Raw genomic sequence first — 115,343 nt, 5'->3', positions numbered from 1 at the left:
CAAGTGCCCTAGTACGTTTATTCTTGGTTATAAACTGTTTGAATATATGTTTCTCTTTCTTCCTCTGTTTGCTGCACATGGTTTAGCAGCAAAACACCAATGACAAATTCATTTTCTTCTTCTACAAGGAATTGTAAATTTACAGGCTGCACCTTATCTTCTACTGGGCACTCTCCTTTAAATTCCACAACTTTTTGCCTTTTTTGTGTTTCGAAATACACCCATTCTTCTTTGCTGCAATAGCTATTGAACGCTTCTTCAATCGTTAAATTACTATTTTCCACTAATGTTTGTTTTTTTATTAGATTGATATGTTCGTTCTCATGAATCGTATCTTTTGGACCGTAAAAATAATAAAAGATAGCAATAATCAATATAGGAACAATCCATAAGATATTTCTTTTTGTAGGTTTCATTGTTTTCCCCCTTACCTTTACGTATATATTATATCATTTTAATAGAAATGATATCTAGATTGATATAGTATTTTCTCTAAAATACGTAATATTCATCGATAATGATATTTTTTTTGTAATAGGGTTTGTTGCCCGGGAAATAAAAGAGTGTACCCAAAATCCGCTGAGGGTTTTACCTATATGTTCTTACATTTGCATCTACATCAAAGTTGCTGTTACTGATCGAGAGGCTGCATAGGTGGGGGCATGATCAATAGCAGCCATAGGCATACCTATGGTAAACAGGGGGAGCAGCTGATGTTTGAGATGGATTTACCTTTCCATATAAAACCTTCTTTACTCAATCATTTTTAACATGTTGAGTTACCACATGGACATTTACAAAAACGTATGTTCTTTATTATACTTACCTCAAAGGAGGTCGTTGAAATGAAGGCATTACTAATCGCCGAGAAGCCATCCTTAATGCGCGACATACAAAAAGTATACAAAAAAATGAGCTTGCCATATGACATTGATTTTGCCTCTTTTGTTGGGCACGTAGTAGAGCTGAAGGAACCTCATGAGTACCATGCGGAGTGGAAAAAGTGGAGTCTTGACATATTGCCGATGATGCCTGTAAAATACGAATTCCGTGTAAAAAAAAGCGCATATAAAGTGTATAAGGATATAGAAACGAGTATTAAGACGAATAAGTACGACTTTATAATAAATGCTTGCGATGCAGGTATGGAAGGGGAGAATATTTTTTATTCCTTTTATAAGAAGGCTGGTTGTCGACTGCCGGTGAAGCGATTTTGGACTTCACAAACGACAGATCCAGCCATCCGCCAAGCATTGGAGCATTTGATCGATGAAAATGATGAGCTCATCCGAAACCTGCGTAATGCAGCCATGTACCGAATGATTTTTGATTGGCTTGTAGGATTAAATTTGACACGGGCTGCTACTATAAGAGGCGGACGAACAATTAAAGTAGGGCGAGTTATGACACCTACACTTGCTATCGTTGTAAAAAGGGAGCTTGAAATACGTCATTTTATCCCAACACCTTATTTTCAGCTGGAAATTGACTTAGGAGAATTTAAGGCCCTATGGTATGATCCGGCAGTTAAAACAAATAAGTTTGATACAATTGAAGCAGCCCAGGCTGCCCAGGCACAGTTGACAGAAACTGCTAAGGTTAACCATATCGACACAGAACGAAAGAGCATTTTAGCACCAAGTTTACATTCACTTCTTGAGCTTCAGAAGGAGGCCAATAAGTTTTACGGCTTTACTTCCTCGGAAACACTTAAAATAGCTCAAAGTTTGTACGAGAAAAAGCTGATTACGTATCCAAGAACGGAATCAAAACATTTGCCGACTGCCTTTGCTAAAACAATTGCAGAAAATTTGAAGGCAGCGGCCAGCATCCCTCACTTTGCGCAAACTACGGCTGCTATTTTAAGTAATCCGGCCCATATACAAAAAGTGATGTATTCCAAACGCTATGTTGACGATAAAAAGCTAACCGATCACCATGCCATTACAATTACTAACGTACCGGTCGGAAGAAAATCACTAACTCCCGGCGAGATGAAAATATATGATCTTATTGTAAAGCGGCTGCTTGCAGTCTTCCTCCCGCCTTTTGTAGTTGATAAAACAAATGTCATGCTCCTCTGTGGAAATGAGTATTTTAAAGCAAACGGAAATATTGTCATCGATAAGGGTTATACGGTATTATATGATTCTCATAAAAAAAAGGAAGAAAAGCCGTTACCACCTATGCAACAGGGAGATACGTTGACCGTATTGGCTAATCAAGTACTTTCGAAAATGACAGAGCCCCCTTCACGCTATACAGATAGCACACTGCTCGATGCTATGTTCCATGCGGGACGTTTTGTGGAGGATAAGCAACTACAGGCCATCCTCAAGGATGCGGAAGGAATTGGAACAAGTGCAACGAGGGCAGAGATTATTGAAAAGTTACTTTCTATTGGTATGATGTCCCGTGAAGGCAAAAGCTTGGCGGCTACAGATTTCGGCATTGATGTCATTACAAGCCTAGGCAGCCACGATGTCGTCTCTCCCGTGCTTACTGCTATATGGAGCAAAAAGTTGAAGGATATCACCGATGGTACACTTGATTCTCGGCAGTTTTATGGCGAGATGAAGCAGTTTATTCAGGAAACAACAGATAGGATGAAAAACCTTGAAATGACTGTCCCGGACAAGCAAGTGGTTATCGTAGGTACCTGCGTCAGCTGCGGAGACCAGGTTGTAGAAGGATTTAAAGGGTATAGCTGTTCCAACAAAGGATGTAAATTCTTCATCAGTAAAACAATGATGAAGGGGAAAATAACGCCAACAGATATGAAAAAATTACTGGCTGGGAAAGAGACAAGGGATATTCAATTTACTTGGAAGAGCGGTAAGAAAGGGAAGGCAAAGCTTAAGCTCGTAGGAGAAAAACTAGAGTTTGTGTTTAAGCCCATCAGACAACCAAAAAAGTAGTATTGAAAGTACCATCCTTAGGCGTTTTCCTAGTGTTGGTACTATTTTTTACCCATTATGTAATTTTTGCTTTTGTAAGTGCAAATAGCTTACTATTTAAAGCAAGATTACATATAATAAAAAAACGGGTCCATAAATAGGTCATGCTTGGTGTAGATTATTAGCTTGAATTTTGAGAATTCTCTTGACTATTTTGTGCATAGTTTGTACACTGTGAAAAGTCAAATGTTTTTTCTAGAAGTACAACAACATTATAAGTAAGGATCTGGTGAAATGATAGTATGTAAATTTGGCGGTACTTCCGTCGCAAATGCAGAACAAATTAAAAAAGTATTTAACATTGTTAAATCGAATCCTGAACGAAAAGTAGTTGCTGTTTCAGCTCCTGGAAAACGTTCAAGCGAAGACATTAAAGTAACGGACTTATTAATAGATTTAGCAGAGACGGCCCTAATAAACGGTGATGTAGAGGCGAAAATTGCGACGGTTGTGAAACGCTACGATGATATAGCAGTCGGTTTAGGACTTGACCATATGATGTCTGAAATTATTGCTACTGATCTAGAGGAACGTGTTGCGGGAGATAAGTCAAACCGGGAACTTTTTATTGATAATATAAAAGCAAGCGGAGAAGACAATAATGCAAAGCTCATTGCTGCATATTTCAATTCACAAGGCATACCGGCAAGATACGTAAGCCCGAAAGGCACGCTTATCGTGAATGATCTTCCAGAACGTACATTTGCATTGGCGGAAGCTTTTGATAATCTTAGTGTTTTAAAGAATACAGAGGAAGTAGTCATTTTCCCTGGGTTCTTTGGATATACAAAAAATGGTGTTCTGCGTACATTTGATCGAGGTGGTTCAGATATCACAGGCTCAATTTTAGCCTCGGCAGTTGGTGCAGAACTATACGAGAACTTTACGGACGTGGACTGTGTATTTTCCGCAAACCCGAAAGTCATAAATAATCCAGCAGAAATTAAGGAGATAACGTACCGCGAAATGCGCGAATTGTCATATGCAGGATTTGCTGTATTCCATGATGAAGCATTGATGCCGGTATATAAACAAGGTATCCCAGTGAACATTAAAAATACAAATAACCCTTCTGCACCAGGTACGCGCATCGTACCAATTCGTACAGAACAGGCCCGTCCTGTCACTGGAATTTCAGCAGATAGCGGGTTCTCGACTCTTTATGTATCAAAATATTTAATGAACCGTGAAATAGGCTTTGGACGAAAACTCCTTCAAATTATAGAGGAAGAGAATATTTCATATGAGCATACACCATCCGGATTGGATGATATCTCGGTTATTATGCGCTCCATTCAATTAACACCAGAAAAGGAAGAACGTATTGTACGTCGTGTAAAGGAAGAATTGCACGCAGATGATGCATATTTCCGCCATGGTTTTTCAATGATTGTGGTAGTAGGAGAAGGTATGCGTAATAATACTGGACTTGCTGCACGTGCTACAACAGCTATATCCTCTACAGGTGCCAATATTGAAATGATCAATCAGGGCTCTTCTGAGGTAAGTGTGGTATTTGGCGTATATAGTCAATTTGAAGAGCAAATTTTAAAAGCATTATATAATGAATTCTTCTCTACAGTAAATGTATGAAAAGTTGGGAGTAGATAGGGCCTTTTATGTGGGCTTTATCTACTTTTTTATTTGAAGATAAGTGGCTGGATGCCTCAAGTGATAGAGTAAAAGGTTTTGTATTTATTATTCTAGGAAATAATGTACAATATGACATGTTACAAGGTGGTGGGATTGTGGAACGAATACAGCGCTTACTCAGACTAGTATTCCGAAATATTTATTATTACCGGGTAGATTATATCCGAACATTTGCGGCAATTAGATTATTTCAATTATTTATTGTATTACCGCTCATTTCGCTCTTATTTTCTCTTATACTTGATTTCATGGGAGTTCAAAGTATTACAGAGCAGAATATGTTGCAATTGGTTACCCATCCGCTAGGTTTGGTATTACTAGCATTTATCGTCTTGATTATTCTATTATTCGTTTATTATGAAATGGGTTTTTTAATGCTGCTAGCCTATCATCAACAACGAGCGATCCCTTATTCATTATATGGATTGTGGAAAAGATTGAATCAGAAAGTACTATATTTTATCAGTTTTGAGACACTGTTGTTTGCTGTATATTTATTGCTTGTGATTCCCCTGATATCTTCGGTATTGCCTCTTTCGATAACGCAAAACCTACAGATTCCACATTTTATCGTAGATGAATTATTATCCTCTACAAAAGGAAAATTTCTATATTTCGCAGCAATTACGATTATACTTCTTATAGGAACACGCCTTATTTTTATGCTTCCATTTTTTACGGTCTACCAATGGACGACAATTTGGGATTCAATGAAGATGAGCTGGCAATTTTCAAAGAGAAAACTAATTGAAACGCTGGGAATGTTGGGGCTGATAGCAGCGATTCATCTAGTATTTTCAGCGACTATATTGGCTATCGTATTCACGCCCTTATTTGTTGTGGAGCGGTATCTGCCTGACCATGCGCTTATAGTAGCTGCTTTCACGCTTACATTGGCGCAAGGTGTACTCATATTAGCATTTTCATTTCTACAGGCAATGTTTTCTCAAATATTGGTTCTCGTGTCCTTTAAACTGACACACGAAAAACCATTAATTAAGCAAAATGAATCTTTCCGCAAAACAATCATGCTTTGGACAGTTACAATTGGAGTGTTTACTTATTTTCTTGTTAGTTGGCTGAATATTAGTAGCCTTGAAAAGACGGTGTACGAGCCTTCTACGAAAATAATTGCACACAGGGGATTTAAGGACAAAGAAGTGGAAAATACAATTAGTGCCCTTGAATCTGCTGTGGAAAACGGAGCTGATATTGTAGAAATTGATATCCAGCAAACAAAAGACGGAAAGTTTGTTGTGTTTCATGATACAGATCTTTTACGACTAGCAGGCAGAAGCGAGAAAGTATATGAATTGACTCAAAAAGAACTGATGGAAACAGAGCTATGGGCTGATGGTAAGAGTGAATATATTCCTTCGTTAGAACAAATGCTTGAAAAAAGCAAGGAACTCAATATCCGGCTGCTTATCGAGATTAAGACACATGGGCACGAAACGGAGGATATGCTAGAGAAATTGATTACATTACTTGATGAATATGAGACGCTAGATGTACATTATATTCAGTCGCTCTATTTTCCAGTTATTAAAAAAGTAAAAGAACTGGAGCCGCGATTAAAGGTAGGCGCTGTGTATGCATTAAATGTCGGTTCGCTTCCAGAAACAGAGTTTGATTTTGTTTCGATTGAACAATACTTTGTAACAGACAGCTTGGTTGAAAAAGCAAAGGAATTGGATAAACCGCTCTTTGTATGGACAGTAAATGATGACCGGGATATTCAGCAGTTCCTAGAGTATGATGTAGAAGGGATCATTACGAACCATCCTGATGAGGCAAGTGAGAAACGAGAAAAATTTGATGAAAAGCAGTATTTCCTACAGCGGATTTGGAACAAACTCAACTATATTTTTTAAAGGATTGACTATATGAATACTTATTTGTATGAAGTACCAGGGAAGCTAAATTCCACTGAAGATATTCCTGTTCACCTGAATGGACAACACGTATATACGATTAACAGGATATATGACAATGGGTTGAAAAAGTTAATGGATGCCTATTTTGACTACCGTTACTTTTTGAAGTATGTTGTAAAAAGCATTTCAGGAGAAGAGCGATTTGTTTGCAGAAAGGTGCAGCGAAAAGGGCGCCTTTGGTTTGAAGGAAAAGATTTTCGAACAAACCAGCAATTTATCATTACATATGAGAATTGGCGGATTGGTGTTCCGGAACTATTTATCAAAGGCGAACAATTAAATATGAAAATAGATAAAGAGATGGAAGAATGGTCGAACTTTTTAGTAGGGGAGACAGTCGTAGCGAGGTGGCTTGCTGTTTATCATGAAGAAAAGGATCTATTTTCGATGACACTGGAAATATTGCCGGATAGCCCTGTGCAAGATGCAGCATTCTTTTTGGCAATTGCCCAGTCAACTTTATTTATTGGGGCTTAAGGAGGATAAAATGAACGTAATATTTGTAGTGACTGAAACGGGACTGGAGCTTCTAGAAATGGTATCTACCGATGTTGCAGGGCTTCTTGCAGCTGTAAAAGGGGAGAGTGTGACTTTCCCTTTTGGTACTTATCAATATGATTTTCACAATTTAGATCATTATTTAGAGGATGGCGTATACCGCCAAGAGCTTGTCATTTATTTGAAAGTTATTTAGCATATTATTTATGTGAGTAAGGCAAGCTCAGTATTTTTGAGTTTGCCTGCTAGTATTAGAACATAACGAACCTTTGCCAATGCATAAAAGTAGATTTTTTGTGAAGAAAGTATGTATAAAAAATGGCTATATTTTATGTTGAAATCATAAAATAATAAGAAAATATCGTATTTCTTTATTTTTAATGGCATACAACAGAAAATTGTTAAGTATTTTTATCTATAGTATCGTAGATATATCCATTATAATAGAACCATGATATGAGGTGATTTTCATGGGAAAAGGACGGATTTTACTTATAAGCGGTATGATAACAATATGCCTAATGATAACTGGCACAATAGCTTTATTCTTGCTACGCGAAGACAAGCAGTTCGAGAATTCATTACATAAAGAAAGAAAGTTGGAGACATCCGTTGTGCTGGCAGAGAAATCATCTGAAGAGCCGAGCATCGAAAAGATAGATTCTCCGATAGGAGTTAAAACATTGACTGATGAAATAGGGGTCCACAACATTTTATTCAATTCAGGAGAAGTGAAATATTCCGCTTCTTCAGGTCCAATTAAGCTGACTGTTACGCATGTGAGGCTGGAGCAGCTGATTCCTGCCACTGAAACTATTAAGAACTCGGTTGGCGGGCGTGATCGTTCGACAATTGTTTTACTGAATATGGAAGTCCGTAATCAAGGAGAGGTACCTGTTTACTTCCGAATTGATGATGCTAAAATTCAGTCGGATACAAATGAAAAGTCCAGCTTTCATCCGGCGCTATCCAACCAATTTGGTTCAACATTTAATGCAAATGAAAAAAAGCAAGGTTTAGTAGCAGTAGATTTTGAGGCGGACCCAAATGATATTGCTGTTATTGAGCTGAATGTAGCACCTGCCTATGATCAAAATTACGAAGCGTTCGGAGATGCTATTAACGTCAAAATCCCTATGTATTAGTAGAGGGTGAATATACTTGACCACCAATAGGCTGTTGCTGGCCAAAAAATATTTTTAGCTTGAGGAAATGATAAGCGGACAATCCTCAATTTTGAGAGGTAGTAGGCTAAGAAATAGACGAAAAAGTGAAGGTAACTCTAAATCTATAATCAGTTGCGATGAAAAGCAGCTGATTTTTTTCATTTTTGAGATTTCCAGAGTTAATAAGAAAAAATCAAAGCAATACTACAGCAATATAGATAATAGAAATCAGACCAAGCAGCATAATGGAGGCCATATCCTCAATACGATCTTTATTGGCAAGGTGAACGAGCAAACCACCTATACAGACTATAAGCAGGAGAAACGAACCGATAAACGCAAAAGTATGAAACCAGATGCCAATGATTAAAAGAAATGCTCCTAATAATTCTATTATTCCTGTAATGATTCGGAATGATTGTGGCAGACGCCATCTGATAAAGGCAAAATGGTAAGCACGCGCACCAGATAATTTCCCATAGCCAACAATCGTAAACGTGATGATAAGTATTCCGGGCAGTACCCAGTTAACAATATGCATATTCCTGTCCTCCCGTATGATCAATCCTTTTGGATATCCACGTTATTTGCTGATCGTAATCGGGGTAAAACATATATCCCATGATAGCTTTCTGGGAGTTAAAAGACCTTTTGGCGTACTATTATATAGTAAACCATATGTTTATTTTAAACTGCTCATTCAAGGGTTTATGTTGAAGGGGATAGTGGTAAATTGTAATACCCCCTTAAAATTGAATTTACAAAAGAAAGGCCGGTCACCTTTGAAAGGGTGACCGGCCTTTTCTTATAAAATGTTACTCAAGTTCTTTTGCCTCTACAGGAACATTGCGGAGTTTCTCATAAATCCGTCGTTTACGGTATAACATAATTCCTGCTTCAGCAATATCATTTATCATTGTTTTGTTTGCATAGGCGCCGAAAAGTATACCTGCAATCGGTATCATTTGGAATAGTTTTTTCATTCCGAAATTGTCACGATATGTGAAGAAAACTTCTTGCCATCCCTGCAATTGTGAAATCATGCTTTTTTCTGCCTGCTTCTCTTCATGGATTGTAGAAAGCTCGTTTAATATAGCCTCTTTTCCGACAACATCAGCTGAAGCAAATTGCAGACATTTTACGATGAAAATACGTTCCTGTTTACTATTCGGTTCATAGCCATGGATGATAGCAATTTCCTGCAGCGTTTTTAGTGCCATGCCTAAAATGAGCGGGATATCGATTGCCAGCGTGAAAATACCGCCGACTCCAGTTGAAGCCCCTTGCATAGTTGCTAGCTTTACACGACTGTTCTGAAGTGATTGGCTAAGTGCAATCATATCATCAAGCGGTATAGTACCTATTTCTTCAACAGTTTCGATTGATCTGCCTGTAGCAACGCTTATTTTTTCAATCATTGCTTTTTCGTTAATTAAGTACTGACCGCCTGATTGTACATAATTTCCGATTTCCGTTACTAATAGGGCGATTTTCTCCTGAATAAAAGCAGGTGTTAATTTATCCAAAAGCTTAAAAGGAAGCCTTCCAAGCTTTTCCCAAAACCATAAACCTTTTTGATCCTTTTCCCAGTCTTCAATTGTTTGCAGATGGGATAGCAGCTGTTCTCTATTTTCCAACGTGATTTCTCCTCGCTTTCTTCTTATTTTACATACGTCTAGGAATAGGAAAGGTTTCGGTAATTTTCATTCCTTATATTTTTGGACAGAGGGAGAACATTTATAAAATGGGGGAAGTAGCTCTATATACCGTATTGATGCTGTTTCTCTTCATTTGGCTTTTAATAAAATAAAAGGGAATTCCTTTAGAAACATTTTTCCAAAGGAAATTCCCTTTTCAATTCATTATTGTTTTTCTAGTTTTGCAACTTCTTCTGGACTGACATTCACACGTTTAAGGAATATAGATAGGACGATTGCCACAAGTGTAACAACCATTGCGATAAAGAATGAATGCTGAACTCCTTCTAGTAAGGCTAATTGCTGGATTCGCGTGAAATCTGCTTCTGTAGCAGTTGCCATATCTAGACCAGCAGTCAGCTCTGCCCCTTTGTCGGAAGCAACAGAGTTCATAAATGTTACGAATAGAGCAGTACCGATAGAACCAACCACTTGTTGAGCAGTATTGTTAACTGCTGTACCATGTGGGTTTAAGCGGGTTGGTAATTGGTTCAATCCATTTGTCATAATCGGCATCATAACCATCGACATACCGAACATACGGAATGTATAAATAGCTACAATATATGTGTATGAAGAATCAATTTGTAATTTAGATAATAAATAAGTTGCATAAGCAGTAATAGATAGACCAAGTAAAGCTAATGCACGAGGCCCGAATTTATCGAACAGCTTTCCTGTTATTGGAGACATAATCCCCATAATGATGGCCCCTGGCAGCATCATTAAACCAGAATCTAACGGTGAAATATGACGCACGCTTTGTACATAGGCAGGAGTCAAAATCATCCCTGAGAATAGTGCAGCTGCATTTACCATTGAGATAACGGAACCAAGAGCAAACATCGGATATTTATAAACACGTAAATCAAGAAGCGGCTGTTCCATCCGGAATTGACGCAGAATAAACGCTAGAAGGCCAATTGCACCAATAACAATCGTTGTAATGACAATTGGATCTGTCCAACCATCGGAACTTGCTGTTGAACATCCGTATAGTAAGCCACCAAATCCAATGACTGACAATACAACAGAGAAGTAGTCGAGTGATGCCTTGCGAGTCTCCATTACATTTTCAAGCTTCCACATAGCAAGCAAGAGACTAAGAATAGCGAATGGCAGAATCATTTCGAACAGGACACGCCAATCATAATATTCTACGATATAGCCTGATAGAGTTGGTCCGATTGCTGGCGCTGTAATCATAACAAGACCAAATATTCCCATTGCAGCGCCTCGTTTTTCACGCGGGAAGCTGACAAGCATAATATTCATTAATAATGGACCCATTACCGATGAACCCGCAGCCTGAATCATACGACCAGCGAGTAAGAAGCCAAAATTCGGTGCGAAAGCTGAAACAGCCGTACCGATTGTAAATAGTGCCATGGATGTAAGAAATAGTGTGCGGTTTTTAAAACGTGTAATTAAGAAGGCTGATACAGGTATTAATACACCACTGACAAGCATGTACCCTGTAGATAGCCATTGGACTGTCGAGTAGTTCTCGATATCCAGATCCACCATGATGGACGGTAAAGCAACGTTCAATAAGGAGTTATTCAAGAACGAAACGAAAGCTCCAAAGAACAAAATAGCAAGCATTAAATATGGCGGTTTTTTTTCTTCTATGCCATTATTCATATATTTTCCCCTGTCTTTCTTTTAAGTAATATTATTCACTTGACCGATTTTATACCAATGGTCCAAAATAATCAATAAAAAAGTATAGAGAGTCCAATTATATTTGATTTCATAAGAATATCCTGTATACTTAAACATAAGAAAGTATGAAGGAGCACTTATGAATAAACGTAAAAGATTAGTCGTTGATCATGCCCTTTCCTTGTTTGTTGAAAAAGGAATCAATCAAACATCCATTCAGGATATTATTAGTCGCTCAGGCATTTCTAAAGGCACATTTTATAATTATTTTTCTTCCAAACATGAATGTGTGGAAGCAATTCTGGAGCAGGCACGTTATGATGCCAGAATGCTGCGGGGTGAAATGATGATCGAAAGAGATGCTAAGGACGTAGAAATCCTGTTAGAGCAAATAACCGTGTTAGCGAACATTAATCGAAAGCGTGGACTGGATGCGGTATTTGAAGAGATTCTTCATTCGGGTGATCAGGAGCTGAAAAAGCTGGTGTTGAAATACCGCGTATACGAGCTCGAATATTTAGCTGAAAGGCTTGCAGAAGTATTTGAAATTCCAAAAGAAGAATATGCATTTGAAGCAGCAGTCATTTATTATGGTATCATGCAGCATTTAATGTTCACAAAGAAGCTCATCCATCAAAATACATTAGAAGCTAAAACGATTGCAAGGTCTGTCATGATCTATGTGAAAGAGATTCTCCGGTTAATGGCAGAGCAGGGGACACAAGTTTTAGACAGCCATAACATTCAGGTGTTTATTAATTCTTTCAATAAGATAGAGCTAACTGCACCAGAGGTCATTGAGCATATTGAACAATTTATGCAGGATGCTGACTTCACAAAAGCCCAGCAGGATATAACAGAAGCATTGCTTACAGAAGCAAAGAATGAAGAGCCGAGAGTAATTGTTATGAACGCTTTATTGAAAGCGTTTACGAATGAATTCAAGGGCTCTCTCTATATGAATGAAGCAAAGGAAATATCAAGTATTGTTTGGTATTTTATTAAACAGCAGAAAGGCTCATAAAGATACAGGAAATCCCTATAGAACAACAGGTGAATTCATTTTGAATTTCACCTGTTGTTTTTGCTTTATTATTTTAAATACTCAGAGAATTCTTGGACGCTAGTCCTTTTTAATAACCCCGCAGGCAATTCGGTCTCCGGAGTTTCCAGAAGGATCAGTCTTGTAATCATCCGGACCAGCGTGGATAACAAGAGAACTTCCATCAGCGTCTAATAGAGAATTGGCATGCCCTTCCTCTAACGTTACTGTCCCGGAAACAAAACGCACCTCTAATGTTCCGTCTTTCTCAATATCGATATTCGGCAGATCTCCAGCATGGGCTCCTTTTGGATTTTCAACACCGTGCTCTTTGTTTGTAGGGTTGAAGTGGCTGCCCGCTGATTCAAATTTAGGAGGCTCACACTTGCCAACTTCATGGATATGGATGGCACGTTTGCCGGGTGGAAGGTTAGATAAATCTGTATAGATTTCTACACCAGTCTTCGTTTGTGTAAATTTTACTTCGCCAACGTCTTGACCTTCCGTGTTGACCATTTTAGCTGTTGCAGTTGCCATCACCGTCTCTGATGAAGCTTCTGTTCCTTCACCTTCTTTAGCTTCGGAAACAGTTGGTGCATCCACAGGCACCTTGTCATTATCTTCTTGGAACAAACCACAGCCTGTCAGTAAAAGTAATACAGCACATAAAGATATACACTTTTTCATAAATTAGCCTCCTTGACATTATTCTTTATAAGAAACGTAAGTGTACCTTACCCAACCAAGATAGAACCTAAGCCCATTATTTCACCTTCTTTCAATAGAAGACTTCCATCCAAAGAGGAAGCGAAATAAATAATAGCATAGAGCTGATGAAAAGAGTTGCTGTACATTGAGGTATAAATGGTTGAGTGGTCTCTTTGTCATAATGGGCAAGAATGCGGTGGAATATGCCAGTGAACAGTACATTCATTGGGAGCTGCAAATAAAAACCGCCTCCATTCTAAATGGAGACGGATAGATTACCGGGCGAGCTTGCTTTCAATTGGGAAATTGAATGTTTGACTACTAACAGGCTGCCCATTTTCGAATGTTCGCTCAGTAAAATCCCAAGAATCACCATTTAAGCGAATAACGGTTGAGGATCGTGTACCATATCCTTCAAATTCGATAAATACAGGGGATAATTTTTGCTCAAGTTCGAAAGGTACGCCTGTAGAAGGGAGCAGGTCGTCTGCAGCCCGTGTTTTGTCTGAAAGAATATGAAAGAGGTCATCGTCCGAAAAGTCCGGCTGGTCCAGCACTTTTTGTAATGCAGCTTTTAATGACTCCACTTTCGGCCACGGTGTATTGAGCGTGGCATTCGACATACAGTGAATACCTGGGGGCACTTCTGTTATATCGTCTGTAATATTGTTGTAATGAATCAATTTGTCCCCGTCATATAGAAGTACATTAAAAGGGCCATATAAATCCCGCTTTTCCTGCAGGTCCTTGGCGAAAAAGGCAGCCATGACTTCTGTTTGCAAGAAATCGGTAGCAATCTTACCGCGAGAATAGGTCCCTGTTTCAGCTAATTCCGGGTCTCGGAAATTTGTAATAGCGACCATTCTTCCTTTATTACTGACTCCAAGCCAAGTGCCGCCTCGTTCAGTATCACGTCCGGCTAAAATTTGCGGGGCATCTTTCCATATATGTGCAGACTCAGTAGGGCGTATGTAGAATTCATCCCGATTGGCAGCGATGATCAGCGGGTAATCGGAGTGTGTTTTATAGCTGAATGAAAGTATACACATTTTTTCACGACCTTCCTATTCAAATTTTGCTAACAAACTGTTTCCTTACTAATCAATTAGGAGCAAAAACAAAAGGTAACTCAAAGAAAAAAATAATCCATATTCATAATAGTAACTGAAAGAAAAGAAAACGTCTGTAGTAAATAACTATTACAGACTGCAAAGAGCTGGCAGGCTTCTTCTATTTATACCGCAAGCAGTGATTAATTAAACTGATTAAAAAGGGGGGAGTCAAAAAAGCTATTGAATAGACGATAATCTTTTATCTAAAGGATAATTAAAAGGATGTGACTTATAATAAGCACATCCTTTCGTTTATACATTGAAATATTCATTTTTAAGTTTGACGTGGCGTACATCAACCTCGTGTATCTCAATATTCTGCAGGTCAATTTTATGATAAAAAGCATTGAACTGATCTAATAAATATTGCCAAATTTCTTCTTGTTTTTCGGGTTCGATAGCAGCTGAATCTTCAATGCCATCCATCTTTTCATGCCATTCATCGAGTCGAAGCTCAATTGGAATAAAGAAGGAGATATGGGTGGCAGCCAGTACACTTTCTGAACTATAAAGCAGCTGCGGGTGCTGCGGATCCATATGAACAACTGGATGGACATATATATCAACATCAACCTCGAAAGTCATTTGGCAGCTTACGAGAAAGCACTCATTGAATAGGAGAATATTTTGCAGTTCCACATCCTGATAGCCTTTAATCTTCTTAGGTACAAATTTACCTGGCGAACGATAATCGGGATGAATCGAAGCAGGGTTTAGTTTAGTTAGATTCTCCATAATTGCATACTCGATATCACTTTTTAAGTAATATTCAAACATCTCGTCGAGAATAGACATATTTAGATTTGTATTGGCAAACTGGACTAGATAGTCGCCATAGATTTCATCGACTTCGCTTGTTAGGCTGAAACGAAGCAGCTCTGGCATGTAATTTAAGAAACCCCTTACAGATTTGAAGCAAAGCTCGATGCCATGATGTGTTAAGTTTGGATGCGGGAAAAAAGCGTCCAACTGAGAAAGCGTACGGCTATCAGCGAATTTTTCAATAGTTTTTGAAATAAGATAGCACTCTTTCAAGTTATGGTCTGTTATAAAATTAGCATATGTATACCAAGTAATGGCCTCCTGAACAGATTTTCGGAAATAGGGGTGACCGTTCTCATCAGTTTCCGCATGATAGAATGGTTCTATAGGAGACAGCTCAAGTTCCACTACTTTATTGATAAGACGTTCATCAGCCTTAACAAACTGAATGATTCCTTCTTTCACATTTTTATGAAAATTTTCCTCGAAATATTGAACTAATTCCTCTTCTGTAACATGAATAGTTACTGTATCTTTCTTTAACAGGTAGTTCATATGGTGGGCAGCAAATTTAGCATCTGTAATCAATTTGGCATAATGAGACTGAAAGCGGTGAAGTACCTCTTTGTAAGATGTTTCACTTATATACAGTTTAATTCGTCCATCCTTTGCTAAACGCTTTAATAGGGATAAATAACCGGTCTTTAAGAAAGGGTCCTTATACAATATATTAGCATCTAAAAAAATGTTCATCCCGACCTATCCTTCCGTTCATCATTTGTAATTGAATTGTAACATGAAATGAGGCGGGGGGAAATGATGGAAAACATAGACATAAGATGCAGGGATAGTAGGAAAGAGGATAGAGGCTTTTTCTATTTAGGATGCGGCCAATCAGCTAGATCAATCGACATTCTTATAAATCTTCAAAATGAGGGATAATAAAGGGGAGTCACATGGATGAATTAACTTCTTTTTTTGATTACGCTTTATTTCCAAACAGAAGACCGAGGTGAAATGACGGCTGCTTTTAAATGAACCATCATTTCTTTACGGCTTCATATAAAGAGATTTTTCAGCCACCTGCATACAAATCATATCATATGCGCAAGCAGGTACGTGGTCCAGTATCTGTTCCTTGTATCTAGGAACAGATGGATCCTTGAAACTTTCGTCAAGCAGGGCGTGTCCAAGATGAAGTAGAAGACCATCTGTAATCTGTATCGAAGCCGCTTCATTATAAGCTTCGATGCTTGGGATATAGTCCCCCTTCAAATAATGAAGCTGACCGAGAAGAAGGTGGGCTTCAAAATCGTGCGGATTGAGGGAAATATATAGTGTAAGCTGTGCCAGTGCGAGTTCAAAGTCCTCATCCTCTATAAAAATACGGGCCTGCTGCAGATAATCAATTTGTTTCGGCAGAAGCGGCTGCTCGTATTCTTCCAGAGAAGTTGTTTCCCATACGATATGATTAATTTCTGGGAAAACATCGCCAATACGGACATAGTCAATTGGCAACTCGGATAATTTCATCGGATTATTCTTGAAAATCTCTCTTTTTTCGTTATAAAGCTCAATAAACAAATCAGCAGAAAACGGTGCTTCTACATAGGTAATACCCGTACATCCAGAAAAAGCACTCTGCTCGATAATTTCCAGCTGGCCATGAAATGTTAAGTTTTTCAAATTCCGGCATTGATAGAATGCATTTTTTCGGATCAGCTCTACAGTGCTTGGTACTTCAATTTCTTCCAGGGAAGAGCAACCAGCAAAGGAAGAGTTGCCGATATTCTTCAGGCCTTCTTGTAATGTGACCGTACGCAGATTCCGGCAGTTAAAAAACAGGAAGTTCCCTAGAAACTCTATTCCTTTTGGCACTGTCACTTCCTTTAAAGCTGTATCGGAAAAGGCATATGCACTAATGTGTTCCATATGCTCCGGCAACTGTACAAACGATAAATTATAACATTCATCAAATGCATAGCTTCCAATCTCTTCGACTGTTTCAGGAACAGTAAGCGACGTAAGGGAATGACACCCTTGGAAGGCGGCTCCCCCAATTCGAGTAACACCATCTTGAATTACTATATGCTCGAGCAATGTACAATTTTTAAAAGCAGAACTTCCAATTTCGATTAAGGTGGCAGGCAACTCGACAGATAGGATTTCTTTATTTGCGAACCCTTCATGAGCAAGCATCGTAACTGGCCGTCCATTGAATAGGGCAGGTACAACGATATGAGGCTCGTCTCCAAAATAGAAGATTCCGGACTCGTTCATCCCAAAACCGTAATGTAGTTCAGATGGGTTCATTTCCATATTCTTCACTCCTTTTCTCGTATTTTACCATTTAGATAGTAAACGGTAAAAAAATGTTTTGCTTTCCGGATTTATTACATATGTATGGTAAGTATAAAATGTAGCCCTTATCATAAATAGATTGAATGGCTGTAGCAGGTGACACAAGATATAGAAGAGAAATTCTCAATGAAGTTCCCGGCACACGTGTATCTCACTTGTCAATAGTTGAAAATGCCATTTAACTGATGACCTTATGAAGACGAAAGTAAGGCATTTAATGTACATCTCTTTTTATTTATGCTATTACATCCCGATGGATGCCTCAAAAATAACGAGAATTATTCTATATCCTTTGGTCTTTATTAGAACCTAATAAGCGGGAGAAGAAATATTACAAGGAAAAATGCGGGTATCTTTAATCTTACATAGCGCTGTGCCGTGCAATTATCTCTCTAAAAAAAAGTTGGACCGCTGTCGTAATCTGCTAGAACTTTCTCTATTTATTATATAAGCAAGAAAAGAAGGGGTTATGCCGATTTCATTTCAATTCATGTGCTCAACGCTAAAATTAATGAATAAGCCAAATATAAAAGCGCTCAACATTGTAGTTGAACGCTTTCAGTAACCCAAAATTAATTTTTAAATAATAATAAATAGATGAAATAAGGAGCTCCGATTATAGAGAGGACAATGCCGACTGGCAGCTCAAGCGGTGCTAAGACTACACGCGCTAGTGTATCAGCAGCTAGAACCAAAAGTCCCCCAAACAATAAACAGACCGGCAGCATGCGTTGATGACGTGTTCCGACTAAAGCACGAGCAATATGAGGAGCAATGAGTCCCACAAATGTGATACCGCCTCCGATGGCTACACAGCTGCCGGCTAGTGCTACCGCAATGAACAAAAGCTTGCCTCTTTCTTTATTTACATGAACACCAACGCCAATTGCTGATTGTTCTCCTAAATTCAGGACATCCAGCGTACGAGCTTTATATAAAGCAAATGGGATGAGCATAATTAGCCAAGGCAGAGCTGCCCAAACATAAGTCCAGGTTGCACTCCAAATGCTTCCTGAAATCCAAACAAGCGCCTGTGTAAAATCAATGGGGTTCATTTTCATCTGGAAAATCGTTAGGCCGGCAGTAAAGCCGGCATTTACCCCAATCCCGACTAAAATCATCCTTGTGGGCTTCACTGAGCCTTTTTTCCAAGCCAATAAAAAAATAATGCCTGCAGCTAAAAATGCGCCGAAAAGGGCAATGAGCGGCATGATAAATACTGCGACAGTGGACTGATAAAAAGCGTTCCCCTGTATAAAAAAGATATATAAAACAACCATGAAGCCTGCACCGGCATTAATTCCTAAAATTCCCGGATCGGCTAGTGCATTTTTAGAAATTGCTTGTAAAATCGCTCCTGAAACAGCAATACCAGCTCCAACCAATAGCGCGATAATCATACGCGGCAAACGGAAATTAAAAATTGTCAATTCATTGCTGGCTGTTCCTTGCCCCCAAATAGTTGCCCAAATATCTGCTATTGGAATTTGTATATACCCCGCATTAACGCTAATAACCATCATTAATAAGATGAGAATTATAAGACCTGTGATATAAAACGGATATGGTATTTTATCTTTTCTTAATTGCATTATAGTCCTCTCCCATCTTTACGAGCTAGCCATAAGAAAAATGGCACGCCGATTAAAGCGGTAACCGCTCCTGCAGGGGTTTCAAATGGGGAATTAATCGTACGTCCTACAATATCTGCCAAAAGTAATAGTAACCCGCCGGTAACGGCAGAAGCAGGGAGAACCCTTCGGTAATCCACCCCGACAATAGGCCGAACAATATGGGGGACGACTAAACCGACAAAACCGATCATCCCAGCAATGGAGACAGCAGCTCCCGTTAAAATGATGACAGCAAGTGAACTTAAAACCCGAATAAGCATCGTACGCTGCCCCAGTCCCTTAGCTACTTCTTCTCCCAGGCTTAAAACAGATATAGAAGGTGCCAGGCAAATAGCCAGGATAAGGCCAATTATAATGAGCGGTACTGCCAATTTAATATGGATTGGCTGGATACTTGCAAAGCCGCCTGCATAAAAGTAGCTGATATCTTTGGAAATATCGTATTTCAGCCCAATCGCTGTAGAAAGTGAGCTTAGCAGTGCCGTAATGGCTGAGCCGGCTAAAGCGAGTTTAACAGGCGTAATGCCTCCCCGCGCCACGACCGTTGCTCCGAAGACGAAAGCTGCACCGATCGCTGCACCGAAAAGAGCATGAACAGCAATCATACTATAGCTAGGCTCATTATAAAAGGCGAATGCCAGGGCAACAAAAAATGAAGATCCGGAAGTTACCCCTAATATAGAAGGTGAGGCAAGTGCATTGCGAGTAACGCCCTGCATAATAGCGCCTGATACTGCTAATGCTGACCCAACAAATAAAGCGGCAACTGCCCTTGGAATACGAAGTTCATGGATAACAACATGAGTGGGATTTGTAGTATCGAAATGAAAAATTGAATTTATAATATCAGTATATGTAATATTATTTGCGCCAAATCGGATAGAAATGATGGTAGCAGCAAATAATAACAATACGCCTATAACCAGAAAACTTTTGATAGACAAAGTCTTTTTCAAGCTCATCGTAAAAACTCCTAAATCTTTATTGACAATTTTGTCGACATAATTGATAATGATTATCACTATAAATATATCACAGTTTTGAGAGGAAGAATATAGTATGGCGAAAATTAAATGGCGCTATTTAACTGCGGCAAGCTTATTAACTTTAGCTTTAGCTGCTTGTAATGACGAATCAACAGAAAAACAAGGTTCGGCAGATAAAGAAACTGAGCAATCAGAAAAAGCAGAAGTGAGCGAAGCTCGTATATTAACAGATGCATTAGGAAACGAGGTAGCAGTTCCAGCAGATCCAAAGCGCGTTATTGCATCCTATTTAGAAGATTATTTAGTGGCATTGGGAATTACACCGGTGGCACAATGGAGTGTTGGTGATGGAGCAAGCATCCAAAACTATTTACAAGATTCGCTAGCTGAAATTCCGACAATCGGCTTTGATTTACCATATGAAGCAGTACAAAGTTTTGAACCGGATTTAATTTTAATGGATTCAGCTTCAATGGTAGAGGGCAATAAATATAATCAATACAATGCAATCGCCCCTACATATGTAGTAGGGAAAGAAAATGATACCAATTGGCGTGAAGAACTCCTGACAGTAGGAGAGGTTTTTGATAAGAAGGATGATGCGCAAGCAATCCTTGATGACTATGATGCAAAAGTAGAAGCAGCAAAGGCTGATATTGAAACTGCTGTAGGCGATGCATCAGTAGCGGCAATTTGGTTAGTAGGCGGAAGTTTCTATGTGGTATCAGATACACTATCAAGCGGAGCCGTTTTATATGAGGATTTAGGGTTTGAAGCCCCGGCTGTTGTAAAAGAAATCGCAGCAAGCGGTACAGCGAGCTGGAATGCGGTATCATTAGAAAAATTAGTGGAACTGGATGCAGATTATATCTTTTTAATCAATAGCGATAATGCAGATAGTCCTTCAACAGTGAGTGATGCTCTATGGAATACAATTCCCGCTGTAAAAGAAGGGAATGTGTTTGCCTTCTCAGCTGACTCATCCTGGTTATACACAGGTCCGATCGCAAATAACCAAATAATCGATGATGTAGTAAAAAGTGTAGTGAAATAGAGAAGGTATGAGATGCTGAACTTGTTCAGCGTCTTCTGTTTTTTTTGCATGAAGAATCGGTATGCCGATTGTTTTTAGTGTAAGGGCCTATACAATTTGCTATTTAAACTACAAATAACGAGGGCATTTCAATTATTGATTACCATTCTCAAGTAAGGTAGAATATTTGGCAGACTATCATTTGTATTAACTAAGGGGAAATGAAGATGAATACGATTGAGGTAAAAAATATCCAGGTAAGCTATGATAAAACAGAGATTATTCATGATATTTCCTTGCAGATAAAAGAAAATGAAATTACGACAATTATTGGCCCGAACGGTTGTGGAAAATCGACACTTTTAAAGGCAATTACTCGTATTATTCCTTTTTCAAAAGGCACTGTGCTGCTTGATGGCGAATCGATTGTAAAAATGAATACGAAAGAGCTGGCAAAAAGGCTGGCTATTCTGCCGCAAATGATGGATCATCCTAATGGACTGACAGTAGGAGAGCTTGTTTCTTATGGCCGTTTCCCGCATCAGCGGGGATTTAATAGCTTAACGCAAGAAGACTATGAGATGATTGATTGGGCATTAGAAATGACACATACGTCTGAACTGAAGTACAGAGACGTTGATACATTATCCGGAGGGCAGCGGCAGCGTGTGTGGATTGCCATGGCTTTAGCGCAGAAAACAGATATCATCTTTTTAGATGAACCAACGACTTATTTGGATTTAGCCCACCAACTAGAAGTATTGAATGTATTGAAACATTTAAATGAAACGCAGGCATGTACCATCGTCATGGTTTTACATGATCTAAACCATGCTGCTCGTTTTTCCCATAATCTGATTGCTTTACGGGATGGGCAATTGATTAAACACGGAAAAGTAGAAGAAGTAATGCAGAAGGAAATATTGAAAGAGATTTTCCAAATTGATGCAGAGATAGTAAAAGATCCAAGACACCATAATCCGGTTTGCTTGACATATGATTTGCTTTAACTATTTCTTCAGGAAAAACAAATAAAAGAAATAGAGGATACCGCATGATACTTAGATTTTTCTCTTATTACAAACCCCATAAGCGCCTTTTTATGATTGATTTTTCAAGCGCTATTTTCGTGGCGGTACTCGAACTGATTTTCCCGCTTGCAGTGCAATGGTTTATTGATAAGCTATTGCCGACAGGGGATTGGGGAATGATTGTAAAAGTAGGTATTTTACTGTTACTTACATACCTATTAAGTACCGTTTTGAATTTTATTGTGAACTACCTCGGTCATAAACTCGGCATTAATATTGAAACCGATATGCGCCGTCAACTATTTAATCATTTTCAGAAGCAATCCTTTTCGTTTTTTGACAATATGAAGACTGGACATGTAATGAGCCGGATAACGAATGATTTATTTGATATCGGTGAATTCGCGCACCATGGTCCGGAAGATTTCTTTATTGCCATTATGACGTTCATTGGTACATTTGCCATTATGTTTACCGTTAATCCAACACTAGCACTGATTGTATTAGTTATGGTGCCTTTCCTTATTTGGCTGATTACATATAGTAATAAAAAAATGAATGGCGCTTGGAAAGAAATGTACGGGAAAATTGCCGATGTGAATAGCCGTGTAGAGGATAGCATATCTGGAATTCGTGTCGTGAAATCATTTACGAATGAAGAATTTGAAATGGAGCGATTCGGCAAGCAGAACGGATTTTTCCGTAAAGCTAAGCTATACGCATATAAAATAATGGCAGGTACACACTCAAGTATTTATATGATGACGCGACTACTCACATTAGTTGTCTTGATTGTCGGTGCTTGGCTAAGCTTTAATGGCCAGTTATCGTACGGTGAGTTTGTCAGTTTCGTATTGTATACAAATGTATTAATAAAGCCGATTGACAAAATTAGCGCGCTTCTTGAGTTATATCCAAAGGGAATGGCAGGCTTTAAGCGGTTTACAGAAATGTTAGATGTTGAGCCGAATGTAGCGGATCGCCCAGATGCTGTAGAAGTAAAGGAATTAAAAGGGGATATTGCATTCAATCAAGTTTCCTTTGCCTATGAAGATAATAAACCTGTGATGAAGGATATTTCGTTTACCGTAAAAGCGGGAGAGACAGTAGCGCTGGTCGGTCCATCCGGTGCAGGAAAAACGACGATCAGCGGACTCATTCCAAGGTTTTATGATGTAAGTAAAGGATCCATTACTATCGATGGCCTGGATGTGCGCAATATGACGCAGCAGTCGCTTCGTAAGCAGATTGGGATTGTTCAGCAGGATGTTTTCTTATTTAGCGGAACTGTTCGTGAAAATATAGCCTATGGAGATTTAGAAGCAAGCTTTGAGGATATACAAAAAGCTGCAGAAAAGGCCCATCTGAAAGAATTTATCGAAAATTTATCGGATGGATATGAGACAGAAATCGGAGAACGCGGTCTCAAATTATCGGGAGGTCAAAAACAGCGTTTAGCTATTGCCCGGATGTTCCTGAAAAACCCGCCCATATTGATTTTAGATGAGGCAACATCTGCATTAGATACAGAAACAGAAAAAATCATCCAGCAATCACTGAATGAACTTGCACAAAACCGTACAACAATTGTGATTGCCCATCGTTTATCGACTGTTCGTGATGCTCATAAAGTATTAGTCGTGACGCCAAACGGTATTGAAGAAAGCGGTACTTATGATGAATTAGTAAAAGCCAACGGAATCTTTTCAAAATTGCATCATATTCAGTTTAAATAATATACAAAAAACCCCCTATCGAAGCTTGGAACAAGCGGTATTTAGGGGGTTTCAACTTACTTACCAGGATAAAGAATAGGGGCGCCTGATTAAATTCTATATGCGTTAAATTACATAATGTTCAATGAATGTGTATGTTGCTTGAACCAATAAATATAACTATTTTAGGTAGCTGGCTATAGTGGAGTATGTGCAGCTCAGAATATTGGCCTCTAAAGCAGCCACCAGTTTTACCCGGGACTGTTGCAGCTATTTTATTGACTTACGTACTATAGAATTGATAGTACGTTACATTTAAAAAATAGATGCATCAAAATCTGTAAGAGTCATTTCCATTCTCAAGTATATGTGATAATATTTAGAAAACTTCAGATTTTTTTTAAATAGGTGCTGCTCCTATTCCGAGAATGGGCAGCTTAAAAGGGAAGCTTGGTGAAAATCCAACACGGTTCCCGCCACTGTAATTCAGAGCAACCTGCAAGGGGCCACTGCTTTTTAAAAAAAGCGGGAAGGCGCAGGTAGTGAAGAAGATAAGTCAGGAGACCTGCCTATTTAAACATCACTGTAGATCTACGGGAGATTAGAGAGGTGGTTGGTTTGCTGATGAAATTTTGTCGCTTAGACACTACCTTTTTATCTTTCCAAAGCATTTCTGACCTCTTTTGCTGTCAGAAGTGCTTTTTATTTTGGGTTGTTCAACTTGGTATACAAAGCAGCCGGTTGTAAACAATTCATTTTTAGGAGGAGAAAAGATGAAGAAATCGCACAAAATTTTGGCAGTCTGGTTTTGCATGGCGCTATGCATCATTGCTTTGGCAGGGTGCTCAGGTGAAGAAGGAGAACGGACGGCTAAAGCCAGCAGAGAAGGCGCAGAGAAGAAAGCAACTTTAGCCTTTTCCTGGAGTCCATCCGGTCTGGACCCCCATACTGGCGACAGCTGGGAGGTCATGCGTTCTGGAACTGCGGAAACATTAATTAAATTGAATGAGGATTTTGCTCCTTCTCCATGGCTGGCAAAATCATGGGAACAGATGGACGACACAACATGGTTATTCCAACTGCAGGAAAATGTATTTTTCCATAATGGAAAAGCAATGGATGCAACAGCTGTGAAAAATTCTTTACAACGTGCCATTGAGAACAACCAAGGAACGAATGATCTATTAAAAATCAAAACAATGGAAGCTGTATCAAAAACAGAGCTGAAAATTGAAACAACAGAAATGAATGCGGCCTTGATTTCGAATTTGGCAGATCCCGGCGCTATTATCGCTGATGTAGACTCTCTGGGGGAGAAGGAAGGCTATCCAGCGTTTACAGGTCCATATGCTATCAAGCAGTTTAACCAGGACGACTCTCTCATTGTAGAACGCTATGAACAGTATTGGGGAGAAAAAGCGAAACTGGATGAAGTAACAATCAAGTTTATTGCTGACAGTACTACGCGTTTAATGGCCTTACAATCAGGCGATGTGGATGGTGCGACGGATATTTCAGTTGACAATATTGAAGTACTGGAAAAAAATGATAAATTTAAAGTTTTGACAGCCGAGTCATTACGTACACATTTGGTGATGTACAATATGGAATCTCCCATATTCAAGCAATTGGCAGTACGAAAAGCTGTCGATTCATTAATTCCACGCCAGGAAATAGTGGATTCTGTTATGAAAGGTCAAGGAACTGCAGCAGTCGGTCCTTTTTCACCAGTTTTGCCATTTGGGCAGGTGGAGCAAACACGGGAAGAACAATCAGTGAAAGAGTTGATGCAGCAGGGCGGATGGACGAAAAATGCGGAAGGCTTGTGGGAAAAGGATGGAAAAGTGTTTGAAGCGACCTTCCTCACATTCCCGCAGCGTCCTGAGCTGACTGTTATGGCCGAGGTGATTCAAAACAAATTACTGGAACAAGGAATGAAAGTGAATATTCGCCAAGTAGAGAATATTGATGAAACATTGGTGAATGAAGAATGGGATTTGGCGATGTACAGTATGCTGACGGCCCACACCGGCAGCCCATACTTTTTCTTGGAACTCTTCTATCAATCAGACAGCTCAGCAAACATGAATCATTTTGCATCCCAGACAGTCGATACAATGATTGATGAATTACATCAAACAACTGATGCGGAGAAAAGTACAGAATTGGCGATTCAAATACAAGAGGAAATTGGAAAAGAAGTACCTCACTCCTATATTGTTTATCCAAACACTGTCTTTGCTGTAGACAAAAAATTGAAGGGCTTTGGGGCGCTTTCAATAGAATACTACTATAATAGCGCTGCCATCGATAAAGAATAATTGAATGCTATGATCAAATTTATACTCGAACGAATGATCCAGCTGTTTTTTGTAGTTTTTTGTGTTGCGACCCTGACCTTCTTATTGGTTAGATTTTCACCGGGAGACCCTGCAACGATTATGTTGAAAGCCAATGATGTTCCTGCGTCTGATGAGGCTATTCATGCATTGAGGAGCGAATTAGGCTTAACGGACTCTATAGGCGTCCAATATATGGAATGGCTGCAGCAAATAGTTACAGGACAATGGGGTAGTTCATTTGTTTCCCAAAAGCCTGTCATCAGCGAGCTGCTTATAAGGCTGCCGGCTACGTTGGAGCTGGCATTTGCAGGCCTTGTTATAATGCTGGTTGTAACGCTGGTTTTAGGAATCTCCGCTGCTGTTTATGAAAATGGTGCATTGGATAAAATAGGGAGGGTTTTAGCCCTTCTAGGTTCGGCGGTGCCTACATTTTGGCTGGGGTTTCTTTGTATTTACATTTTTTCGGTTCATTTTGGCTGGCTGCCCTCTATGGGGAGAGGGAATTGGAGGAATCTGATTTTACCTGCCGCCACTTTAGGATTGGGGCTGGGGACAGTGTATGCACGTGTATTACGTGCCAATATGCTGGAAATGCTGCAGCAGCCATTCGTCAAGGCATCCAGAGCCAGAGGAATATCAAAAAATAGGATTTTAGTATTTCAAGTAGTAAAGCATGCTTTACTGCCAATTGTAACGGTAGTTGGTACAAGCTTTGCTTTTATGGTGGGCGGCAGTATTATTGTAGAGACTATTTTTTCATGGCCGGGGCTGGGGCAGTATATTGTTCAATCCATTACAATGCGGGATTATCCTGTCATTCAAGGATATGTTATTTTTGCTGCCGTTTTATTTGTAACAATCCATATGCTTGTCGACTTTATCTATATGATCATTGATCCACGTTTAAGGGTTCGATAGGAGGTGTTGAAAGGTGATAGTGAGAAAATTGAAGCAAGTAAATATTGGTTTACTTGCAGGAGCCGGCATCCTGTTTCTCATTTCTGTAGCCGGATTATTTGCACCTTGGATTGCACCTCATGATCCTTTGGCAGTAAATCTGGGTGTTAGGCTGCAATCTCCTAGCTGGGTTTATCCATTTGGTACAGATCATCTAGGTCGCTGTATCTTATCTCGAATTATTTTTGGTATTCGAATAAGTGCTGTATCTGCATTGGTCATTATGTTCCTAACGCTGCTGATCAGTGTGCCCATTGCATTGGCAACAGGCTATGTCCGGGGGCGTTCGGATCATTTGCTGATGAGAGTCATCGACGGCACTCTGGCGATTCCGGATATCGTCCTAACGATTGCGATTGTAGGATTATTGGGCCCCGGCTTGGTAAATATGATTTTTGCGATTGTAGTGGTCCGTTGGGCAGGCTATGTTCGCTTTATTCGGAGCCTAGTTGTAAAAATATCTCAAGAAGATTATATCTTCTCTGCAAGAATGGCCGGAAATTCCCACTTTCGTATATTAAAACGTTATGTGCTTCCTCAAATAGGGATGCCCATCATTATTTTTAGTGCACTGGATGTTGGCAAGATTGTTTTAAATATAGCTGGCCTTTCCTTCTTGGGGCTTGGTTCACAACCGCCGACACCTGAATGGGGTGCCATGCTGAATGATGCGACAAATTACTTTCAAGTTTCTCCGCATGTCATGATTTTCCCTGGAGCAGCAATTGTTTTGTTCGTCCTTGCTTGCCAATTAGTAAGTGAAAAATTGGGAGAATATGATAGAACTGCAGCCAAGGAGGCGTAAGATATTGGCAAGAGAAGCATTATTAAAGGTGGAGCATGTAGAAATTACATATAAAAAAGGACAGCAGCAGGAAATCATATTACAAGATGTATCTTTCACATTATATCCTGGAGAAATGGTTGCGTTGACAGGAAAAAGCGGGGCCGGTAAAAGCGTCATTTCTCATGCGTTAGTCGGCTTGCTGGATAAAGGGTTGAGCGTTTCCAAGGGGAAAATCCTGTTCGAAGGTAAAAATATTGTGCAGTTTAGCGAGAAGCAATTTGAACAATTAAGGCGGAATCATATCAGTATAATGATTCAACATTCTTTAAATGGTTTAGATCCGATTCGGCTTGTAAAAAAGCAGATGTTGGAAACTATTCGCCACAGGAAGCTGGGAGTGACTAAAGAAGTTGAACATTTTCTCCTTGATCTGTTGAGTCAGGTTGGCTTCGAGGAACCCGCTCAAATTTTTTCTTCGTATCCGTTTGAATTAAGCGGAGGAATGAGGCAGCGTGTCTTGTTGGCGATGATGCTGAGCCTGCAGCCCAAAATACTGATTGCCGACGAGCCAACAACTGCACTTGATGTAGTGAACCGCGAAAAAGTCCTGCAGTTGCTAAAGCAATTACAACGTACTCTGGGGTTGACGGTGCTGCTCATTTCCCACGATGAAAACAGTGTGGAAAAATATGCAGATCGCATCGTTCATATGAATGAAGGAGGGGTGCTTTTATGATTTTGCTGGAATTAAGGCAGATGACAAAAGAATACCCTTTATGGTTGAGAAAGGACAAAGGCAGAAAAAAAGCAGCCGTCAACAATGCCAGTCTGTCTATATCAAAAGGCGAGAGCGTTGCGCTTGTAGGTGAGAGCGGAAGCGGAAAAAGTACGATTGCAAAATGCATCATGCGGCTTGAAAAAATAACTGCCGGACAGATTTTATGGAAGGGACACAGCATCCATTCAAAGCACTTAAAAGATGTTACATTCTATAAAAGTGTACAAATGGTGATGCAGGATTCCTCTGCATCACTGCACCCTAAAATGAAGGTTGAGGAGATTCTTGCAGAGCCGATTCGTAACTTCTTTCCTGAGGAAAAGAACTGGCATGAAGAATGTAATAGGCTGCTGCATGTAGTTGGTTTAGATACGTCCTTTTTGAAACGGTTTCCCAATCAACTAAGCGGCGGGCAAAAGCAACGCGTATGTATTGCCAAAGCTTTGGCCGTTAAGCCGGAGCTCATTATTTTTGATGAATCGATTGCCAGTCTCGATGGTCAATCACAAAAAGCAATCATAGAAGTGCTGAGAATGATTCAGAGGCAGGAAGGGCTCAGTTATTTATTTATTACCCATGATTTACAGTCTACTAAGCAGTTATGTGATCGTGTCGCGGTAATGTACCAAGGAGAAATTGTAGAAATCCTTACCCAGTGGGAACGCGGCCGGCTTGCACATCCATATTCAAGGCTGCTCTATGATACGATGAATGATTGTAATTAAAGCAGGAGGCTGCCCGGAGTTGTTAAAATAAATATAATTTTTACTAATTAAAAATGACCGATTGTAACATTAGCGGAAGAAGTTATTTTTGGAATAGATATTAATATGAAATAGCATATTTATTTTGAAAAGAACTCTGTATATCCTAAGTGAATAAAAAAATGATGAAAATCCAATCTTTGTACATGTGGGAAAAACCTTGATATAATAGGCACTGCGAATATAAATGAAAGAGGGCGAAAATATGAACGCTTACGAAGAATATATGCGCTCATATTTTCTTAAAACCTTGATATAACAACGGTTAGAAGAGGAGAAATGAATTCTTTTTTGTGAAAAAGTCACAAAAAGATAACATTTCTCCTTTTTTGTTAGGGAGTTAAAATACAGTAGCATCATTTATAAAAAAATGATTAAAAAATCCTTTCTTGGTATTGGGATGCAGTTCATATGTAGAGTTTCTCTTATTCCACAAATGGTCCATTACAATATAAAACTCCTATTAAGTAATCCGCTTTTTTAAAAAGGTAATCTATTAGATTTCTAATTATTGAAAAATGATTTCTTTTGTTGTAATATAGTGTTATCAAAGGTGGTGAGAGAAATGGATTTTTTCTATAGAGAACATCTAGAAGATGTCATTGAATCAAAGACATTTAAATTAACAACGGAGAGTCGAGACCGTATTAATTTTATTGCTCATGTATTAGAAATGAAACAAGGAGATGTACTAGAGTTATTGATAGATCACTTATATTCGGATGAAAAAATGCATGAATATATTATCGCTAAGTCATTTGAAAATCCGTTATCTTTTTATCAATTGCAATCTGAAATGGCGGATAATTTTGCGAATTATATTAGAGAGCAGGAAATAAATAATGGGTCGAGTAAGGATGAAGTATTTCATTCTTTCCTGAATACATTGCAAACATTTTTAATGGTTGAAACAACTTTTCTTCATCAGTGTATGGAAGAAAATAAAAAATTAAACAAATTTTTTGGTCAATCATATGACGCTATTTTATTTATGAGAATTTTCCCTTATTGGGCTAAAGAAATGTTTCAAATTTATCAAGACATTTCGAACTTTATGGATATTAATGAAGAAAATTTATTATTCTTAAATGCATTAGCTGTCAAGTTGGATCCAGTCAAGTATATTGCTATTCGACTTGATACAACACAAACGTTAGTTCAGTCAATGGTCGAACAAATTCTAAAAGAAGAGAACGGATTGTTAGAGTTATGGCAGAAGTTTAATCTTGAAGTAGTTAGTCGTTTTAAAGGTGATATTAATTTTCCAAAAATTTATAAATATATAACTGAGAAAGATACTAATCAATATGATAATTTGGTGAAAATTTTAAATAAGATGTTAGAAAATGTTGAGAAAATGGCAAATCCGTTTAAAAGTACCTTTTTCCTATAATGGATTTTTTAATGATTAATTATAATATAAAAGGGAGAGATTATTATGGATGAAAGAGAGTATAAAAAAGCATTAAGATTTGCTGCAAGGGCACAGGGATTATTATCGGATTTTGAGAATCGTTTAAATGCATTTCAAAGTCAATATGAAGAAGCGTTAAATAAAAGAGAAAGGCAGCAGAGAATATTTGAATTGCGACGTGTCCGTGACGAACTCAATGGTTATTCTACTAGTATTTATGAAACGCTGTATTTAGGTACACATCTATATAAAAATAAGAAAAAGCGTATAAAAACATTTAAAAAAATACATATACTTTTCGATAAAGATGTAGAATTTTTAGATGAATTAACCGGTACTCTAAAGCATAATCGCCATCGTTCTGCGCATCCAGATGCATACCAATTAAATTTGCAGATTTTCATAGAAAGTGACTTTATCAAAAAAGGATTGCAAAAATTGTATGTTAAGTTAAGAGATTTACTGCAAGTTAATGATTATATTATTCAACGCGAGCGATTTAACCAAGAAAAATGGCTAGAGAATCAATTTGAAAAGTCACTTTCAACAAAAAAATTAAAATGTTTGAATAAACTTGTAAAGTCAATAAGTTAGGACTAATTAAAGGAGTTTTAGTGGTTAATGGGTTACTACATTAAAAGGCTCTATTGTAAAGCAACACTCCTAGAAAATCATTTAATCTTTTCATAAAAGTCTTATACTTAAATTAAATGAAAAACGCCATTTTGATTACTTCTTTTTCAAAATGGCGTTTACGCAATTACTATTAAATAAGCATTAGATAGCGTTTTTAATCAACCTTTATTCCCGGGAAATGTTTATAGGGTAAACTCCCTTTGCTTTTTACTTCAACAACTCACTAAACCTCAAATGCATCTTCTCAGCTGCAGCCTCTCGCATTCCCTTCGTAACATGCAGGTAAATACGTGTAGTGATATTAGAATCTTTGTGGCCAACACGATTCATAATGTATTGGAGATCGACGCCAGCTTCTGCTAATAAGCTTATATGGGTATGGCGCAAAATATAAGTCCTGAAACGCTTCTGGATGCCTGTTTTCTGCCCCAAACGCCTAATATATTGATTGAGGATCTTCACAGTGGGAAGAAGGCCGTCTGAGCCACTGAAGGCAAATTCCGATGGTAGCCAGTCTTTATTTTTTCGAAATTCATACAAGTAATTTATCTTCTCAACTACAATATCATCAATATCTATGGTACGGAGAGCCTTCTTTGTCTTTGGGGGAGTGAGTTCAAAATCGCCACGCACACTTTTCTTTGCATAGACGGTCTTTGTTATATGGATTTGCTTATTCTCCAAATCGATGTCTTTTAGTTTTAGTCCAATAGCTTCGCCTGGGCGCATTCCCGTAAAAGCAATGACATACGTTAATGTTCGAAATAAAACATTTTTATGGGTATCGGCCATTGCTAAAAGCTGTTTTAATTCATCTGCTTCTAGATAAAGAGCCCTTGTTTCTTCATCGATGTCCTCAACTAATTTCGCCTTCTCTTTTGGCACAAATAGGGGCGCTGCAATATTGGTTCCTGTTAACCCCATTTCATAGGCATGTTGGAACAGCATACGTAATGCATTATGTGTGCCTCTGAGTGTATTATAAGCAGTGCCACTTTCAAATAGTTCATTTAAAACATCTTGCAGCTGCTTAGAAGTAAGGTTCGACACTCTTACATTTTCAATGGATTGGCCCGCAAGCTTTAAACAATAGGCGCGATGTTCGACGGTGGTTTCTTTGTTGCCTTTTAAGCGATATAGTTTGAGCCAATTCTGCGCAAATTGAGCATAAGTGATTTTGCTATTGTAATTAACAGCCTGATATGTTTGTTCGATAGCTTCTTCCACTCGTCTTTTCGCTTCAGCTTTAGTTTTTCCTCTGCGGCTTATCTGCTTACGTTTCCCGGTAACTGGGTGCCGTGGTCCGTCTGCGACACATCTCCACGTAGTTTTATTAATCTGCTCAAAAAACATCTAGATTCTCTCCTTTCATTAGTTTCCATATACCATACAGCTTTTTCACCTCTTGAATATCTTCCGAAGGGAGGTTAGTATACCAATGATGTATTAGAGGTTCATCATGAAAGGGGATGAACTCATTTTGTTCAGCTTTCACCTCAATTCCAGCTGCTTCAGCTATCATTTGATAATCGACCTTATAGGCCTCTGCAATCTTATTTAGTGTAATAGGGGAGGGGTTCAGTGGCTTGTTTGATCGCTGCGGATCATAACCACGCTCCAAGTTGCGTAAATAACCAGCTGAGATACCAATTCGCTTTGCAGCAGTTGGAACAGATTCTTCAGCACGTAGTGTTTTCAATAGTTGCTGCAGATTCATCTAATTCACCTCCTGAATGCTTATCCTATTCAGTATCAGTATAGCTACTCATCATGAAATCAAATATTCCGATTCAGAATATCCCACTTACGCTCCAAGTAGCTGTTTAAACGTTTCGTAGCAATTTCTTCTTCTACATTAAACAACTGCTGCACTAATAAAATGTTGGGTTGTGTTGCGTCTGACAAGGCTAAATTTTCTAACATGAAAGTCGGCACAGACGCATGCAGCATAAATTGCTTTGCCTTAAATTCCTGATATTCTACAAATGATTTTGGCAGACGTGTTTGGCTGCCAGTATGTAATAATACGTGTCCTAATTCATGGGTAAAGTCTTGCCATTGCTGCTGGGGCGAGAGGGTATTGTTCAGCATGATATAGCCTGTATCTTTAAAGAACAGGGCCTGGCTTTGCTCTGGCCAATAAAACACTTTTATGCCCAGCCGGTGAGCGATCAACTGAAAATCAAGTTGCAGTGGTGTCTGTATATTAATCCTTTCATATAAAGTTGCTACGTAAGATTCTGTGTATGTCTGATGATGTATCAATTAATCAACTCCAAAAATCTAATAGGAACAAATGTTCTGTATTAGTATATAATAAACCCCCACTATTTGGTAGTGGAGGAATAATTAAATACCTTTTATTAAAGATCTATAACACTCTAGCATTCTGTAAAAATAATCTAATAAGTAATCCAGTAATTTTAATGGCGAAAAATAACGAATAAATAAATAGCCAAAATTCAAATAACAAAATTGAATTTAATACTGTGGAATTTATAGTATCTATATTATACAAATAGGGAGCAAATGTAGAAATAATAATTACAGCCCCCCACAGAACAATGAGATACCAAAAAGGAAATAGAAATTTATGTAGTAATTTTGTTTTTTCAAGAGGAGCTAAAATTTTCTGGTTAAAAACTGTCATAGAAACTGCTAGGGAAGCTATAACTATACCAAATATCGAGGCGCTCATACTTGAGATTCTATTATAAAAGTCTTTTGCTAATTCAGGGGTGTATATACTAAAATTATTAAGATTAAACTCACTAAAAATACTATGGATTATTATAATAACTATTAGAGAATTTAATAGGGTTAAGTTAAAAACTAATTTTAGTCCACTTATTCTGAACATACCTAAAAATGTAGTTTCTTTATACTTATCCCCCGTCTTTCTACGCATTTTTTACACCTCTTTAAAATAGGTTTTTAATTTCTTGATGGACTCTCTTTAAAATTTTGAAAGTTTCTACCTCTTTTGTTTTAAAAAACCTAGGGTAATTCGCGGAGGTAGCTGACCTGAAAGATTTTCTTTTTTGTTTTCGATCCTTGCGCTTACCTGGCACTGTTGATTCGATTATGTTATAACCCTTTACTTCAACTGTACCATAAGCACTTTCTGTTAATGAAATTCCGCTTTCAATAGTATCTGTAAATTCATTAGTGCCTTCTTTTTTATACATTATGCCATTCTCATTAGACATATTAATGTCTAATTCTCTAAGATTATTATCATCAATGATTCGTTCGAAATCATAATATTCTTTTTCACCTGGATTATTTGGTTTAATTAAATTAAAGTTAATTTGAGTTACCACATCTACTTCTTCAAAAAAGCCACGAATACTATTAGCAGCTGTATAAGGAATTAACTTAACGTCACCGATTCTAGTATCTGCCTCAACTATTCTTTTAAAGTTTTCAATAAATTTATCCGAATTAATCTCGGCACAAGTTCGAAAAGCAACAACCTCTTTCTGGATGTTATAAAGAAAATCTACAGGAATAGCTTGAACATCTTCGAAAGTTTTCTCTCTAGTATGGTCTCCATCTAAAATGGTAGCTGTCATTTTCCTGAAACGACTTAGATTTCCAGATATATAATTTGAGTCTTGCAATTTATATTCTTTTGTATCAGTAATCTTAAAGTTATACTTTTCATATTCTATTACTGTGTCTTTGTTAAGAATCGCTTCCGGTATATATTTATTGATAATTGTATCTCTTTTTTCAGTGGAAGAAAATATATTTTCACTAATACTCAATTTTGCTAAATAGTATTTTTTGCTACGCAAATGAAGACCTCCAAACATTATAACTGTTAATGATGTTTTATATAACATCCTAAAAATCATTCTCATGAACAATACTAATGGTCTTGCCATCATCTTCTACAATCAAGTAATACGTATTCTATGTTACGTTTGAATGGAATGTGTAATCCAAATTACTAATTAAATCAACAATTTCACTGCATTTAGCTTGTCCGATAGAATATATAATACTTTGATTAGAGTTAGCTGTTTCAAAATCTAACATTACAAAATTCATATAAGAATGGCCCCTTCGATAAGTATTATTGATTACATAAAAGTATAATTTTTACATGTGTGTTTATAAAAAATAGGCAGCCAGTTGACTGGTATGCCTATTTATTTTTTTCTGCTTTAATCATTTCCCAAATGGTACGTAGTTTGCGAAGTTCTTCTTCATCCGATTTTGGTAGCTCTTTATACCAAACGCCAAGCTCGGGATCACTAATGAATGCTTGGAATTCTTGTTCCTCTTTTTCTTGTGGTGTAAGTGCATGCTTATCTGTGCGTCCAAGAAGATAATCGGTACTGACATCAAAGAAATCAGCTATCAAATGTAGGGTATCGTAATCAGGTTTTCGATCTCCACTTTCATATCTTGATAAAACTGTATTGGAAACGCCAATTTTTTTAGCGAATTCAATTTGGGAAATATTATTACGTTCTCGTAAATATTTAATACGATAGCCTAATGATTCCAAACAACTCACCGTCTTTTATTTATATTATTTAATATTAATTATTAGTTTAATATTACCATTTACCGCAATGGTAAAAAACAGAGTTACCAAAAAGGTAAATAAATGTTGACTTTGCCAAATTGGTAATTTATATTTAATTTAAAGTTACCCATAAGGTAATTTTTGGAGGTGTTTAATATGAAAAAAACTTTGGTAGTTAATCTTGAATTAATTAAGCAAAAAAGAAGCCAAAAAGATATTTCTATTGAGGAAATGTCGAAGTTTATGGGTTATAAAGGTTATCAAGGTTACTACTATAAAGAAAATGGAATTCGTAAAATGAGTGCAGATGACATTGCAAAAATCTCTGTTATCTTATCAGTTCCAGTTAACGAGCTTTTTTTTGAAATTTAAATTGCCAAAATGGTAATTCTAATTAGCGAGTGAATGTCAATTTATCGCAGGCCTTGAAAGGAGGTGAAAAAATGCTAAACGTTCAATTTGACCTCGAAGAGTTTCGAAAAATCATTCGGGAAGAGTTACAAGCTGTTAGGGAACAAAAGCCTGTTACCATTCAGGAATTGCCAGCAATGCTTACACGAGAAGAGTTGAAGGATTTTCTACGGATAGGGGATACAAAGGCTTCTGAATTATTAAGTAGAGCTGATTTCCCGGTTATGCGTGAAGCAGGCGTGTTAATTCCTACTCATTTATTGATACGCTGGATTGAAGATAATACACAATGGATTCAAAGGAATTCAAAACCTTTTAAAGTGGGCTGATAGGGTAGCGCCAAAATGTCGTTACCCTAGTGGATAAACGTGAGGCTCTTCTTTCGAGGGAATTCAAGAGGTTTTGGTTTATCTTCATAAGCTAATTTTAACCAAGTTAATGGTTTATGGGTATTCCACTTTGGAATTGAAGGGAGGTGAAAAAATGGTGAAATTAGGGACTTTAATGAAAGCATGCCGCGAGAGAGCGAACCTTTCTCAGGAGGAGTTAGCTCATAGAATGAACAGAACACAGGCATGTATTTCAAAATTTGAGCACGATCACAAAGTACCTGATGCGAATACCTTTGCAGAATGGTTTCGATTAACGAACAGTCCAGAGGTAGCAATAGCCTTTCTTTATGGGATGGATGGATTAACAATTTTACATCAGCTGTTGCCAATTGTAGGAGCGATTGTGATTTGGTTTATCTAAATAATAAGGCTTTGCAAGTTTTTAATTTACTCAATGTGATCAAAGGAGAAGGAAGATGAGGAAGAACATAAAAAAAAGCACAAGTGCTTTAGCGGAGCACTTGTACCAGACTGATTACTTTTCGCTGAGTCATCAGTAAATATTATGTTCTTCCATTATATCAAAAAAGAATGGGTGATACAACGAATGGACAAGATGAAACAATTTTTAGCAGAAGAAGAGGAGCTGCTAGCAGACTTCTTGATGGATATGGAAAATGCAGAGGGCAACAAGCACTATGCAAAAGCGGCTGCAATATGGTCTATGCAATCAGCCAGAGTTGGGGCAATTCGTGATGCCATTGAAATGTTAAGCGAGGGTGGCGGCAATTAGTCATGCCTTCAGTAACAGTTATCAAATTATCCAACGCTAATTGTTAGATTAAAGAAGGGCGGCGACAATTTGTCGCTAGCCTCTAAAGGGAGAGTTAAAGATGGAATTAGCACATATTCAGCATGCCAATCAGCGTGTATTAACAACTACCCAGGTCGCCGATGCATACGGTGTTGAAAGTAAGGCATTGATGCGCAACTTTCAGCGAAATAAAGAAAAGTTTCTGGAAGGTATACATTACTATGCACTTTCAGGTGAGGAATTAAAAAGCTTTAAAGGCGGGCGACAAAATGACGCTACCCTTAAATTTGTATCGGTTCTTTATTTGTGGACAGAGCAGGGGGCTTTCCTGCTTGCTAAATCTTTGAGCACAGAAAGCGCTTGGGCGGCCTATTCATTGCTGACGAATCAATACTTTGAACTTTCACAACAGCATGCCACTCCTGCTTTACCTTACGATGCAGAACGTTTCATGGCATTGGAAAAACGAGTAGAAGAGATTGAACAGCAGTTGCAACAGGTGACATTGCATTCGGGTGAGCAGAAACGCTTGCAGCGTGCAGTAGGTGAACGTGTATATAAAACAACAGTGAAGCAGTCAGAGAGAAACAATTTATTTCGTGCCATTTATTCAGCTCTTAAAGATCGTTATCAAGTTGGATCTTATCGCGATATTAAGCAGCATCAGTTACAAGATGCGCTGCGCTTCGTTGCTCATTGGGAAGGGAGGCCTATGCTGTGACCACTTTTAGAATCAATAAGACAGAAAACTTTGTTGTGTTGGACAAGGGGTTTTTAAATAATGCAGAAATCAGTTGGCAGTCGAAAGGGCTGTTGGCATATATGCTTTCCTTGCCAAACGATTGGACGTTTAACATCCAGGATTTAACTAATCGTAGCAAGAACGGGAGAGACGCTACTAAAAGCATAGTGAAGGAGCTGCAGGAAGCAGGGTACATCCAGAAGGAGCAGGCCAGATCGGAGCGAGGCAAATTTGGCGGGACAGTATTTTTAGTTTTCGAAACACCAAATAAACAACCGTTGACTGAAAATCCGTCGACGGTAAATCCGGCAACGGAAGAACCGTTAACGGAAAACCCGTCACTAATAACTAATAATAAACTAAATAATGATTTACTAAATAATAAATTACTAAATGATGATAATAAGGCTACGCCTGAACAACCGAAAACAGCCAATGCATTTGCCTTCTACGAGCAAAATGGATTCGGCACACTATCAGCATATGTACAAGAAAAAGTAAATTCCTGGATAGATGACTTATCCGAAGATCTTGTCATCCATGCTATGAAACTAGCTATAGAAAATAATGCGATTCGCTGGAACTACGTTGAAACAATTTTAAAAGACTGGAGCAACAAACGCTTAAAAACGATTGACGACGTACAAGCAGATAAACTTCGTTACGAAGTTCAAAAACAACAACGCAGGCAGCCACCACGTAAATCACAAGGGCGCCAAGAAGTTGTACCAGCGTGGTTTACTACACGTAACGAACAATCCTTATCTCCACCAATTGCACAACCAGCTGACCATACAGACGTTGATTTCAAAAAAGAGCGACAGAAAATCTTGGCAAAGCTAGGAGGAAATCTTTCATGAACTACGGAGAACAAGTAAAGTTCAAACGTGGCAGCAAAGTGTATGACGGAAAAATCATAAAAGTAAAATCGACATGCATCATTGTGGAGGTTTCCGTAGCAACCCAAAAAGAGTTGAACATCGACACTAACTTAACTGTGGCGAACTTCAGGAACGTTGTAGAAGGACCTAAATTGAAACCTGTGAAAGAGCCGAGAACAAGGTTTCGGATTAAGTGGAGTAGTTGAAACAAATTGTGTAGCAAAGGAGATGGAAATATTCATGAAGATTAAAGGTGTAAGAAATATTGAGAGTAGCACGATTTGTAAAATCAAGGTAGTACTAGAGCCATCCCATACTAACGGACATGATTTTTGCGAATTGATAGTGGATGAAACATCAAATCGTTTCACTGTAATTTTATATGGTGGTGAATCGTATACGCATTGTTGGGGAGCGCCAAGTGACAATTTCATCAAGTTCTTAATCGATGTATTTGCTCATAAATACGAATATTTATACGGAAAACTAGCAGATTACTCAAAGGGAAAATTCATCGACACTGAAAAGACTGGCAACCACCTTAAAAAGTTACTTTTAGAAGCAAGACGTCGTCGTGAAATAGATAGATATGACACAGAGGACATGTGGGATGAAATCGAGCGTTTACAAGCAGAAAACGAAATGACAGAAGCAAACTTATATGGTGTTTGGAATGGCTGGTTAGGCAAGATGATTGAACACAACATTATTTCTAATGAACCTTGGTTTGAGGATTTTATCAAATACGAAAGAGATTGGAAATGCTTAACTTTTTGCAAAAAAGTTGCACCAATTTTAGCGGAAGTGTTGAAACAAGAATACCAACTAGCAATTTAACTTACCTGGCACTTTGAGAATAATGCCTAGAAAAGGAGGTTTCCATGAATAACATAAATATTTATGAAATCATTGGTTTACAAGACGATCCTATTTATCAAAGGCTAGAACAGCTCCAATTAGATGAAGAGATTCAAATAGAAGATCACATAGTACGTTTAACCGACAAATTTTATGAGGTGGAGAACGAGGATGTCCATTTAGGTTTTAAAGATAAATTATGCTGCTATGAATTTTTAAGTGGTTTATTAGTAACAGGTTAAAAAGAAAAGCTACGGCTGCAACCGTAGCTTAGATTTAGGACAACCCTTTGATTCTGTCCATTTAATTATATCAGAGGGGTGTCTGTATGAGAATGCAAGAGTTGAAAATAAATGTTGATGGGAAGCTAGCGCTTGATATAATGGAACTACCTAATAGCTGTGTAATTATTCTTTCAAGTGGGAAAGCTAAATTTGCGGAACTTCCCTTGTTTGCGGAAACTAAGATAATTACACATCAAGGAGCTGTTAAAAGAGTAAAGTGGGACGAAGGAGAAGAGTTTTAAAAGTATTGTCTAATTAGAAGTGTTGATTAAAAATAATATATTGCAAAAAGGAAGAGCTATAATAAATTTAATTTAAGATAATATGTTCAGATATAATTTGTAATGATTTTTCATAAGTTATAAAATATATTCTTAACCTTTAACAAAGGGCTCTTTTAAATAAGATAGTAAGAGTAGGAGTGGAATTTATGGTCAATATAATAAGAGGTGCGATAAAAAAGAATGCTGTTGCCCTTGACTTAATACAATTTTTCGAGGAATTGCAGGAAGAAGGATTTCTTTATTTAGGATATCCGATTATAGGAAGTGTTGATGGTGCCATAAATCTAGACGCTATTTTTGTATCGCCCAAATATGGCTTGATTGCATTTGATTTAGTAGAGGGAACTGTATTTGAGGATAGGGAAGCTGAAAGAGATGAAATATACAATAAATTAGAAGTAAAATTAAAAGATTATAATGGTTTGGTTAAGAAGAGAAAATTAATGGTTGATATCAATGTTGTAACATATGCAAATGCTTGGCAGACTGATGAGGACCAAGACGATGTTATTATAAATCCAAGCCATGAAAATTTAAGAGAATACATTAGCGATTTAGAATGGGAGGATAATGAATATTACAGCTTATTAGTGCAATCAATACAGGCTGTTACTAAAATTAGAAATAACCCAAAACGGCAAAATGTTACAAGAGAAGATTCTAAAGGAGCTAAGTTAAAATTATTAGAACAAACAATCGCTAACCTAGACCTTAAGCAGAGTGCAGCAGTAATTGAAACAGTTAACGGTCCTCAACGAATAAGAGGTTTGGCTGGTTCCGGAAAGACAATTATACTTGCATTAAAAGTAGCTTATCTTCATGTAAAAAATCCTCAATGGAATATAGCGGTAACCTTTAACACGCGAGCATTAAAAAAGCAATTTGAAGATTTGATCTCTAGATTTACTTATGAACTGCAAAGGGAGGAAGTAGATTGGGAAAAGGTGAGAATTATACAAGCTTGGGGAAGCCCGAAGTCTGAAGGCATCTATTATAATGTCTGTAAAACACATGGTATAGAATATCATGATTTAAACTCTGCTAAAAATCTACAACCATACGGGGATAATCAATTTGGTGCAATAGTAGATATTGCTATAAGTACAATTCCTGATTATAAAAAACTTTATGATGTAATTCTAGTAGATGAAGCTCAGGATTTTTCGCCAAGTTTTTTAAAGCTATGTTATGAAATATTAAAAGAACCAAAAATGTTAATTTATGCTTACGATGAATTACAAACATTGAATAAACGTAGTATGCCTACGCCAGAAGAAATTTTTGGAGTAGATGAAAACGGAGAACCAAGAGTAATATTAACAAATGAAGAAGGGAAACCAAAAGCAGATATTATATTAGAAACATGCTATCGAAATTCACGACCTATCCTAGCTACCGCCCATTCATTAGGTTTTGGTATTTATAAAAAACCTATGGTACAAATGTTCGGTAATAAAAATTTGTGGAAAGAAGTTGGCTATGAACCAGTAAATAGTGCTTTACAAGACGGTAAAAGAGTAGTACTTAAGCGTACCGAAAAGGCTAGCCCAATGTTTTTAGAAGAACATTCTCCTATTGATGATTTAATTAATATTAAAACATTTAATTCTAAAATGGAGCAAGCGCAATGGATTGCAGATGAAATTGAAAAAAATATAAAAGTAGATGAGTTAAGGTACCAAGATATTATGGTAATCCATACAGAGCCAATGACAACTCAAACAGAAGTAGGGGCGGTTAGAAAGATATTGTACGAAAAAGATATCAATAGTCATGTGGCAGGAGCAGCTAATCCTGATATTTTTTCTGAAAAAGATTCTATTACTTTTACGGGTATATATCGTGCAAAAGGTAATGAAGCAGCCATGGTCTATGTTATAAATGCCCAAGAATGCTATGACGGAAGAGAATTAGCGAAAAAAAGGAATATCTTATTTACAGCTATAACACGAAGCAAGGCATGGGTGCGAATAACAGGGGTTGGAAAGGAAATGAGCCTCTTAGAAAACGAATATAAATTATTAAAAAATAAAAATTTCGCATTGGATTTTGTGTATCCAACAGAAGAAGAAAGAAAGAAAATGAATATTGTTAATAGAGATAAAACAGTTTTTGCAGAAAAGTTTATTCAACATACAACTCTAGAAATGTCTAAGATACTTACTGCTCTAAAAAGTGGAGAATTATTCTTGGAGGATATTCCCCAGGAACTTTTGGAAGCATGGAAAAAAGAATTGGGTGAATAATGGAAAATGTGTTCAAAGAAAATAATAATAGGAGCAGAAGAGACAAAAAAAGAAATAGATGAAATAATTATACAGCTAATTGGTGCTGGATTAAGTATTAATCAAAATTTTACTAGTATAAGGAATGTAGGAAAGAATAAGATAGTTAGTTGGGGAGAGGCTAAGGATCTTTCTATTGTTTTGAAAAATATTGATTATGAAGATATTTATAACACTTTGGAGCAAGATGAAAATTATACTATAAAATTGATAGATGGCTCTTTAATACAAATGATGTATAAATTTGATAGTAGAAATAATATTTCATCTCATAGGTTAGGCTTCTTTCCATGTATTAATTTAAAACCTTTAGAAGAAGACCACGAATTATACAGTAAATTTGATTTATATGCAGATATTTTAAAAAAGAATACCTTACCAACCATTTTTAGGTTTGATTTTGATGTAGATTCAAAATTATATGTGGAAATGGATCATGCTAAAAGCCATGTTACATTTGGCCAATTTGAGTCATGTAGAATACCTTCAAGTGGACCTATAACCCCGAAGAAATTTATAGATTTTGTAATAAGGAACTTCTATCACAGCGCTATGAAAGATTTAGGGCTAGATTTTAATAGTAGCAATAATTTCAACAGAACAATTTCTTCAAATGAAGAGAAATTACTTCATTTTAACTTTTAATTAAAAATAAGTTCTACCAGCCATCTGGAGGACAACAATTGATAGCAGCAAAACGCTGCCGTCTTTTGTTGTCCTCTTTTTTATTGGATTTGGACTGTTTCTATTCAGGTATGACAAATTGACACGAAAGGGGTGAGAAGAATGCGTACAATTCAATCTGAAATAGGCCGTCATGGCTTACACAGGAAAACAGCTATTACAAAATGCACTGAGCCTTCAAAAGGTAAAGAGTTTTTGAGCAGAAAGGAGATTGAGGAATTAATGGGCCTCAATAGACAGATTTATAGACGCGTCAATGGTGCTTTAAGAAGAAAGTAATCAAGGAGGAATAGGGAATGAGATTAATTCAACGAGTGGATGAGAAGTTAACAAAGGCTTCATTAGAGGAAAAGCTTGAAAAGTATCGGGTGTATTTAGTGACATTGCCTACTGATAATCTTCCAAGTATTACACCAGCGTATTCATTAGTACCTAGTAGCTCAAATCAATTTAACAGCAAGACCGAAAATGCTGCTATTGAGCGTATAGAATTTGAATTGGAACGCGACAGATATTTTAACTGGATTCACCGAGCAGTGGCTTCTTTAAAAAATGATGAGCGCCAGATAATAATTCGTCGCTATCTACAAATGGAGACGGATTATGATATTGATATTTGGACCGATTTAAATATCGGCAAGACTACTTATTATAAAAAGAAATGGCAAGCAATGTTGCGTCTTGCTTTTGCATTGAAAATTGAGGTTTACCACAAGCAAAAAAATGAGGTGCATCAATGAAGGTAGAGCCAATTCGAGATCGTGAGCTGATTGTAAGAATTAAGCGTTATTTAATTGATACAAACAAGCGCAATCATTTAATGTTTTTAACAGGTATCCACTGCGGTTTTCGTATTAGCGATATTTTAAAGCTCCAGGTAAAGCATGTGAAAGGCTGGGACATTCGGCTTTTTGAAGAAAAGACCGGAAAGTACAGGCAAGTACGCATGACGAAGGAACTGAAAAGAGCCATGCGTGAATATATCCAGGACAAACCAAAAGAAGAGTATCTGTTTAAGTCCCGTAACGGGATTAACCAACCGATTTCCCGAAAAAGAACATACGAAATATTGAGGGAGCTTGCAGATGATTTCGGACTTGAACAAATAGGTACGCATACGCTGCGTAAAACATATGGCTATCAGCATTATAAAAAATTCAATAACGTTGCAACCATCATGACAGCTCTAAACCATACGAGCCAAAGAGAAACAATGATCTATTTAGGCATCGAGCAAGAGGAGCTGGATAAGCAACAAAGCAAGATTGACTGGTAACTACACTGATAATTATATCGGTGTAGTTTTTTTGTGCCTTCTTTTAAGCATAGAGACGGTTATTTTAAATGAACAGGTCTTTTTTAGAGTTTGTCACGTTCGTTTTGGAGAAGGGCGACAAATGCATTGCTGGAAAGGGTTTAGGGAGGGGGTATGAACAGGACAATACATAGGAAAAGACACTTTATGTAAAAGTTAAAAAAATTATGACGAAATATATTACATAAGTTATTTCACTGAGTTTTAATGGGAAATTTACCTGATAGGAGGAATAAATATGGTTAATGAAAATAACAAAGATAAAACAATGAAAAAAATCGCCTTTTTTTCCATAACATTTAACTTCTTTGTTCTAATCATAGCTACTGGGTGTTTAATTCTAGGTCCCCAAAAGCTAAATAGTATAGAAGAAGTTTTAAGCTCGCTAAAAAATTTTTATATAGAAAATATTGTAATGGGTACTTTTCTGTATTTGATAGCTTGGTTTTTTTTACTGACCCCCAAAATTTTTCTATTAACAGAAGGCTACAATAAAAATATAAAAATGATTTTCTATATCTCAATGAATTTATTTGGGACTATACTGCAAGTATTTCCATATTTCTTGTTTTCTTTGATAATTCTTTCGGTATATTATGCAAATAAACCTATACAAGACAGCACTTTTTTCTTTAATGTAGTATTTATTCTTACTGTCTTAGCGATTTTAGATCTGGTAATAGTTAAAGCTAGTGAAAAGCTAGATAAATTCTTTTGCTATTTAATAAAGATAGTCGGTATTAAGATTAATTATGAGGTTTTGAAAGAGAAAGAAAAAGAATTAAGGGGTTTTTATAATTGTGAGAAATGGTTCAGTATTATTGCAACTATTACCACAATATTGGTAATCGCTGATGCGGCGGGTTTAGCTGCTTTTCCTCTACAACCTAAAGAAGGGGAAACTTATTTCAATGCTTATTTAGAAAGTGATAGCTATATTTACATGCTGGTATTTGTAGGAGCAACTTTAGCATATTTAAAGGAATTAATTATAGGTGTAATTCCGGAAAAAAAACGTAGTGAAACAATATAACTCCGTCTTTTATTTAAAATAAAGTTATAAGAATAGTGAACTTTACGCGAACTAAAAACGAACGACCTGTGAACTCATTTCCTAAAAGAAAATGTTAATCTAATAGTGTACCGTTTTACTCATTCCCTTGAAATATGACGAGTACATAAATTGTCAAAGAAGCTGCACAAGTGTGTGGCTTCTTTTCATTTGAATAGAAAGGTAGTGCGTGGTGAGAGAGCATACAGCAGCTGCCAAGAAGTTCTACAACAGCAAAGCCTGGAAGAAGTGTAGAGCTGCATATATCATGATGGTGCCAGATGGATTGTGTGAGCATTGCAATTACAATCCCGGTTATATCGTCGATCACATCGAGGAGATTAGCATCTATAATATAAACGATCCGATGATAACTTTGAATCATGACAACCTGCAGTACCTTTGCTTGGAGTGTCATAATAAGAAAACATTTGGAGAGCCAAAGGAAGTATTAAGAGAAGGTCTTCAGTTCAATGAGTTTGGTGAGCTGGTCTATAGCCCCCCTTCAAAAAAAATATTTTAAAAAGGTTGAAGACCGATTGCCAACCTTAAATTTCCTCCGTTCAAGTCGGCTTATGACCCCCACCCATCAAAAAAACTAGGAGGTTTTAACATGACAGGACAAGTTTTAAAAAATGAGCTTCAGGAGCAGGAAACGGAAATTATTCTAAAAACAAAAGCCATTAAAAAAGAGATAACCAAATTGAAAAAAATATTTTCTGATTTAGCCGGTCATCAGAGGGAAGTTGCACTTCGCCTTATCGATGAGCTGGCTTTTTTAATTGTCGAGATGAATGACTTGAGAGAGCATGTGAAGTTGTATGGTTCGGTTGAGGAAATGCAACAGGGAGATTATTCGATTTTACGAACGAGCCCCTATTTCAAGAACTATCTCGATTCTGCTAAAACATATACAGGCATTTATAAGCAGTTGCTCGATATGTATCCAAAGCCGGAACAGAATTTGAAAGTAACAGGTGAAATGGATGGGGTCCAAAAGTTTTTGGCAAAGCATGGTGGATAATGAGCTATGAATAATTACATTATTGAATACTACGAGAAAATTATGTCGGGTGAGATTAATGCTTGTCGCCGATTAAAGCAGCAATATCAAAAATTGTATGAGCAGCTACAAGATCCAATTGAGCCGTATGAATTTGATATTGAGCTTGCGACAAAGCCAATTGAATTTATTGAAACACTTTGTAGGCAGGCACAAGGGAAAAGTATGGGGCAGCCTCTTATCCTCGACTTATTCCAGAAGGCAAAGTTACAGGCATTATTCGGTTTTGTTCATAAAGAAACGCGTTTGCGCCAGTATCGTGAGGTTGTAGATATTCGTGGCCGTAAAAATGGAAAGACGACAGAGAATGCAGCTATTTCTCTTTTCATGCAAGTAGGTGATGGAGAAGGTTCGGCAGAGGTTTACTTCATTGCCACCAAGTTAGACCAGGCGAAGAAGGGGTTTAGTGAGTGCTATAAAATGGTGGCGCAAAGTCCAGATTTATCAAAGCATATTAAGAAGCGCAAAACAGACTTGTATTTTGCACCCACATTCTCAACGATTCAGCCCCTTGCGTCCGATTCAAACAGCTTGGATGGTTTAAACAGTCATTTTGTTACTGTGGATGAGTTGGCAGCTATTAAGGATCGTAATATTTACGATGTGATGAAGCAATCAACTTCATCACGGGATCAAGCATTAGTTTCTTCTATTAGTACAAATGGTTTTGTGCGTGAGTCGATTTATGATTCGCAGTATGAATACGCATGTAGTGTACTGGGTGGAAAAATTAAAGATGATCGTTTCCTTGCATTCATTTATGAGTTAGATCATCGGGATGAGTGGCTTGATGAGAGCTGTTGGATAAAAGCGAATCCGGGATTAGGTACAATTAAAAAGGTAGAAGAACTGAGAGCATTTGTTGATAAGGCAAAAGTTGATGCTTCCTTTAAGCCAACTGTGTTAGTGAAAGATTTCAATATGAAAGAAAATGCCTCTACAGCTTGGCTACGTTGGGAGCAGCTGGATAACCCATCAACATTTAAGTTTGCGGAAAAAGGGTTTACCTATGGCATTGGTGGCTTTGATAAATCAGAAACAACCGATTTAACAGCTGCAGGTGTGCTCTTAAGGAACCCTCAGGATAATGAGCTGTATTTTGAGTGTATGTTCTGGCTACCTGAAAAGCTTATTATGCAAAGGGCACAAGAGGATAATATTCCTTATGACAAGTTCGAACGGCTGGGCATCTTACGTCCAAGCGGTGACTATAAAATCGATATGCGTGATGTTTTGAAATGGTTTGTAGAGCTGCGGGAGGATTATGAAATTTATATTCCGTGGATTGGCTACGATCCTTGGCATGTAGATGATTCGACACTAGAAGAATTCAAATCGTATTTTGGCCCGAACAGCATGATTAAAGTCCGTCAAGGTGCCGTGACTTTATCGACACCAATGAAGGAGCTGGAGGCAGATCTGACCAATCATAGTGTGAACTACAACAATAACCAGCTTCTTAAAATGTGCCTGGCCAACACTGAAATCAAGGTAGATTCAAACGGTAACATTACTCCAGTAAAAACACGGGATAGTCGGAAACGTATTGACGGAACAATCGCGCTGTTAAATGCTTATACCGTTTATTTAGATCGGAAAAATGATTACTTAAATATGGTCTAGGGAGGTGAGGCTGAAAAAATGGGCTTATTTGAAAAGATATTCGGCAGTAAAGCGGCAAATCAAAAGACGACTACACGTTTTGAATTAATTAACGATAGTGGGGGCGGCTTTTACAATTGGAATGGTAACCTGTTTAAATCGGACATCATCCGTTCAGCTATTCGTCCTGAAATTACTGCAATCGGCAAGCTAACTGCAGAACATGTCATTAACAATTCGCGGGGGTTGAAGGTAAATCCGAATGAAAATATCAAACAATTATTGAAGCGGCCCAACCCGTTAATGAACGCCCAGGTGTTTCAAGAGAAAATGGCGATACAGTTGAGGCTAAACAATAATGCCTTTGCTTACATTGTCCGTGATGATTTGGCGCAGCCAACAGCGATATACCCATTACCGGCTTCATCCATAGAAGTGAAAGAAGGGGCGCTGGGAGATATTTTTCTAAAGTTTAATTTTAATAACGGAAAAATTATGACGATCCCTTATGATGATATCATTCATTTACGGCGTGACTTTAATAATGATGATTTCTTTGGTGATCCACCAGGAGAAGCTCTTACATCATTGATGGATATTATTTATACAAGTGATCAAGGCATAGTGAAGGCCATTAAGAATAGCTCCATTGTAAAGTGGATTATGAAATTCACACAGGTTCTTCGTTCGGAAGATATGAAGAAAGCCGTGGATGACTTTACTGAAAACTATTTATCGATTGATAAAGCTGGCGGCGCTGCTGCAGCAGATGGAAAGTATGATTTACAGCAAGTAAATAATCAGGCTTATGTGCCGGACGATAAACAAGCGAGTAACACGATTCAACGTGTGTACTCGTTTTTTAATACCAATGACGACATAGTGCAGTCGAAGTATACGGAAGATCAATGGAATGCATTTTATGAGGCGAACGTAGAACCTTTCGCTCTGCAAATGGCTAATGAACTCGCGTACAAGCTCTTTACGGAATGGGAGCGGCGTAAAGGAAACGAAGTCATTTATAAAACTGCTTCCCTTCAATATGCTTCCATGTCTACGAAGATGAATCTTGTTCAAATGGTTGATCGTGGAGCCTTAACACCAAATGAATGGCGGGAAGTTATGAATCTTCCTCCATTAGATGGAGGAAATGAACCGATACGGAGACTGGATACGGCAGCTGTTTCAAATCCGAATAACAAAGGAGGTGATGAGGATGGAAACGGAAAAACGGAACTCCATGACGACCCAGACAGTAGTGGAGATTCGGAATAATGAGGAAGGAAAACGAACGGTTTCAGGATATGCGGTGAAATGGGGGCTGCGTTCTCATAAAATAGCTAATCGATTCTTTGAAGTATTTCAGAGAGGGGCCTTTGCTGATGCTTTGAAAAGTAAGGATATACGGGCGCTATGGTCGCATGACACTTCCAAAGTTTTGGGGCGTATGAAAAACGGTACGTTACGACTCGAAGAAGATGAAGTTGGATTACGTTTTGAATTGGACCTTCCCAATAATACATTAGGGAACGATACATTTGAGAGCATTCAGCGCGGTGATATTGATGGTGTTTCATTTGGTTTCAAGGCAATTGAGCAGCATTGGAATAGGCGGGCGAAGGAAGGGCCGGAGCGTATTATTTCGAAAGCAGAGCTGTTTGAAATTAGTCCAGTAGGATTCCCGGCTTATCCAGATACGACTGTGTCGGTCCGAGAGCTGGAAACACATGAAAAGCAGGATGAAAGAAGAAAAAGACTGTTATTACAAACTTATTTATGAGGTGAATTGGAATGAATAAAGAACAATTAATCAACCGTAAAATTGAAATTCGAAATCTTTTATCAGGTAATGAGGAAGTGAATTTGGATGAGCTCGAAATGGAGCTTCGCGATATTAACGACAAATTAGACGCTATCGAACGCCGTGAACGCTTGCTAGGTGAAGCGAATCAAATTAACAGTAACGAAGGAACAGAAACCCGTACTCTAGTAACTTTCAATACTGATGACCAGAAAGAAACTCGTTCAGAAGAACAGGTCGAAACAGAATACCGGAAAGCATTTATGAATTATGTGCTTCGCGGGGAAGAAATCCCTACCGAATTGCGTGAAGTATCTAAAACAACAGATGTTGGGCCAATGATTCCACAGACGGTTTTAAATCGCATCGTTGAAAAGCTAGAAGCTGCAGGAATGATTCTTCCTTTAGTGACCCGTACATCTATCAAAGGCGGTATTACCGTTCCAGTATCTACAGTAAAACCAACGGCCACATGGGTAGGGGAAGGCAATTCATCTACTAAACAAAAGAAGACAGTCACAGGCGGCGTCACATTTGCCTATCATAAATTACGATGTGCCGTAGCAGTCACATTGGAAACTGAAGTGACTGCATTAACGGTGTTTGAGGCTACTTTAATTAATAACATCGTGGAGGCAATGACAATCGCACTTGAACAGTCAATTGTTTCTGGTGATGGAGACAAAAAACCAAAAGGCATTTTGACAGAAACGCCTAACGAAGGCCAGACTTTAAATATTGCTGAGCTGAACTATGGATCTTTAATTGATGCTGAGGCAGCATTGCCACTGGAATATGAAAACGGTGCCGTATATCTCATGACAAAGAAAACCTTTATGAAGTATCAAGGCATGGTGGATGAAAACGGTCAGCCAATTGCCCGTGTTTCTTATGGCATCGGCGGTCAACCGGAACGCTCTTTACTTGGCCGACGAGTTGTACTTTGCAATTATCTTGATTCCTTTACTACAGCAGCAACCGGTTCTGTTTTCGCCATCCTATTTAACTTTGCAGACTACGTATTAAATACTAACTACGCAATGACTGTAAAAAAATACGAGGACAATGAGACAGATGATCTTGTTACAAAGGCAATCTTAATCGCAGATGGTAAAGTCATTGATAAGGGCTCATTAGTTGTACTTAAGAAAGCAGCTACAGTTTAATTAAGGGGGTAGCATGATGGATAATTATCGAGTAGTTAACTCCTTCATCGATAAAATCAGCGGAAAAGGTTATAACACTGGGAGCACGTTCACTTCAGAAGATAGTGAGCGTGTTTCTTATTTAATCCAAGAAGGTTATCTAAAGGGCCCACCTACTAAACAAAAAATCGATGAAGCTTTAATTGCTGAAGCGAAGAGACTGAAAATTAAAGGCTATACAAAAATGGACCAGGTTGAATTGACTGCTGCTATCGAAGCTGCTGAAAAGGCCAAGAAAGCGAGTGAATAATTATGCTGGAGGAAATAAGCCTTCTTGATAAAGTAAAGCATGCCATGCGGATTGATGAGGAGGACCATGATGATGAGTTAGGGGATCTAATTCAGACAGCGAAAAAACTAATTGCTGAAGCCGGAGTGAGTCCGTTAAAAATAATTGATGCAGATCCATTGACACGGAAGGCATGTATCTTGTATTGCAAAGCTCATTTCGGCTATGACGACAACCGTGATAAATTTGCGAAGTCATTTGACAATATGCTGGTCCATATCTCTCTACTTACTTCCTATAAGGATGATGCAAATGAATGATTACAGGCATCGTATTGAAGTACATGGAAATAAGGAGGCTCGTAATAAACTGAATGAAAAGACATTTACTTTCGGCAAACTAAAATCCATTTGGGCAGCCATTATCCCACAGACCGGTTCTCTTCAGCGCCAACAAGCAGATACGATTTTGACCAATGTTACACACAAAATCATTGTGCGTTATAGCGCTGGTAAGGATATCACAAAGGAAATGGAGATCTGGTATAAGAATCACCGATTTTCAATCAAGTACATTTTAAATCCCTATTTCGCCAATGAAACGCTAGAAATCTTTGTTGAGGAGGTGCTTGGATAGTGGAAATACACGGTCTTACTGAATTTCAGCGTGACTTGATGAAGACTTCACGTAAACTGCCAAAGCAAATGCCGAAAATTATGCGGAAGATCGGTAGCAAGGCCCGTACCCATGTGGCTAAAAAGTCCAGGCAATTAATCAAAAAAGATACTGGTTTGTACCATAAAAAGTGGAAACGAGGAAAAGTATTCACGAACAATGGAGAAATCGTTGTTCGGATTTATAACTCAGCTCCTCATGCACATTTGCTTGAAGAAGGACACCGGCAGGTAACAAAAGACGGTCGCGAAGTTGGTTTCGTCCGAGGGAAATATCCATTGAAAAAGGGGATGCAAGAATTCGAGAGTAGCGGTATGGTGGATGATATGTTCTCGCAATGGTTAGATCAGATGTTGAGGGAAAACAAACTATGATTACGCCTATAGATGTAAAAATAGCGATTAATACACTTTTGGAAAAGCACTTTCCGAAAGCGCCGGTCATTTCGCAGGATATTGAAAAAGGGTTTCAGCGGCCATCGATGAGTGTGCATTTTGAAGACGTAAAAATAGAGAGCTTGGGGTCGCAAATCGAGATTGGATTCGATATATTTATATACTACTTTCCTGAATTGCATAATAACGATGCATCTGTGGATTTGTTGGATATGCAATTTCAACTTCCTGCAGTTATCGGGAGCCATATAGTTGTAGCAGATCGAGTACTGCATGTGAACGAACCTGTCTCTGATGTTGTAGATGGAGTATTAGTACATCAATTTACTATGTTATTTGAGCAATTTAACGAAATCAATGATCCTGAAAAAGATGCTCAATCAGCAAAAGATTTAACGATAAATTTTTAAAGAAAGTGAGTTGAAAAGCATGGGGCTTCCCCAAATAGAAATTGTATTTAAATCAAAGGCAGTATCGGCTGTGAAACGAAGCGCTATGGGAATCGTAGCGCTTATTTTGCGTGATGAAACGGCCAACTATGTCAGTACCATTACGACAATTAAATCAATAGAGCATCTTGTGTTGAAGGATTGGACCGAAAGCAATGCCGATTATATCAGCAAAACGTTATTAGGTACTCCGGCGAAAATTGAAGTGCTTCGCATAGGGAATGAAACGTCAATTGCAGATGCATTAAAAAAATTGGGCAGCATCAAGTTTAATTATGCGGCCATGCCAGCTGCCATTGAAAGTGAAGCAGAAGCATTTATGAGCTGGATTAAATCTAAACGCAATAAAGATAAGAAAACATACAAAGGCGTAGTCGCTCATCAGAAGGCAGACGCTGAAGGAATCATCAACTTTACAACAGAAGGCATTGTAGTAAAGGAGCGTACTTATAGTGCCCAGGAGTACACTGGCCGAATTGCCGGTATTTTGGCTGGGCTGCCGTTTACTCGTTCTTCTACGTATTACGAGCTGCCTGAGGTCGAATCAATTATCGAACACGATGATCCGGACGCCGACATCGATAATGGTGAGTTGATCCTGATTAATGACGGTGAAAAGATAAAAATCGGACGCGGGGTAAATAGCCTGACAACTTTGACAGTCGACAAGAAAAAGGACTGGCAGAAAATCAAGATTGTTGAGGTTATGGATATGATCATTGATGATATACGCACGACTTTCAATGATGAGTATGTAGGGAAAATCAGCAACATTTATGATAATCAAATTTTATTTGTTATCGCTGTTAATGCTTATTTTAAGCTCTTGGCAGTGGACCAAGTTTTAGACCCGTCGTTTGATAATATCTCTTTCATTGATGCTGAAGCACAACGCCTTGCCTGGGAAAGTATTGGGACAGACACAAGTGAATGGACCGATTTAAAAGTGCGTGAGATGTCCTTCGGGTCGTCTGTATTTTTAGGTGGACAGGTGAAAATTGTAGATGCTATGGAAGACTTGAAATTCAGCATCTTTGCAGCATAAAGGAGGAAAAGTAATTGTCTAAAAAGGCGAATCGCGTCATCAACGGTACTCATGGAGCCGTTTGGGTGAATGGGGAGAAATGGCTGGACTTAGAATCAATAGAATTAAAGGTGACATTAGAGTACGAAGATGTTTACTTCTCCGAAGACACAGGGAAGCACCGTAAGTTCATGGGGTGGGTTGGTGAAGGTTCTATTGTAACCAAGAAGGTATACAGTCGAGGTACTAGTCTACTGGCGAAAGCAGTTAAAACGGGTATTATGCCTGAGGTAACAGTTACTACAAAACTGTCTGATCCGGCTTCCTATGGAACCGAACGCACTACAGTTTCTGGAGTAACGTTCAATGAGTTCTTACTGGCAAAAATGGAGCAACGGACTCTTTTACAAGAGGAATTGCCATTTGAGTTTACTGATTTTGATATTCTTGAATCGATTATCGCTGCAGAAGGAATGGCAGCCTAAAAATTAAAGGTGCGAAATTTCGCACCTTTTTCTATTAAACTTTGGAGGGATACACATGACAGAACAATTAAAAGAACGGAAAGTATTAAGTCTAAAAGAGCTTATTCAAAACAAAGTGAAGTACGAGCGGAAGGATGGAGGGGAATTAAAAACGTTACATGTAGATCGGTTGTCCTCAGATATCGTTATTGAAGTACCAAGTAAAGATGTATGCATGGACACTATTGATATGACAAAGGACGAAGAACAAGCAAAAAAGGCGGATGAGTATATTGTATACACCGTAATGCGTGAGCCTAATTTAAAAGATTCTGAGCTTCAAAAAGCTTATGAATGTGCTGAACCGATGGATATTGTAGGGAAACTATTCACGCCAGGTGAAATTACTGATATTTCTAACCTCGCCTTTGATGCAGCTGGTTTCTCCAGAGGTTCAGTAAGTGTGGTAAAAGAGCTAAAAAACTAATCGAGAGTGATGATGAAATGTATTTTTATCATCACTATATACAAAAAGGGTTCACCATGGACTATCTAATAAATATAGATTTTTGGACTAAACAGTTTATGGTTGCCAGCTTGGATATTGAATTGGCGAAACGCAATAAAGTCATCGACAGTGGAAACTGCATGCCAGTAATTCCATACTAGGAAGGCGGTGAAAATGAATGGCTAATCGCGTTATATCGGCAGTATTAAAATTCAGGGATGAAAATTTCTCTGAGGGATTAAGAAGAGCCAATAGCCAAGCTGGAGATTTCGGGCGGCAAATGCAGACCGTACAAAATAAAGTAGAAGGTTTCAAGAATACAGCCTCTAACGCTTTTAAAGCCGTCGGTGCGGCTGCTAGAGCTTTAGGGGCTGCGGGTATTGCAACGTTAGGGAGTGCTGTTGCAAAAGCAACCGTTGAAATGGATAGTTCGTTTTCAAAATTACAGGCACAAACGGGAGCTATGGGTGCAGACTTAAATGCACTTAAAGGCGCAGCAAAAGAAACCTTTACACGCGGTTATGGGGAAAATTTAGATGAAGTCTCTAATGCTGTAGCCAGGGTAAAACAAAATATGAAGAGTATTGATAATGGCGAGATTGCGAATGTAACATCTAACGCAATGTTATTAGCTAATACCTTTGATTCTGATGTGAACGAGGTAACGCGGGGCGTCAATAACACGATGAAAGCCTTTGGCGTTTCTTCTACAAAAGCATTTGATCTGTTTACAGCTGGTGGACAGCGGGGATTGAATTTTTCTAATGAAATGTTCGATAACATGGCTGAGTATGCGCCGTTAGCTGCTGAAATGGGATATAGCGCAGAGCAGTATTTTGGCATCTTAGAACGTGGGGCACAGGCAGGCGTATACAATTTAGATTATGTGAATTAACTATTACATGGTTCACATAAAACCCTTTTAATTGCTGGAACACCCTTATCTATATAGATTGGAGTAAAAGAATTTTCAATGTATAATTTTAGTAAGGGCAATCAGCAGGCAAGCTGTACAGGAGGGTTTTAATGTTTGAATTATATATGATTACTAATAAGAATAACGGTAAAAGATATATTGGATTTACCTCTGAGGGTTACTTAAAAAGGTTTAAGAATCATATAAAAGAGGCACGTCGAGGTGGAAACAGGCTTCTTTGTAAGGCAATTCGAAAATATGGTGAAGCAGTTTTTATCACAGAGCTTTTAGAAGTTGTCGAAAGTTATGAAGAAGCTATAAAACGAGAAAAAGAATTAATTTCTTTCTACAATACTTTCGCTGGAGATGAAGGAAGCTCGGGATACAATACTACTAGAGGCGGAGAAGGTAGTATTGGACATACTGTTCCTTTGGAATTACGCACAAAATTGAAAAGTCTACGCGAAGAAGAAGGGCGTTGGAAAGGTAATAATAACCCTAATTATCGAAATAAGCTTTTCAAGAACGGTGAACATGCTCGTGTTGGTGTAAAAATAACATTGGAAGGCAAAAGAAAAATTAGTGAAGCAAATAAAGGTAGGTTTGCAGGAATAAAACACCCCAACGCAGTTAAAAAGATAACATTCGCCAAAAAGCTAGATACTGGTGAGATTATCAAAAAAAACTCTTTTTATGAATTAAGAACCTTTTTAGAAAAAGAATTTAAAGTCAAAATCAACCGTTCTGGAGCATTAAAAGTAATGAGAGGAGAAGCTAGAAGTCATAATGGGTTCATCTTTTATCGCGAGAACGAAACTCCAGGGGAAATTTTTAAAGAGATTAGTTATCAATATGATAATAACATTAAAACACCTATCATTTTTGACTCTTTGAACCAAAAGGAAACACATCCGAACGCTAAAAATTACACAAGTTTCGCGAAAAATATTACTACTGGCGAACTATTAAAGTTTAATTCTTGGTATGAATGTAAACAGTATATGACTAATAATATTAACTCTAAATTTAATTACAGTGAAATGAAAAAATGTTTAGAAGGTAAAAGGAATTATGTTAGAGGTTATATTTTTTATCGAGAAGACGTGACGGATGCTAGTGTTTTCAAAGATTTAGAGAATGAGTACAGAAGCTTCAACGACTATCGAAAACACATCAAATGATGGAAGTGAGTAGAGTAGAGCGTAAGCGATTGACGTTCGAAACGGAGGGCATGCAGGCTCTCTTTTTTTATGCCTGCATGAAGATATAGTCTAATCTGTATGGTAACATACAGCAGTTCGTAAAAGAACGGCGCAAATGTAGCGAATTTGCGTGAATGTATTGGATGTAATGAAAGAATTCCAGATCAGATCAAAAGACGGGTCCAAAGCAACCACTGATGCAATGGGAGAATTGTCGAAAGGTACCCAAAAAGTATGGAAAGATTTTTTAAATGGTAAAGGTACCGTGGCCAATGTGGCTTCAACAGTAGTCAGTGAACTACAAGGCATGGATGATCAAGTTGCAGCCAATCAAATTGGGGTAGGGTTATTCGGAACGAAATTTGAAGATCTCGAAGCAGATGCGATGTATGCAATGCTCGGTAGCGCAGAAGCTATGAAAGGCTTCGAGGGGGCAACGGCTTCAGCCGCTGAAGCTGTCGAAAACTCGTTTACGAACCGTATTAAATCGGCATGGCGTGATATGACTGTAAGTATCGCTGAATCAGCCAATAGTCCAATCGGAAAAGAGTTTCTAGATGGTTTGGCTACAGCTGCTGAAAATATGGTGCCGAAAATTGAAGCTGTTGTGGAGAAAGCCTTTGAAATGGGTAATACCATCCGGGATAATTGGGGGCCGATTAAAGAAACGGTAATCGGAGTTACAGTTGCAGTAGCGGCTTTCAAAGTAGGAATGGCAACATTAACAATAGTTTCTACTGTCACCGGATTTATTAAAGCATATCGCTCAGCTTTGGCAACTGGTACTGCTGCTCAATGGGCTATGAATGCGGCTATGTCTGCAAATCCAGCAGGATTAGTAGTGATTGGAATTTCAGCATTAATTGCGGCAGGTGTCCTACTCTACAGAAACTGGGATCAAGTAAGTGCTGGTTGGGAAAAAGCCTGGAATCTTATCAAAAAAGGAGCGGCAGCAGGTGTCAATTTTGTAATTGACCAATTAAATGCGCTTATTGGAGTAATTAATAAAATTCCTGGCGTGAATATCCCTATTGTCCCTAAAGTGGAATGGGGCAACGTTAAACAGATGCCGGCACAGGACGGTAAAATCTATAATGCCAGTAGTTCCAGAACAGCTCAAGTTGCTGCTTCTTATGATGTAGGGTCGAACCGGATCACTCATGACCAATTTGCTAACATCCATAAGGATGAGATGATTATTCCAGCAAGACAAGCGGAAAGAGTACGGCAGGCAGGCGGAAATATCAACAACATTGATAAGTTAATCAGTAAATCCTCTCCAATAGCCGTTACAACGAGCGGGGATAACTGCAATGGGACTGGCACTATTCAAGTAATTATTCAGAATATCAGTGCTGCAGGCGTTACGGTCGCAGAGGTAGCGGGAGAGATTGTTTCAGAATTAAAATTGGCATTAGCCAATATGTAAGGGAGCAAATGAAATGGACATTATATTTTCTGCTGATAATCGCAAGGAAACGCTTCATTTGCCTATTATACCTGAGGAATTGGACGTTTCTTTTCCCCACAATAACGAGGTTTTTACCACAATTGACGGCGGGGATATCAATTTAATTGGGAAACCAGGGTTAAAATCCATTTCCTTTTCCTCATGGTTTCCCATGAAAGAATATCCTTTTGCAAAATCAAGTGTTTTGGCCCCTGAATGTAAAGAGTTCTTTGTGAAGTGGAAGAGGCTGAGAAAGCCTATTCGAGTCCTTATTATCAATAAGAACGGCTATACCTTTCACAATGAACTCTATGCCATTGATGACTTTACCTTTGGCTATGACCGTGTAGGAGACATGACGTATTCCTTAAAGCTGTCTCAATTCGTTGAAAAGCAGGTGAATAGCCAGTGACATATAAATTATCCGTAGAAGGAAAATCAATCGAAGGAATCGCAGGTAACTTATCCTGGTCAAGTGATAGCGAAACATTAGGGCAATCCCTTTCCTTTGAAATGCCTTTCGATAAAGACGGAGGGCTTTTTCCAACGGCTTTTATTGAACCAGGGAACAAAGTAACCTTACGGTACAATTCGGATCTCGTCTTTTTCGGCGTAGTGGTGGATGAAGATGCAGACGGCGAAAAACCACGTAAATACACTTGTTTTGATTTAGCGTTTTACTTAAATAAAAGTAGTGTAACGATGCAATTTAACAATGTCTCAGCTACTGCTGCTATTGAAGAACTATGCAAAAAATTCAATATTAAATGCGCAGTAACGGCCATACCTACCAAAATCAAAAAGATTTATAAGTCAACTGTTGTAAGTGAGGTATTGAAAGACATTTTAACGATTGCTGAAGAGAAAACAGGCAATAAATATCGCTTTGAAATGCAAGGGGATACCTTAGTTATTTTTATGTGGAAAGATAGGCATGTAAAAGTAGAAACGAAATGGATTAGTAACCCTAAACGTAGTCGATCTATCGAAAACATGAAGAATAGCATCGAAATTGTGTCAGGCGATGAAAAGAAAACAAAGTTACTAGCAACAGCTAAAGATGATGCCAGCATTAAAAAATACGGTTTGCTGCAGGAGTCCCATACCATTGATGATAAAGAGAAAGGGACAGCGAAAACAGTTGCAGCAAACTTATTGAAGGAGTTAAACCGGATTCAAGAAGAAGGATCTGTTTCTTTGTTGGGTAACTATGAAGTACGGGCAGGCAGGTTAATCACTATAGAAGAACCGTATACAGGGTTACAAGGCGATTATTACATTAAAAACGCCAGTCACACCATTTCTAACGGTATTCATTTAATGAATCTTTCATTAGGGGTGGTTGAATGAAAAAAGCAGTAGTGGAATTAGCGGGTATTATTAAAAAGAGTGCTCAAAGCGCTCCAACATATGAAGGGTTTTTAATCGGGAAAGTACTTGCGCCACCTCCAGAAATTCAAATAGGGATTGACGAGGGGATTGTCCTTAATCGGTCTCATTTATTCTTTTCGGCGAGCGTTTTAAATGACTATCAACGCGAGTTCGAAATAGAAGGTGATATGGATACTTTGGAAAACGGAAACCAGCCTTTCAAAGCCAAAGGAAAGATCAAGTGGACAGATACATTAAAAAAAGATGATTTAGTCCTGTTAGTACCTGCTGGTAATCAGCAAATGTACATCGTGATCGAGAAGGCGGTGGAATTATAATGTTTCCTGAAAACGTACAGGAGTATCTAGAAGAGGAAGAAGTTATATTAATGGATACAGCGCCTACCTACAACGGGAAGGCGTTTTTATATGACTTCAAAAAAGGGGACTTCATTTTAGAAAATGGAAAATTGGTTCAAGTTGAAGGATTAGAAGCCCTAAAAATATGGATTGAAAAGCTCCTTCGAACAGAAAAGTTTCGGTTTAAAATTTACGAAGATGTAGAGTATTGTGTCACTATTGAGGATCTAATAGGAGGCGTATGGCCTCCAGGCTTTGTTGAAGCTGAATTAAGGCGAGAAATCACTGAGGCGGCTATAACTAACCCCTATATTGAGGACTTAATCGAATGGAAATTCGAGAGAGACAGCAGTTATCTGCATATTTATTTTACGGTATTAACGCCAGAGGGAGCGTTTGAAATGGGGGTGGATTTTTAGATGGAGACAGTACAAGAAATCCATAGTCGCATGTTAGCGAACACAAGTAGCGAATTAGACCGTTCAAACGGTTCCTTCGTATTTGATGTTGAACGTGCTGCAGCCATTGAGTTTAATAAGCAACAAGAAAGCATCGCTAAAGTTCAAAGCAAACTGGATATCTACAACCTAACCGGCGATGAGCTTACGAGATATGTGTACCAACGTACCGGTATTAAAAGAAGACCGGCCACGAAAGCAACCGTACAAGTCATTATTTCGGGAGCTGAAGGAGCTGAAATGAAGGTAGGGGATGCTGTTGCTACAGATTCTCTAAATTTTGTCTCGTTGGAAAATCAAAAGATTGGGGCAAGTGGATCTATGGTGGTTGCTGTAGAAAGTGAACTACCTGGAAGGGCTGGCAATATTCCTGCTAACCATATCAACCGTTTTCCAATAACAATACCAGGGCTAGTGAACGTTTATAATCCAGAGCCAACAGCAAACGGTTATGAAGCTGAAACAGACGACGAATTAAGACAGCGTTACTTTGATAAGCTCCAGCGTCCAGGAAAGGCCGGCAATAAATATCATTATGAGGAATGGGCTAAAGAAGTGCCTGGCGTAGGTGCCGTCAAGGTATTCCCTAGATTTAACGGCCCATTAACAATGCACGTTATTTTGATTGACCAGAATGGGATGCCAGCACCGACAGATCTTGTTGAAAAGGTGCGTACTCATATTGAAGAAGAAATGCCTTTTGGTGTAGAGGAGTTGCTTATTGAAGCTGCTAAACCATTGGTGCTAGATCTGACAGTAGATTTAATTTTAGCTGAAGGATATTTAGTTGAAAAAGTCATTACGAATATCAAAGCCAATATAAGCGACTATTTAAAAAAGATTGCCCTTACATCTACCTTTGTGAGCTATGCAAAAATAGGCGCAATGATTATTGAAAGTGAAGGCGCTCTAGATTATCAAAATTTATTCATCAATGGCACTGCTGCAAACATTGCAATAGCAGAGGATGAAGTGGCTGTTATGGGAGGTGTAAATGAATGAATCACATGAGTGAGTATTTAAAGCATAAGGTGCTTAGGGAAAATTTAATAGCGTCGACTGCCTATGTTGCACTTTTTAACGAGACAACAGAAGTCAATAAAGCCAGTTATGCACGGCAGGCAGCTACCTTTGTAACGCCATCAAATGGGCAGACGTCCAACACGGCAGACGTGTTATTTCCTATCGCAAATGAAGCCTGGGGCAATATAACGCATATCGCTATTTTTGATGCAGCAACCGGTGGGAATTTGCTGTTTAAATCAGCTGCAGAGTTCGTAAAATCTATTGAAATTTCAAGTCAGTATAAAATACCAAAGAATTATTTGATTATCAGATTAAAGTAGGTGATTGAATGCATGCCATACCTAATACAACTTGGGAAGGCGTCTCATCGTATACGTGGGCCGACTTATCAGTACATCAATGGGAGTGTTTTAGAACGGCATTATTTGAGGTTGTAACCGAAAACGCAGCAATCGGGGTGGCAATCACCTCAGACAGTGCAACTCATCTAATAATTACGGAGCAATCAGCCAGGGGCGTATTGATTTTACAGACGCCGGTTATTATGCAATCTACATCTGAAATGGTCACAGGGATTGTTGTGTCAGAACGTGACTATAAGACAGATATGATTAAATATTTACCTCCATATGAACGAAAATCAATTGTGATTAACGAAATCATCAAAGCGTATGACAGGGAATTTCGCAACACCGAACAGTCCCTTGAAATTGCAAACCGGAACATCTTTTTTGATAGTGCGATTGAGTCCCTGCCAATTCTAGAGCGTGATTTAGGCATTGTTACAAAAAAGGGGCTGCGCTATGACCAGCGTCGTGAGCAGATCATTTCACGTAACATCGCCAGTTTTGCTCAAACGACAGAAGAAGTTATTAAATCGGTGGCAGCAGCTTACAGCAATGGGGAAGTGGATGTAAGGTCTACTGATATACCTGGCGTATACGAAATTAAATTTGTTGGTGTGAAAGGAATACCCGAGAATATCGAGGGATTAAAACAAGCGATTGATATTGTAGTACCAGCTCATTTGGACTTCCAGTACACCTACGCATTTAATGCATGGGAATTTTTAAGGAATAAAACTTGGGGGGATGTCCAGCACCTCAGCTGGAGTGATCTACAAATTTGGGACGGGGTGAGTCAATGAATTATACAAAGAAATACAAATTAAAAAAGCCTGAGCCCTTCGAAAACGTACTCGTAACAGATTTAAATGAAAACATGGACATAGTGGACGAGGAATTATCGAAGATTAGTGCATCTCAAACAGAAGGTACGCAACAACTTGCTATACATGTGGAGGAAATCATGCCTCACACTTATATTGATAATGGTGTGAAGTATCGCTGGGGGTTTCGGACAGTAAACGGTGAGCCACAATTTATTTACGAGGAGGTTTTGTAAGTGGAAGTATTGAAAATAGCTACACAAACATTACAGTTAGCTATTCAGACGGCAGTTGCAGGAGTAAAGTCTGTGGTTGATGCTATTAAAGTAACTACTGATGCAACTAAAATAAAGGTAGATACTACAGCGAATAAGGTTGATTCTATTGATATTAAAGTAGGATCTTTGTTTGATGGGCGTGTCGTAAAGAGTGTTCAAAGAGGAACAGCGAATACACAAGCAGAGGCTGCTATAAATGTGGTGATAGCCTCGGTCAATTTAAGTAGATCGTTTTTAGAATTAACTGGAAGCAACTCGGGTAACACAGCAATAAAAGGGAAATTAACAAATAATACAACGATTTCCATATACGGTGGAGCTTATATAACTGCTGAATGGCAAGTGATTGAATTTTATTAAGGGAGTGGATTTATGTTTAACTATGCACAACTGAACGAGAAAGATATAGTTATCGGCATCAGCCATTTAAAAGGTGAAGTACATGCTGACAACATGATTTTAATTAATGATTTTGAAGTAGTAATCGGAAGTATCTATAACCGAAGTACAAGAGAATTTACGCCACCCATACTACAACCCGGACCAATGGAAACTCCGTCGATAGAAGAACAAATTCTTGCAGAAGCGCAATATCAAACAGCCCTACTAGAAGTAAATACGTTAGGAGGAAATGTATAATGACACCAGCTCAAATCTGGGAAAAGATGATTAAAGGGAAAGTGTACTCAAAGGCTGCTGTAACGACGCGTGTAAATACGGTCTTCGCGGTTCGTCAATTAAATGATGAAGAGTATGTTACTTTAATTGAACTAATAGAAACAACGTATATTGAAACTGTATAGCGTTCATATAAAAAACGTAGGGATAATGTAAATATTTTATTACAAACAAATAAGAACATAACATAGTTAGCATTATTTTATTATATCTCTCTTAATTTATCTAAAGTAATATTAAGATATAAGATTAATGAGGAGAGAGTTACTTGGCAAATTTAATAGATTTAATTATATCGATGCAAAATGAAGTGCAAGTTTTATCGATTGGAAGAAACAATAACTATACTACAGCATGGTACCGTAATGAAGGAAAAACATATTTAATTAATATAGATCCTGTAAATAAGGATGATTTTTTCGAGCCTAACACCCACAATCCTAATATTAGTATTCCAGGATTTATAGATGCTTTACTTGAAGCGATATTTGAATATAAATTAAGGTAATCATAAATTACCTCTCACAAGATTCGTGCCAAAATGCGTAGCAAAGCATTTCAAAAATAAATAACAGATTTATAAGAGGACATATCAAATCGATATGTTTTTTATTTTGCCCTCCAAACATTTGGAGGGTTATTTATATGCAAAAATACAGAGGAGCGTGAGCTTACATGGAGGGAATTAATTTGAATTATTTAGAAGTTGCACATTTACATCTATTTGGCGGTGTTAAATTTCTACACCTTTTATTACTTTTGATGGGACTTGATATTGTTACTGGTATTTTTAAAGCTATCAAAAACGGCAACTTATGGAGCCGGAAAAGTTTGTTTGGATATGCTCGTAAATTATTGGTATTGATAGTAATCATTACGGCAAATATTATTGACCAGGTACTGAGCCTTGGGGGAACATTAACCCTTGCAACAGTGCTTTTTTATATTGCCAATGAAGCACTCTCTATCACGGAAAACATGGCCGAATTAGAAGTGTTGGTGCCACAAAATTTGGCCGAAAAATTAAAGGTAATTGAAGCGACAAAACATGAGAAACCAACTGTATCAACGGTGGTTTTAGAAGAACTGGCTGGTAAAGAAGTAGATACAGAACTACGGAAGGGTGATAAAAAATGAGTATAACGAAAACTAACCGAGACTTATCAGCACTCACTGGAGCTGCACAATTAGCCTGCCGTCTATTATTTCAAGAATGCTACAGGGCTGGGATCAATGACATCTTCATCACGGAGACTCATCGATCACAGGCGCGACAGAATTATTTGTATGAACAAGGTCGGACACGGCTAGTTGATAGCAGTGGCAAAAAGCTCTCTAAAGTAACATGGACAAAAGTTTCCAATCATACATCTGGTAGAGCGTGGGATATTGCTGTTGCTCCACCGAAAAACCTATATGATCTTATCACTCTAAAAAAAGTGGGTGCGATTGCTAAAAAGCTTGGCATTACATGGGGTGGCTACTGGCCAGCGAGCCAATATGATGCACCTCATTTCGAAATCCCGGTGAATTGGAAAGCACCAGCTGGCTACAAATTAGAGGGCACTGTGATTGTTCCATCCAATAGCAAGTTACGTGTTCAATTAATTGTTAGCGACAAGGGACAAGCCATTGAAGGTGTTAATGATGGTAGATTATATCGGGTGCAATCTGGAACATTCAAAACACAAGTTCAAGCCAATGTTGCAAAGGCGTCTCTCGGTAAACATAATATTGCTAACACGGATTATGTGCGAGTTGTGCAAGAGGGAACTGACTGGCGATTTATCACTGGAACTTACCAGACACAGGCTGTAGCCAATAATGCAATTACAGAAATGAAGAGACACGGTATCTTACAATATGCAGAAGCAGTTCCTTCGTAAAAACGAATCCCGTTACCTTAATTGGTAGCGGGATTTTTGTGCTGGATTTATTTACTTTTCACCAAATAAAAAAACGCACTCGCTGCGTTTTTGAAAAAGGTAATTTTTCGAAAAACAAAAAAGTCACAAAAAGATAACATAAATTCTGAAAAAATCCGGAAGCTCACGAAATCCAATCTTTGTACATGTGGGAAAAACCTTGATATAATAGGCATTGCGAATATAAATGAAAGAGGGCGAAAATATGAACGCTTACGAAGAATATATGCGTCAAGTGACGATGCCAATGCGTACTGAACTAACGGAGGCAGGCTTTACAGAACTAACGACTGCAGATGAAGTAAATGAATTTATGGCGACGGCACAAGGGGTTTCCCTAGTTGTCATCAATTCGGTATGTGGATGTGCCGCAGGACTCGCTCGTCCGGCTGCTCGTGAAGCAATTGAAATGGTGAAACCGGATAATTTAGTAACGGTATTTGCAGGACAGGACCCAGATGCAACAGCAACAATGCGTGCTTTCTTTGAAGATGTGCCGCCAAGTTCACCTTCAATGGCTATTTTAAAGGGTGGGGAGTTAGCGTACTTCATTCCCCGCGAAAACATCGAAGGTTTCCCGATGGAACAAATCCGCGACCATATTGCTGATGTATTAAAGCAAGTATGCGCGGAATAACAGTTGTTACGACTGGAGGCAGACCGGATGAAATGTCTGAGCGGCTTGCAAAAGAGGCCTGTGAAGCTCTAGACCTCGACTTCGTGCCTCGCAAAAAGCGCTCTGTTGCGAAAATGGGTAAGGAATATGACGCTCATGTGATTGTAGCAGGCAAAGATCGATATGAATATTATCCGAAAGGTGCTTCGGTGCCTTTCTTTTTTCATCCGAATTCTGCAGCATTCCGTTTAAAGCGGCTGGATCGCGGAGAAATAGACCCGATGGTTGCAGCATGTGAATTGAAGCAAGGAGATTCGTTTTTAGACTGCACGCTTGGGATTGGTTCGGATAGTCTCGTTGCGGCGTTTGTAGCTGGGCAGTCAGGAAAAGTTGTTGGAGTTGAAGCAAATCCAAATGTCGCCTTTACTGTAGAAAGAGGCATGCAGACGTACGATACTACAGAGCTCCCGCTTACTGCATGCATGAGGCATATCAAGGTTATATGCAGCGAAGCTGTCACTTATTTAAAAGCTTTACCGGATCATTCCTTTGATGTCGTCTATATGGATCCCATGTTTGAGGAAACCATTGAAGAATCAAATAACTTTGAGGCACTCCGTGAGGCAGGAGAGCATCTGGCGTTAACAAAAGAGTGGGTGGAGGAAGCAGTCCGTGTAGCAAAACGCCGGGTTGTCCTGAAAGCGCATTTCAGATCCGAATGGTTTGATGAATTCGGCTTCCAGCGGGATATCCGGCCGACATCCAAGTTTCACTATGGCTATATTGATAAAGAGTAAACTATTTACCAATGTATGATTCTATTTGATTTTACAAAACATTGGTAACGTGTTATACTAGCCAGGTGCTATTTTAGATGGCTCGTTATATAAATTGGCATTCTAACTAGTTGCTTTTGTTGAAGCTTATTCACACTGGCGCTAGCTTAAGGGCAGCAAGGACGCAGTAGAAGGTTGGGATTGCGTTGCTTAAGTTGTAGAAAGTATTAGTTGAATTTTACCGCGGTTAAACACAGGGAGGATTGACTCCCGACATAAATAAAATTCCCCGGATGATCGGGTTGAGACATGACATTTATACTAACAGGCTATCTATTAAATACTAAAGGGGTACTCTCGGAACCGAGGGTGCCCCTTGTCCAATTCTAGGGAAAATATTGCTGAAAATCGCAATGAAAAAATCACCCGAGGGATGCCTGGGTGATTTTTGAGATTAATCTGTGAAGCATAATGAAGTTAGGTAAGCCAACATTAAGAATAGGCCTAAACTGATCGCGAATGTTCCGCTCATTTAGAAAAACCTCCCTTGAATAAAAAAACATATAAGTCCATAAGTATTGTACAATGAATAAGAAAAAGATGAAACCTTTTCAGTTATCATTCGTATAATTAAGTATAGAATGAACTTGGAAATATGTACATAAACGGACGGTGAAATTTATGAAGAAATGGTTACAAAAAGGGCTTATGATCTCGGTCGCGGTCCTGACATTAGGAATCATCGCGCCGAATCACGAGATTTGGCATCACCTTGAAGAAGGTAAGGAACTCCGCTCTCATAATCCAACTGTTAATGATATTACATCAGCCATCCAGCTCGATCAGCTGCCGATAGACGAGCATCAGGATAAAGCGGACGACCCGCACCAGCTCGTGCAAACAATGAAGACGACCGCTAAAGAACAGGCATACATAAAGTTTGGCACACGCATCGCTCCGGTAATTGGTGATGATTTTGAAACACGTATTTTCCCAAAAATGGAGGAAGCGATTGATTTCACATTAGCACGCCTTGATCAAGATACAATGCGCTCGCTGACAATTACGGAAAGACCGAGCGGCAATTATTCAGAAAAGATTTTCCACATTAAAAATACACAAACGAAGGAAGATATTATCCGCTTCCACGTGCGGACAGAAAACCGCCTGGACGAAGGATACTACTATAACTTCCACTATCATACATTTGAAGACCGGTTCGCTAAGCATTATGACCTTGGTGAAATCTATTGGAGCAAGAATACACCTCCAAAATGGTTATCCTAAAAAATCTCGAACACCTGTATATATTGCAGGTGTTTTTTGTTGCTCTAAACGTTGATATATCAACGTTTTGGTGGATTTTAATTTGCTGTAAACATTTTGCATATTGCTTTAAAATTCGTTGCATAAAATAGGGTGCCCCAAAAAGTGCCCCAAATTGGCTCACTTTTTGATTTCATTAAAGGGATTTAAGGAGATAATTTCATCCATGATATTTGATGCTTGAATTTCATCCTTTTCAAAAGAATGAGCATAGATTTTGTAGATTGTTTCAGGTGTATCTCCAACCAATGCAGCAACAGTTGTAATAGGGACATTATTAGATAATTGGATTGAGACAAATGTATCTCTTAAATAATGGGGAGTGAAGTGGGGGATATTCTCACGTTCACAGATTAAGTCAATAATCCTTTTTTTATATCGTTCACCTATAGGTTGCCAGCGTAAGTAACAATGACATGACCATAATTAAATCCCACTTTAATAAGAGGATCGAATAGCTCTCGTTGTATAACTAAATTGGTTACATTTTTAATTTTGTGATAACCAATTGCATTCAATACATAGCTTTTCATTACATAGTTATGGTTTCTTTCAGAAGTTAGTTTCCACTTCGCTTTATATGCAACTTGCTCAAGAAAAGCTCTCTAACATAAAAAAAATGTGATTATAAACAGACTCGGTGCTGAGTTAGCCCAAATGAAAATAGAAATTATCCAGTTGAAAGGAAGTGCTTCCTCATGAATTTCTGGAAAATGGCTTTTAATTTGAAGTGGTTTACGGCTAGCAGTTGTGACTGAGAGTAATTTGTTTGGTGAGATTACACCTGAGCAGTATAAGGAAATTACGAAGCAAGATTTCTAAAATGCAGCATAAGCTAGCATGATTTTTATTGTTGAATTAGAAATGGATTACTGTATGGTGAGGGGAAATAAGTGATACAGTTAGAAGCTAGGTATTGATTTTAGAGGGTTTTTATCCATAATAGAAACTAAAGGGGATGATTCCGCGTTGACTGAAAAGAATGTCCACACAGAAGTTGTAGGAGATCTAATAGTTACCCATCTGATAGGTAAGATAAAAGTAGAGGACGTTAATGATTGGTTTAATGGTTTTGAGCTAGTCTGTCAACAATTCATTTCAGAAGACCGACAATTTAGATTGTTGGTAGATAGAAAAGGATATATTCCTGACCATTTTTCTGTTCAGAAAGAATGGAAAGATAAATTTTTTAATGAATCCATACTAAAGCACAGCAAAGCAATCGCATTTCTTCTTGAAGAAGGAGAGATATTGAACTATTTAAAGGAATCCAACACAAAAGAGTCCGTTGGTTTTTTTGATAATTATGAACAAGCATTCAAATGGTTAATTGGATATTCTCAGTAATTGATTATAAGTAGCAGATGTAACGCTTTTACCAATAACAATATGCCTTCCACAACCATCTGTGGAGGGCTTTTATTTTGCAATGAATTAGGAAGGATGGAGATGCCACAAACGGAAGGGAGTGCATCTATGTTTATGACAGTTAAGAATTATGAAGAGCGTATTACAATCCTTGAAAAGAACGATAGGGACCATTAGGAGAAGCTGGAAACGTTTGACAGAATTAAAGAACCAAAATACAGAGCTAGAAAATACTGTGCTGAAGGATAATAGGGAGACCCGTAACGTGTTAAATGCGCAAATGGAAAAATTGTTTACGTTGACGGAAAATGCAATGGGTTACCAAAGTAATCGTTCCGCTCAGCAACATGAATTTAAAATCTTGAAGTGGAACACCATAGCCCACGTTGTCTTTAAGGTGTGTGGTGCGTTTAGTGTTCTGGGTGCTTCAGGTGGAATTATCTACATGATCATTGAGTACTTTATTTCAAAATAGGAGGGATCCATTATGGATTTAACATTTTTATTAGTCATTGCTGCATCGATTGCCGTTTTTGTAGCAGCAGCCATTGAGGTAGTCAAATGTACAACAAATTTACCAACACGCTATTTGCCGATTACATCCATTGTAGTCGGTATTTTTGTTGCTGTAATTGTCAGTCCTTATGACTATTACACGATGGTCATTGCAGGGGCTGTAGCGGGGTTATCAGCATGTGGCTTATTTGATCTAACAAAAATCACAAAGGAGTGAGTTCAATGGGGAAAAGTAATTCTTCCGCCATCCGCAGATACGTATTTGACGCTTTCAGAACGTGCTAACATTGCAAACAGAGCACAGGTTGATTTATTTATTTCATTTCATGAGAACAGTGCTACTAATAAATCGGCCACAGGTTATGAAGATTATACATCAGGTACTACTGCACCAGCGAAGGTTGCAGCACGTAAAGCTTTTCAACAATGTAGTTGCTCAATTTCTACAGAATAAAGGCATTCGGAACCGGGGAATGAAAACAGCCAGTTATCAGGTGCTTCGCTAGACGACAATGCCGGCCATTTTAGTGGAACATTTATTTATCTCTAATAGTGAGGATTTAAAGTTACAGACAAATCCACAATTCATTGAAGAGTCAGCTCAAACATATGCATCGGCTATCCGAGCAGCTCTTAAATCAATTGGCAAACCAAACGGCACAGTATGTCTGGACGCTGGACATGGAGGTCATGATGCCGGAGCCGTAAACGGAAAAGAATTCGAGAAAAACCATGTGCTACGACAGGTGCTACGTATTAAGCAGATTCTCGAAGGAGGAGGTGAATCGGTATCGTCTGATTCTATCGGTTATAAGATAGTAGAGGGGGCTAAAGCTTTTCGTATTCAATTTGGCCGTTATGCCACAGAGGAAGCGATGCTAAAAGCGATGAATGAATTGCTGCAGTAAGGTTACTTGTTATATGCTGAGCCTCTGCAGTCTAATAACATCGAAAACGGCTGGCGCTTCGTCAGTGGTAAATATACATCCCTTTATGCTGCAGTAGCTGCTGCTACTAAAATCATCAACGCTGGCAAACTAGGCTAGGTGACAATCAGTGGTACAATTAATTAAGTAAAGTTGAAGCCCGTTACCTTAATTTATAGCGGGCTTTTTGTATTTATTCACCTTGTAACTGTTTCTCACGCGCTGCAATTTATTGTTTTACTTCGTTTAAGTCATCTATCCCTTTTTGTCGGTAATAATAATGGTCTAGAAATGACTTTGAAATCAAATTGATATAAAAGAAAGAATTAATGCTATTCTTTCTTTATTTTGCTAGTAATCCCTTTAATCCAATTAGCAAATAATAAATTTCTCTCTTCGAAACTTTTATTATTTGGTATTTTTAGAACCTGTAATTCACTTGGTAAAGATAGCAACTTCTCTCTTAAGTCAATATTATTTATGGATTCCTCGTCAACGAAAATCAGATCTTCCCCATCTTCTAACTTCTCATATACACGGCCAGTATAATCTAAACCATCTATTGTTGCTTCAATATGTCCTCTAACACGTGGATTTAAATAAACATGATTTCCTTTAAGTTTAGATAGCGAATGCATAAAAGCCTCTAATCTTATTTTGTTAATATAAAATGTATATGCATAATATAATTGTTTGTGCTTAGTTAGATTAATATCAAAAGCTTCATATCGGACGCATATATCTGTTTCCTTAGGTGATTTCCTGCTGTACCAATCAGAAAATGGCATCAAGCGTTCTTTTACTAAGAAAGCTATATTGTTATGGTCTAAATCACAACCATAACTTAAAATAAAAATTTCTTTACGTTCATTCACTTAGCTGGAGACCCCCATGCTGGTAAAGTGTTATAGTTCAAAAGAGTTTGCTCGTGATGATATTTAAAATTACCATATTTAAGGTGATAATGCCAATTTGTAATAGTAACGTTTCTTTCAAGCCCAACATGTCCTTGCATTATTTCACTACCATTTTTACCATATATAGAGAAAATAAGTTCGCCTTGCCTAATTCTATTAGCTCCAATACCGTGATTCAGTCAGCATCGTTATATGAATTCGTTTTTCTCATAACTACATACTACCAAACAACGAGTAGTTTGAAAGGCTAATAAGTAAAATATTTTCAAAAATGCCTGTAAAAGGAGAAATAGGCGTAGTTTGAGCCTATTGTTTTTTATTTAGGAGCATAAGTATGGAATTAGAAAAAAATCGAGTAGTTATAAGAATAACCACTCGATGAAAGAAGACATATGAAGATTTAGAATTACTTGCATAAAAAGTGAAGGAAAAGAACAGTAACACCAATCTTGTAACGTGTTTCTAGGGGAATTGAGTTATAATCGTCGAGGAAGCTTGTTATTTCTGATGGTTCAACATTAGCATATGCAGCTAATGTTTCGACGCTTATATCGTAATACGCCATTAAGCTTGTGATAACCCCTCTAACTCTCCCGTCTTCATCTTCCGCTTCCATGGATAAAGTAAGTAAAGTAATTCTGTAATATAGTTCTCTAGGGATAGAACTATCATCTATAATGCCTTTTGCATACTTCGTTATAGTATCTTCGGGAACGCCAGTAATTTTACTTAATGACTTTGAAGAGAACTTATATTTATCGAAAAGCAAGTTTAATAGATCTTTACCGTCAGGTGTTACTTCTACTTCTTCGTACTCCAATTAATTCACCATCTTCCTTATTTTATTTATTACAGATTTCCCGAATCCATGAAGTCAATTAGCTTTTGGTCCAGGTAATCGAGTTTAATCCAACATAAGCAACTGTTGTACCTAATACGAATGCTGCCCCCTCCATAGAAGCTGGGTATCGATGAGTTGAAAGACCACCGTATTTAACTTTACCACTAAACAGGCTAAGAGGGGATTAAACTTTTAAATCAAAGCTGATACCCCAAAAGTGCCCCAAAATATTACGTCAGAATTTACAATATTACTTATGGCAAAAAAAGAGCGCGCATTTAAACCCTGATAATAAAAGGCCTGCTGTATGAAAAATTATTCATTACAAATTTCATATAACTCTAGAGCAAGAATACACCTCCAAAATGGTTATCTTAAATAATCTCTAACACCTGTATTTATTGCAGGTGTTTTTATTACTTTATAACAATTTCATAATTTATCTCGTTACGCCGAAAACCTCCATACAAAGTCAAAATAAGCGCTTATAGCTAGTGGAGAATGAAACCTGTTTAAAAAGCCGGATTGAGAGAATCTGGTAAATAGTAGTTGAGATCGCTGCAAGAAGATTATCCGGGGCGACGATGCACAAAATTGTTGAGATGATTGTACGGAAATTCTGCAACACGCAGCCAAACTTTGAGGTAACAGTGGCAGGGTGGCTTTAACGAGGAGAGCGATTAAGAAATCGCTCCAAAGAATTCAAAAAAGCTTGTCTTCATTGGTACTGCCCAAATATATGCACCAAGTAATACAGATGGGCCGAGAAAAAAGTTATAGATTTTAGCTGAAAGTATCTTTGTGAATATTAATCCATAGATACTAACCCAAAAAGGTGGAGTACCGATAAGTGGAATGAAAGGCTGGTTTATATACGATAAGTTCCCACCACGGCACTATACCTTAATTATTGAGCTTCGGATCTTCAATATAACAATGAAAGTTTGGCATTTCCTATTTACATCTGCGGAGCTTCCATACCATACTTTGCCCATTCTTCTTTAGAAGGACCATAAATACCAGGGACATCCAATCCTGCCTGCCGCATCAGCACAGTCATTTGGCCACGATGGTGGCTTTGATGTTGGAGTAAAAACATTAATAATGAACCATTTGGCATTTGTTGACCTAGAAAATCAATATGTTCATTTAATGTACAGTCAGTCCATTGTGCCTTTAATGCCTTTACAAATGCATTGTTAGCTTGAAGATAGCTATCTGCTATATATTGAGCGGAAGTCGGCACAGGATAATCTTTAGCTGGGGCTTCGAAGGTTAAGCTTGTATTCGAAGTGATAATCCGTATAGCAGTAACTATATGCCAACCAATGCGTCCTAACGTCCAATTTTCTGATGTTATCCTCTGTTTAAGTGATTCATCAGTAAGATTATTAAGAAGTTTTTGTGTAGTATTGGCTTCGAACTCCCAAGATGATAAAAAATTGCTTAAAGTCTGAAACATAAAAATCCTCCTAATAAATAGTTTTCCTTCCATGCATCTATAGCCGCTTATACACCCATTTGAGTGGAATAGAACGAGCTCAAAGCCTTTGAAGATAAGCAGCAAAAAAGCCGCAGTTTGTTGACTTATATACTAATATTTACAACCGAAACAAGACACATATCAAGCCGATTGAGATAGCGATGATCGGGAAGGGCTTGTTTGGGTATAGTAACGGGAAAAAAACGTACAGTATGAGCCAGCCTTACGGATAGAGACGAAGGACTTCTACCGGACGCTCTTAATCAATAATCGTTTGACTTCTTTAGTATTCATGTCATGAAGTAAAGTATTATAAACTATCAGACATAAACATCTTATGAGTCAATTTAATAAATTCATTTAAGGGTTGTGTTACTAGTTTGTTCTTATGCCAAGCAATTTGAGTATAAAGAGGAGATGAGAAAGACTTCCATGGCAGTTCCTTCATTCGCCCCTCTTCAATATCTTTTTTCACCACCATCTCAGGTAGCAGCGCCACTCCTAATCCTGCAATTACACATTGTTTGATGGCTTCTATACTAGCAAATTCTATTTTATCTAATGGATATATTCCGAGGGAATTTAAGTATTCTTCGAATATATTTCGATAAGAACAGCCAGCTTCTGTAAGCAAGAGAGTTTCATGCTTCAGCACATCTATAGAAGGTGAAGAAAAAGATTGGCTGGGAGCGGCAACCAATTTTAACTCCTCCTTAGATAGTTGCTCTACTATTAACGAACCATCAGGTTTCTTTTTATCCATAATAAAAGCAACATCCAACAATCCTTCCATAAGCTGTTTTCTAGCCATTTCGTCAGAATGAGCAGGTTTAAATACTAGCTTTACTTTTGGAAATGCAACCTTAAACTCTTTAAGAATAAACGGTAATCGATAGGTGCACTGACTCTCCTGAGCGCCTATTGTTAGAGTACCAGTTAATTCTTCTTCTCCGTTTACAGCTGTAATTGCTTCTTGGCTTAAATTAATCATTTTTTCAGCATATATCTTAAAGAGGTGACCGGCTTCTGTTAAAATCAGTCGTTTACCTAAACGCTCAAATAGGGGTTTACCAATTTCATCTTCAAGGGCTTTGATTTGAGCTGTAACAGTTGATTGAGCAAAATTCAACAATTTCGCCGTTTGAGTAAAGTTCAGATTTTCTGCAGCCAGCTTAAATGTAATCAATTGTTTAACTTCCATTTTATCATCCTTTTTTAAATCGGTTTTTTCGATGTATCTAATCAAAATAATCGTCTTTGACGATTTATCAATTTATTATAAGATATTAATATTCGAAGAACCATATTAGAATACTCAAAGAAAGGGAGAGTCCAAAATGACAATAGCAGTTATTTACGGTGGAAACCGCTCAAACGGGAACACAGAATTTTTAACAAAGTTGGCAATTCAAGGCCTGGATGTAGAAGAAATATATCTGAAGGATTATTCAATTGATCCGATAATGGATAAGCGACATACAGAAGAAGGTTTTCCTACTATCAATGATGATTATAACTCCATTATTGACCGTATTCTTCCACATGATATTCTTATTTTTTCTACCCCGATCTATTGGTATAGCATGACGGGAACAATGAAGAACTTTATTGATCGCTGGTCACAATCCTTAAGAGACTCAAATTATCCAGATTTCAAGGCTACAATGGGTTCCAAAAAAGCATTTGTCATTGCTGTGGGTGGAGATCAGCCATACATTAAAGGTTTACCAATGATTCAGCAGTTTCAGCATATTTTTGACTTTGTAGGGGTAGCCTTTGAAGGATATATTCTTGGAGAAGGAAACAAACCGGGTGATATTTCACAGGACTTGAAAGCACTGTCTGCAGCTGAACACCTAAGAAAAAAGTTACACTAATCTTCCGATTCATTGAAAATACAAGAAAGATTGGAGTATATGTGCTAACAGACATTGTCAAATTTATTATTGATAGTTATAAATACTTTTTGGTAGCTTTTATATGTTTTTATAAAGTTAAGTCTTAGTTTACTTCAAGCATTTAAATTGCGAAGCTTAAATTCTACTAGTTTTTTCATTGCAGGCATTTTATTTTATAAATGTATAATGGTAGTTCCTAAAAAGCGATTATTACCTCTCTTATGTTAGAAACACTATTGTTTGGGTTTTTCACCTTTTGTGTTAGGCAGGTTTTTATCGGGTTACTATTTATCTTCACAGGTATTGGGTTACTGACATTAAAATTTCCATTCATATATCATGTTCTTAATCTATAGGAATACGAAAACTTGCTTTATATTTGTGAACAAAATATAAAATCGTAACTCATATGATTTTGAAAAAATAAGAGAAAAATGCCTATATTTCAACTGAAATATAGGCATTAGTATTAGTCTGTTTTTAATAGGGAGTACATATTAATGTCGATATATTTTCCCTTCGATTTTTCATACTGTCTTAAGGTTCCTTCAAATGTGAAATGTAGTTTTTGCAAAACTCTAATTGAATTCATGTTCTCAGGTTCTACCTTTGCTTCAATTCTGTTTAGCTTTAAATTCTCAAACGCATAGTCAATCAGTGCACGAATACCTTCGGGAGCATAACCCATTCCCCAGAAAGCTTTAGCGATGTCATAACCGATTTCAGCTTTGTCATTGTCCAAGTCTATGGAATTGAAACCGCATGTACCAACTAGTTCGTTTGACTTTAATTCAATCATACTAAAACGAATAGCTTGATTTACCTGAGACAATTCATCGAGAAGCTCAATCATTTCTTTCGCCTGGTGTTCACTGGTGAAATTTGAGATGTTCATAAATTTGGTTACTTCCGGATCGGACCAAATTGTAAACAATTTTTGTGAATCTGACGCTGTCATTTTTCTTAAAAGCAGCCTTTGTGTGTGCAGTTCTTGAATCAATACTTTTACCTCCAATATTTTGAATCATTCGGATGAAAAAATATTGCTATCTGTGCATAGTTCAGTCCCTTCAATAGTAAGTAGTTTTATTATACAAAGAGCCAAAAAATAAAGAAATACTTGTTCGTTATTTTATTTGAAGGTTCTGGAAAACTATATTTATTTTGAGACCGCTTTTTATTAGGAAATAAATAATAAATTCGGTTAGATCGATTAACCGTTTATTTGAAAGAAAATAACCTATGATTTCCTCTTATTTAATGAAAGAAATAGCACTAATACGATAATACACAGCGTTCCGATCCATTGAAACAGACCAAATGGCTCGTGCAGCCAAAATACGGTTGTAAGAACGGCTAGCAGCGGTTCAAGACTCCCAAATAGGCTCGTTTCTTTCGGTGATAAAGATTGCATGCTTTCAATATAGAACCAGAAAGCAATCATTGTACCAAAAAGTATAACAAAAGCTAAATACAACAACGCTTCACCTGTTAATAGGGAAGTCTCGATTTTCCATGGTGGATGGATGAAGCTGAATCCGATACCGCCTATCACCATTGCCCAGCCGACAATGACAAGGGAATCGAACTGTTTTAACAAGTACGCTCCGTATAATGTATAAAATGCAGCTGATACCCCGGATAAAATCCCCCAAAAGATGGCAGTATTAGAAACACTGAGAGTTGAAAGGGAACCATTTGTAAGCAGCAAGAAGCATCCCACTAAAGCGAGAACAATCATCAATAAATCTACTGCAGCAAATGTTGTTTTCCTTCTAATTAATAAATAAATCATGATAAAGACGGGTGATAAGTATTGCAATAATGTAGCAACTGCCGCATTCCCGTGCTGAATGGAAGCCATATAGGTGTATTGAACTGCCAGCATGCCGAATAAACCAAAAATAATCAGATGTATAGCTGTGCTTTTATTTTTCCAGACGTGCAGAATCTGCGATTTATTTTTAAAAATGAATTGAATAACTAATAATAGAAGTCCTGCAATACACAATCTCGTAGAAACGAGCCATCCTGCTTCAATCGAAAACTGCTGAAAAAGCTTCTGTGATACAGTGCCGCCGATACCCCATAAGGAAGCCCCGATAATGACTAAAAGCAGGCCTCTTTTTCGTGCATTTTGTTCCATGATTTCACCACCAAAATATAAGAATAATGTTATATTAAAGGGAGAATCTATAAAATAATATTAATTTTAAAAAGAATAATATAACAATATTGAGGTAGTGTAATGCAAATTAAGGATTTTAAAATTGATCATCAAAATCGAGAGCTGACACAGCATAAGACAAAGCTTTTACCCCTAGCATGCTATAAAACAGCGATTCATCAGAATGTGCATGGCTATATTCCGCTTCATTGGCATGAAGAAGTTCAATTTGTTTTTGTTTTAGAAGGAGTTATCCGGTTTCAGGTAAATGAACAGGAAATCATTGTTGAGGAGCAGCAAGGGTTATTTATTAATTCACAATGCTTGCATGGTGCCAAAAATGAACTAAATAGCAATGGGATCTATATCTGTTTGAATGTATATCCGTCCTTTCTACTCGTACCTGAACTTTTTTCTGCCTACGTGACCCCGTATATACAAGCAACAAATCTGGACCATATAAAAATGGAAAATTCAACTGCTTGGGGAAAGGAAGCTTGCGAGCATATTGTAACGATTTATGAACTTCTTGCAAAAGAGGGTGAGTTTTATGAAATACACATATCGAAACAACTAACATCGTTATGGCTGCTGCTTATTTCGAATGCCTCACCAGTAACTGATCCAGCAAATTCAAGAAAAAATAAACGAATTAGAGATATGTTGAGCTGGATTCATTTGCATTACGATGAGACGGTGAGTTTAGAAAACATTGCCAAGGCCGGCCTGCTTAGCAAAAGTGAATGCTGCCGATACTTTAAATCTATTCTAGGTCTTTCGCCCATGCAATATGTGAATTATTATCGTATCGAAAAAAGCCTTTCTCTCCTGCAAAATACCGATTTTTCTGTGACGGAGATTGCGTATAAAGTAGGGTTCAATGGCAGCAGCTATTATATTGAACAGTTCAAAAAGAGCATGCATATAACACCGAAAAGCTATCAAAAGAGTATGAAAATGAAAATGCAGGAGACTGAAAAGGGAAGGTACGATTAATATTCCTTCAGAGACGTCAAGTTCATGACAGTGATTATAGTTAGCTGTACAAAGAAATTGGATAAAAATCATCAACTGTTGAATAACCCACCTAGCACTAGGTGGGATTTTTAATTGGAGAAAAAGGGAAATTAGGTGATTAGAGCCGGTGAATTGTCTATGTAATAAAGTAAGCAAATAGTAAAAATGGCAGTTCGGGAACGTGAATGGGGGTGAACATTTATAGATCACTTTGGTTATACTAATAGGACGTACTTGTTGAGCAGGAAATAATAAGGGAAATACTGAAGCGCGCCCATTGCCCTTGAGTTTAGTCAAGAGGTTTATTGGTAGGCAGGAATAGGTCCTGTTTTATCCCTTGATTATAAAGATTAACTCTTTCAGAAGGAATTTTTAAGCAGATTTTTCTGTGCAAATTATAAAAATTAATTATGTAGACAGAGGTGAAAGAAGAATGACGAATGAAAAAGAGATCTTTGATATTACAATCATTGGGGGAGGCCCCGTCGGTTTATTTACTGCATTCTACGGAGGGATGAGGCAGTCAAAGGTAAAAATTATTGACAGCCTTCCGGAGCTCGGCGGACAGCTCACGGCATTATATCCTGAGAAATATATTTATGATATCCCTGGTTTCCCGAAAATTAAAGCACAGGATTTAATCAATGAATTAAAAAAACAAATTGAACCTTTTCATCCGACAATTTGTTTGGAGGAGGCTGTTGAACAGGTAGAAAAGCAAAATGAAGGGACATTTAGGCTGCAGACCGACAAGGCAGTTCATTATACAAAAACCATTATTGTTACAGCGGGGATTGGTGCATTTCAACCTCGGAGATTAGAGCTGGAGAAGGCGGAGGCATTTGAATCGTCGAACCTTCATTATTTCATTCAAGATATGAACCATTTTGCAGGAAAAAGAGTTGCCATATTCGGTGGGGGAGACTCAGCTGTTGATTGGGCGCTTATGCTGGAACCAATCGCAGATAAAGTCACACTGGTCCATCGCCGCGATAAATTCCGCGCGCATGAACATAGTATTGAACAATTAATGAATTCTTCGGTAGATGTGAAAACACCTTATGCACCTGCAGAACTGATTGGGGATGAGGCGATTACTCAAGTCGTAATTGAACATGCCAAGGAGGGTACAAAATATACGATCGATGTAGATGAAGTGATTGTCAATTATGGCTTTGTTTCCTCCCTCGGCTCGATTAAAACATGGGGTCTTGATATGGAGAAAAACGCTATTGTAGTGAATTCAAAACAGGAAACTAATATTTCAGGAATTTATGCAGCAGGAGATGTCTGTACGTATGAAGGAAAAGTCAAGCTCATTGTAGTCGGCTTTGGTGAGGGACCGACAGCAGTCAATAATGCAAAAGCCTATATGGACCCTACAGCAAAAGTCCAGCCATTGCATAGTACATCACTCTTTAACGAGGAAAAGCGTATAAAATAAATGATTCAATAAAAAGAATTGAGCGCCCTTAATTTTCAACGACATAAGCAGCTGCTTCTTCCAAGGCTGCTGTGGGAGGTTGAGAATTAAGGGCTTCTTTGTATATAGCTGGATTTCTAAAACACATGCTGGTGATAGGTATCGAAACTTTTACAATTCATGCACGAACGAGGTAATAAGATTCGTAAACAGAATAAACAAGGTGCTGCTGGAACCGACTACATTGAATAAATAAACTTTTATCCTTATTCTATGAACATTTATTAAATTTAAAATAGACGAAGAATTTTTTCTCATTTGGTTCATATCATTTACAGAAGGATGCCACAAATAAGAAATTATTAAAGAGTCATAAAAGTGGCAGGCAATCACTGATCAAGTCTTGAGAAATTAGCATATGTTTTATGAAAAGAGGGGGATTTTTCGATGGCTTTACATCCAGCAGCAAAGTTGATTTTGGAGCAGATGGAGGTGTCGGGGGCACCGGCCATGAGTACGCTGACACCAGAAGAGGCAAGAATAAGCACGGATATCAGTATGCTGGCGGGAGTGCCGGAAGAAGTAGCAAAAGTAGAGGAAACGTTGATTCCTGGCCCGGCTGGTGAGATCCCTGTTCGCATTTATACGCCGGAAGGACAAGGCCCTTTCCCAGCGCTTGTATATTATCACGGAGGCGGATGGGTCATTGGCAACTTGGACGTAGTAGATGTCCCTTGCCGTCAGCTGGCAAATCGTACAGGCTGTATTGTCATCTCTGTCGACTATCGGTTGGCACCTGAACATCCATTTCCAGCTCCTGCCGAGGATGCCTATGCAGCAGTGGAATGGGTAGCAGAGAACGGAGACTCGATCTGTGTGGATTCATCGAGAATTGCTGTCGCTGGTGATAGCGCAGGTGGAAATCTTGCGGCGGTTGTTTGTCTTATGGCAAAAGACAAAGAAGGTCCGAAGATTTCTTATCAAATCCTCTTTTATCCTGTGACAGAACATAGCTACGATACAATATCTTATCATGAGAATGCAGAAGGTTATTTCTTAACGAAAGACAGCATGGTATGGTTTTGGAACCATTATTTGCAAGAAGAAAGCGGGGAACACCCTTATGCATCACCATTGCGCGCAAAGGATGTAAGCGGCCTGCCGCCTGCACTAGTGGTGACTGCTGAATATGATCCTTTGCGTGATGAGGGAGAAGCATATGCTAAAAAATTATTTGATGCTGGTGTAGGAGTGACGTTAAAGCGTTATGAAGGATTGATTCATGGTTTTGTATGGATGTCCGGTGTGCTGCCGCAAGGGTTAGAGGCAATCGAATTAGCTGCTGAAGAATTGCAGGAAATCTTTTAACTTTCTGTAGTAGAAGTTTCCGTTATAGGCAGAAAACTAATGAGGGTTTAAGCGCAGTTTAGTTTATAATATCCTCGCCTACAAGGTAAAGCGGATTGTTTATTATCAACTGTTAGAGAACTTCATTCATAAGGAATTAAATAGACTGCAAAAAAGGGGGGGAACATTAGTTCGCTCTCTTTTTGCATCCAAATATAATAGTGAAATAAATGACAAGTAAGATTAAAATGGAAAAGTATATTAGTTGTAAAATGCTAGAAAACTGCTTTTCCATCAATAAGTAAATTGAAATTTTTATTATAACAAACCATTACTCTTAAAAATAATAATATGAAATTTTTACATAGGAGGAATTACGATGAACCGAATTTATTTTAAAGATAATCCATGGCCAAATGGACATCGGATTATTAATTTTGTGTGGAGTGCCCATTTTAAATATGAAGAAGATGAAGAAAAAATGCATGGATTATATTTTGATCTTCATTTAGAGACGGCAGATTATTACGAAGAAGATGATCAGGATGACGAAGAGGAAGATGATGAGATAGATGATTGGCATGCTAAAATCGTATGGAATAATTATCATAGCTGTACGTTGTCTTCACAAGAGTGGGATAATAAAGGATTCATTGTAGGAAGTGATGAGGCACCATTTGATGTGAATCTATTGGACGGTGCTGAATATAAGGTCGATTTTTTGTCGGAATATGAACAAGAGAATTTTGATCATGAGGTGACTGCATTTGACGTTTATTTGCTCGGTCATGATGCGTCAGCTTTTCATACGATAAAGTTTACGAAAAAGGAGGACTGTTCATACCTAATCGATTGGAAAGGGAAACTAGCGCAAGCTTATGTAGGGGATCATGAATTTAAATATGCTTTTCATACGATTCTTTCTCCTGTTCAATTCAAGGGAATTATAATTCCAGAGCAAATAACAGATGAAGAAGCCTATGCTCTTTTAACACGGTTTGTGCGGCAGCCTGAATTATTTGAACTGCAGAATTTGAATGAAAAGAGAAGATTTATATTTAGTAAATAAACTTCGTTACAGTTGTCTAGAAGGTGTAGCCGATGGAATGTCGTCTAGACCTTCAGTTGAAAAAAGCTTCGGCCCTAGCAGGAAGTCCGAAGCTTTCTAATTTAGTAATTCCTTATAAAATCGGTAACATGAGATTGACGATAATGATGATTTTAATCATTAAAAGATAAATTAACCGGTTGCATAGGTAGTGATTCGATCGCCATCATGTTTGTAGTGGGAACTTTTTCATCGACTTCTTCAAATTTAAAACCATCTGCCCAGACTTTTCCAATGCCCACTAGCAGTACACCAAAATGTATTGAGGCACTATCCATCGGTACATCTAAAACGATGGAATAATAATTCCAGTCTGTTGAGCCTGTAATCGATCTATTATCCATGTTATCGAATTGCAGCGTATCACCGGCTGCATTGTCTACTCGGCACCAAGCACCGCATTTCTCCACTTCTTCCGTTTTCAAATAACAGGATAATTTAAATCGTTTACCTTTGAAATCATCTGCCAGGAAGCTTTGCATCATAGTGCCAAAACCATCAAGACCGGCATTCTCCGTTGAATAAAGTAAGCCTGACTTGGTGCCGGTATGAAACACCTTTTCATCAACACCAAAACTGTAATAATGCGGATGAGAGCCGCTTAGCAGCCATCCTTTTACCTCTGTTTGTTTTTCCATTTTTCCATCCTCCGTCCCGCATAAAGCCTGCATCATTTTTCGATATTTACCCGGTGGCATAGCATACTGTTCTTTAAACGATCGCGTAAATGCCTCTTGTGATTGAAATCGCAGCATGAAGGCGATTTCTAAGATTGGTTCGGCTGAGTATAGCAGATACATGGCAGCAGTCGCCAGACGTCTCAATCGGATATACTCGTTGATTGTCATACCAGTTTCCGCTTTGAAGATCCGTGATAGATGAAATTTTGAATAGCCAACCACTGATGTAAAATCATCCAATAGGAGTTCACTTGTCAACTGTTCCTCGATATAGGAAATAGTCTGCTGTGTTACTGAACTGTACATTGATTGCTCACCTCTCCCTCATTGTAATATAACGGATATTAATTTTTTTGATAACGATTGCTATGTTGTTTGACCAACGAATATTTTGTGTGTCGCTTATAGATTGTAATTTTTTTGATGGTTAGTTAGCCTATTTGCTTTTTAATTCTCCTTAAAGCAGGAAGAAGGATGTGAGGACATAGAAATTTCAGGAAAACTATTATTTTATAAATAAGTCATTAGATCGAACTTTAATTTACGAGTAGTAATTGCCTCTTCATTGAACAAGATAAGTGATTGCAAAACAAAAATGATTGTTGATAAAGGGCGAAAATGTAATAGAAAAGGTTTGACCATATTAAATAAAAATATAGTCATTTTTACTATATATACGTAATCGATTGTCTTAACCAAAACATATCTTACGCTGAAAGGTAATAATATTGTATTAGAAGCATAAAATTAAATAATAGGAGTATTTTCTTGTTTTGTGTTTTGGTGATAATAATTTGTGGTATATAGTATCTATGTTCTTTAGTAATTCTTTTGTTATGTATTTTAGTGTATTTCTGGAGGTGAAGACGATCAAATGATATATGAAAACGAAGCTTATTATATAAAAAAAGCTGCGCTAGAACATAATATTAAGAAAATTACGCTTGTGAGTAAAGTCACATCTAGCATCGTCATCTTCCTCTTATTATTAGAAGCCAGCTTCTGGTTCTTCAAAGGAACAGGAGGTAACGGGCTTCCGATTGTGATATGGCCATATATACTCCTCCTGTTATTTAATCTTATATGCTATTATTTTACGGAGATAAAAAGAATCGCTGTAGATAAAGAAAACTTACTTCAAATGGACAGATTGATCGGCATGTATGTTTTTGCCTTGATGAGTTTTGGCGTGTTAATATCGCTTTCTGATCAATCTGCTTATAATCACCTGATGATTTACACATTGATTATGCTCGTAAGCTGCTCGTTTTTTGTATTGAATAAGAGGCAAATCCTAATTCCATTAGGAACGGCAGGGGCAGGACTTTCATTCGGGCTTTATATCATGCATGGTAATTCACCTCTCTATCAGAGCCAAATGCTATATTTAATCGTCTTGTTTCCGGCAGGGTATTTTTTATCCCGCTCTTTTTACCATTCGTATAAGTGTTCTGTCATTATGCAGGCAGAACTAAGAAATGAAGTAGAAATGACGCGAAAGCTATCAAAACAGCTAAGAGAGGCCAATCGAAAACTGGAAATTCAGGCTTCGCTCGACCCATTGACAAACGTCTATAACCGCCGTGCGGTTTCGAATTATATAGAGTATCTTGAAAATAAAGCACATGAGGAGCCCTATTATTTATCTTCCGTTCTTCTAGATATCGATCACTTCAAACTTTATAACGATACATATGGCCACACAAACGGTGATGAAGTGCTGCGGAAGATTGGACGTGTGCTGAGCGATACGGCTGAGAAATATAATATCTTCATCGCCAGGTGGGGAGGTGAGGAGTTTGCCATGCTGATCGTTGATGCAGACAACAGAGTAAATAAAATCTGCGAGGAAGTTATCAAAAAAATTCATCATCTCCAAATTGAACATAATACTTCTCCCAGCGATCGTATTATTACAGTCAGCATAGGGGCGCATACACAACGAGTCTGTCAAAAGAAAGATATTATGTCCTGCATCGATCATGCTGATGAAGCGTTATATAATGTAAAGAACAACGGGCGGAACGCAGTTGGATATAAAATAGTAAATAACCAACGTTTGTCGTAGGGCGGGGTTTTGATACTGCCTTGAGCAGGAAAGATATTTTAGTATGAAGAAAGAGTTTTTATAACCATTTCATTAGCAAACTCATTGTTATATAATGAGACGGATAAAAAATAGTGAGGTGGTTAGCAAGATGGACAAACATCCAGAAAGAGCGTATTTAAATCTTCTAGATGAAATCTTGACAAATGGAATCAAAAAAGAGGATCGAACAGGAACTGGAACACTTAGTATTTTCGGTCATCAGATGAGATTTGATTTATCAAAAGGCTTTCCGTTACTTACAACAAAGCGGGTACCATTTAAATTAGTAGCTAGCGAGCTGCTTTGGTTCATTAAAGGCGATACGAATATCCGTTATTTGCTGCAGCATAACAACCATATATGGGATGAATGGGCATTCAAAAAATGGGTGGAATCTGACGAATATCAAGGACCGGATATGTCTGATTTCGGTCGTCGCTGCCTTGTGGATGAAGAGTTCAATAAGCTATACCAAGATGAATTAAATCGCTTCTGCCAACGGGTGCTACACGATGATGAATTTGCTTCTAAGTACGGGGAATTAGGCAATGTGTACGGCAAACAATGGCGTAATTGGACAACATCGGATGGTCAGGCGATCGATCAATTGCAGGATATTATAGACCAAATAAAAAACAATCCAGATTCGCGACGCATCATCGTCAATGCATGGAATCCAGAGGATGTTATTAATGCGGGCTCAAAGGGAAGCAAGGCAGCATTACCGCCTTGCCATGTCATGTTCCAATTCTATGTGGCGGAAGGTAAATTAAGCTGTCAGCTGATGCAGCGCAGTCTGGACACGCTGCTTGGTTGTCCGTTCAATATTGCATCCTACGCACTGCTTACACATTTGATTGCGCATGAATGCGGACTGGAAGCCGGAGAATTTATCCACAGTATTGGCGACGCACACATCTACCTCAACCATATCGAGCAGGTAAAAGAGCAGCTATCGCGTGAACCGAGGGAGCTTCCGATATTGCGGATTAATCCGGACAAACAGTCAATCTTTGATATTGAACTAGAAGATTTGATGATAGAAGGGTACAATCCGCATCCAACGATTAAAGCACCGATTGCGGTGTGAGCATAGTGTAGAAGGTTTAAAAATGGCTTTCCGCCTATAGGCTGGAAAGCTATTTTTTATTTTGAGGCTTTTCATTCATGATGCTAGCCGTTCTCATATTGTAAAAGATTTCAAACTTATTGATTGAGGCTTCTTTCACTCCCGCTTCTTTTTCCTTTTCAGGTGGTTTTTGATAGGAGAAGGTGATACTATCCTTCCTTCATCGGGAGGGTTAAGGTAGCTGCCTTTACCAACCACAATGGCATTTGTCATTTCCGCTAGATTTCACTAAGCATTCTGGATAATTCAGTTCGCTCTCTTTGACCATTCTTCTTTAGTAACTCCATCAATCTCAACATAAGTTATATTCTCACCTCTCAATTCTTTGTTTTATAATATATAATCATTTATGTAAAATAAAGTAAAATATGATTTTCTATCTAGTTAAGTTATTCAAGCTAATAGAAATATGGATAATGAATGGCATGAATATAGAAATACAAAAGGAGAGGATAGTAATGAAAATAAGGCTGTCAGAATACCAGATGATTTGGAGAACAATGTATGAACATGAGGTACAGCTTCTGCAAAAGTTATTTGCTGAGGATATTATCAAATTCGAGCATTTTGGCAGTACAGCAGTACCGGGAATGCTGGCAAAGCCTGTTATCGATATAATTTGCATAGTAGAAGATATTAAAAAAATTGATTGTTATAATGATCGGTTGCGTTTTCTTGGATATGAGGCCGCAGGGGAATGGGGAATAGCCGGAAGAAGGCTGTTTCGAAAGGGCGGGGACGAACGTACTCACCATTTACATGTCTATCAGGATGGTAACCCTCATATTGATCGTCATGTAATCTTTCGAGATTATTTGATTGCTCATCGAGAAGAAGCAGAAAAATACAGTAATTTCAAAAAAACGCTTGAAAAGAAGTATGATTCCACGACAGAGTACAGTGCGGCTAAGAAGGCATTTGTATCTGAGATGGAGAGACGGGCACTCGATTGGTATAGTAAGCTTCTAGAAGAATGAAATTTATTGAGGAGAGAGGAGAAATTATGACATATAGAAAAGCTTTAGAAAACTATATTGAAGCAACCAATACTCACCGATTTGACAATGTTAAACAACTTCTCCACCCGGATGCTGTCTACTGGTTTAGTGACAAAACTTGTACGTCAATTAACGAGATTCGTGCCTATTTCGAAAACGCATGGCACACCATCCAGGATGAAATTTATAATGCACAGGACATCCATTGGCTCGTAGTAGAAGAAAACACGGCAACATGTATTTACCAGTATACATACACAGGCTACTTCAAGGGCAGCCCCGTATCGGGAAAAGGCAGGGCGACAAATGTATTTAAAAAGGATGATGGAAAGTGGAAGCTAATTCATGAGCATTTGAGTGACGGGCCTGTTGCTGCGGATAAATCGAACACATAAAAAAGGTGGGCGGGCAGTAAATGGAGAAGATGGGGATGTAGTAAAAGGCGTATTGGTGAATAGTGAATATTATCTGAGCTCTTTTTTCAAATTGTTTGTTCTCTTATAAAACAAGATTTCTAAATTTATCTCACTACTTCGTGCGCATAATTTAGGACTTCCTGGATTGGGGCTCCCTAACTATATTTTCTTATAGATTACTGATTTCCTGTCTACTAATTTATTTATCTTACTTTATATAAAAGTATCCAAGTAATTAATAAAATACTAAATAATAGTAAAAATCTCCGGAAGAATCAGGTAATATAGAAAGTAAGGGGGGCGGATAGTGAAAAAAACACCAATATATGTCGAAATCGAAATGGACACGGATATTGAAACAATATGGAAGTGTACACAGCAGCCACAGCTTCATGAGCAGTGGGATTTACGCTTTTCCTCTATTACTTATAATGAAAAAGAGTCTGATGAGGAACCGCAGACGTTCACATATACAACAAACGTGGTACCAGGTATAAGCATCAGCGGCTGGGGAGTCAGCAAGGGCACGCATGAGAAGAAAAGTGGCATAAAAACTTCATCTCTTCATTTTGGGACTGAACAGCTCATTTCGCCCATAGCGGAAGGGAAAGGCTATTGGCAGTACCTCCCTCATAAGGATGGAGTAACGTTTTTGACACAATATGATTATGAAGTCCGCTTTGGAATGTTTGGGAAATTTGTAGATTTGATTTTTAAACCAATGATGGGATGGGCTACAGCTCTCAGCTTTGATGTATTGAAGCGGTGGATTGAAACCGGAGAACCGCCGGCAATGCAGTATCGCAGGTTCTTTTCCTATACAATTATATCTATGATTTTCTTTATCGTATGGTTTTATCAAGGACTGGTGCCAAAAATCTGGGTCGGTCACCCGCAGGAAATTGAGATGCTTATGGCGCTGAGCGGTTTATCGGAAGGTGCAGCTGGCCGATTTGTCCTAGGTATAGGTATAGCTGAGGTGCTTTTTGGTGTGGCTTGGCTGCTGCAGGGCTGGAGGAAGAATTTTTTCTTACTCCAAATAGTCGTATTTCCCTTGCTTACGGTAACAGCGATAGCGGCAGATGGGGAGGCTGTGATTTCACCATTTAATGTCATTACCTTCAACTTGGCACTTTGGGTTCTTTCCATCGTCGGTTACTTGCTTTCTGATCATGTTCCGACAGCAAAAAGCTGTATACGAAAGAAGGGGCAGGCAGCATGACGATTTATCAAACATTACTGGGCAAGAAATTTTCGAAGCTTCACCCGCGTTTGCAGGAGCGGTATTCGATTCCGATGGGCAGACCGTTCCATGCAAAGGGTGTCATGCAGACAGTAGCAAACGGTACAAAGCTGCTGCAGCCTTTTTACCGTCTTGCAGCAAAATTTAACTTTTTATTTCCAGAAAGCGGACAAACCATCCCATTTCATATTACAAATACAGCTCATATTAATAAAGCAGGAGAGGCAGAAGTCTATTGGGAGCGGGTGTTTCGCTTTCAAGAGGCAACCCGTTATTTTAATGCCAAAATGACGGTCGATCAGGATGGAAATGTTGTAAGGGATTACCTTGGAGATCCTTCATTTTTTTATTCGGACCTCCTTTTTGATGTCACAGCATCGGGCCATCTTCTTATTCGTTCAGGACCACAAAAACTAGTGCTTGGGTTACTGGAAATTCCAATGCCTTCTTTTATGGAAGGACGTGTTGTCGTGGAGGAGGGGTATGATGATATGAAGGAGGTATTTACCATTCATGTCTCAATTTATCATGCCGTTTTTGGGAGGGTTATGATGTATGCAGGTGAGTTTAAAGAAGTTGATTGTTAATCCATTAACTCTTCTAGGCCTCTTTCTTTTCAGTGGGGCATTGATTTTAGCCGAACAGCAAAGCTATTTGTATTATTTAACGGTTGCCCAGCTAATATTTATCCCGGTTATGGTACAAATGGTTGTAAATCTGAAACGTTGGGAACAAATTCTCATCAGCCTTGGGATGGCAGCAGCAGCGCTTTTAACCTTTGATATTCAAAAGGAAGTTGCCGTGTTTAGTACAGCCATCTATTTACTATCTACTATTATCATAGCGAAAAAAGGGATCGGTCGTTTTATACGCCGGGGTTTTACAAATACAGCAGAAATAATCATCGATATAGGTCTCGTTTATCTAGCAGTCGGCGGTATCTGGTACTTTGCTTATATTACAGGTATTAATACTGGTTTTTCGCCAATCATTACGTGGCTGACGGCGATTCATTTCCATTATTCAGCTTTTATGCTTTGCATATCGTTAGGTCTTTTTGGTCGCCTGTATAAAGGAAAGGGATATACCCCTGTCGCATGGATCATTGCTTCAGGACCTATCTTGGTAGCACTTGGCATCACCTTCTCAACTACTATCGAACTGATTTCCGTCGTGTTGTATGTCATTGCGATTTATGGATTATTTCTAATGACGTGCCGGACTTCGCTCCCCATGTTGCAAGGCATCCTTATTCGTCTATCAATAGGGACGGTATGTTTCACTATTTTATGGTCATTACTGTACGCGTTTGGAAACTTCACCGGCAATATCCTCGTCGGTATTCCTGATATGCTTACGTTTCATGGAATGTTCAACTGTATTTTCTTTGGTACGTTTACAATTATAGGATGGGCCGTTCGAGTGCCGGAAAGTCAGCATGCTGATTATAATTTTCCCGTCAGCAAGATCCGTGGTTCGTTAAAGGAAGAGGGAGAACCACATCCGGGACTAGTTGATAATTTAGCGGAGTATACAAATATAGAGAATCTGCCGGTAAGCATTCAGCATTTTTATGAACAAACAGAGGAATACCGCTTGTTTGCTTCTGTTAGATGGCTGGCATGGTTTAAGCCTTTCGCCTTTATCTACCAATTTGTGAGCCGGCAGGTTGGTCAATTGAACTTGCCTTTCTCATCAAACGTCAATGAAATGACAGGAACTATCAGGAAAGTAGATCACGTTTTGGACGGACGAATAAACCCTCGAGTTTGGAGGAGGAAAATCGAAGGTGAAACGGTTTTTGTAGCTGTTTATTCTAAGCACATCGCACAAGATAGGACTTATATGAATATTGCGCTGCCGCTTCCGTTTTCTACTATGGTAGGTATCTTGTCTCTTGAAGAAAGGAACAGGCAGCTGCATTTGACAAGCATCGGGCATCAAGATGAGGGAATTTATCTAGCAGTCGGTCGCTATATAATGAAACTCCCGCTTCAAGAGCATTTCATTATTCAAAAAAAGAGTGGGGAATTGAAGGCAACACATGATATGACGATATTTGGCCTGCCGTTTCTTCATATTGATTACTCCATCTTCCATGAAAACAAATAACGCTCATTAGAAAGGTGAGATGGTTATCATTTCAACAATAGGGGTTCCAATCATTATTTATAGCGGCTTATTTCTGTTCTTAATTACAATAAGCACGAAAAAAACGTATGTATGCATAACCGGAAATTTTTTGGCAGTTGCATTGTATTTATTTTCAATCATTGTCATTTGGGCGAGCTATAAGGAAGAAGAATGGCATAGTAATATGCACAGCGGCAACCCACCGATTAGTTTAACAGAGGAGGCAGTACTTTCTGTCATCGGATTCACGCTATATAATGTGCTGCTATTATGGATAGTTTGGATTATAAAAAGGAAAAAGCGGGTTTTAAAGCATAGAGTTAGAAGAAATGAATAGAAAAGAGGGAAAACGGTTTATCAAAACGCGTTTTCCCTTTTTAAGTCTAATCTTTTAGTTTTTCTCCGCCAAGTTCTACAGGGATTGGAGGGAAATATTTTGTTTTCATAAAAGGTGAGTAATGAACAAGCGGATACTTTTCATCTTGTGGAAAATCAATAAAGGAAGCCATTGTATTATGTTGAATTTGAAATTCAACGGGATACAAATCCCATTCAGGATGTGTTATATCCATACGATACAAGGTGTTTTTTGGTTTGCGCCAAAACGTAAATCGATCGGTAAGGAACCTATCAAGATCTTGTTTTTCTTTCATTTTGTCGAGAAGCGGCTTAAAACCGATAGTGAATGAATCAGGTGCTTCGTTCTCTTCAGTCCGCCGGCTGGAAAAGGCAAACCTTCCATTTTCCTCAATATAATCTATTTCAGCTTTTTTATAAGGAAGGAAATCACCGAGAGTTGTAATGGAAACGACAAAGTCACTGTTTGCGTCAAGCGTAAAAAAGTAAATACCAGGCTTCTTGCCATGCTTCACATAGGTCCGGACATTTATTTCAGGAAAATTGCCTGCTGGGGAAATGGGAGGCATCAGACGGGGTCTAGACTCTCCGACCGTAAACAGCACAAGGCTGATCCAGGCACTATCATCATATAAATCTAACTCAAGTTCGTCAGGTACATGCTTTCTCAGTTCTTCCTTTGAAACAGGCCAGTGTAGAAATAATACATTTTCCCAATCTTGGGTCATTAGCCAGCTGTTTTCCTTATGGTCATTATGTGGTGTTGTTCTCTGCTCCATGGTGTACACCTCTTTTTTTATTTAATGAATAGAATCCCACCCAAGATATGAAATCCTGGGTGGAAAGTCTTTTTAAGAGAGAAATAGTGATTAATAATGTTCTGTTTTTTCCGGGAATACATTTTTGTCTAAATAAATGTGGAAAACCCATTCACCGAAACCGATTACTAGCGTAGAGATGACTGCAGCACCGACAATATTCATGTCATCTGTAAAAAGCAGTTCTCCTAATAACCAGATAATGAAAAATGCTACGACTAGGTCACTTCCAGTACCGATAATATTACGCTTGTAGTGATCGTTGTTTCGGTTGGTATCATCGCCAGCTTTTCGGAAAATAACTAAATCTCCTAATAGATAGGCTGCTAATGTTAATACCACACTAATGATGAGCGTATTAGTAAACGAACCTCCAAAAATGACTGTGTGGATAAACGTCAGTACAGCCAAAATCATGACAAATTTGATTGCTAAAGCCTTTACATGCTGCATAATTGAATCCTCCTTTGTCTGTTTCTTACTCTCACAATTGCCGATTAACAAGAAGATAAACCTGTTTACTCTCATACACTCAATAAAAAGGGAGGAAATTCCTAGTGGAATCAACAAGTCTTTGAAATATATTTTTTCTGTACCAATTATAATAGTCCATATAAACATGATAACGATTTTTATAGAAGAAGGGGTGAATAGATGGAGCAAAAACAACACACTGTAGAAGCATACGAACAAACACTTAATTGGGTAAAGGAATTGGAAGAGCTATCCGAAAAACAATGGAGAATGCCACTGGCATCAGGTAAATGGACTATAGCGGAGGTGATTGGACATTTGATTCCATGGGATATATTCGTAATGGAGCAGCGCCTGCCTTCTTTTTTTGCAGAAGTTGCTTTTCCTGTAAGTCCGACTGTCGAAGAGGTAAATAAATTGGCAAATGAAAAAAGCAGAGTAAAAACAAAGAAAGAGTTAATTGATTCATTTATAGCTGCCCGTACAAAATTGATAGCAGCGATTAAGAAAGTTCCTAATGAACATTGGCAGCAGGAGCTTCCTCAAATGAAAAATAGAATGACACTTTCTGATTATTTTAAAGGGTTGCTGGACCATGATCATCGGCACTTTGAGGAAATAAGTGAAGCACTCAGGAGATATAGTGATAGATAATTCATGGATTGCTTCGCTTTATAAAGCAATAATATATCGGGGTTTCTATTCGAAAAATTCAATAGCTAAAATTTTTGTTCACTGCCAGTTAAATACGTACATTTATTGATGATTCTTGTCGTTTTTCCAGCTGTAGTTAGCCAATCGTGATAAACTAATAGCATTCATCAATCATTTTTAAGTTGCTTTAAGTGCATGTTAATGCAAGAATATCGGTAAATGTAACACAATAAAACAGTACCAAACAAAAAAGATTGGATAGGATTGCTGACGGGAAAGGTTTAAGTAAAGAGGAAGTTGTCTATACAGTAGAAGGAATGATGCTCTTTGGTTTAAAGCTATTTCAAAGTTGTAGATAACTGCAAGGCTATAACAAACTAAGTACTGAAGCAATGAATGAAGACATGCCGACAGTACGGTATTAAGGAGGTTTGCTGATGATTTCATTAATTGTAGCACATGATAAAAATCGTGTAATCGGGTTGAATAACAAGCTGCCGTGGCATTTACCTGGGGATCTGCAGTACTTTAAGGAAGTAACGATGCATAAGCCGATGATTATGGGACGAAAAACGTTCGAATCGATTGGCCGTCCGTTACCAGGACGCCGAAATATTGTCGTTACACGTAATCCAGGATACAGAGCGAATGATATTGAAACGGTGACAAGCTTGGAAGAGGCAATTAGAATTGCGGGAGATGTCGAGGAGATTATGATCATCGGCGGAGAACAAATTTTTAAAGAAAGCCTGGCTATAGCTGATCGGTTGTACATTACAGAAATCGATCACGAATTCCAGGGTGATACGTATTTTCCTGAATATACAGGGTGGCGCCAAGTAAGCTGTCAGGAACCAGTTACGGCACCAGAGGGCTATACATTCCGCTATTGTATTTACGAAAAATGACACAATTATGCGAAATCGATATGATTTCGCATTTTTTATTATGGAAAGAAATACCTGTTCGAGGTATAGTTAAGGTAGTAATACTATTTAGTGTGGTTAACAAAACTGTGAAAGACCTATAGTGAGCAAATCATTATATTGGAGAATTCCCTAGCTGTTTAACTTGCAGGTAAATACGAAATAGGTAGACGATAAGGGTACAGCAAAGAAGATTTTGCTGCTTGAGCTGTTGAAGCAGATGCTGCCTGCGCCCAACCTTTAGCTGGAAAAATCGGAGTAATGGCGGTTACAGGCAGCAAGTTCGTATCAAATTCGGAACAAAAAGGATAAATTCGCAGACATATTAATCTCGAGGGTATTCGAAGAAGTTATACGGAAAACGAGGCAACATCTTTCCAGAAATATAGAAGTTTGAGCAAGAAATGAATCAGCATGTATATGGTAAATAGCCACTCGAAGGCTCTTGAAAAATTTTCGAAATTGAATTGGGGGGGAAGCTATGATAGTAATTGAGAAAGGGAGGCCAATATGGATTTCCCTGCTGCTTATGGTACTGCTAAGCAACATCGTGCTCTATAATACACAGCTAGGTACAAGCATGCTGCCTGCCGAAACGAAGGGTGTCGTATTTGGGTCTTTACTGGATTTAATTATCGTCTTACCCATTCTGTTTATGCTCTCCCAGCGTAAGTTTTCGATTAAAACAGCTATTTTAACTGCTGCAACTGGATGTATTTTAGCGAGGATTTTGATCCCACATGCTATGCTGAAGCCGTTTATGGCAGTCACTTGGGCAGGGATTGCAATAGAAGTAATAATTATCGCTTTTGAACTAATGTTGATTGTCACATTTGTGAGATATTTGCCGAAAATTTTGTCTTCGGTGAAGGAGAGCACACTTCCGACTAGCTTCGCTTTCCCGGAAGCGGTTAATCAATATGTAAAAAAGAATCCCATTGTTCAAGTGCTTTGCTCAGAATTATTTATGTTCTATTATGCTATATTTGCTTGGAGAAAGAAGGCACCAGAAGGGATTACGCTTCACAAAAAATCTAGCTATATGGCTTTTATGTTAATGATTATTCATGCTATCATCATCGAAACATTAGGCTTTCACTGGTGGCTTCATGAAAAATCAATGATTCTGTCAATTGTGCTTCTTGTACTGAACGTATATTCTGTTTTTTACTTTTTAGCGGAGATGAACGCGGTACGTTTGAATCCAATTCATTTAACAGAGAATGCAATGTATATCTCATTCGGGATAACGAAACGGATAAGAGTTTCTTATGAGGAAATCGAAATGATCGTTGAAGAACCTGAAGAGTTGGAGAAAAAAATACAAAAAGACACTCTAAGCTTTATAGCTCGTGAATTTGAAGATGCAAAACCGCAGATGATTCTTCTATTAAAGCGACCCGTTAAAGCAACGTTACTAATGGGAATCGAAAAACAATATACAAAAGTAGCGATCCGATGTGACCAGCCTGCAGAATTGAAAATGGCACTTCATCGAGGCATGTTGACGAAATAATAAATCCCCGGGAACTGTATATACGGATCCCAGGGATTTTCCTTTTAAAGTGCAGAAGTTCTATTTTTATTGACTAAGTATTGAGTTAAGCTGCTGTTGGCATTCAGTGCATCAAGCAAGCTGTTTTCCGTTTTACGTTCAGCAATAAAGCTGTCGAAGGTTGAGATATTATTTTGCATACGGCCAATTGTTTCCTGTACACCAAACGATGAGCTGCCTTGCGTCTTTTCAATATACATATTCAAATTATTTTCCAGCTGCATCTTGGCATTTGTCATCATGCTCGTCACCTGGGACTGGAGAGAATTAGTCAGCATGTCGCTGAAATAGCCAGTCCCTGGAATTTGCTGGTCTATCGTTGATGAATTCCCAAAATCTATAGGAGAGGAAAATCCCGTTCCTGCACTGTCCGCCGTATTCGTCAGAGACTCTGTAAACAAGTTCATAGAGGAATTACCAGATAGTAAAGACTGTACTAAATTGGCATTGGAAGAAGATGATAGAGCGGATAATAGAATATCTTCATTTGATTGCATGCTGCTGCCTGTTCCTGACAATGCATTTGAAAGAAAGTTCGAGAAATTCGTATTAGACACATTCTGTTGAGTAGCAGCAGTCGTAGTCAGAGTGTTACTTCCGTAGGTGGATAGGATATTTGAAATGTTCATTGCCATCCGATCAGCTCCTTTATAGCCTTAAAGTTTCCTAGCATTATTATACTTTCATATGTATTGATTATCCAAACATTATTAAGAGCAAAGGATGTTTTTTTATAAATGGATTAAAGCAGTCTATTTGTAACGAAAATAAACTTTCTTGCACACAATGCTTACATTATCAGGTAAAACAAATGCATGTTGGAATGATAACTGACAAGGAGCGAAAGCTATAGTCCATTGACATATGTTGGACATATTCAAATGTTATACTGAACAAAAGAAAGCTGAAGGTGTGGGCATAATGACGAAAATATTAATTGTAGAAGATGAATTTGCTATTAGCCAGGTGTTAAAAGCATATATAGTTAAAGAGCAATTTCAAGCAGTGCAGTGCTTTACAGGTGATGAAGCAGTAGAAATGTTCAAACTGCACGAGCCGGATCTTGTTCTGCTGGACGTTATGCTGCCAGGAAAAGACGGCTGGACAATCCTTAAGGAGATACGCACGATCAGCCGCTGTCCAATCATAATGTTGACAGCATTAGGGGATGTAGAATACCGACTTGGTGGGTTTGATGGAGGAGCAGATGATTATATTGTAAAGCCATTTATCGCCGATGAAGTAATCGCTCGTATCAAGGCAGTACTTAGAAGAAGTGTCCCTCAGGCTTCTACAAGGCAAAAATTCGGTTCCCTTGAGATCGATTTTAATGGGCATCTTGTGCTTCTGCATGGGGAGGAAGTGGATTTGACGCCGCGAGACTTGTCTGTGCTTCTGTTTTTGGCTGAGAATCCAAATCGGACATTTACACGTGATCAATTGATCGAACATATTTGGGGATGGGATTATGAAGGTAGTGATCGTGCAGTAGATTTAGCCATAAAGCGACTCCGAAAGGCACTTGCCGGATGGTCAGAAAATGAAGGGGAAATCCGAACATTACGCGGGGTAGGGTATCAATTCCATGTCTATGAATAAGAAGAAAATATCTATGCTGACGTATTGGACAAGGAATTATGTTTTAACCTTGGCTATCGGGCTTATTATTCTATTCATCCTTTCAGCCATTTGGATTCGCCATACAACAACGGAACACAGAGTAGAAATGATGGAGTTAATAGCGGAGGAAATGGTTAGTCGTATAACAAATATTGCGGCTGGTGTAGGTCCGGAACAGGTTGACCCATATATCGACCGGCATGAAGATGGTTTCATGAGGGAAATTAATCCAATTGTATATATAACTGATATGACAGGGGAAGTTGTTACGACAAACCGGCCCTTTCCTCCTGGACTTTCGTTTGACTTTAACGAAGTGATTGAAGATGAAAACACTGTCCAACGGATGAAAAATGAGGGTAAGCTTTATACAATCGTCAAACGTAGTGTAATAATTGATGATGAGATCGTTGGATACGTTTTTGCTGTGGAAGCCAATGATAAACTGACTGAAGTAAACCAGGAGTTCGGTCTGCTGGCACTTGTCATTCTTATTATCGGTTTGCTGGGGTGGGGAGCTATCTATACGCTGTCTAAAAGACTATCAAAGCCGATACTTGAAGTGGCTGCAGCTGCTAAGTTAGTGGAAAGCGGTGTTTATCAAATTTCCCTGCCTGAGGAGATAAAGGAGAAGGAAGTTGATGAGCTTATAACTTCATTTAAAGAAATGGTTGTTCGACTTGAACAGCTAGAGAAGACGCGTACCGAGCTGCTGGCAGGTGTTACGCATGAATTAAAGACTCCTGTTACTTCCATTAGCGGTCTTCTGCAGGCAGTTAGGGATGATATCGTAACCGGAGATGAGGCAAAGGACTTTATTAAAATGGCTTATGATGAAACGACAAAAATGAAGACAATGGTAGGGGATCTCCTTTTCTTTAATTCATTTGCTGTAGATGCAGTGCCTGTGAAAATTGATGTGTATGAGGTGAATGAAATGGTGGAGGAGATTATCCGTACATGGAGTGCAACTCATCCACAAATTGACCTGCACATACAGGCACTTCAAAGTAGAGCAAATGTATCCGTAGATCATGTCCGTGTTCAGCAGATTTTAGTCAACTTGCTTACGAATGCGGAGCAGGCAATGGACGGAAGTGGGACAATCTGTGTATCATTACACTTTATCGGCAAGGAAGTCGCAGTTGATGTGAAAGATCTCGGCTGCGGTATTCCTGACGAAGAACAACCTTTTATATTTGAACGATTTTATCGTGGGGACCAAAAGAAGTATAAAGTGCGCGGGCTCGGGCTTGGATTGGCGTTAAGTAAAATGATGGCACAGTCTATCGGTGGAGAGTTATCGCTATTAGAAAGCTCAGAGAAGGGAACTACATTTCGTTTAACAGTCCCAAAAATAGTTTGACGTATGCCTGACACATTAAATTGGTACAATATAAGGGAAATACAATTGCTGGAGGAAATGAAAATGGATCAGAAGCGTTTCAAAAAAATATTAAAAATGGTGGCTGCACCAATTGCTTTATCGGCATTTTTAGTCGGATGTTCTGATGGAGGAGATTCTCGCACTGTAGCGACTGTTAATGACGAAAAGATTACTGAAGGGGAATTAAATAAACTATTACAAAGCCAATATGGAACAACTGCACTAGATTCACTCGTTACGAATAAAATCGTTGAGTTGGAAGCAAAAAAGCTAGATATTAAAGTATCGGATAAAGAAATAGAAGAAGAATACAAAACATACACACAATCCTATGGCGGAGAAGATGCTCTTTTGAAAGGCCTCGAAGAATTTAACATGACAAAAGAGGATATTGAGAAAGATATTGAAAACTATTTGTTAACGTTAAAAGTAATGGAAGATTATATCGGCATTACAGAGGAAGATGTAAAAGCTTACTTTGAGGAGAATAAAGAAAGCTTTAATACAGAAGCACAGGTTGAGGCAAGCCATATCCTAGTAGAAGATGAAGCAACTGCAAATGAAGTTCTTGAGAAGTTGAATGCTGGAGAGGATTTTGCTGAACTTGCGCATGATTACTCAACGGACACTGCAAGCGCTGAAAATGGCGGCGAGTTAGGATACTTTAGCAGCGGCCAAATGGTAGAAGAGTTCGAAAAGGCTGCGTTTGCTATGGAAGTTGGCGAAGTGAGCAAAACACCTGTGAAGACGGAACATGGTTATCATATCATTAAAGTAACGGATAAAAAGGAAGCTGTGGAAGCTGATTTTGAATCCTCAAAAGAGGAAGCACGTGAGAAGCTGGTTGAAGAGCGTGTAAATGAACAATATTCGGCATGGGTTGAAGAAAAGATGGAAGAATATGATATCAAAACTTCTTTGTTTGAGAAATAAAGTTATCAGATGATATTTCTACGAAAGGGCGCGTCATTTATAATGGACGTGCCCTTTTATAATGAGGGCATAATGTACTTTTGATTCAACTTTTTGCTTCAATTCTGTAAAAGGAGAAGCTTTGGATAGAGGAAATTTATAGAAGCTAATAGTTGCACTAGTGTAACAAATGTGATTTAATGAAATTGAATGATAATCATTCTCGTTAAAAGTGTTTGATTTTTTAATAAGGAGACGAGTTTACTATGATTACAGTAACAAACAGAATCCATGTGAAAAAGGGAATGGGAGAAAAAATGGCACCGATGTTCGCGAAACCAGGTCCATTGCAAACGTTTGAAGGCTTCCATCGTGTAGAAGTATTAGTCTCAACACAATTTGAAGAGTATGATGAAATGAATGTTGTCATGTATTGGGACAACGAACAATCATTTGAAGCATGGAGATCTTCAGATGCATTTAAACAGGCTCATAAGCGTCCAGAAGGTGGAGAAGCTGATTCAGATTCTCCGATGATTAGAAGTCAAATCATTGTCGCTAAAGTAGCAGCAGAAATCTCAAAATAGGTAACGGCAGGTGGATAGCATAATTTGCTGTCCACTTTTTATGCTTACAACCAGGTTGTTAGTTAGGTATACCATAAAATGGATGTGCAAAAATAGGAAGAGAAAAGTTTCGGTTCAATGGCCAGATAATTACTTAAGGGTTGCCGAAAACTAAGACAGCAAATATAAAAGTGACAAATTTAGTCTCAAACGAATGCAATGTTTGGGACTTTTTGATTGTGATTAATTGTGAAAACCAGTGCCGCCATGCTATGATTCTAACGCATTCTAGTTGGAGTAGGTGAATTTAATGTGGGAATCATTCCGATGGCTGCTGCCAAATATTGAGCCGCCGACATGGATGGATGGAGTCATTGCAGTTGTTATTATCATTGCAGGCTTCCTTGTCCAAAGATATATTCTAAAGCCGGGTATTTCGTTTTTCGGCCGTTTTATTCGAGCAAAAGGAAGCCCGGTAATCGCTGATATCGTTGAACAATTCAATAAAGCAATTCGGCATGCTTTTATGGCGGTGCTCATAATTTTAAGCTTGTCTGTGCTTATCGAAACATGGCTGTTTACTCATCGATCGACGAAAAACTTCTTTTTATCGATCATGTTTTACTATGCTTTCAAAGGAATTTATGATGTGCTGACATTCTATTTGAAAAATCCCGAGCGCGTACATACGGGAAAGGATCAGGATTTATTAACACCGTTCTTTCTTCGTATCAGTAAAGTGCTCATCATGGTAATAGCAATGTTTTCAATTGCATCTCTATGGGATTTTAATCTTAATGGCTTTCTAACAGGGATCGGTCTTACAGGGGTAGCCATTGCATTCGGTGTCCGTGATACTTTAGGGCATTTATTCGGCGGGATGAGTGTGGCCTTGGATAAACCGTTTCAAATCGGGGATTGGATTGCTACAGAGGATAATAAAATTGATGGAATTGTGGAAGACATTAATCTTCGGAGTACACTGATTCAGACTGGCGATAAGGGCCTGGTATATATACCTAATGCATATTTAGTGAACCGGCCAATTTATAATTTAAGCAAACGAACAAAGCGCAAGTGTGAGCAGAATTTCTATGTTTCCTCCTCAAACGATGAGGAAAGGCTTCGAGCGTTAGTCGAAAAAATCCGCGAGCAAATTACACTGCACCCTCAGACAGAAAAAGATATTATTCATGTGGCGATTGACGACTTTAGACCGGGTTCGTATCGTTTATTTATCCGTTATTTTGTGAATACAAATGATGGGGGAGTCATGCTTGCGGTGAAGCAGGATATAGTATTTGCGTGCAAGCATTTATTTGATGATTATGCGATAGAATTGGTTCCTGAAACAAATGAATTATGGCTTAGACAAGAGTAAAGTGTGTGGTTGTCTATATTGGATGACACTTGTCATATTGAATGGGAATATTAAACTACATATAATAAAGTGAAGAGAATAAAGGATGTGTCAACAATGATTCATATTGTAACGGATTCAACTTGTGATTTAACGAAAACAGAAATTGAAAAATATCAAATACACGTCGTTCCCCTTACTATTCAAATTGATGGAAAAACGTATATAGATGGGGTGGATATTGAACCGGCATCATTTTTACAGCTGATGGAAAATTCAAAAGAATTACCGAAATCGTCACAGCCTGCTCCCGGAAAGTTCAAGGAATTATACGATGAACTTGGGAAGGACGGCGACCAAATCATTTCGATTCATATGACTGGAGGAATGAGTGGAACAGTCCAATCCGCACGTCAGGCAGCGGAGATGACGGATTCAGATGTAACAGTCATTGATTCACGCTATATTGCATGGGCCTTGGCATTTCAGGTGCGTGAGGCTGCAAAAGTACGTAATGCTGGAGGAACAGTTGGAGAAATTGCTGCACGTGTTGATGAAGTGCGCAAAAATTCGCGCCTGTTTGTAGTGCTGGACACACTTGAAAACATGGTAAAAGGCGGCCGTATTGGTAAAGGTAAGGCAATGTTTGGTTCCTTATTGAATATTAAGCCAATCGGAAGCTTGGATACGGGGGAATTTACGCCGGTATCAAAAGCACGGAGCCATAAGCAAGTTGTAAAGTACTTATTTGAACAGTTCCAAAAAGATACTGCGGGCAAGGTGGTAAAGGGTATAGGACTCTCGCATGCAGAGGGGTTACAGACAATGGGGAATCCGTTACTTGATCTTGTAAAGGAAACAGGTTTTACAGATATTGATATAGCCTTTACATCACCTATTATTAGCACGCATACAGGCCCTGGTGCAATTGGTTTCATGTACTATGCGGAATAAAACAGTAGAAAGATAAGGACTGCTTAGCTTTAAAAGAAGCGATGATCCACTGAGTAATTTTTTAGGCGCTCAATTTATTCAAAGAGTATCACATTTCTTGGACACAAGAAATGGATGCTCTTTTTTGCAGTAGATATTATTTCGACATAATAAAAAAGTGTATAATTGCTCGGAATCAGGTATAGGTAGAATAAGCCAGTGCTATGTAAACTCCACATACTTTCATAAAATACGATAATGAAATAACAGCACCGAGAATACGAGACAAGTTTACTTACGGTGTTTGTATAAGGGGCATGGATTTTGAAATTTCCTGCTTTATTTTAGGAATTCTGACCATAATATAGAAAAGAATAAGGGTTTCATTAAATCGCAAATAATTCCTTTGGAAGAGTATAGGGAAAGTCGATTATTTATCGTTCTTCTTTGATAAGAGAGTTAGGTACGTTTTTCAAAGCAAGATAAAAAGTATGCATTGCAGATGACCTGGGGGTAAGTTAAAAATATGTGGAAAGATAAGCAGGTTAAGTTTGAGACTGCTGATGAGCAGAATATGCTCTCTAGTGGATTCTTATCTTCCTTGAGACTGGCTGCCGTTAAATCAGCCATAAGGGTAACAAAGACATAGGAAGTATTTTTAGGTTCTTATAAGATTGCGTGCTTTTAATATGTCGCGTAGGTATTTATAATGGAAATACATCGTGGTTAAGGGAGTTTTAGCATGTGGAGATTGTTAGCAACAGCATTTCTTGCAGCCGTCCTGTCTGGATGCAATTATATTACAATAGATGAGGCTCAGCCTGCGAACAATCCGCCGGATGAAGAAAGTGTAGAAGAGCAAACAGAGCAGATAGAGGTCTATACACCTGAAGAAATTGCCGAGCAGCTAGAGGAAGTAGAAGAAAAAAGTAAACTGAAGGAATTGATGGAGTCTGTTTTCCAATTAGAATGGGGAACAAGAAAAGAAACAGATGCCGAGCCAATACAATATTTGGCCTTAGGTGATTCGCTAACAAGGGGTATTGGAGATGAGACAGGGAAATATGGCTATACAAAGCGCCTTTCTAAAGCGATTGAAGAATGGCCGGCTGTTTCGGAGGTAGAGCTTGATAATCGCGGAAAGAATGGTCGCCGTAGTGATCAGCTATTATCGCTTGTAAAAAAAGGGCATTATGATGAGGAGTTAGCAGAGGCTGATTTAGTGACAGTGACAATGGGTGGAAATGATGTCATGAAGATTGTGAAAAAGGATCTTTTCTCTTTGAAAAAGGAAATGTTCGATAAAGAAATGCTGAAGTTTGAGAAGCGCTACAGAAAAATCGTAGAGGAAATCCGCAAACGAAATAGCGAAGTGCCAATCATTTTAATCGGATTTTATAATCCTTTCTCCATTATTACGGATGAGTATACCCCATTTGAAACAATCATTGATGAATGGAATATGACTATCGCTCAAATTGCTTCTGATGATCAAAATGCATGTTTTGTCCCAACATCTGATTTATTTGAAACAAATGAGGAAATGGTATATCATACTGATTTCTTTCATCCAAATGCAAGTGGATATGACCGGATGACGACGAGAATCATTCAGTATATGAAAGTATGCGATATTGAAGAAATGTCAACAGGCCGGATTGGGTTTGAGGAGTGATAGTTGTGAATTTATGGAAAGTGGCCTTTTTTACATTGGCCGGTGCTATCGTATTAGCAGTAGCAGGGATACTGTATTTAGCAATTGCAGATACAGAGGATGTAGCAAGACCTAAACCAGCTGAGGTAGAAGGAAATGTTATTACAGTTCAAACAACAGCAAAAGAATTCGAGGCGATCGCCAAGCAGTACTTAGGTGATAGCCTCAATAAATCTCCCTTGCCTGTTGAAATTGAGGTAAATAACCAAATACAGCTTTTCAGTACATTGACAGTATTTGGTGTAGATGTGCCGATCGCGATGGATTTCAATCCAGTCGTTGATGAAGGAAATATTGTTTTAAAACAAACCGCTGTAAATGTCGGGAAACTGAATATCCCGCCTAAAACAGTGCTGAAGCTCATGCAGGACTCCATTGAATTTCCGTCATGGATTACTGTCATCCCGAATGATGAGGAAATTTTTGTAGATTTATCACGCATTAATATTGCATCAGGTTCACGGGTAAGAGCGAAGGAGATTGATTTACCAAAAGACCATATTGTATTGGAAATTGTTGTTCCAGCAGAATAGGAGGGAATAGAGATGGCAGTAGCAACATTCGCCGGAGGATGCTTTTGGTGCATGGTCAAGCCGTTTGACGAGCAGCCAGGTATTGAGAGTGTCATTTCAGGATATACAGGAGGGCATGTCGAAAATCCAACATATGAACAAGTATGCAGTGAAACGACGGGGCATTTAGAAGCAGTTCAAATAACGTTTGATCCAGAAGTGTATCCTTATGAGGACTTAGTGAAGCTATATTTCACACTGATTGATCCAACAGATGCGGGTGGCCAGTTTTATGATCGGGGAGAGTCGTATACGACGGCTATTTTCTATCATGATGAAGAGCAGCGGGAGATTGCAGAGCGTGTAAAGAATGAGCTTGATGCCTCTGGGAAATTCCATGCACCTATTGCCGTAAAAATTCGTGAGGCAAAGCCTTTTTACCCTGCTGAGGATTACCATCAGCACTATTACAAGAAAAATCCAGCACATTACAATCGCTACTCGGTCGGGTCAGGTCGAGCAGCATTTATTGATAAGCATTGGGGGAATTCAAATGGATAAAGAGAAACGACTTAAAGAATTGACAGACATGCAGTATTATGTGACACAGGAGAAAGGTACTGAACCACCATTCCAAAATGAATTTGATCAGCATTTTGACGAAGGGATCTATGTAGATATCGTGTCTGGTAAGCCTTTGTTTAGCTCGAAGGACAAGTACGATGCGGGATGTGGATGGCCAGCATTCTCTAAACCGATTGAAGCACCGGAAGTTACTGAACATTTCGATACTTCTTTCGGTATGCGTCGTGTAGAAGTTCGAAGCAAAACGGCTGATTCACATCTTGGCCATGTATTTCCGGATGGTCCCAAAGAGCTTGGGGGACTGCGCTACTGTATTAACTCGGCAGCTCTCCGCTTTGTACCAGTCGGGCGTCTAGAAGAAGAAGGGTACGGAGAGTACAAGTCATTATTTGAGTAAAAATGCATACAGACAGTAAGAACTAGCTATCGTAAGAAGAAAGTCTGCAGATGTGGACTTTCTTCTTTTTTTATTAGCTTATAAAGTCTTTGAAAAGGGAAACATTCCCACTGAATGAACGTCCCTTATAATGCTTTGCTGTTTGCTCTGCTATCAATGTCAATTGATCGGCTAATAAGGCATTACAGTATGCATTCCGGTTAGTAAGCAGAATACAATAGATAAATAACGTTATTTAATAAGAGACGAAATTATTCAGAAGAGGTGATGGGCGAATACACAAACTAACAAAGTGACAGATAGGGTTAAGAGTGGATATCACATACTTTTGATACCCTTTAGAAAATGACTTTTGACTCGATAGAGTACAGACATATTTTGATATAATAGAATTGGAAATTTATAGATAAAGAGGGTGGATTTATGGATGAACAATGGCAGCGTAGAGTCGAAGCCCTTGAAGAGGAAGTGCAGCAATTAAGAAAAGAGCTTGCTGTATTAAAAGACCCTTCACGGCAAACCGTGTACTCAGCTCTCAAGAAGCCAGAGAAGATAAAAGGGGTATCCGTGAAGCCGAGTGAGCAACCTGCTGGTGAGCATGAAGGCCTTGTCTTGTCTAAACAAGAGAAACAACAGACAGTGGAACCAAAAGCACCGGCAAAACCAAAACGAACATTTGAGGAACAGCTTGTTGCTATATTGCCAAAAGTGTTTATGTTTATTTTTGTGCTAGGTGTTTTATGGGGGCTGAAATTAATAAGTGATTATGGTATGTTGACGGACGGAATGAAAATAATTCTTTCGTATGCAGCTTCGATAGGGCTTGCGGGCTTGGCATACCTCTTAGAAAAGAAGAAGAAAAGTGTACGTGCGATGCACACAGCGCTATACGGCGGCTCGTTTGCAGTCGGTGTACTGGCAACAGCGGCGGCAGTATTAATTTACGGTGTTATGTCCACATTGCCTGCCTTATTTATTGCCCTTGCCTATATTGTATACGGTATTTTCTTATGTTACTGGAAAGGCAGCGAGGGGCTGACGATTTTTGTTATGTTTACCTCTCTTCTACTTCCGTACTTACTTGAATATATGGAGTTTGATTCACTACTTGTAATTGGCTTTGTTGTCATTCTCTTCATTGCCATTCAGGTCGTGCTGAAGAAGCATCGCCAGTGGATTGCACTATATATTACAGCCTTATTTACCGGACTGTCCACTTTGGTTCTTTATGTGATGGGGGAAGGAGACTCCTGGGTATATCCATTTGGATGGCTGCTTGTTGTCATGACATTTTTTGCAGGCTGGATTCTCACAAAAGAAGAGAGAAAATGGCCGAAAATTCAAGCAGGGCTATTGTATAGTTTCGGAATTTTAGGTGTTACATTTTTGCATGTCTTCTCTGGGACAGAGATAGAAAAGATGATTTTCTTTACTCTGGTAATAGCGTTAACAGCTGCTGTCGCCTTTTGGATGAAGCAGCGAGGCGAGCACAATTTAACTGATATTTTTGCAGCTATAGCGATAATCGGTGCTGTAAACGGTCTACTTGCGTGGGAGCTGGATGGTGATTGGAGGACGTTTATCATCTTAACAACAGCTGTGGTCGGTATTTTACTAGGAGTCCGAATTCAAGCACCTGTGATGAAAATTACAAATACAGCGATTTTAGCTATTTCGACATTTTTCATTTACGTCGGCTTCCAAGTAGCTGAATCATTTGAAATATGTCTGCACCTGCTAGCGATCATATACTTCATCGCAGCGATTTATAGCAGTGAGAAGGCAAAAGCGGAGTCGTTTCTTTCTGTGGGACTTAAGAAAATTTATTGGCAAGAAATCACAAGAATTGCGACGTTCTGGATGATCATCCTATTTATCGCCAAGATAGATACATTTTATCTCTCTGACAGCTATACAATGTACTTCACCATTTCCTTTATTGCACTAAGCTGTGCAGCTGTTCTAGTAGCGCCGCGGAAAATTGCAGGTGCAGGACTGCCAGCGCTGCTTCTTGGAATCATGAGCTTTTGTACATTGATTGTATGGACCTCCGTTTCGATCTATGATGAAGTCCTTTTGCAGGTCGCGATGCATCTTATCTACATGGGGGTCTGGGGTGCCCTCATCCTAGATCTTTATTATAAAGGGGTTATTTATAATCGATATGAAAAATATCTGCAGCCTCGATTTGAGCAGCTGCTGATTACAGGATGGCTTGTTATGCTCGTCAACTTATGGAATATGGCATATTTCATTTCAGAAATGGGTTATTTACCTGACTTTTTATATGTCATATTTACAACATGTCTATTATTCGCTTTTGCAGCCGGTTTTATATTATCGGGCAGAATACAGAAAATGGACTTAATGATCAAAACAGGGTTTGTCTTGTTGATTCTCGCTATTGGAAAGCTTATTTTCTTCGACCTTTCGTCGCTTGATTTGTTAGTACGGGCGGTTGTCTTCCTTGTAATTGGTGCAATCGGTTTACTATTGTCTAATAGATTGTTGAAAAAAGAATAGAAGATTAATCTCTTCCATTTATTTTAGGAAATCAGTTTGACATAACAAAGAAGTTACAAATAGTATATCTGATAGATATTATAACCAGGTACAATGCCAGGCTTCTATGGCTGCAAAATAGTGAACCCGCTGCTGTTAATGCGGAAGCAAAATAATAACAGGAAGTAGAGTATTAAATAAAGTATAAAAGACCTCGCGTTTGGGGTCTTTTTTATTTTTCGTTGGCAGGAAACACCTGAGAGTTAAGAAGAAGCAGGGGATGGATGATAGCGAATAGTTCAGCATAGCAGCAGAACAACGGAAGCAGCGTAATGCAGATTCTTCATTTATAAAAATTTGTCTTCCTTTTCTTAGTTTTTATAAAAAGATTTCAAGGTCCAAAAGTATAAATATCCCTATTCTTATTTTTCCTTTTAGAAAGTTTGGGTATATAGCATATACCATGTGAATAGTTATTGACAAAACATGAATTCCTAAGTTCAATTAAAAAGAAAGTGAGGAGAGAGGATGAAATCATTCTACCATTTCGTATTAACCTATAGAGGGGCAAGAGATGAAAAAGGACGTTTTGCAGAAGCTGTATTTAATGATCCGGCCTTTCCAAAAGCGGCTGAGGATTTTGACGAATTGACGGCTTATATTGAGATGCAGGCACATGAGGAGATGTCCACTTCTGTATTTGATGAATTATGGGACTTATATGCAACAAAATATCAATTATAGGAAGCATGAGAAGGAATTAACAAACTACTCTAACTTTTCAAAGCAAGACGTCTAACGATTGCATCAAACAGGAAAACGAAGTATCATTAACTTGAAAATAACTGAAATGAGGGACTATTTATGAGTATCCATATTGCTGCTAAACAAGGCGAAATCGCTGATATCGTATTACTTCCAGGAGATCCGCTTCGTGCGAAATTCATCGCAGAAACATTTTTGGAAGATGTAACATGCTACAACGAAGTGCGTAACATGTTTGGATATACAGGTACATACAAAGGTCGCCGTGTATCTGTGCAAGGGACAGGTATGGGTGTACCTTCTATCTCGATCTATGCAACGGAACTTATGCAAGAATACGGTGTACAAAAATTAATCCGTGTTGGTACATGCGGTGCGATTCAAAAAGACGTAAAAGTGCGTGACGTTATTTTAGCACAAGCGGCTTCTACAGATTCACGCTTAAACCAAGTGATCTGGGGCGGCGGTATTGACTTTGCTCCAACTGCTGACTTCGATCTACTTCATAAAGCATACAATGCTGGTAAAGAAGCGGGCTTGAACTTGAAAGTGGGGAACATCTTCACTGCCGACATGTTCTATTCAGATGAAGAACAAAATGAAAAGCTTGCGAAATATGGCGTATTAGCAGTTGAAATGGAAGCTGCAGCACTATATACACTAGCAGCGAAGTTTGGACGTCAAGCATTAGCAGTACTGACTGTTTCTGACCACATTATTACTGGTGAGGTAACATCTTCTGAAGAGCGTCAAACAACGTTCAAAGACATGATGGTTGTAGCGCTTGAAGCTGCGATTCAAGAGTAGGAATACCAAGGGTTTGGTATTTGGTACTTTTTAACAAGTGCCCATAGTATGATTTGAGAAGTGCCTGACAGGTAAAAACTTGTCGGGTGCTTTTTTAGTTTAACGAATCAAATAGTGAGGTTGCGTTTTCCTTTTGTTCAATTGACAAAGGCATTTAGTGAGTCTGGGGGGTTAATACAAATTCACAACAATTGGCGGGATTGCAAAATTTAGATGATGTGTGAGCGGTGCTAGAGGTTTTTTATGGAGTTATGCTACGTTTTATCATAGCTGACTGTTGCTTTTATGATACAAGAGGGTTTAGATACAACACAATAGGCTTGAAGTAAAAGAAATACTTGTTTTTTATTGAATTGGTTGGTTGTTATTTGAGGTACATGAGAAAGATGAGAAAAGAAACTTGTTCATATAATTCAAAGTGAATCAACGCTAACGATTAAAAACCTTTTATCCCGCTTGGATCTAATGAATAATTCATACGATTCAAAAAATTATTGCATTTAACCATTTTTATCAGTACAATAAAAACAATTCAATGAATTTGCAGGGGGACGCGTGTGTGTTGAGAAGGTAAAACCTGACCCTTAGAACCTGACAGTTAATACTGGCGTAGGGAGCGATGAGTACATACATATGCACTTTTTAGGCATCTCTACTTTTGTAGTGGTGCCTTTATTACGCCTCAATATGAAGGGGAATGATGATATTCAGCAAACGGCAGATAGCCTATAAATTGAAAATGAATTTTACTAGGGGATCCCTTGATAAGGGCTGAGACGAAAGTAGGTACTTTTAAACCCTCATAACCTGATCAGATTTGTATCTGCGTAGGGAAGTAGCGGATGTTTATGTTTTGTGTGCCTTTGTGCATATGTTGCATTCAAACAGAACCACTTTCCTTTTGGGAGAGTGGTTTTTTGTTGCTTAAAATCAATAAAGGGAGCATGTAAATATGAAGCTAATGGCTGTAACAGATGATTGCCAGTCGGTTTTGGAGTTAGCGCAGGAAATAATTCAAATCCAGTATAGTGTTGATTTTATTCAAATACGCGAAAAGTCAAAGACGGTAAAGGAAGTGATGGCGCTGCTTGAATATTTGGACGAGGGAGGTGTGCCAAAAGAGAAACTCATCATCAATGATCGGTTGGATATTGCTTTGTGCAGCGGTATCCAAACAGTGCATTTACCAGAAAAGGGGCTGCCTGTGCAACAGGTAAAAGAGCGATTTCCGCATCTTCATGTAGGGAAATCTGTTCATGATTATGAGGGAGCTAAGGAGGCGGAGCGACAAGGAGCTGATTATGTGCTATACGGACATTGCTTTGAAACGAATAGCAAAAAAGGAAAGGCCCCAAACGGTCTTACCCCCATTATTGAAATGAAAGGGAGTTTAAAGATTCCCGTCTATGCGATTGGTGGTATTCAGGTAAATCGGCTCCAGGCATTGCGGGACGTGCAGGCAGATGGCATTGCGGTGATGTCGGGTATTTTTTCAGCCCATCGTCCAGTTGCTGAAGCAGAGCATTTTAGGGAGGCCATTCAATATGCAAAAAAGCTATGAGGTAGCCGTGATTGGCGGCGGGATTATTGGCAGTGCTATTGCTTACTATTTAGCGAAGGAGCAGGTCGATGTAGCCGTGCTAGAGGAAGGTCAGATTGGTTTAAAAGCGACAAGCGCAGCAGCCGGCATGCTCGGTGCCCATTCGGAATTGGAGGATGAGGTGAAAGCCTTTTTCTCTTTTGCGAGGTATAGTCAGTCTCTTTATTCCGTGTTAAAGGAAGAATTATACGAGCAGAGCGGGATTGACTTAGGTTTTAGGAAAGGGGGGATTTTAAAGCTTGCATTTTCTGAGCGTGACAAAGAAAAATTAGCAATGGTACTTGCACAGCCTACGGTGACATGGCTTGAACCAGAGGAAGTAAGAAATCTAGAGCAAGAAGTTACCCCGGATATCTTAGGTGCAGCTTATATTGAAGAGGATATAAATGTGTTGCCGGCGCGTGTATGCCAAGCCTTCGCAAAAGGTGCTCAGCTGTATGGTGCATCAATTGTAGAGCATACAAAGGTGTTGCATATTAAAAAACAGCAGGATCTGTTTGAAATTGAAACGACAAAGGAGCTTTTCAAAGCAAAGCGTATTGTCATTGCCAGTGGTGTGTGGAGTACTCCGTTCTTTCGGCAGCTTGGGTTACAGCACGAAATGATACCAGTCAAAGGGGAATGTATAGCTGTTGAGAGTGCCAATTTTGTTTTAAAGCACACGATTTTTCATGATAAATATTATATTGTGCCAAGAAATAATGGGGAGCTGGTCATTGGCGCTACGATGCAGGAAAATGACTGGTCAGAGCAAGTAAGCTTAAATGGGGTAGAGACTTTAATTCAAAAGGCGAAGGCACTATTCCCTGCGATTGGCCAGATGAATATAAAGGCTAGTTGGTCAGGGCTTCGGCCACAAACGTTTAATCAAAAGCCCTTCATCGGATTTCACCCAGAGGATAATGCAATTTTGTTTGCAACTGGACATTATCGTAATGGTGTGCTGCTAGCTCCGGCAACAGGCGAGATGATTGCCAGTCTTATTTTAAGAAAGGATATGAAACAAGAATGGGTGGAGGAATTTCAAGTAGGCGGCCCATTTAGGAGGTGAGAAAGGGATGTCTATTACGGTAAATGGCAAGCAAGTTGAGCTGTTTGAAAGCGTTCAACAATTGTTGGCGCATTATAGCTTAGAAAATCGCATCGTTGTCGTTGAAGTAAATCGGGATATTGTGATGAAAGAAGACTATGCAACGACTCGCCTATCACATGGCGATGTAGTGGAAATTGTTCATTTTGTTGGAGGAGGATGAAGTATGTTAAAAATTGCAGATCGTACATATCATTCAAGGCTTTTATTAGGTACGGGGAAATATCCATCATTTGAGGTACAGAAAAAAGCGGTAGAAGTATCGCAGGCAGAAATTTTAACGTTTGCTGTAAGAAGAATGAATATTTTTTCAGCGGAGCAGCCTAATTTTTTGGAGCAGCTCGATTTAACAAATTATACGCTGCTCCCCAATACAGCAGGAGCGAAGACCGCTGAGGAGGCGGTACGTATTGCGAAGCTCGCGAAGGCGTCAGGGTTATGTGACATGATTAAAGTGGAGGTCATCGGAGATCAGCGTACGCTATTACCAGACCCGATTGAAACATTAAAGGCATCCGAAAAGCTTCTTGCGGAAGGGTTTATTGTCTTACCATATACATCGGATGACGTCGTGCTAGCGAAGCGTCTTGAAAATCTTGGTGTTCATGCCATTATGCCTGGCGCGTCACCGATTGGATCGGGGAAAGGGCTTGTGAATCCGTTGAACTTAAAGTTTATCGTGGAACAGTCAGAAATTCCGGTTATAGTAGATGCAGGGATTGGCTCACCTAAGGATGCTGCCTATGCAATGGAACTAGGAGCGGATGCAGTATTACTTAATACAGCAGTATCCGGGGCAAAGGATCCGGTGAAAATGGCAGAGGCAATGAAGCTGGCTATCGATGCAGGAAGGTTAGGCTTTGAGGCGGGCAGAATAGAGGAAAAAGAATATGCGACAGCGAGCAGTCCAACAATAGGAATGATGACACTTTGAACAATCGCTATGCAAGACAAGCATTATTTTTAGGGGAAAACACACAGCAGCGTATTCAGCAGGCGAAGGTTTTAATCATTGGTGCAGGGGCACTTG

Annotated in this window: 134 protein-coding genes, 1 pseudogene and 3 riboswitches (1 of these 138 running past the window's edge); of the genes and pseudogenes, 108 read left to right on the top strand and 27 right to left on the bottom strand. The window is 38.5% G+C overall.

Annotated elements, in window-relative coordinates; genetic code table 11:
* Positions 1-17: 17 nt before the first annotated feature.
* Positions 18-416 (bottom strand): glucosamine 6-phosphate synthetase, encoded by a 399-nt coding sequence (locus tag AA0Y26_RS13120; RefSeq protein ID WP_413362349.1) that lies wholly within the window; start codon positions 414-416, stop codon positions 18-20.
* A 429-nt stretch (positions 417-845) separates the two neighbouring features.
* Here AA0Y26_RS13120 and AA0Y26_RS13115 point away from each other — a divergent pair, with 429 nt between their 5' ends.
* The 6 genes from AA0Y26_RS13115 (at position 846) to AA0Y26_RS13090 (ending at position 8,190) form a co-directional block, all read left to right on the top strand.
* Positions 846-2,918: a DNA topoisomerase gene (locus AA0Y26_RS13115; protein ID WP_413362347.1), complete on the top strand. Its 2,073-nt coding sequence runs from the start codon at positions 846-848 to the stop codon at positions 2,916-2,918.
* Between the two features lie 273 nt (positions 2,919-3,191).
* Entirely contained in the window at positions 3,192-4,550 is a 1,359-nt protein-coding gene (locus AA0Y26_RS13110; protein ID WP_413362345.1) for an aspartate kinase, read from the top strand.
* A 26-nt stretch (positions 4,551-4,576) separates the two neighbouring features.
* A complete protein-coding gene (locus AA0Y26_RS13105) occupies positions 4,577-6,484 on the top strand; it encodes a glycerophosphoryl diester phosphodiesterase membrane domain-containing protein (protein ID WP_413362343.1) in 1,908 nt (635 codons plus the stop codon).
* A gap of 12 nt (positions 6,485-6,496) precedes the next feature.
* Positions 6,497-7,024, top strand: coding sequence for a peptide ABC transporter ATPase (locus tag AA0Y26_RS13100; RefSeq protein WP_413362341.1), 528 nt, complete (start codon positions 6,497-6,499; stop codon positions 7,022-7,024).
* A 10-nt stretch (positions 7,025-7,034) separates the two neighbouring features.
* Positions 7,035-7,241, top strand: coding sequence for a thymidylate synthase (locus AA0Y26_RS13095; protein WP_413362339.1), 207 nt, complete (start codon positions 7,035-7,037; stop codon positions 7,239-7,241).
* A 352-nt stretch (positions 7,242-7,593) separates the two neighbouring features.
* Positions 7,594-8,190: a hypothetical protein gene (locus AA0Y26_RS13090; RefSeq protein ID WP_413362337.1), complete on the top strand. Its 597-nt coding sequence runs from the start codon at positions 7,594-7,596 to the stop codon at positions 8,188-8,190.
* A 214-nt stretch (positions 8,191-8,404) separates the two neighbouring features.
* On the opposite strand, the gene AA0Y26_RS13085 is transcribed toward AA0Y26_RS13090, so the two are convergent.
* From AA0Y26_RS13085 to AA0Y26_RS13075, 3 genes are all read right to left on the bottom strand, one after another.
* Entirely contained in the window at positions 8,405-8,752 is a 348-nt protein-coding gene (locus tag AA0Y26_RS13085; protein ID WP_413362335.1) for a DoxX family protein, read from the bottom strand.
* Between the two features lie 274 nt (positions 8,753-9,026).
* Entirely contained in the window at positions 9,027-9,848 is an 822-nt protein-coding gene (locus tag AA0Y26_RS13080; protein ID WP_413362333.1) for an EcsC family protein, read from the bottom strand.
* 225 nt (positions 9,849-10,073) lie between these two features.
* Positions 10,074-11,552, bottom strand: coding sequence for an MDR family MFS transporter (locus AA0Y26_RS13075; RefSeq protein WP_413362331.1), 1,479 nt, complete (start codon positions 11,550-11,552; stop codon positions 10,074-10,076).
* Positions 11,553-11,712: 160 nt separating this feature from the next.
* Here AA0Y26_RS13075 and AA0Y26_RS13070 point away from each other — a divergent pair, with 160 nt between their 5' ends.
* Positions 11,713-12,597 carry a TetR/AcrR family transcriptional regulator gene (locus tag AA0Y26_RS13070; protein WP_413362329.1) on the top strand — a complete coding sequence of 295 codons (885 nt, stop codon included), beginning with the start codon at positions 11,713-11,715 and terminating at the stop codon, positions 12,595-12,597.
* A gap of 99 nt (positions 12,598-12,696) precedes the next feature.
* Here AA0Y26_RS13070 and AA0Y26_RS13065 read toward each other — a convergent pair whose 3' ends face one another.
* From AA0Y26_RS13065 to AA0Y26_RS13040, 6 genes are all read right to left on the bottom strand, one after another.
* The gene (locus tag AA0Y26_RS13065) at positions 12,697-13,302 is read right to left on the bottom strand and encodes a superoxide dismutase family protein (RefSeq protein ID WP_413362327.1); all 606 of its coding nucleotides are present in this window, start codon (positions 13,300-13,302) and stop codon (positions 12,697-12,699) included.
* Positions 13,303-13,598: 296 nt separating this feature from the next.
* Complete coding sequence (locus AA0Y26_RS13060; protein WP_413362325.1) at positions 13,599-14,372, bottom strand: NRDE family protein; 774 nt, start codon at positions 14,370-14,372, stop codon at positions 13,599-13,601.
* 315 nt (positions 14,373-14,687) lie between these two features.
* Positions 14,688-15,950 (bottom strand): PIN domain-containing protein, encoded by a 1,263-nt coding sequence (locus AA0Y26_RS13055; RefSeq protein WP_413362323.1) that lies wholly within the window; start codon positions 15,948-15,950, stop codon positions 14,688-14,690.
* Positions 15,951-16,247: 297 nt separating this feature from the next.
* The gene (locus tag AA0Y26_RS13050) at positions 16,248-17,516 is read right to left on the bottom strand and encodes a leucine-rich repeat protein (RefSeq protein ID WP_413362321.1); all 1,269 of its coding nucleotides are present in this window, start codon (positions 17,514-17,516) and stop codon (positions 16,248-16,250) included.
* 614 nt (positions 17,517-18,130) lie between these two features.
* Positions 18,131-19,150, bottom strand: coding sequence for a FecCD family ABC transporter permease (locus AA0Y26_RS13045; protein WP_413362319.1), 1,020 nt, complete (start codon positions 19,148-19,150; stop codon positions 18,131-18,133).
* Entirely contained in the window at positions 19,150-20,154 is a 1,005-nt protein-coding gene (locus tag AA0Y26_RS13040) for a FecCD family ABC transporter permease (protein WP_413362317.1), read from the bottom strand. Before AA0Y26_RS13040 ends, AA0Y26_RS13045 begins: the two co-directional genes overlap by 1 nt.
* Before the next feature lie 97 nt (positions 20,155-20,251).
* On the opposite strand from AA0Y26_RS13040, the gene AA0Y26_RS13035 reads away from it, so the two are divergent.
* The 10 genes from AA0Y26_RS13035 to AA0Y26_RS12990 all read left to right on the top strand — a co-directional run bounded on the left by AA0Y26_RS13035 (position 20,252) and on the right by AA0Y26_RS12990 (position 31,593).
* Complete coding sequence (locus AA0Y26_RS13035; RefSeq protein ID WP_413362315.1) at positions 20,252-21,232, top strand: ABC transporter substrate-binding protein; 981 nt, start codon at positions 20,252-20,254, stop codon at positions 21,230-21,232.
* A gap of 206 nt (positions 21,233-21,438) precedes the next feature.
* Positions 21,439-22,221, top strand: a complete 783-nt coding sequence (locus tag AA0Y26_RS13030; RefSeq protein ID WP_413362313.1) for an ABC transporter ATP-binding protein — start codon at positions 21,439-21,441, stop codon at positions 22,219-22,221.
* A gap of 44 nt (positions 22,222-22,265) precedes the next feature.
* On the top strand, positions 22,266-23,978 hold the full coding sequence (locus AA0Y26_RS13025; protein ID WP_413362311.1) for an ABC transporter ATP-binding protein: 1,713 nt from the start codon (positions 22,266-22,268) through the stop codon (positions 23,976-23,978).
* A 368-nt stretch (positions 23,979-24,346) separates the two neighbouring features.
* Positions 24,347-24,545: riboswitch (cobalamin riboswitch) on the top strand.
* 185 nt (positions 24,546-24,730) lie between these two features.
* Complete coding sequence (locus AA0Y26_RS13020; protein ID WP_413362309.1) at positions 24,731-26,278, top strand: ABC transporter substrate-binding protein; 1,548 nt, start codon at positions 24,731-24,733, stop codon at positions 26,276-26,278.
* A gap of 9 nt (positions 26,279-26,287) precedes the next feature.
* Positions 26,288-27,217, top strand: a complete 930-nt coding sequence (gene nikB / locus AA0Y26_RS13015) for a nickel ABC transporter permease (RefSeq protein WP_413362307.1) — start codon at positions 26,288-26,290, stop codon at positions 27,215-27,217.
* Between the two features lie 19 nt (positions 27,218-27,236).
* Positions 27,237-28,061 carry an ABC transporter permease gene (locus AA0Y26_RS13010; protein WP_413368194.1) on the top strand — a complete coding sequence of 275 codons (825 nt, stop codon included), beginning with the start codon at positions 27,237-27,239 and terminating at the stop codon, positions 28,059-28,061.
* A 4-nt stretch (positions 28,062-28,065) separates the two neighbouring features.
* Positions 28,066-28,779 (top strand): ATP-binding cassette domain-containing protein, encoded by a 714-nt coding sequence (locus AA0Y26_RS13005; protein WP_413362305.1) that lies wholly within the window; start codon positions 28,066-28,068, stop codon positions 28,777-28,779.
* On the top strand, positions 28,776-29,546 hold the full coding sequence (locus tag AA0Y26_RS13000; RefSeq protein ID WP_413362303.1) for an ABC transporter ATP-binding protein: 771 nt from the start codon (positions 28,776-28,778) through the stop codon (positions 29,544-29,546). Before AA0Y26_RS13005 ends, AA0Y26_RS13000 begins: the two co-directional genes overlap by 4 nt.
* Positions 29,547-30,150: 604 nt before the next feature.
* On the top strand, positions 30,151-30,978 hold the full coding sequence (locus AA0Y26_RS12995; RefSeq protein WP_413362301.1) for a hypothetical protein: 828 nt from the start codon (positions 30,151-30,153) through the stop codon (positions 30,976-30,978).
* A gap of 45 nt (positions 30,979-31,023) precedes the next feature.
* Positions 31,024-31,593: a hypothetical protein gene (locus tag AA0Y26_RS12990; protein WP_413362299.1), complete on the top strand. Its 570-nt coding sequence runs from the start codon at positions 31,024-31,026 to the stop codon at positions 31,591-31,593.
* A gap of 249 nt (positions 31,594-31,842) precedes the next feature.
* Here the strand turns inward: AA0Y26_RS12990 and AA0Y26_RS12985 are convergent, their stop codons facing one another.
* The 6 genes from AA0Y26_RS12985 to AA0Y26_RS12960 all read right to left on the bottom strand — a co-directional run bounded on the left by AA0Y26_RS12985 (position 31,843) and on the right by AA0Y26_RS12960 (position 36,154).
* Positions 31,843-32,988, bottom strand: coding sequence for a tyrosine-type recombinase/integrase (locus AA0Y26_RS12985; protein ID WP_413362297.1), 1,146 nt, complete (start codon positions 32,986-32,988; stop codon positions 31,843-31,845).
* Positions 32,978-33,352, bottom strand: a complete 375-nt coding sequence (locus AA0Y26_RS12980; protein ID WP_413362295.1) for a helix-turn-helix domain-containing protein — start codon at positions 33,350-33,352, stop codon at positions 32,978-32,980. Before AA0Y26_RS12980 ends, AA0Y26_RS12985 begins: the two co-directional genes overlap by 11 nt.
* A gap of 59 nt (positions 33,353-33,411) precedes the next feature.
* On the bottom strand, positions 33,412-33,900 hold the full coding sequence (locus AA0Y26_RS12975; RefSeq protein WP_413362293.1) for an ImmA/IrrE family metallo-endopeptidase: 489 nt from the start codon (positions 33,898-33,900) through the stop codon (positions 33,412-33,414).
* A gap of 106 nt (positions 33,901-34,006) precedes the next feature.
* On the bottom strand, positions 34,007-34,543 hold the full coding sequence (locus AA0Y26_RS12970) for a hypothetical protein (RefSeq protein WP_413362291.1): 537 nt from the start codon (positions 34,541-34,543) through the stop codon (positions 34,007-34,009).
* A gap of 13 nt (positions 34,544-34,556) precedes the next feature.
* Entirely contained in the window at positions 34,557-35,528 is a 972-nt protein-coding gene (locus AA0Y26_RS12965) for a hypothetical protein (RefSeq protein ID WP_413362289.1), read from the bottom strand.
* A 260-nt stretch (positions 35,529-35,788) separates the two neighbouring features.
* Positions 35,789-36,154, bottom strand: coding sequence for a helix-turn-helix domain-containing protein (locus AA0Y26_RS12960; RefSeq protein ID WP_413362287.1), 366 nt, complete (start codon positions 36,152-36,154; stop codon positions 35,789-35,791).
* Positions 36,155-36,331: 177 nt separating this feature from the next.
* On the opposite strand from AA0Y26_RS12960, the gene AA0Y26_RS12955 reads away from it, so the two are divergent.
* The 16 genes from AA0Y26_RS12955 (at position 36,332) to AA0Y26_RS12880 (ending at position 46,098) form a co-directional block, all read left to right on the top strand.
* Complete coding sequence (locus AA0Y26_RS12955) at positions 36,332-36,547, top strand: XRE family transcriptional regulator (RefSeq protein WP_413362285.1); 216 nt, start codon at positions 36,332-36,334, stop codon at positions 36,545-36,547.
* 71 nt (positions 36,548-36,618) lie between these two features.
* Complete coding sequence (locus tag AA0Y26_RS12950; RefSeq protein ID WP_413362283.1) at positions 36,619-36,915, top strand: DNA-binding protein; 297 nt, start codon at positions 36,619-36,621, stop codon at positions 36,913-36,915.
* Positions 36,916-37,069: 154 nt separating this feature from the next.
* Positions 37,070-37,339, top strand: coding sequence for a helix-turn-helix domain-containing protein (locus AA0Y26_RS12945; protein ID WP_413362281.1), 270 nt, complete (start codon positions 37,070-37,072; stop codon positions 37,337-37,339).
* 186 nt (positions 37,340-37,525) lie between these two features.
* A complete protein-coding gene (locus AA0Y26_RS12940) occupies positions 37,526-37,711 on the top strand; it encodes a hypothetical protein (RefSeq protein ID WP_413362279.1) in 186 nt (61 codons plus the stop codon).
* A 100-nt stretch (positions 37,712-37,811) separates the two neighbouring features.
* Positions 37,812-38,453: an ORF6N domain-containing protein gene (locus AA0Y26_RS12935; protein WP_413362277.1), complete on the top strand. Its 642-nt coding sequence runs from the start codon at positions 37,812-37,814 to the stop codon at positions 38,451-38,453.
* Complete coding sequence (locus AA0Y26_RS12930) at positions 38,450-39,334, top strand: DnaD domain protein (protein ID WP_413362275.1); 885 nt, start codon at positions 38,450-38,452, stop codon at positions 39,332-39,334. The genes AA0Y26_RS12935 and AA0Y26_RS12930 overlap by 4 nt, the downstream gene beginning before the upstream one ends.
* Complete coding sequence (locus AA0Y26_RS12925) at positions 39,331-39,561, top strand: hypothetical protein (RefSeq protein WP_413362273.1); 231 nt, start codon at positions 39,331-39,333, stop codon at positions 39,559-39,561. The genes AA0Y26_RS12930 and AA0Y26_RS12925 overlap by 4 nt, the downstream gene beginning before the upstream one ends.
* 34 nt (positions 39,562-39,595) lie before the next feature.
* Positions 39,596-40,192 carry a hypothetical protein gene (locus AA0Y26_RS12920; RefSeq protein ID WP_413362271.1) on the top strand — a complete coding sequence of 199 codons (597 nt, stop codon included), beginning with the start codon at positions 39,596-39,598 and terminating at the stop codon, positions 40,190-40,192.
* 44 nt (positions 40,193-40,236) lie between these two features.
* Positions 40,237-40,455, top strand: a complete 219-nt coding sequence (locus AA0Y26_RS12915; RefSeq protein WP_413362269.1) for a hypothetical protein — start codon at positions 40,237-40,239, stop codon at positions 40,453-40,455.
* Between the two features lie 86 nt (positions 40,456-40,541).
* Positions 40,542-40,739 (top strand): XtrA/YqaO family protein, encoded by a 198-nt coding sequence (locus AA0Y26_RS12910; RefSeq protein ID WP_413362267.1) that lies wholly within the window; start codon positions 40,542-40,544, stop codon positions 40,737-40,739.
* A gap of 188 nt (positions 40,740-40,927) precedes the next feature.
* Complete coding sequence (locus AA0Y26_RS12905) at positions 40,928-43,027, top strand: DEAD/DEAH box helicase (protein ID WP_413362265.1); 2,100 nt, start codon at positions 40,928-40,930, stop codon at positions 43,025-43,027.
* A gap of 6 nt (positions 43,028-43,033) precedes the next feature.
* Positions 43,034-43,711, top strand: a complete 678-nt coding sequence (locus tag AA0Y26_RS12900; RefSeq protein ID WP_413362263.1) for a DUF2290 domain-containing protein — start codon at positions 43,034-43,036, stop codon at positions 43,709-43,711.
* A gap of 141 nt (positions 43,712-43,852) precedes the next feature.
* Entirely contained in the window at positions 43,853-44,029 is a 177-nt protein-coding gene (locus AA0Y26_RS12895) for a hypothetical protein (RefSeq protein WP_413362261.1), read from the top strand.
* A gap of 17 nt (positions 44,030-44,046) precedes the next feature.
* Positions 44,047-44,490: an ArpU family phage packaging/lysis transcriptional regulator gene (locus AA0Y26_RS12890; protein WP_413362259.1), complete on the top strand. Its 444-nt coding sequence runs from the start codon at positions 44,047-44,049 to the stop codon at positions 44,488-44,490.
* Positions 44,487-45,026, top strand: a complete 540-nt coding sequence (locus tag AA0Y26_RS12885) for a tyrosine-type recombinase/integrase (RefSeq protein ID WP_413362258.1) — start codon at positions 44,487-44,489, stop codon at positions 45,024-45,026. Before AA0Y26_RS12890 ends, AA0Y26_RS12885 begins: the two co-directional genes overlap by 4 nt.
* 277 nt (positions 45,027-45,303) lie before the next feature.
* Positions 45,304-46,098: a hypothetical protein gene (locus AA0Y26_RS12880; protein WP_413362257.1), complete on the top strand. Its 795-nt coding sequence runs from the start codon at positions 45,304-45,306 to the stop codon at positions 46,096-46,098.
* Between the two features lie 115 nt (positions 46,099-46,213).
* On the opposite strand, the gene AA0Y26_RS12875 is transcribed toward AA0Y26_RS12880, so the two are convergent.
* Complete coding sequence (locus tag AA0Y26_RS12875; RefSeq protein ID WP_413368381.1) at positions 46,214-46,534, bottom strand: hypothetical protein; 321 nt, start codon at positions 46,532-46,534, stop codon at positions 46,214-46,216.
* Between AA0Y26_RS12875 and AA0Y26_RS12870 the strand changes: the two genes are divergently transcribed.
* From AA0Y26_RS12870 to AA0Y26_RS12670, 41 genes and pseudogenes are all read left to right on the top strand, one after another.
* The gene (locus AA0Y26_RS12870; RefSeq protein WP_413368192.1) at positions 46,436-46,639 is read left to right on the top strand and encodes an HNH endonuclease; all 204 of its coding nucleotides are present in this window, start codon (positions 46,436-46,438) and stop codon (positions 46,637-46,639) included. The genes AA0Y26_RS12875 and AA0Y26_RS12870 overlap by 99 nt on opposite strands.
* A gap of 90 nt (positions 46,640-46,729) precedes the next feature.
* Positions 46,730-47,140, top strand: coding sequence for a hypothetical protein (locus AA0Y26_RS12865; RefSeq protein WP_413362255.1), 411 nt, complete (start codon positions 46,730-46,732; stop codon positions 47,138-47,140).
* Positions 47,141-47,146: 6 nt separating this feature from the next.
* Positions 47,147-48,802 carry a terminase large subunit gene (locus tag AA0Y26_RS12860; RefSeq protein ID WP_413362253.1) on the top strand — a complete coding sequence of 552 codons (1,656 nt, stop codon included), beginning with the start codon at positions 47,147-47,149 and terminating at the stop codon, positions 48,800-48,802.
* An 18-nt stretch (positions 48,803-48,820) separates the two neighbouring features.
* On the top strand, positions 48,821-50,056 hold the full coding sequence (locus AA0Y26_RS12855) for a phage portal protein (RefSeq protein WP_413362251.1): 1,236 nt from the start codon (positions 48,821-48,823) through the stop codon (positions 50,054-50,056).
* Positions 49,998-50,561 (top strand): HK97 family phage prohead protease, encoded by a 564-nt coding sequence (locus AA0Y26_RS12850; protein WP_413362249.1) that lies wholly within the window; start codon positions 49,998-50,000, stop codon positions 50,559-50,561. Before AA0Y26_RS12855 ends, AA0Y26_RS12850 begins: the two co-directional genes overlap by 59 nt.
* Before the next feature lie 11 nt (positions 50,562-50,572).
* A complete protein-coding gene (locus tag AA0Y26_RS12845) occupies positions 50,573-51,748 on the top strand; it encodes a phage major capsid protein (RefSeq protein WP_413362247.1) in 1,176 nt (391 codons plus the stop codon).
* A 13-nt stretch (positions 51,749-51,761) separates the two neighbouring features.
* Positions 51,762-52,037, top strand: a complete 276-nt coding sequence (locus AA0Y26_RS12840; RefSeq protein WP_413362245.1) for a hypothetical protein — start codon at positions 51,762-51,764, stop codon at positions 52,035-52,037.
* Positions 52,038-52,039: 2 nt separating this feature from the next.
* Positions 52,040-52,336 (top strand): head-tail connector protein, encoded by a 297-nt coding sequence (locus tag AA0Y26_RS12835; protein ID WP_413362243.1) that lies wholly within the window; start codon positions 52,040-52,042, stop codon positions 52,334-52,336.
* The gene (locus AA0Y26_RS12830) at positions 52,329-52,652 is read left to right on the top strand and encodes a phage head closure protein (RefSeq protein ID WP_413362241.1); all 324 of its coding nucleotides are present in this window, start codon (positions 52,329-52,331) and stop codon (positions 52,650-52,652) included. Before AA0Y26_RS12835 ends, AA0Y26_RS12830 begins: the two co-directional genes overlap by 8 nt.
* Positions 52,652-53,065, top strand: coding sequence for an HK97 gp10 family phage protein (locus tag AA0Y26_RS12825; RefSeq protein WP_413362239.1), 414 nt, complete (start codon positions 52,652-52,654; stop codon positions 53,063-53,065). The genes AA0Y26_RS12830 and AA0Y26_RS12825 overlap by 1 nt, the downstream gene beginning before the upstream one ends.
* Positions 53,062-53,496: a DUF6838 family protein gene (locus AA0Y26_RS12820; RefSeq protein WP_413362237.1), complete on the top strand. Its 435-nt coding sequence runs from the start codon at positions 53,062-53,064 to the stop codon at positions 53,494-53,496. The genes AA0Y26_RS12825 and AA0Y26_RS12820 overlap by 4 nt, the downstream gene beginning before the upstream one ends.
* Positions 53,497-53,515: 19 nt before the next feature.
* A complete protein-coding gene (locus AA0Y26_RS12815; protein WP_413362235.1) occupies positions 53,516-54,580 on the top strand; it encodes a phage tail sheath C-terminal domain-containing protein in 1,065 nt (354 codons plus the stop codon).
* 14 nt (positions 54,581-54,594) lie between these two features.
* Entirely contained in the window at positions 54,595-55,044 is a 450-nt protein-coding gene (locus AA0Y26_RS12810) for a phage tail tube protein (protein WP_413362233.1), read from the top strand.
* Positions 55,045-55,099: 55 nt separating this feature from the next.
* Positions 55,100-55,510: a phage tail assembly chaperone gene (locus AA0Y26_RS12805; protein WP_413362231.1), complete on the top strand. Its 411-nt coding sequence runs from the start codon at positions 55,100-55,102 to the stop codon at positions 55,508-55,510.
* 199 nt (positions 55,511-55,709) lie between these two features.
* On the top strand, positions 55,710-56,426 hold the full coding sequence (locus AA0Y26_RS12800; RefSeq protein WP_413362229.1) for a phage tail tape measure protein: 717 nt from the start codon (positions 55,710-55,712) through the stop codon (positions 56,424-56,426).
* Positions 56,427-56,557: 131 nt separating this feature from the next.
* Entirely contained in the window at positions 56,558-57,628 is a 1,071-nt protein-coding gene (locus AA0Y26_RS12795) for a GIY-YIG nuclease family protein (protein WP_413362227.1), read from the top strand.
* 160 nt (positions 57,629-57,788) lie between these two features.
* Positions 57,789-59,078, top strand: a complete 1,290-nt coding sequence (locus AA0Y26_RS12790; protein WP_413362225.1) for a hypothetical protein — start codon at positions 57,789-57,791, stop codon at positions 59,076-59,078.
* 13 nt (positions 59,079-59,091) lie between these two features.
* A complete protein-coding gene (locus AA0Y26_RS12785) occupies positions 59,092-59,511 on the top strand; it encodes a hypothetical protein (RefSeq protein ID WP_413362223.1) in 420 nt (139 codons plus the stop codon).
* Positions 59,508-60,449, top strand: coding sequence for a hypothetical protein (locus tag AA0Y26_RS12780; protein WP_413362221.1), 942 nt, complete (start codon positions 59,508-59,510; stop codon positions 60,447-60,449). Before AA0Y26_RS12785 ends, AA0Y26_RS12780 begins: the two co-directional genes overlap by 4 nt.
* Positions 60,446-60,808, top strand: coding sequence for a DUF2577 domain-containing protein (locus tag AA0Y26_RS12775; RefSeq protein ID WP_413362219.1), 363 nt, complete (start codon positions 60,446-60,448; stop codon positions 60,806-60,808). Before AA0Y26_RS12780 ends, AA0Y26_RS12775 begins: the two co-directional genes overlap by 4 nt.
* A complete protein-coding gene (locus AA0Y26_RS12770; RefSeq protein ID WP_413362217.1) occupies positions 60,808-61,248 on the top strand; it encodes a DUF2634 domain-containing protein in 441 nt (146 codons plus the stop codon). Before AA0Y26_RS12775 ends, AA0Y26_RS12770 begins: the two co-directional genes overlap by 1 nt.
* The gene (locus AA0Y26_RS12765) at positions 61,249-62,289 is read left to right on the top strand and encodes a baseplate J/gp47 family protein (RefSeq protein WP_413362215.1); all 1,041 of its coding nucleotides are present in this window, start codon (positions 61,249-61,251) and stop codon (positions 62,287-62,289) included.
* Entirely contained in the window at positions 62,286-62,633 is a 348-nt protein-coding gene (locus AA0Y26_RS12760) for a hypothetical protein (RefSeq protein WP_413362213.1), read from the top strand. The genes AA0Y26_RS12765 and AA0Y26_RS12760 overlap by 4 nt, the downstream gene beginning before the upstream one ends.
* A gap of 8 nt (positions 62,634-62,641) precedes the next feature.
* Positions 62,642-63,460, top strand: a complete 819-nt coding sequence (locus AA0Y26_RS12755) for a putative phage tail protein (RefSeq protein WP_413362211.1) — start codon at positions 62,642-62,644, stop codon at positions 63,458-63,460.
* Complete coding sequence (locus AA0Y26_RS12750; protein ID WP_413362209.1) at positions 63,457-63,717, top strand: hypothetical protein; 261 nt, start codon at positions 63,457-63,459, stop codon at positions 63,715-63,717. Before AA0Y26_RS12755 ends, AA0Y26_RS12750 begins: the two co-directional genes overlap by 4 nt.
* Positions 63,718-64,119 (top strand): hypothetical protein, encoded by a 402-nt coding sequence (locus tag AA0Y26_RS12745; protein WP_413362207.1) that lies wholly within the window; start codon positions 63,718-63,720, stop codon positions 64,117-64,119. It abuts the gene before it with no gap.
* 12 nt (positions 64,120-64,131) lie between these two features.
* Complete coding sequence (locus tag AA0Y26_RS12740; RefSeq protein WP_413362206.1) at positions 64,132-64,398, top strand: hypothetical protein; 267 nt, start codon at positions 64,132-64,134, stop codon at positions 64,396-64,398.
* On the top strand, positions 64,398-64,562 hold the full coding sequence (locus AA0Y26_RS12735; RefSeq protein ID WP_413362204.1) for a hypothetical protein: 165 nt from the start codon (positions 64,398-64,400) through the stop codon (positions 64,560-64,562). Before AA0Y26_RS12740 ends, AA0Y26_RS12735 begins: the two co-directional genes overlap by 1 nt.
* Positions 64,563-64,705: 143 nt before the next feature.
* On the top strand, positions 64,706-64,945 hold the full coding sequence (locus tag AA0Y26_RS12730; protein WP_413362202.1) for a hypothetical protein: 240 nt from the start codon (positions 64,706-64,708) through the stop codon (positions 64,943-64,945).
* A gap of 182 nt (positions 64,946-65,127) precedes the next feature.
* Positions 65,128-65,574, top strand: coding sequence for a holin family protein (locus tag AA0Y26_RS12725; protein WP_413362200.1), 447 nt, complete (start codon positions 65,128-65,130; stop codon positions 65,572-65,574).
* Positions 65,571-66,323, top strand: coding sequence for a M15 family metallopeptidase (locus AA0Y26_RS12720; RefSeq protein ID WP_413362198.1), 753 nt, complete (start codon positions 65,571-65,573; stop codon positions 66,321-66,323). Before AA0Y26_RS12725 ends, AA0Y26_RS12720 begins: the two co-directional genes overlap by 4 nt.
* A 244-nt stretch (positions 66,324-66,567) precedes the next feature.
* Positions 66,568-66,999, top strand: a complete 432-nt coding sequence (locus AA0Y26_RS12715; RefSeq protein WP_413362196.1) for a BrxA/BrxB family bacilliredoxin — start codon at positions 66,568-66,570, stop codon at positions 66,997-66,999.
* A complete protein-coding gene (locus tag AA0Y26_RS12710) occupies positions 66,987-67,775 on the top strand; it encodes a class I SAM-dependent methyltransferase (protein ID WP_413362194.1) in 789 nt (262 codons plus the stop codon). The genes AA0Y26_RS12715 and AA0Y26_RS12710 overlap by 13 nt, the downstream gene beginning before the upstream one ends.
* A 660-nt stretch (positions 67,776-68,435) precedes the next feature.
* Positions 68,436-69,041, top strand: a complete 606-nt coding sequence (locus AA0Y26_RS12705; RefSeq protein ID WP_413362192.1) for a YpjP family protein — start codon at positions 68,436-68,438, stop codon at positions 69,039-69,041.
* Between the two features lie 737 nt (positions 69,042-69,778).
* Positions 69,779-69,902: pseudogene (locus AA0Y26_RS12700) on the top strand (XkdX family protein).
* A 93-nt stretch (positions 69,903-69,995) separates the two neighbouring features.
* Complete coding sequence (locus AA0Y26_RS12695) at positions 69,996-70,427, top strand: STAS/SEC14 domain-containing protein (protein WP_413368190.1); 432 nt, start codon at positions 69,996-69,998, stop codon at positions 70,425-70,427.
* Positions 70,428-70,641: 214 nt separating this feature from the next.
* A complete protein-coding gene (locus AA0Y26_RS12690) occupies positions 70,642-70,923 on the top strand; it encodes a hypothetical protein (protein WP_413362190.1) in 282 nt (93 codons plus the stop codon).
* Positions 70,924-70,935: 12 nt separating this feature from the next.
* On the top strand, positions 70,936-71,181 hold the full coding sequence (locus AA0Y26_RS12685; RefSeq protein ID WP_413362188.1) for a holin: 246 nt from the start codon (positions 70,936-70,938) through the stop codon (positions 71,179-71,181).
* Positions 71,182-71,199: 18 nt separating this feature from the next.
* Positions 71,200-71,418, top strand: coding sequence for an N-acetylmuramoyl-L-alanine amidase family protein (locus tag AA0Y26_RS12680; protein ID WP_413368189.1), 219 nt, complete (start codon positions 71,200-71,202; stop codon positions 71,416-71,418).
* A 58-nt stretch (positions 71,419-71,476) separates the two neighbouring features.
* Positions 71,477-71,872: an N-acetylmuramoyl-L-alanine amidase gene (locus tag AA0Y26_RS12675; RefSeq protein ID WP_413362186.1), complete on the top strand. Its 396-nt coding sequence runs from the start codon at positions 71,477-71,479 to the stop codon at positions 71,870-71,872.
* A gap of 6 nt (positions 71,873-71,878) precedes the next feature.
* A complete protein-coding gene (locus AA0Y26_RS12670) occupies positions 71,879-72,010 on the top strand; it encodes a hypothetical protein (RefSeq protein ID WP_413362184.1) in 132 nt (43 codons plus the stop codon).
* A gap of 212 nt (positions 72,011-72,222) precedes the next feature.
* Here AA0Y26_RS12670 and AA0Y26_RS12665 read toward each other — a convergent pair whose 3' ends face one another.
* The 4 genes from AA0Y26_RS12665 to AA0Y26_RS12650 form a co-directional block, all read right to left on the bottom strand.
* On the bottom strand, positions 72,223-72,765 hold the full coding sequence (locus AA0Y26_RS12665) for a hypothetical protein (protein WP_413362182.1): 543 nt from the start codon (positions 72,763-72,765) through the stop codon (positions 72,223-72,225).
* A gap of 448 nt (positions 72,766-73,213) precedes the next feature.
* A complete protein-coding gene (locus AA0Y26_RS12660) occupies positions 73,214-73,627 on the bottom strand; it encodes an HTH domain-containing protein (RefSeq protein WP_413362180.1) in 414 nt (137 codons plus the stop codon).
* 979 nt (positions 73,628-74,606) lie between these two features.
* Positions 74,607-75,110, bottom strand: coding sequence for a DinB family protein (locus AA0Y26_RS12655; RefSeq protein WP_413362178.1), 504 nt, complete (start codon positions 75,108-75,110; stop codon positions 74,607-74,609).
* A 331-nt stretch (positions 75,111-75,441) separates the two neighbouring features.
* A complete protein-coding gene (locus AA0Y26_RS12650; RefSeq protein ID WP_413362176.1) occupies positions 75,442-76,332 on the bottom strand; it encodes a LysR family transcriptional regulator in 891 nt (296 codons plus the stop codon).
* Positions 76,333-76,468: 136 nt separating this feature from the next.
* Here AA0Y26_RS12650 and AA0Y26_RS12645 point away from each other — a divergent pair, with 136 nt between their 5' ends.
* Positions 76,469-77,008 carry a flavodoxin family protein gene (locus tag AA0Y26_RS12645; RefSeq protein WP_413362174.1) on the top strand — a complete coding sequence of 180 codons (540 nt, stop codon included), beginning with the start codon at positions 76,469-76,471 and terminating at the stop codon, positions 77,006-77,008.
* A 490-nt stretch (positions 77,009-77,498) separates the two neighbouring features.
* Here AA0Y26_RS12645 and AA0Y26_RS12640 read toward each other — a convergent pair whose 3' ends face one another.
* Both AA0Y26_RS12640 and AA0Y26_RS12635 read right to left on the bottom strand, forming a co-directional pair.
* On the bottom strand, positions 77,499-78,029 hold the full coding sequence (locus AA0Y26_RS12640) for a GNAT family N-acetyltransferase (RefSeq protein WP_413362172.1): 531 nt from the start codon (positions 78,027-78,029) through the stop codon (positions 77,499-77,501).
* Between the two features lie 240 nt (positions 78,030-78,269).
* The gene (locus AA0Y26_RS12635) at positions 78,270-79,175 is read right to left on the bottom strand and encodes an EamA family transporter (protein WP_413362170.1); all 906 of its coding nucleotides are present in this window, start codon (positions 79,173-79,175) and stop codon (positions 78,270-78,272) included.
* 102 nt (positions 79,176-79,277) lie between these two features.
* Here AA0Y26_RS12635 and AA0Y26_RS12630 point away from each other — a divergent pair, with 102 nt between their 5' ends.
* The 4 genes from AA0Y26_RS12630 (at position 79,278) to AA0Y26_RS12615 (ending at position 84,052) form a co-directional block, all read left to right on the top strand.
* Complete coding sequence (locus tag AA0Y26_RS12630; protein WP_413362168.1) at positions 79,278-80,192, top strand: AraC family transcriptional regulator; 915 nt, start codon at positions 79,278-79,280, stop codon at positions 80,190-80,192.
* Positions 80,193-80,646: 454 nt separating this feature from the next.
* Positions 80,647-81,657, top strand: coding sequence for an NAD(P)/FAD-dependent oxidoreductase (locus AA0Y26_RS12625; RefSeq protein WP_413362166.1), 1,011 nt, complete (start codon positions 80,647-80,649; stop codon positions 81,655-81,657).
* Positions 81,658-82,083: 426 nt separating this feature from the next.
* Complete coding sequence (locus AA0Y26_RS12620) at positions 82,084-83,004, top strand: alpha/beta hydrolase (protein ID WP_413362164.1); 921 nt, start codon at positions 82,084-82,086, stop codon at positions 83,002-83,004.
* 358 nt (positions 83,005-83,362) lie between these two features.
* Entirely contained in the window at positions 83,363-84,052 is a 690-nt protein-coding gene (locus tag AA0Y26_RS12615; RefSeq protein ID WP_413362162.1) for a hypothetical protein, read from the top strand.
* A 152-nt stretch (positions 84,053-84,204) separates the two neighbouring features.
* Here the strand turns inward: AA0Y26_RS12615 and AA0Y26_RS12610 are convergent, their stop codons facing one another.
* Positions 84,205-85,077, bottom strand: a complete 873-nt coding sequence (locus tag AA0Y26_RS12610; protein WP_413362160.1) for a helix-turn-helix domain-containing protein — start codon at positions 85,075-85,077, stop codon at positions 84,205-84,207.
* A gap of 568 nt (positions 85,078-85,645) precedes the next feature.
* Between AA0Y26_RS12610 and AA0Y26_RS12605 the strand changes: the two genes are divergently transcribed.
* The 8 genes from AA0Y26_RS12605 to AA0Y26_RS12570 all read left to right on the top strand — a co-directional run bounded on the left by AA0Y26_RS12605 (position 85,646) and on the right by AA0Y26_RS12570 (position 93,116).
* Positions 85,646-86,839, top strand: coding sequence for a diguanylate cyclase domain-containing protein (locus AA0Y26_RS12605; RefSeq protein WP_413362158.1), 1,194 nt, complete (start codon positions 85,646-85,648; stop codon positions 86,837-86,839).
* Between the two features lie 130 nt (positions 86,840-86,969).
* Positions 86,970-87,950: a thymidylate synthase gene (locus tag AA0Y26_RS12600; RefSeq protein WP_413362156.1), complete on the top strand. Its 981-nt coding sequence runs from the start codon at positions 86,970-86,972 to the stop codon at positions 87,948-87,950.
* Between the two features lie 497 nt (positions 87,951-88,447).
* Complete coding sequence (locus AA0Y26_RS12595) at positions 88,448-88,966, top strand: GrpB family protein (protein WP_413362154.1); 519 nt, start codon at positions 88,448-88,450, stop codon at positions 88,964-88,966.
* A 26-nt stretch (positions 88,967-88,992) separates the two neighbouring features.
* Entirely contained in the window at positions 88,993-89,382 is a 390-nt protein-coding gene (locus AA0Y26_RS12590) for a YybH family protein (RefSeq protein WP_413362152.1), read from the top strand.
* A gap of 328 nt (positions 89,383-89,710) precedes the next feature.
* Positions 89,711-90,625 carry a DoxX-like family protein gene (locus AA0Y26_RS12585; RefSeq protein WP_413362150.1) on the top strand — a complete coding sequence of 305 codons (915 nt, stop codon included), beginning with the start codon at positions 89,711-89,713 and terminating at the stop codon, positions 90,623-90,625.
* Positions 90,622-91,233, top strand: a complete 612-nt coding sequence (locus AA0Y26_RS12580) for a DUF4166 domain-containing protein (RefSeq protein WP_413362148.1) — start codon at positions 90,622-90,624, stop codon at positions 91,231-91,233. The genes AA0Y26_RS12585 and AA0Y26_RS12580 overlap by 4 nt, the downstream gene beginning before the upstream one ends.
* Complete coding sequence (locus AA0Y26_RS12575; RefSeq protein WP_413362146.1) at positions 91,202-92,758, top strand: YndJ family protein; 1,557 nt, start codon at positions 91,202-91,204, stop codon at positions 92,756-92,758. Before AA0Y26_RS12580 ends, AA0Y26_RS12575 begins: the two co-directional genes overlap by 32 nt.
* A gap of 130 nt (positions 92,759-92,888) precedes the next feature.
* Positions 92,889-93,116 carry a hypothetical protein gene (locus AA0Y26_RS12570; RefSeq protein WP_413362145.1) on the top strand — a complete coding sequence of 76 codons (228 nt, stop codon included), beginning with the start codon at positions 92,889-92,891 and terminating at the stop codon, positions 93,114-93,116.
* A gap of 46 nt (positions 93,117-93,162) precedes the next feature.
* Here the strand turns inward: AA0Y26_RS12570 and AA0Y26_RS12565 are convergent, their stop codons facing one another.
* Positions 93,163-93,915, bottom strand: coding sequence for a YqjF family protein (locus AA0Y26_RS12565; RefSeq protein ID WP_413362143.1), 753 nt, complete (start codon positions 93,913-93,915; stop codon positions 93,163-93,165).
* 90 nt (positions 93,916-94,005) lie between these two features.
* Complete coding sequence (locus tag AA0Y26_RS12560; RefSeq protein WP_413362141.1) at positions 94,006-94,407, bottom strand: DUF2512 family protein; 402 nt, start codon at positions 94,405-94,407, stop codon at positions 94,006-94,008.
* Positions 94,408-94,608: 201 nt separating this feature from the next.
* Here AA0Y26_RS12560 and AA0Y26_RS12555 point away from each other — a divergent pair, with 201 nt between their 5' ends.
* From AA0Y26_RS12555 to AA0Y26_RS12545, 3 genes are all read left to right on the top strand, one after another.
* The gene (locus AA0Y26_RS12555) at positions 94,609-95,082 is read left to right on the top strand and encodes a DinB family protein (RefSeq protein WP_413362139.1); all 474 of its coding nucleotides are present in this window, start codon (positions 94,609-94,611) and stop codon (positions 95,080-95,082) included.
* A gap of 437 nt (positions 95,083-95,519) precedes the next feature.
* Entirely contained in the window at positions 95,520-95,990 is a 471-nt protein-coding gene (folA, locus tag AA0Y26_RS12550; protein ID WP_413362137.1) for a type 3 dihydrofolate reductase, read from the top strand.
* 499 nt (positions 95,991-96,489) lie between these two features.
* Entirely contained in the window at positions 96,490-97,524 is a 1,035-nt protein-coding gene (locus AA0Y26_RS12545; RefSeq protein WP_413362135.1) for a beta-carotene 15,15'-monooxygenase, read from the top strand.
* A 44-nt stretch (positions 97,525-97,568) separates the two neighbouring features.
* On the opposite strand, the gene AA0Y26_RS12540 is transcribed toward AA0Y26_RS12545, so the two are convergent.
* Positions 97,569-98,198: a hypothetical protein gene (locus tag AA0Y26_RS12540; RefSeq protein ID WP_413362133.1), complete on the bottom strand. Its 630-nt coding sequence runs from the start codon at positions 98,196-98,198 to the stop codon at positions 97,569-97,571.
* A gap of 286 nt (positions 98,199-98,484) precedes the next feature.
* Between AA0Y26_RS12540 and AA0Y26_RS12535 the strand changes: the two genes are divergently transcribed.
* The 18 genes from AA0Y26_RS12535 to AA0Y26_RS12450 all read left to right on the top strand — a co-directional run.
* Positions 98,485-99,162, top strand: coding sequence for a response regulator transcription factor (locus AA0Y26_RS12535; RefSeq protein WP_413362131.1), 678 nt, complete (start codon positions 98,485-98,487; stop codon positions 99,160-99,162).
* Positions 99,155-100,549 (top strand): ATP-binding protein, encoded by a 1,395-nt coding sequence (locus AA0Y26_RS12530; RefSeq protein WP_413362129.1) that lies wholly within the window; start codon positions 99,155-99,157, stop codon positions 100,547-100,549. Before AA0Y26_RS12535 ends, AA0Y26_RS12530 begins: the two co-directional genes overlap by 8 nt.
* 63 nt (positions 100,550-100,612) lie before the next feature.
* Positions 100,613-101,503 (top strand): peptidylprolyl isomerase, encoded by an 891-nt coding sequence (locus AA0Y26_RS12525; protein ID WP_413362127.1) that lies wholly within the window; start codon positions 100,613-100,615, stop codon positions 101,501-101,503.
* 245 nt (positions 101,504-101,748) lie between these two features.
* Entirely contained in the window at positions 101,749-102,069 is a 321-nt protein-coding gene (locus AA0Y26_RS12520; RefSeq protein ID WP_413362125.1) for a heme oxygenase, read from the top strand.
* A 289-nt stretch (positions 102,070-102,358) separates the two neighbouring features.
* Positions 102,359-103,429 carry a mechanosensitive ion channel family protein gene (locus tag AA0Y26_RS12515; RefSeq protein WP_413362123.1) on the top strand — a complete coding sequence of 357 codons (1,071 nt, stop codon included), beginning with the start codon at positions 102,359-102,361 and terminating at the stop codon, positions 103,427-103,429.
* Positions 103,430-103,525: 96 nt separating this feature from the next.
* Positions 103,526-104,362: a DegV family protein gene (locus AA0Y26_RS12510; RefSeq protein ID WP_413362122.1), complete on the top strand. Its 837-nt coding sequence runs from the start codon at positions 103,526-103,528 to the stop codon at positions 104,360-104,362.
* Positions 104,363-105,083: 721 nt separating this feature from the next.
* A complete protein-coding gene (locus AA0Y26_RS12505) occupies positions 105,084-106,016 on the top strand; it encodes a GDSL-type esterase/lipase family protein (RefSeq protein WP_413362120.1) in 933 nt (310 codons plus the stop codon).
* A 5-nt stretch (positions 106,017-106,021) separates the two neighbouring features.
* Complete coding sequence (locus tag AA0Y26_RS12500; RefSeq protein WP_413362118.1) at positions 106,022-106,588, top strand: YpmS family protein; 567 nt, start codon at positions 106,022-106,024, stop codon at positions 106,586-106,588.
* A gap of 12 nt (positions 106,589-106,600) precedes the next feature.
* Positions 106,601-107,128, top strand: a complete 528-nt coding sequence (gene msrA / locus AA0Y26_RS12495) for a peptide-methionine (S)-S-oxide reductase MsrA (RefSeq protein WP_413362116.1) — start codon at positions 106,601-106,603, stop codon at positions 107,126-107,128.
* Complete coding sequence (gene msrB / locus AA0Y26_RS12490; protein WP_413362114.1) at positions 107,121-107,549, top strand: peptide-methionine (R)-S-oxide reductase MsrB; 429 nt, start codon at positions 107,121-107,123, stop codon at positions 107,547-107,549. Before msrA ends, msrB begins: the two co-directional genes overlap by 8 nt.
* Before the next feature lie 423 nt (positions 107,550-107,972).
* Complete coding sequence (locus AA0Y26_RS12485) at positions 107,973-110,072, top strand: DUF2339 domain-containing protein (RefSeq protein WP_413362112.1); 2,100 nt, start codon at positions 107,973-107,975, stop codon at positions 110,070-110,072.
* 507 nt (positions 110,073-110,579) lie between these two features.
* Positions 110,580-110,795 (top strand): YozE family protein, encoded by a 216-nt coding sequence (locus AA0Y26_RS12480; protein WP_413362110.1) that lies wholly within the window; start codon positions 110,580-110,582, stop codon positions 110,793-110,795.
* 120 nt (positions 110,796-110,915) lie between these two features.
* Entirely contained in the window at positions 110,916-111,623 is a 708-nt protein-coding gene (gene deoD, locus AA0Y26_RS12475) for a purine-nucleoside phosphorylase (RefSeq protein WP_413362108.1), read from the top strand.
* Between the two features lie 535 nt (positions 111,624-112,158).
* Positions 112,159-112,256: riboswitch (TPP riboswitch) on the top strand.
* A 108-nt stretch (positions 112,257-112,364) separates the two neighbouring features.
* A riboswitch (TPP riboswitch) is annotated at positions 112,365-112,474 on the top strand.
* A gap of 101 nt (positions 112,475-112,575) precedes the next feature.
* Positions 112,576-113,184, top strand: a complete 609-nt coding sequence (locus tag AA0Y26_RS12470) for a thiamine phosphate synthase (protein WP_413362106.1) — start codon at positions 112,576-112,578, stop codon at positions 113,182-113,184.
* Complete coding sequence (gene thiO, locus AA0Y26_RS12465; RefSeq protein WP_413362104.1) at positions 113,168-114,274, top strand: glycine oxidase ThiO; 1,107 nt, start codon at positions 113,168-113,170, stop codon at positions 114,272-114,274. Before AA0Y26_RS12470 ends, thiO begins: the two co-directional genes overlap by 17 nt.
* A gap of 7 nt (positions 114,275-114,281) precedes the next feature.
* A complete protein-coding gene (gene thiS, locus AA0Y26_RS12460; protein ID WP_413362102.1) occupies positions 114,282-114,476 on the top strand; it encodes a sulfur carrier protein ThiS in 195 nt (64 codons plus the stop codon).
* Positions 114,477-114,479: 3 nt separating this feature from the next.
* Positions 114,480-115,247 (top strand): thiazole synthase, encoded by a 768-nt coding sequence (locus tag AA0Y26_RS12455; protein WP_413362100.1) that lies wholly within the window; start codon positions 114,480-114,482, stop codon positions 115,245-115,247.
* Positions 115,244-115,343, top strand: the 5' end (the start) of a protein-coding gene (locus AA0Y26_RS12450) for a ThiF family adenylyltransferase (RefSeq protein WP_413362098.1). It continues 926 nt past the right edge of the window; the window shows 100 of its 1,026 coding nt (coding positions 1-100); the start codon lies at positions 115,244-115,246; the stop codon falls past the right edge of the window. Before AA0Y26_RS12455 ends, AA0Y26_RS12450 begins: the two co-directional genes overlap by 4 nt.

Source organism: Lysinibacillus canaveralius (assembly GCF_047301505.1).
Lineage (GTDB): Bacteria > Bacillota > Bacilli > Bacillales_A > Planococcaceae > Lysinibacillus_B.
This window is presented reverse-complemented; position numbering and strand designations above follow the sequence as displayed.

Bases quoted from the DNA above. Each gene is read 5' to 3' on its own strand.
- AA0Y26_RS13120 (WP_413362349.1), bottom strand. From the start codon at position 416: ATGAAACCTACAAAAAGAAATATCTTATGGATTGTTCCTATATTGATT.
- AA0Y26_RS13115 (WP_413362347.1), top strand. From the start codon at position 846: ATGAAGGCATTACTAATCGCCGAGAAGCCATCCTTAATGCGCGACATA.
- AA0Y26_RS13110 (WP_413362345.1), top strand. From the start codon at position 3,192: ATGATAGTATGTAAATTTGGCGGTACTTCCGTCGCAAATGCAGAACAA.
- AA0Y26_RS13105 (WP_413362343.1), top strand. From the start codon at position 4,577: ATGTGGGCTTTATCTACTTTTTTATTTGAAGATAAGTGGCTGGATGCC.
- AA0Y26_RS13100 (WP_413362341.1), top strand. From the start codon at position 6,497: ATGAATACTTATTTGTATGAAGTACCAGGGAAGCTAAATTCCACTGAA.
- AA0Y26_RS13095 (WP_413362339.1), top strand. From the start codon at position 7,035: ATGAACGTAATATTTGTAGTGACTGAAACGGGACTGGAGCTTCTAGAA.
- AA0Y26_RS13085 (WP_413362335.1), bottom strand. From the start codon at position 8,752: ATGCATATTGTTAACTGGGTACTGCCCGGAATACTTATCATCACGTTT.
- AA0Y26_RS13075 (WP_413362331.1), bottom strand. From the start codon at position 11,552: ATGAATAATGGCATAGAAGAAAAAAAACCGCCATATTTAATGCTTGCT.
- AA0Y26_RS13070 (WP_413362329.1), top strand. From the start codon at position 11,713: ATGAATAAACGTAAAAGATTAGTCGTTGATCATGCCCTTTCCTTGTTT.
- AA0Y26_RS13065 (WP_413362327.1), bottom strand. From the start codon at position 13,302: ATGAAAAAGTGTATATCTTTATGTGCTGTATTACTTTTACTGACAGGC.
- AA0Y26_RS13060 (WP_413362325.1), bottom strand. From the start codon at position 14,372: ATGTGTATACTTTCATTCAGCTATAAAACACACTCCGATTACCCGCTG.
- AA0Y26_RS13055 (WP_413362323.1), bottom strand. From the start codon at position 15,950: ATGAACATTTTTTTAGATGCTAATATATTGTATAAGGACCCTTTCTTA.
- AA0Y26_RS13050 (WP_413362321.1), bottom strand. From the start codon at position 17,516: ATGGAAATGAACCCATCTGAACTACATTACGGTTTTGGGATGAACGAG.
- AA0Y26_RS13045 (WP_413362319.1), bottom strand. From the start codon at position 19,150: ATGCAATTAAGAAAAGATAAAATACCATATCCGTTTTATATCACAGGT.
- AA0Y26_RS13040 (WP_413362317.1), bottom strand. From the start codon at position 20,154: ATGAGCTTGAAAAAGACTTTGTCTATCAAAAGTTTTCTGGTTATAGGC.
- AA0Y26_RS13035 (WP_413362315.1), top strand. From the start codon at position 20,252: ATGGCGAAAATTAAATGGCGCTATTTAACTGCGGCAAGCTTATTAACT.
- AA0Y26_RS13030 (WP_413362313.1), top strand. From the start codon at position 21,439: ATGAATACGATTGAGGTAAAAAATATCCAGGTAAGCTATGATAAAACA.
- AA0Y26_RS13025 (WP_413362311.1), top strand. From the start codon at position 22,266: ATGATACTTAGATTTTTCTCTTATTACAAACCCCATAAGCGCCTTTTT.
- AA0Y26_RS13020 (WP_413362309.1), top strand. From the start codon at position 24,731: ATGAAGAAATCGCACAAAATTTTGGCAGTCTGGTTTTGCATGGCGCTA.
- nikB (WP_413362307.1), top strand. From the start codon at position 26,288: ATGATCAAATTTATACTCGAACGAATGATCCAGCTGTTTTTTGTAGTT.
- AA0Y26_RS13000 (WP_413362303.1), top strand. From the start codon at position 28,776: ATGATTTTGCTGGAATTAAGGCAGATGACAAAAGAATACCCTTTATGG.
- AA0Y26_RS12995 (WP_413362301.1), top strand. From the start codon at position 30,151: ATGGATTTTTTCTATAGAGAACATCTAGAAGATGTCATTGAATCAAAG.
- AA0Y26_RS12990 (WP_413362299.1), top strand. From the start codon at position 31,024: ATGGATGAAAGAGAGTATAAAAAAGCATTAAGATTTGCTGCAAGGGCA.
- AA0Y26_RS12985 (WP_413362297.1), bottom strand. From the start codon at position 32,988: ATGTTTTTTGAGCAGATTAATAAAACTACGTGGAGATGTGTCGCAGAC.
- AA0Y26_RS12980 (WP_413362295.1), bottom strand. From the start codon at position 33,352: ATGAATCTGCAGCAACTATTGAAAACACTACGTGCTGAAGAATCTGTT.
- AA0Y26_RS12970 (WP_413362291.1), bottom strand. From the start codon at position 34,543: ATGCGTAGAAAGACGGGGGATAAGTATAAAGAAACTACATTTTTAGGT.
- AA0Y26_RS12965 (WP_413362289.1), bottom strand. From the start codon at position 35,528: ATGATGGCAAGACCATTAGTATTGTTCATGAGAATGATTTTTAGGATG.
- AA0Y26_RS12955 (WP_413362285.1), top strand. From the start codon at position 36,332: ATGAAAAAAACTTTGGTAGTTAATCTTGAATTAATTAAGCAAAAAAGA.
- AA0Y26_RS12950 (WP_413362283.1), top strand. From the start codon at position 36,619: ATGCTAAACGTTCAATTTGACCTCGAAGAGTTTCGAAAAATCATTCGG.
- AA0Y26_RS12945 (WP_413362281.1), top strand. From the start codon at position 37,070: ATGGTGAAATTAGGGACTTTAATGAAAGCATGCCGCGAGAGAGCGAAC.
- AA0Y26_RS12940 (WP_413362279.1), top strand. From the start codon at position 37,526: ATGGACAAGATGAAACAATTTTTAGCAGAAGAAGAGGAGCTGCTAGCA.
- AA0Y26_RS12935 (WP_413362277.1), top strand. From the start codon at position 37,812: ATGGAATTAGCACATATTCAGCATGCCAATCAGCGTGTATTAACAACT.
- AA0Y26_RS12925 (WP_413362273.1), top strand. From the start codon at position 39,331: ATGAACTACGGAGAACAAGTAAAGTTCAAACGTGGCAGCAAAGTGTAT.
- AA0Y26_RS12920 (WP_413362271.1), top strand. From the start codon at position 39,596: ATGAAGATTAAAGGTGTAAGAAATATTGAGAGTAGCACGATTTGTAAA.
- AA0Y26_RS12915 (WP_413362269.1), top strand. From the start codon at position 40,237: ATGAATAACATAAATATTTATGAAATCATTGGTTTACAAGACGATCCT.
- AA0Y26_RS12910 (WP_413362267.1), top strand. From the start codon at position 40,542: ATGAGAATGCAAGAGTTGAAAATAAATGTTGATGGGAAGCTAGCGCTT.
- AA0Y26_RS12905 (WP_413362265.1), top strand. From the start codon at position 40,928: ATGGTCAATATAATAAGAGGTGCGATAAAAAAGAATGCTGTTGCCCTT.
- AA0Y26_RS12900 (WP_413362263.1), top strand. From the start codon at position 43,034: ATGTGTTCAAAGAAAATAATAATAGGAGCAGAAGAGACAAAAAAAGAA.
- AA0Y26_RS12895 (WP_413362261.1), top strand. From the start codon at position 43,853: ATGCGTACAATTCAATCTGAAATAGGCCGTCATGGCTTACACAGGAAA.
- AA0Y26_RS12890 (WP_413362259.1), top strand. From the start codon at position 44,047: ATGAGATTAATTCAACGAGTGGATGAGAAGTTAACAAAGGCTTCATTA.
- AA0Y26_RS12885 (WP_413362258.1), top strand. From the start codon at position 44,487: ATGAAGGTAGAGCCAATTCGAGATCGTGAGCTGATTGTAAGAATTAAG.
- AA0Y26_RS12880 (WP_413362257.1), top strand. From the start codon at position 45,304: ATGGTTAATGAAAATAACAAAGATAAAACAATGAAAAAAATCGCCTTT.
- AA0Y26_RS12875 (WP_413368381.1), bottom strand. From the start codon at position 46,534: ATGACACTCCAAGCAAAGGTACTGCAGGTTGTCATGATTCAAAGTTAT.
- AA0Y26_RS12865 (WP_413362255.1), top strand. From the start codon at position 46,730: ATGACAGGACAAGTTTTAAAAAATGAGCTTCAGGAGCAGGAAACGGAA.
- AA0Y26_RS12860 (WP_413362253.1), top strand. From the start codon at position 47,147: ATGAATAATTACATTATTGAATACTACGAGAAAATTATGTCGGGTGAG.
- AA0Y26_RS12855 (WP_413362251.1), top strand. From the start codon at position 48,821: ATGGGCTTATTTGAAAAGATATTCGGCAGTAAAGCGGCAAATCAAAAG.
- AA0Y26_RS12850 (WP_413362249.1), top strand. From the start codon at position 49,998: ATGGAAACGGAAAAACGGAACTCCATGACGACCCAGACAGTAGTGGAG.
- AA0Y26_RS12845 (WP_413362247.1), top strand. From the start codon at position 50,573: ATGAATAAAGAACAATTAATCAACCGTAAAATTGAAATTCGAAATCTT.
- AA0Y26_RS12840 (WP_413362245.1), top strand. From the start codon at position 51,762: ATGATGGATAATTATCGAGTAGTTAACTCCTTCATCGATAAAATCAGC.
- AA0Y26_RS12835 (WP_413362243.1), top strand. From the start codon at position 52,040: ATGCTGGAGGAAATAAGCCTTCTTGATAAAGTAAAGCATGCCATGCGG.
- AA0Y26_RS12830 (WP_413362241.1), top strand. From the start codon at position 52,329: ATGAATGATTACAGGCATCGTATTGAAGTACATGGAAATAAGGAGGCT.
- AA0Y26_RS12820 (WP_413362237.1), top strand. From the start codon at position 53,062: ATGATTACGCCTATAGATGTAAAAATAGCGATTAATACACTTTTGGAA.
- AA0Y26_RS12815 (WP_413362235.1), top strand. From the start codon at position 53,516: ATGGGGCTTCCCCAAATAGAAATTGTATTTAAATCAAAGGCAGTATCG.
- AA0Y26_RS12805 (WP_413362231.1), top strand. From the start codon at position 55,100: ATGACAGAACAATTAAAAGAACGGAAAGTATTAAGTCTAAAAGAGCTT.
- AA0Y26_RS12800 (WP_413362229.1), top strand. From the start codon at position 55,710: ATGGCTAATCGCGTTATATCGGCAGTATTAAAATTCAGGGATGAAAAT.
- AA0Y26_RS12795 (WP_413362227.1), top strand. From the start codon at position 56,558: ATGTTTGAATTATATATGATTACTAATAAGAATAACGGTAAAAGATAT.
- AA0Y26_RS12785 (WP_413362223.1), top strand. From the start codon at position 59,092: ATGGACATTATATTTTCTGCTGATAATCGCAAGGAAACGCTTCATTTG.
- AA0Y26_RS12775 (WP_413362219.1), top strand. From the start codon at position 60,446: ATGAAAAAAGCAGTAGTGGAATTAGCGGGTATTATTAAAAAGAGTGCT.
- AA0Y26_RS12770 (WP_413362217.1), top strand. From the start codon at position 60,808: ATGTTTCCTGAAAACGTACAGGAGTATCTAGAAGAGGAAGAAGTTATA.
- AA0Y26_RS12765 (WP_413362215.1), top strand. From the start codon at position 61,249: ATGGAGACAGTACAAGAAATCCATAGTCGCATGTTAGCGAACACAAGT.
- AA0Y26_RS12760 (WP_413362213.1), top strand. From the start codon at position 62,286: ATGAATCACATGAGTGAGTATTTAAAGCATAAGGTGCTTAGGGAAAAT.
- AA0Y26_RS12755 (WP_413362211.1), top strand. From the start codon at position 62,642: ATGCATGCCATACCTAATACAACTTGGGAAGGCGTCTCATCGTATACG.
- AA0Y26_RS12750 (WP_413362209.1), top strand. From the start codon at position 63,457: ATGAATTATACAAAGAAATACAAATTAAAAAAGCCTGAGCCCTTCGAA.
- AA0Y26_RS12740 (WP_413362206.1), top strand. From the start codon at position 64,132: ATGTTTAACTATGCACAACTGAACGAGAAAGATATAGTTATCGGCATC.
- AA0Y26_RS12735 (WP_413362204.1), top strand. From the start codon at position 64,398: ATGACACCAGCTCAAATCTGGGAAAAGATGATTAAAGGGAAAGTGTAC.
- AA0Y26_RS12720 (WP_413362198.1), top strand. From the start codon at position 65,571: ATGAGTATAACGAAAACTAACCGAGACTTATCAGCACTCACTGGAGCT.
- AA0Y26_RS12715 (WP_413362196.1), top strand. From the start codon at position 66,568: ATGAACGCTTACGAAGAATATATGCGTCAAGTGACGATGCCAATGCGT.
- AA0Y26_RS12710 (WP_413362194.1), top strand. From the start codon at position 66,987: ATGCGCGGAATAACAGTTGTTACGACTGGAGGCAGACCGGATGAAATG.
- AA0Y26_RS12705 (WP_413362192.1), top strand. From the start codon at position 68,436: ATGAAGAAATGGTTACAAAAAGGGCTTATGATCTCGGTCGCGGTCCTG.
- AA0Y26_RS12685 (WP_413362188.1), top strand. From the start codon at position 70,936: ATGGATTTAACATTTTTATTAGTCATTGCTGCATCGATTGCCGTTTTT.
- AA0Y26_RS12675 (WP_413362186.1), top strand. From the start codon at position 71,477: ATGCCGGCCATTTTAGTGGAACATTTATTTATCTCTAATAGTGAGGAT.
- AA0Y26_RS12655 (WP_413362178.1), bottom strand. From the start codon at position 75,110: ATGTTTCAGACTTTAAGCAATTTTTTATCATCTTGGGAGTTCGAAGCC.
- AA0Y26_RS12650 (WP_413362176.1), bottom strand. From the start codon at position 76,332: ATGGAAGTTAAACAATTGATTACATTTAAGCTGGCTGCAGAAAATCTG.
- AA0Y26_RS12645 (WP_413362174.1), top strand. From the start codon at position 76,469: ATGACAATAGCAGTTATTTACGGTGGAAACCGCTCAAACGGGAACACA.
- AA0Y26_RS12635 (WP_413362170.1), bottom strand. From the start codon at position 79,175: ATGGAACAAAATGCACGAAAAAGAGGCCTGCTTTTAGTCATTATCGGG.
- AA0Y26_RS12630 (WP_413362168.1), top strand. From the start codon at position 79,278: ATGCAAATTAAGGATTTTAAAATTGATCATCAAAATCGAGAGCTGACA.
- AA0Y26_RS12625 (WP_413362166.1), top strand. From the start codon at position 80,647: ATGACGAATGAAAAAGAGATCTTTGATATTACAATCATTGGGGGAGGC.
- AA0Y26_RS12620 (WP_413362164.1), top strand. From the start codon at position 82,084: ATGGCTTTACATCCAGCAGCAAAGTTGATTTTGGAGCAGATGGAGGTG.
- AA0Y26_RS12615 (WP_413362162.1), top strand. From the start codon at position 83,363: ATGAACCGAATTTATTTTAAAGATAATCCATGGCCAAATGGACATCGG.
- AA0Y26_RS12610 (WP_413362160.1), bottom strand. From the start codon at position 85,077: ATGTACAGTTCAGTAACACAGCAGACTATTTCCTATATCGAGGAACAG.
- AA0Y26_RS12605 (WP_413362158.1), top strand. From the start codon at position 85,646: ATGATATATGAAAACGAAGCTTATTATATAAAAAAAGCTGCGCTAGAA.
- AA0Y26_RS12600 (WP_413362156.1), top strand. From the start codon at position 86,970: ATGGACAAACATCCAGAAAGAGCGTATTTAAATCTTCTAGATGAAATC.
- AA0Y26_RS12595 (WP_413362154.1), top strand. From the start codon at position 88,448: ATGAAAATAAGGCTGTCAGAATACCAGATGATTTGGAGAACAATGTAT.
- AA0Y26_RS12590 (WP_413362152.1), top strand. From the start codon at position 88,993: ATGACATATAGAAAAGCTTTAGAAAACTATATTGAAGCAACCAATACT.
- AA0Y26_RS12580 (WP_413362148.1), top strand. From the start codon at position 90,622: ATGACGATTTATCAAACATTACTGGGCAAGAAATTTTCGAAGCTTCAC.
- AA0Y26_RS12575 (WP_413362146.1), top strand. From the start codon at position 91,202: ATGCAGGTGAGTTTAAAGAAGTTGATTGTTAATCCATTAACTCTTCTA.
- AA0Y26_RS12565 (WP_413362143.1), bottom strand. From the start codon at position 93,915: ATGGAGCAGAGAACAACACCACATAATGACCATAAGGAAAACAGCTGG.
- AA0Y26_RS12560 (WP_413362141.1), bottom strand. From the start codon at position 94,407: ATGCAGCATGTAAAGGCTTTAGCAATCAAATTTGTCATGATTTTGGCT.
- AA0Y26_RS12555 (WP_413362139.1), top strand. From the start codon at position 94,609: ATGGAGCAAAAACAACACACTGTAGAAGCATACGAACAAACACTTAAT.
- folA (WP_413362137.1), top strand. From the start codon at position 95,520: ATGATTTCATTAATTGTAGCACATGATAAAAATCGTGTAATCGGGTTG.
- AA0Y26_RS12545 (WP_413362135.1), top strand. From the start codon at position 96,490: ATGATAGTAATTGAGAAAGGGAGGCCAATATGGATTTCCCTGCTGCTT.
- AA0Y26_RS12540 (WP_413362133.1), bottom strand. From the start codon at position 98,198: ATGGCAATGAACATTTCAAATATCCTATCCACCTACGGAAGTAACACT.
- AA0Y26_RS12535 (WP_413362131.1), top strand. From the start codon at position 98,485: ATGACGAAAATATTAATTGTAGAAGATGAATTTGCTATTAGCCAGGTG.
- AA0Y26_RS12530 (WP_413362129.1), top strand. From the start codon at position 99,155: ATGAATAAGAAGAAAATATCTATGCTGACGTATTGGACAAGGAATTAT.
- AA0Y26_RS12525 (WP_413362127.1), top strand. From the start codon at position 100,613: ATGGATCAGAAGCGTTTCAAAAAAATATTAAAAATGGTGGCTGCACCA.
- AA0Y26_RS12520 (WP_413362125.1), top strand. From the start codon at position 101,749: ATGATTACAGTAACAAACAGAATCCATGTGAAAAAGGGAATGGGAGAA.
- AA0Y26_RS12515 (WP_413362123.1), top strand. From the start codon at position 102,359: ATGTGGGAATCATTCCGATGGCTGCTGCCAAATATTGAGCCGCCGACA.
- AA0Y26_RS12510 (WP_413362122.1), top strand. From the start codon at position 103,526: ATGATTCATATTGTAACGGATTCAACTTGTGATTTAACGAAAACAGAA.
- AA0Y26_RS12505 (WP_413362120.1), top strand. From the start codon at position 105,084: ATGTGGAGATTGTTAGCAACAGCATTTCTTGCAGCCGTCCTGTCTGGA.
- msrA (WP_413362116.1), top strand. From the start codon at position 106,601: ATGGCAGTAGCAACATTCGCCGGAGGATGCTTTTGGTGCATGGTCAAG.
- msrB (WP_413362114.1), top strand. From the start codon at position 107,121: ATGGATAAAGAGAAACGACTTAAAGAATTGACAGACATGCAGTATTAT.
- AA0Y26_RS12485 (WP_413362112.1), top strand. From the start codon at position 107,973: ATGGATGAACAATGGCAGCGTAGAGTCGAAGCCCTTGAAGAGGAAGTG.
- AA0Y26_RS12480 (WP_413362110.1), top strand. From the start codon at position 110,580: ATGAAATCATTCTACCATTTCGTATTAACCTATAGAGGGGCAAGAGAT.
- deoD (WP_413362108.1), top strand. From the start codon at position 110,916: ATGAGTATCCATATTGCTGCTAAACAAGGCGAAATCGCTGATATCGTA.
- AA0Y26_RS12470 (WP_413362106.1), top strand. From the start codon at position 112,576: ATGAAGCTAATGGCTGTAACAGATGATTGCCAGTCGGTTTTGGAGTTA.
- thiO (WP_413362104.1), top strand. From the start codon at position 113,168: ATGCAAAAAAGCTATGAGGTAGCCGTGATTGGCGGCGGGATTATTGGC.
- thiS (WP_413362102.1), top strand. From the start codon at position 114,282: ATGTCTATTACGGTAAATGGCAAGCAAGTTGAGCTGTTTGAAAGCGTT.
- AA0Y26_RS12455 (WP_413362100.1), top strand. From the start codon at position 114,480: ATGTTAAAAATTGCAGATCGTACATATCATTCAAGGCTTTTATTAGGT.